This window comes from Flavobacterium sp. Flavsp81, from assembly GCF_059491325.1.
The window spans coordinates 3460287-3575629 of record NZ_CP168505.1; the positions used below are offsets into that span (position 1 = coordinate 3460287).

88 protein-coding genes and 1 tRNA gene (2 of these 89 cut by a window edge) are annotated in these 115343 nt (G+C 33.5%); 50 read left to right on the forward strand and 39 right to left on the reverse strand.

The genetic code is table 11. The annotated features are described in order from the left end of the window. The 6 genes from ACEN92_RS14500 to ACEN92_RS14525 all read right to left on the reverse strand — a co-directional run. Positions 1-18596 carry the 5' portion of a T9SS type B sorting domain-containing protein gene (locus tag ACEN92_RS14500; RefSeq protein ID WP_495639065.1) on the reverse strand. The gene continues 2581 nt to the left of window position 1, outside the view, so 18596 of the gene's 21177 nt are visible here — the first part of the coding sequence; its start codon is at positions 18594-18596; its stop codon lies beyond the left edge, outside the window. Between the two features lie 145 nt (positions 18597-18741). Beyond that, positions 18742-22431, reverse strand: a complete 3690-nt coding sequence (locus ACEN92_RS14505; RefSeq protein WP_495639066.1) for a PorP/SprF family type IX secretion system membrane protein — start codon at positions 22429-22431, stop codon at positions 18742-18744. Position 22432: 1 nt separating this feature from the next. Next, positions 22433-23899 (reverse strand): gliding motility protein SprC, encoded by a 1467-nt coding sequence (sprC, locus tag ACEN92_RS14510; protein ID WP_495639067.1) that lies wholly within the window; start codon positions 23897-23899, stop codon positions 22433-22435. Beyond that, entirely contained in the window at positions 23896-24315 is a 420-nt protein-coding gene (locus ACEN92_RS14515; RefSeq protein ID WP_495639068.1) for a hypothetical protein, read from the reverse strand. The genes sprC and ACEN92_RS14515 overlap by 4 nt, the downstream gene beginning before the upstream one ends. A 99-nt stretch (positions 24316-24414) precedes the next feature. After that, positions 24415-25707: a beta-helix domain-containing protein gene (locus tag ACEN92_RS14520; protein ID WP_495639069.1), complete on the reverse strand. Its 1293-nt coding sequence runs from the start codon at positions 25705-25707 to the stop codon at positions 24415-24417. A gap of 196 nt (positions 25708-25903) precedes the next feature. Continuing rightward, positions 25904-26356 carry a hypothetical protein gene (locus tag ACEN92_RS14525; RefSeq protein WP_495639070.1) on the reverse strand — a complete coding sequence of 151 codons (453 nt, stop codon included), beginning with the start codon at positions 26354-26356 and terminating at the stop codon, positions 25904-25906. Between the two features lie 445 nt (positions 26357-26801). Between ACEN92_RS14525 and ACEN92_RS14530 the strand changes: the two genes are divergently transcribed. The 4 genes from ACEN92_RS14530 (at position 26802) to recA (ending at position 30149) form a co-directional block, all read left to right on the forward strand. Then, positions 26802-27950 carry a DNA polymerase III subunit gene (locus ACEN92_RS14530; RefSeq protein ID WP_495639071.1) on the forward strand — a complete coding sequence of 383 codons (1149 nt, stop codon included), beginning with the start codon at positions 26802-26804 and terminating at the stop codon, positions 27948-27950. Positions 27951-27957: 7 nt separating this feature from the next. After that, on the forward strand, positions 27958-28341 hold the full coding sequence (locus ACEN92_RS14535) for a DoxX family protein (protein ID WP_495639072.1): 384 nt from the start codon (positions 27958-27960) through the stop codon (positions 28339-28341). Positions 28342-28462: 121 nt separating this feature from the next. After that, positions 28463-28975: an acyl-CoA thioesterase gene (locus tag ACEN92_RS14540; RefSeq protein ID WP_495639073.1), complete on the forward strand. Its 513-nt coding sequence runs from the start codon at positions 28463-28465 to the stop codon at positions 28973-28975. A gap of 166 nt (positions 28976-29141) precedes the next feature. Further along, on the forward strand, positions 29142-30149 hold the full coding sequence (gene recA / locus ACEN92_RS14545; RefSeq protein WP_495642351.1) for a recombinase RecA: 1008 nt from the start codon (positions 29142-29144) through the stop codon (positions 30147-30149). 483 nt (positions 30150-30632) lie between these two features. Here recA and ACEN92_RS14550 read toward each other — a convergent pair whose 3' ends face one another. Beyond that, a complete protein-coding gene (locus ACEN92_RS14550) occupies positions 30633-31385 on the reverse strand; it encodes a lysophospholipid acyltransferase family protein (RefSeq protein ID WP_495642352.1) in 753 nt (250 codons plus the stop codon). A 136-nt stretch (positions 31386-31521) separates the two neighbouring features. On the opposite strand from ACEN92_RS14550, the gene trpS reads away from it, so the two are divergent. Beyond that, positions 31522-32496, forward strand: a complete 975-nt coding sequence (gene trpS, locus ACEN92_RS14555) for a tryptophan--tRNA ligase (RefSeq protein WP_495639074.1) — start codon at positions 31522-31524, stop codon at positions 32494-32496. Positions 32497-32769: 273 nt separating this feature from the next. On the opposite strand, the gene dprA is transcribed toward trpS, so the two are convergent. After that, entirely contained in the window at positions 32770-33870 is a 1101-nt protein-coding gene (dprA, locus tag ACEN92_RS14560; protein ID WP_495639075.1) for a DNA-processing protein DprA, read from the reverse strand. A 241-nt stretch (positions 33871-34111) separates the two neighbouring features. Here dprA and ACEN92_RS14565 point away from each other — a divergent pair, with 241 nt between their 5' ends. Next, positions 34112-35071: an HU domain-containing protein gene (locus ACEN92_RS14565; RefSeq protein WP_495639076.1), complete on the forward strand. Its 960-nt coding sequence runs from the start codon at positions 34112-34114 to the stop codon at positions 35069-35071. 34 nt (positions 35072-35105) lie between these two features. Here the strand turns inward: ACEN92_RS14565 and ACEN92_RS14570 are convergent, their stop codons facing one another. The 8 genes from ACEN92_RS14570 to ACEN92_RS14605 all read right to left on the reverse strand — a co-directional run bounded on the left by ACEN92_RS14570 (position 35106) and on the right by ACEN92_RS14605 (position 46657). Further along, positions 35106-35867 carry a hypothetical protein gene (locus tag ACEN92_RS14570; protein WP_495639077.1) on the reverse strand — a complete coding sequence of 254 codons (762 nt, stop codon included), beginning with the start codon at positions 35865-35867 and terminating at the stop codon, positions 35106-35108. Positions 35868-35920: 53 nt separating this feature from the next. Next, positions 35921-38203 carry a helix-turn-helix domain-containing protein gene (locus ACEN92_RS14575; protein ID WP_495642353.1) on the reverse strand — a complete coding sequence of 761 codons (2283 nt, stop codon included), beginning with the start codon at positions 38201-38203 and terminating at the stop codon, positions 35921-35923. Between the two features lie 98 nt (positions 38204-38301). After that, the gene (locus tag ACEN92_RS14580; protein WP_495639078.1) at positions 38302-38883 is read right to left on the reverse strand and encodes an OmpH/Skp family outer membrane protein; all 582 of its coding nucleotides are present in this window, start codon (positions 38881-38883) and stop codon (positions 38302-38304) included. A 245-nt stretch (positions 38884-39128) separates the two neighbouring features. Next, on the reverse strand, positions 39129-39977 hold the full coding sequence (locus ACEN92_RS14585; protein ID WP_495639079.1) for a class I SAM-dependent methyltransferase: 849 nt from the start codon (positions 39975-39977) through the stop codon (positions 39129-39131). A 95-nt stretch (positions 39978-40072) separates the two neighbouring features. Continuing rightward, the gene (locus ACEN92_RS14590; protein WP_495639080.1) at positions 40073-40537 is read right to left on the reverse strand and encodes a hypothetical protein; all 465 of its coding nucleotides are present in this window, start codon (positions 40535-40537) and stop codon (positions 40073-40075) included. Between the two features lie 137 nt (positions 40538-40674). Beyond that, positions 40675-42546 (reverse strand): tRNA uridine-5-carboxymethylaminomethyl(34) synthesis enzyme MnmG, encoded by a 1872-nt coding sequence (gene mnmG / locus ACEN92_RS14595; protein WP_495639081.1) that lies wholly within the window; start codon positions 42544-42546, stop codon positions 40675-40677. Between the two features lie 302 nt (positions 42547-42848). Further along, positions 42849-43268 carry an rRNA maturation RNase YbeY gene (ybeY, locus tag ACEN92_RS14600; RefSeq protein WP_495639082.1) on the reverse strand — a complete coding sequence of 140 codons (420 nt, stop codon included), beginning with the start codon at positions 43266-43268 and terminating at the stop codon, positions 42849-42851. Continuing rightward, on the reverse strand, positions 43265-46657 hold the full coding sequence (locus ACEN92_RS14605; RefSeq protein WP_495639083.1) for a coiled-coil domain-containing protein: 3393 nt from the start codon (positions 46655-46657) through the stop codon (positions 43265-43267). The genes ybeY and ACEN92_RS14605 overlap by 4 nt, the downstream gene beginning before the upstream one ends. Positions 46658-46832: 175 nt before the next feature. Between ACEN92_RS14605 and gltX the strand changes: the two genes are divergently transcribed. Both gltX and ACEN92_RS14615 read left to right on the forward strand, forming a co-directional pair. Next, positions 46833-48338, forward strand: a complete 1506-nt coding sequence (gene gltX, locus ACEN92_RS14610; protein WP_495639084.1) for a glutamate--tRNA ligase — start codon at positions 46833-46835, stop codon at positions 48336-48338. A gap of 122 nt (positions 48339-48460) precedes the next feature. Then, positions 48461-49447, forward strand: coding sequence for an SPFH domain-containing protein (locus ACEN92_RS14615; RefSeq protein WP_495639085.1), 987 nt, complete (start codon positions 48461-48463; stop codon positions 49445-49447). A gap of 17 nt (positions 49448-49464) precedes the next feature. On the opposite strand, the gene ACEN92_RS14620 is transcribed toward ACEN92_RS14615, so the two are convergent. From ACEN92_RS14620 to ACEN92_RS14640, 5 genes are all read right to left on the reverse strand, one after another. Further along, a complete protein-coding gene (locus ACEN92_RS14620) occupies positions 49465-49719 on the reverse strand; it encodes a DUF6327 family protein (protein WP_495639086.1) in 255 nt (84 codons plus the stop codon). A 4-nt stretch (positions 49720-49723) separates the two neighbouring features. Beyond that, on the reverse strand, positions 49724-50074 hold the full coding sequence (locus tag ACEN92_RS14625) for a competence protein (protein ID WP_495639087.1): 351 nt from the start codon (positions 50072-50074) through the stop codon (positions 49724-49726). 70 nt (positions 50075-50144) lie between these two features. Next, positions 50145-50471 (reverse strand): YtxH domain-containing protein, encoded by a 327-nt coding sequence (locus ACEN92_RS14630; RefSeq protein ID WP_495639088.1) that lies wholly within the window; start codon positions 50469-50471, stop codon positions 50145-50147. A gap of 91 nt (positions 50472-50562) precedes the next feature. Next, a complete protein-coding gene (locus ACEN92_RS14635; protein ID WP_495639089.1) occupies positions 50563-51042 on the reverse strand; it encodes a hypothetical protein in 480 nt (159 codons plus the stop codon). An 873-nt stretch (positions 51043-51915) separates the two neighbouring features. Further along, entirely contained in the window at positions 51916-54033 is a 2118-nt protein-coding gene (locus ACEN92_RS14640; RefSeq protein ID WP_495639090.1) for a glutamine--tRNA ligase/YqeY domain fusion protein, read from the reverse strand. Between the two features lie 115 nt (positions 54034-54148). Here ACEN92_RS14640 and folB point away from each other — a divergent pair, with 115 nt between their 5' ends. Both folB and ACEN92_RS14650 read left to right on the forward strand, forming a co-directional pair. Beyond that, positions 54149-54508 (forward strand): dihydroneopterin aldolase, encoded by a 360-nt coding sequence (folB, locus tag ACEN92_RS14645; protein ID WP_495639091.1) that lies wholly within the window; start codon positions 54149-54151, stop codon positions 54506-54508. 94 nt (positions 54509-54602) lie between these two features. Further along, positions 54603-54676, forward strand: a tRNA-Cys gene (locus tag ACEN92_RS14650). Positions 54677-54848: 172 nt separating this feature from the next. Here ACEN92_RS14650 and ACEN92_RS14655 read toward each other — a convergent pair. The 3 genes from ACEN92_RS14655 to rnr are packed head-to-tail and all read right to left on the reverse strand — an operon-like array spanning position 54849 to position 58415. Next, positions 54849-55526 carry a LysE family translocator gene (locus tag ACEN92_RS14655; protein ID WP_495639092.1) on the reverse strand — a complete coding sequence of 226 codons (678 nt, stop codon included), beginning with the start codon at positions 55524-55526 and terminating at the stop codon, positions 54849-54851. Between the two features lie 15 nt (positions 55527-55541). After that, a complete protein-coding gene (locus ACEN92_RS14660; protein WP_495639093.1) occupies positions 55542-56210 on the reverse strand; it encodes a head GIN domain-containing protein in 669 nt (222 codons plus the stop codon). Between the two features lie 24 nt (positions 56211-56234). After that, the gene (rnr, locus tag ACEN92_RS14665; protein WP_495639094.1) at positions 56235-58415 is read right to left on the reverse strand and encodes a ribonuclease R; all 2181 of its coding nucleotides are present in this window, start codon (positions 58413-58415) and stop codon (positions 56235-56237) included. A 108-nt stretch (positions 58416-58523) separates the two neighbouring features. On the opposite strand from rnr, the gene ACEN92_RS14670 reads away from it, so the two are divergent. The 3 genes from ACEN92_RS14670 to ACEN92_RS14680 all read left to right on the forward strand — a co-directional run bounded on the left by ACEN92_RS14670 (position 58524) and on the right by ACEN92_RS14680 (position 60860). Further along, the gene (locus ACEN92_RS14670; protein WP_495639095.1) at positions 58524-58757 is read left to right on the forward strand and encodes a putative signal transducing protein; all 234 of its coding nucleotides are present in this window, start codon (positions 58524-58526) and stop codon (positions 58755-58757) included. A 747-nt stretch (positions 58758-59504) separates the two neighbouring features. Beyond that, positions 59505-59936 carry a ribose 5-phosphate isomerase B gene (gene rpiB, locus ACEN92_RS14675; protein WP_495639096.1) on the forward strand — a complete coding sequence of 144 codons (432 nt, stop codon included), beginning with the start codon at positions 59505-59507 and terminating at the stop codon, positions 59934-59936. Positions 59937-59942: 6 nt separating this feature from the next. Next, positions 59943-60860 (forward strand): cation diffusion facilitator family transporter, encoded by a 918-nt coding sequence (locus tag ACEN92_RS14680; protein ID WP_495639097.1) that lies wholly within the window; start codon positions 59943-59945, stop codon positions 60858-60860. 143 nt (positions 60861-61003) lie between these two features. Here the strand turns inward: ACEN92_RS14680 and ACEN92_RS14685 are convergent, their stop codons facing one another. Beyond that, entirely contained in the window at positions 61004-61279 is a 276-nt protein-coding gene (locus ACEN92_RS14685) for a DUF1294 domain-containing protein (protein ID WP_495639098.1), read from the reverse strand. Positions 61280-61396: 117 nt separating this feature from the next. Between ACEN92_RS14685 and ACEN92_RS14690 the strand changes: the two genes are divergently transcribed. Further along, a complete protein-coding gene (locus ACEN92_RS14690) occupies positions 61397-63520 on the forward strand; it encodes a Tex family protein (RefSeq protein ID WP_495639099.1) in 2124 nt (707 codons plus the stop codon). A 62-nt stretch (positions 63521-63582) separates the two neighbouring features. On the opposite strand, the gene ACEN92_RS14695 is transcribed toward ACEN92_RS14690, so the two are convergent. The 9 genes from ACEN92_RS14695 to ACEN92_RS14735 all read right to left on the reverse strand — a co-directional run bounded on the left by ACEN92_RS14695 (position 63583) and on the right by ACEN92_RS14735 (position 72393). Beyond that, entirely contained in the window at positions 63583-64977 is a 1395-nt protein-coding gene (locus ACEN92_RS14695; RefSeq protein WP_495639100.1) for a glycosyl hydrolase family 8, read from the reverse strand. Between the two features lie 102 nt (positions 64978-65079). Further along, positions 65080-68799 (reverse strand): Ig-like domain-containing protein, encoded by a 3720-nt coding sequence (locus ACEN92_RS14700; RefSeq protein ID WP_495639101.1) that lies wholly within the window; start codon positions 68797-68799, stop codon positions 65080-65082. Positions 68800-68826: 27 nt separating this feature from the next. Then, a complete protein-coding gene (locus ACEN92_RS14705; protein ID WP_495639102.1) occupies positions 68827-69126 on the reverse strand; it encodes a DUF6916 family protein in 300 nt (99 codons plus the stop codon). 14 nt (positions 69127-69140) lie between these two features. Next, positions 69141-69635: a GNAT family N-acetyltransferase gene (locus ACEN92_RS14710; protein WP_495639103.1), complete on the reverse strand. Its 495-nt coding sequence runs from the start codon at positions 69633-69635 to the stop codon at positions 69141-69143. A gap of 11 nt (positions 69636-69646) precedes the next feature. After that, the gene (locus tag ACEN92_RS14715; protein WP_495639104.1) at positions 69647-70165 is read right to left on the reverse strand and encodes a phage tail protein; all 519 of its coding nucleotides are present in this window, start codon (positions 70163-70165) and stop codon (positions 69647-69649) included. A 62-nt stretch (positions 70166-70227) separates the two neighbouring features. After that, positions 70228-70734 (reverse strand): phage tail protein, encoded by a 507-nt coding sequence (locus tag ACEN92_RS14720; RefSeq protein ID WP_495639105.1) that lies wholly within the window; start codon positions 70732-70734, stop codon positions 70228-70230. Between the two features lie 24 nt (positions 70735-70758). After that, positions 70759-71268 (reverse strand): phage tail protein, encoded by a 510-nt coding sequence (locus tag ACEN92_RS14725; protein WP_495639106.1) that lies wholly within the window; start codon positions 71266-71268, stop codon positions 70759-70761. A gap of 41 nt (positions 71269-71309) precedes the next feature. After that, entirely contained in the window at positions 71310-71978 is a 669-nt protein-coding gene (locus ACEN92_RS14730) for a hypothetical protein (protein WP_495639107.1), read from the reverse strand. Between the two features lie 232 nt (positions 71979-72210). Continuing rightward, positions 72211-72393: a Sec-independent protein translocase subunit TatA/TatB gene (locus ACEN92_RS14735; RefSeq protein WP_495639108.1), complete on the reverse strand. Its 183-nt coding sequence runs from the start codon at positions 72391-72393 to the stop codon at positions 72211-72213. A gap of 207 nt (positions 72394-72600) precedes the next feature. Here ACEN92_RS14735 and ACEN92_RS14740 point away from each other — a divergent pair, with 207 nt between their 5' ends. The 6 genes from ACEN92_RS14740 (at position 72601) to ACEN92_RS14765 (ending at position 79514) form a co-directional block, all read left to right on the forward strand. Next, the gene (locus ACEN92_RS14740) at positions 72601-73101 is read left to right on the forward strand and encodes a peptidase (RefSeq protein WP_495639109.1); all 501 of its coding nucleotides are present in this window, start codon (positions 72601-72603) and stop codon (positions 73099-73101) included. A gap of 11 nt (positions 73102-73112) precedes the next feature. Then, the gene (locus ACEN92_RS14745) at positions 73113-74597 is read left to right on the forward strand and encodes a GH3 auxin-responsive promoter family protein (protein ID WP_495639110.1); all 1485 of its coding nucleotides are present in this window, start codon (positions 73113-73115) and stop codon (positions 74595-74597) included. Between the two features lie 35 nt (positions 74598-74632). Continuing rightward, the gene (locus ACEN92_RS14750) at positions 74633-76312 is read left to right on the forward strand and encodes a DUF6909 family protein (RefSeq protein ID WP_495639111.1); all 1680 of its coding nucleotides are present in this window, start codon (positions 74633-74635) and stop codon (positions 76310-76312) included. Positions 76313-76411: 99 nt separating this feature from the next. Next, the gene (locus ACEN92_RS14755; protein ID WP_495639112.1) at positions 76412-77395 is read left to right on the forward strand and encodes a UDP-glucuronic acid decarboxylase family protein; all 984 of its coding nucleotides are present in this window, start codon (positions 76412-76414) and stop codon (positions 77393-77395) included. Then, positions 77395-78747, forward strand: coding sequence for an exopolysaccharide biosynthesis polyprenyl glycosylphosphotransferase (locus tag ACEN92_RS14760; RefSeq protein ID WP_495639113.1), 1353 nt, complete (start codon positions 77395-77397; stop codon positions 78745-78747). The genes ACEN92_RS14755 and ACEN92_RS14760 overlap by 1 nt, the downstream gene beginning before the upstream one ends. Continuing rightward, positions 78747-79514, forward strand: a complete 768-nt coding sequence (locus ACEN92_RS14765) for a glycosyltransferase family 2 protein (protein ID WP_495639114.1) — start codon at positions 78747-78749, stop codon at positions 79512-79514. The genes ACEN92_RS14760 and ACEN92_RS14765 overlap by 1 nt, the downstream gene beginning before the upstream one ends. A gap of 3 nt (positions 79515-79517) precedes the next feature. Here the strand turns inward: ACEN92_RS14765 and ACEN92_RS14770 are convergent, their stop codons facing one another. Continuing rightward, positions 79518-80828 carry a phenylacetate--CoA ligase family protein gene (locus tag ACEN92_RS14770; RefSeq protein ID WP_495639115.1) on the reverse strand — a complete coding sequence of 437 codons (1311 nt, stop codon included), beginning with the start codon at positions 80826-80828 and terminating at the stop codon, positions 79518-79520. 129 nt (positions 80829-80957) lie between these two features. Here ACEN92_RS14770 and purD point away from each other — a divergent pair, with 129 nt between their 5' ends. Then, on the forward strand, positions 80958-82232 hold the full coding sequence (gene purD, locus ACEN92_RS14775; RefSeq protein ID WP_495639116.1) for a phosphoribosylamine--glycine ligase: 1275 nt from the start codon (positions 80958-80960) through the stop codon (positions 82230-82232). Here the strand turns inward: purD and ACEN92_RS14780 are convergent. After that, the gene (locus ACEN92_RS14780) at positions 82224-82454 is read right to left on the reverse strand and encodes a DUF6341 family protein (protein WP_495639117.1); all 231 of its coding nucleotides are present in this window, start codon (positions 82452-82454) and stop codon (positions 82224-82226) included. The genes purD and ACEN92_RS14780 overlap by 9 nt on opposite strands. Before the next feature lie 137 nt (positions 82455-82591). On the opposite strand from ACEN92_RS14780, the gene ACEN92_RS14785 reads away from it, so the two are divergent. Next, positions 82592-83521, forward strand: a complete 930-nt coding sequence (locus tag ACEN92_RS14785) for a DUF6427 family protein (RefSeq protein WP_495639118.1) — start codon at positions 82592-82594, stop codon at positions 83519-83521. Here the strand turns inward: ACEN92_RS14785 and upp are convergent. Beyond that, positions 83516-84169 carry a uracil phosphoribosyltransferase gene (gene upp, locus ACEN92_RS14790; protein ID WP_495639119.1) on the reverse strand — a complete coding sequence of 218 codons (654 nt, stop codon included), beginning with the start codon at positions 84167-84169 and terminating at the stop codon, positions 83516-83518. The genes ACEN92_RS14785 and upp overlap by 6 nt on opposite strands. A 110-nt stretch (positions 84170-84279) precedes the next feature. On the opposite strand from upp, the gene ACEN92_RS14795 reads away from it, so the two are divergent. Together ACEN92_RS14795 and ACEN92_RS14800 are read left to right on the forward strand one after the other, a co-directional pair. After that, entirely contained in the window at positions 84280-84885 is a 606-nt protein-coding gene (locus tag ACEN92_RS14795) for a DUF4254 domain-containing protein (protein WP_495639120.1), read from the forward strand. A gap of 42 nt (positions 84886-84927) precedes the next feature. Then, positions 84928-85923 carry a glycosyltransferase family 9 protein gene (locus ACEN92_RS14800; protein WP_495642354.1) on the forward strand — a complete coding sequence of 332 codons (996 nt, stop codon included), beginning with the start codon at positions 84928-84930 and terminating at the stop codon, positions 85921-85923. A gap of 13 nt (positions 85924-85936) precedes the next feature. On the opposite strand, the gene ACEN92_RS14805 is transcribed toward ACEN92_RS14800, so the two are convergent. Both ACEN92_RS14805 and ACEN92_RS14810 read right to left on the reverse strand, forming a co-directional pair. Then, positions 85937-86335 carry a hypothetical protein gene (locus ACEN92_RS14805; protein WP_495639121.1) on the reverse strand — a complete coding sequence of 133 codons (399 nt, stop codon included), beginning with the start codon at positions 86333-86335 and terminating at the stop codon, positions 85937-85939. A 320-nt stretch (positions 86336-86655) separates the two neighbouring features. Then, positions 86656-87708 (reverse strand): 2Fe-2S iron-sulfur cluster-binding protein, encoded by a 1053-nt coding sequence (locus ACEN92_RS14810; RefSeq protein ID WP_495639122.1) that lies wholly within the window; start codon positions 87706-87708, stop codon positions 86656-86658. Between the two features lie 127 nt (positions 87709-87835). Between ACEN92_RS14810 and ACEN92_RS14815 the strand changes: the two genes are divergently transcribed. The 26 genes from ACEN92_RS14815 to ACEN92_RS14940 all read left to right on the forward strand — a co-directional run. Beyond that, a complete protein-coding gene (locus ACEN92_RS14815) occupies positions 87836-89296 on the forward strand; it encodes a DUF5687 family protein (protein WP_495639123.1) in 1461 nt (486 codons plus the stop codon). A gap of 101 nt (positions 89297-89397) precedes the next feature. Continuing rightward, the gene (locus tag ACEN92_RS14820) at positions 89398-90093 is read left to right on the forward strand and encodes an ABC transporter ATP-binding protein (protein ID WP_495639124.1); all 696 of its coding nucleotides are present in this window, start codon (positions 89398-89400) and stop codon (positions 90091-90093) included. A gap of 88 nt (positions 90094-90181) precedes the next feature. Further along, complete coding sequence (porW, locus tag ACEN92_RS14825; RefSeq protein WP_495639125.1) at positions 90182-92803, forward strand: type IX secretion system periplasmic lipoprotein PorW/SprE; 2622 nt, start codon at positions 90182-90184, stop codon at positions 92801-92803. Positions 92804-92807: 4 nt separating this feature from the next. Continuing rightward, entirely contained in the window at positions 92808-93218 is a 411-nt protein-coding gene (locus ACEN92_RS14830) for a bactofilin family protein (protein ID WP_495639126.1), read from the forward strand. Further along, positions 93184-93411: an AtpZ/AtpI family protein gene (locus ACEN92_RS14835; protein WP_495639127.1), complete on the forward strand. Its 228-nt coding sequence runs from the start codon at positions 93184-93186 to the stop codon at positions 93409-93411. The genes ACEN92_RS14830 and ACEN92_RS14835 overlap by 35 nt, the downstream gene beginning before the upstream one ends. Positions 93412-93977: 566 nt before the next feature. After that, positions 93978-95138, forward strand: a complete 1161-nt coding sequence (atpB, locus tag ACEN92_RS14840; protein WP_495639128.1) for a F0F1 ATP synthase subunit A — start codon at positions 93978-93980, stop codon at positions 95136-95138. Positions 95139-95168: 30 nt separating this feature from the next. Next, the gene (atpE, locus tag ACEN92_RS14845) at positions 95169-95360 is read left to right on the forward strand and encodes an ATP synthase F0 subunit C (RefSeq protein WP_077374818.1); all 192 of its coding nucleotides are present in this window, start codon (positions 95169-95171) and stop codon (positions 95358-95360) included. A 128-nt stretch (positions 95361-95488) separates the two neighbouring features. Continuing rightward, the gene (locus ACEN92_RS14850) at positions 95489-95989 is read left to right on the forward strand and encodes a F0F1 ATP synthase subunit B (RefSeq protein ID WP_007808446.1); all 501 of its coding nucleotides are present in this window, start codon (positions 95489-95491) and stop codon (positions 95987-95989) included. Positions 95990-95993: 4 nt separating this feature from the next. Beyond that, positions 95994-96527: an ATP synthase F1 subunit delta gene (atpH, locus tag ACEN92_RS14855; protein ID WP_495639129.1), complete on the forward strand. Its 534-nt coding sequence runs from the start codon at positions 95994-95996 to the stop codon at positions 96525-96527. A gap of 38 nt (positions 96528-96565) precedes the next feature. Then, on the forward strand, positions 96566-98143 hold the full coding sequence (gene atpA, locus ACEN92_RS14860) for a F0F1 ATP synthase subunit alpha (RefSeq protein ID WP_495639130.1): 1578 nt from the start codon (positions 96566-96568) through the stop codon (positions 98141-98143). Positions 98144-98229: 86 nt separating this feature from the next. Beyond that, positions 98230-99090, forward strand: coding sequence for an ATP synthase F1 subunit gamma (gene atpG, locus ACEN92_RS14865; RefSeq protein WP_495639131.1), 861 nt, complete (start codon positions 98230-98232; stop codon positions 99088-99090). 959 nt (positions 99091-100049) lie between these two features. Continuing rightward, a complete protein-coding gene (locus ACEN92_RS14870; protein WP_495639132.1) occupies positions 100050-100496 on the forward strand; it encodes a GNAT family N-acetyltransferase in 447 nt (148 codons plus the stop codon). A 123-nt stretch (positions 100497-100619) separates the two neighbouring features. Continuing rightward, on the forward strand, positions 100620-101291 hold the full coding sequence (locus ACEN92_RS14875; protein ID WP_495639133.1) for a hypothetical protein: 672 nt from the start codon (positions 100620-100622) through the stop codon (positions 101289-101291). A 2-nt stretch (positions 101292-101293) separates the two neighbouring features. Beyond that, positions 101294-102415 (forward strand): hypothetical protein, encoded by a 1122-nt coding sequence (locus tag ACEN92_RS14880; RefSeq protein WP_495639134.1) that lies wholly within the window; start codon positions 101294-101296, stop codon positions 102413-102415. Between the two features lie 26 nt (positions 102416-102441). Then, positions 102442-104256 (forward strand): OmpA family protein, encoded by a 1815-nt coding sequence (locus ACEN92_RS14885; protein WP_495639135.1) that lies wholly within the window; start codon positions 102442-102444, stop codon positions 104254-104256. Between the two features lie 47 nt (positions 104257-104303). Further along, positions 104304-105074 carry an ABC transporter permease gene (locus ACEN92_RS14890; RefSeq protein WP_495639136.1) on the forward strand — a complete coding sequence of 257 codons (771 nt, stop codon included), beginning with the start codon at positions 104304-104306 and terminating at the stop codon, positions 105072-105074. Positions 105075-105076: 2 nt separating this feature from the next. Then, positions 105077-105907, forward strand: a complete 831-nt coding sequence (locus tag ACEN92_RS14895) for an ATP-binding cassette domain-containing protein (protein WP_495639137.1) — start codon at positions 105077-105079, stop codon at positions 105905-105907. Between the two features lie 8 nt (positions 105908-105915). Next, positions 105916-107442 carry an AAA family ATPase gene (locus ACEN92_RS14900; protein WP_495639138.1) on the forward strand — a complete coding sequence of 509 codons (1527 nt, stop codon included), beginning with the start codon at positions 105916-105918 and terminating at the stop codon, positions 107440-107442. A 91-nt stretch (positions 107443-107533) separates the two neighbouring features. Beyond that, positions 107534-108994, forward strand: a complete 1461-nt coding sequence (locus ACEN92_RS14905) for a lipopolysaccharide biosynthesis protein (protein WP_495639139.1) — start codon at positions 107534-107536, stop codon at positions 108992-108994. Between the two features lie 33 nt (positions 108995-109027). Then, a complete protein-coding gene (gene dut, locus ACEN92_RS14910) occupies positions 109028-109462 on the forward strand; it encodes a dUTP diphosphatase (protein ID WP_495639140.1) in 435 nt (144 codons plus the stop codon). 84 nt (positions 109463-109546) lie between these two features. Then, positions 109547-110563 carry a sugar nucleotidyltransferase gene (locus ACEN92_RS14915; RefSeq protein ID WP_495639141.1) on the forward strand — a complete coding sequence of 339 codons (1017 nt, stop codon included), beginning with the start codon at positions 109547-109549 and terminating at the stop codon, positions 110561-110563. Positions 110564-110608: 45 nt separating this feature from the next. Beyond that, positions 110609-111952: a tetratricopeptide repeat protein gene (locus tag ACEN92_RS14920; protein WP_495639142.1), complete on the forward strand. Its 1344-nt coding sequence runs from the start codon at positions 110609-110611 to the stop codon at positions 111950-111952. A 14-nt stretch (positions 111953-111966) separates the two neighbouring features. Next, complete coding sequence (gene lolB1 / locus ACEN92_RS14925) at positions 111967-112743, forward strand: lipoprotein insertase outer membrane protein LolB1 (RefSeq protein WP_495639143.1); 777 nt, start codon at positions 111967-111969, stop codon at positions 112741-112743. Between the two features lie 23 nt (positions 112744-112766). After that, entirely contained in the window at positions 112767-114041 is a 1275-nt protein-coding gene (locus ACEN92_RS14930) for a murein hydrolase activator EnvC family protein (RefSeq protein WP_495639144.1), read from the forward strand. A gap of 87 nt (positions 114042-114128) precedes the next feature. Next, positions 114129-114521, forward strand: a complete 393-nt coding sequence (gene rbfA, locus ACEN92_RS14935; RefSeq protein ID WP_007808467.1) for a 30S ribosome-binding factor RbfA — start codon at positions 114129-114131, stop codon at positions 114519-114521. A 1-nt stretch (position 114522) separates the two neighbouring features. After that, positions 114523-115343 carry the 5' portion of an ABC transporter permease gene (locus ACEN92_RS14940; protein ID WP_495639145.1) on the forward strand. The gene runs 379 nt beyond the window's last position, so 821 of the gene's 1200 nt are visible here — the first part of the coding sequence; its start codon is at positions 114523-114525; the stop codon falls past the right edge of the window.

Here is a 115343-nt window from a genome sequence, read left to right on the forward strand (position 1 = left end):
ATTGGATTTAAAGCTGTAATAATATATTGTCCAACCAATAAACCTGTAAAATTACCTGTAGTATTTGAAGGGAATGAAACTGCTCCACTCACATCTGTCAACGTATATTGAATACCTGCTATCGTTGTTCCGGAAGCATCAACCGCCGTAGCTGTAATATCTTCCAGATTAGTACATGTAATAGCTGTATTAATAACATTTATTTTATCCAATCCAATATATGGATCAATTGTTATAGGAGCATAAGTACCCATACAGCCATTGCTGTCATAAACATTTACAGTATAACTTCCACCGGATAAATCAAGTTCGGTATACGTATTTGAAGTTCCTTTTTGAACTGGAATAGAGTTTCCGTTTTTGATAAATTCATAAACCGTATAAGTTCCTGAACCACCTGTCACTCCTGTTACCGGATCAACTGTAATCGTTGCGAAATTAGATGTATTGCCTGTCGTACAAACAAATTGTGAAACAGTAACATTATTTACCAGAACTGGATTTGGTTCAATTACCGAAATCGTAGCACTTGCTTTACATCCTCTTTCAGATATTACTTCGATAGTATAAGATCCAGCTGTTAATCCGCTAAATACAGGTGAATTTTGTGGAATACCTCCATCCAGGCTATAAGTGTATACCGGATTATCGTTTACACCAGCTGCCGGAGTATCCATAGTCGCTGTAATTGTACCATCGTTTCCTCCATTACAAGTTACTGGTGTTGGCGTCAAAGCAAATCCAGTAATTTGAGTTGCAGGTTTTAAATCTATTGTCGCAAATGCTTCACATAAAGTAGTTGTATCACGAACTCCTATAGTATGAGATCCGGACGCAACGCCTGCTAAAGGTGTGACTGCTCCAAAAGCACCACCGTCAATGTTATAAACATAATTTCCTGAACCACCTGTCGTTGCTACCGCCACTACACCATCACCATCTGTACAAGAAGGAGAAGAAGTAACCGTTGGAGTAAGAATTAATGGTTCCATAATAGTAACCGGAGTAGCAGTTGAAATACAACCATTAGCATCTTTTACTATTACATTATATAAACCTGGAGCATTTACTGTAATAACATTATTTGTATCATAACTAACGCCATCAACACTGTACAATAATGCAGTACTGAATCCTGTAGCCGTTACCGTAATATCATAAGTACCTGTTGCACTTGGGCATTGTGTAGCTACTGCACTGGCAATAGTTGGATTAGTATCTAAAGTAATTGTTTGAGTGTTATTTGTTGAGCAATTATTATTGTCTAATACATACACTATCCAATTTACATCGGTACCATTATTAGTATCAACAACTAACTTGTCGCTAGTCACATAATTTGTTGCTGTTGGTACTGGATCTGAAGCTTTTGCAATTGCATATCTGTAAGGAGCAGTTCCACCATTAGCCGTAATAGTAACAGTAGCATTATCTTCATTACAATTAATATTTGTAGCAATCGAAGTTGAGCTTAAAGCAATTGTTGGTTCATTGATTGTGAAACTAACAGGAGCTGAACAACCCGAAACATTATCTGTAATTGTGAAAGTATAATTCCCGTAAGGTAAATTAGTATAACTAAACACATCACCATTTTGAGTCATTATTCCAGCATTAGGAGATAATGAAGGCGTATAACTTCCTGCCGTAATGTAATTTGCTACCGTTAAATTCACAGCACCTGTGCTGTCACCTTTACAATACACATCATTAATTAATTGAGCCGTAACTGATATTTTATCAGCTTCTTCTACTATAATTGTTTTAGTTGTACTGCAACCATTGCTGTCTGTTACTTTGATAACATAAATATCTGGTGCTAAGTTTGCAAAACTATTCGTTCCAATTGGAGCAATTACTGCTGCTGAAGCTGGTGAAATAATTTCGTAAGTATATGGTGCGGCACCTCCTGCAACACTATTAACTGTTATTGTTGCAACAGTTCCGGGAGTATTACAATAAATAGGACTGGCTGTTAAATCCATGTCTGTTGGCGGTGTATATGGTGCAACAATCGTTGAACCAGTTACGCTACATCCATTAGCATCATGAACAACATAATCAATAACTTGTGCTGTATTTACTGAGAATGAAGGTGAAGCCTGGAAAGTAACTCCATTATCAAAACTATAGGTATAACCCGGTGTTCCATCATTTGCCGTAATAGTTACAATTGCATCCTTAGGAGCATTTGTTGCATCACAACCGAAAGGTGTTACAACAGCACTCGCTGTTAAAACAACCGGCTCGGTAATAGTTACCGGAACTGCAGCTGAAGGGCATCCTTTGGCATCAGTCACTACAACTGAATAAGATCCTGCAATTAAGCCTGTATAGATTCCTGTAGCATCTCCTGTTGTATTGGCACCAGTTCCCGTAAGCGCATAAGTATATGGCGCAACTCCGTTTGAAGGTGTCAACGTGATCGTTCCATCATTGCCTCCATTACAACTTACATTCGTTGGAACAGCTGTAGCCGTTGGCGTAGAAGGTGTAGTAACAATTACTGCATTTGTTGTTACCGAGCAATTTGGCGCATTACTATCCGATATTACAAAAGTATAACTGCCTGCCGCTGCAACTGAAGCTGTAAAGGCCGAACCCGTTACCGCAGTTGGAAGTCCTGTAGTAGCAATTCCATTCAAATACATCTGATATGTATATGGTGCAACTCCATCTGTGATAGTTACATCAATGGTAGCATTAACCGGAATTCCGCAATACAAATCTTTTGTCAATGTTGCCGTAGCCAACAATTGTTTTTCAATTATATAAGAAACAAATGCCTCACAGCCATTATCATCCTTAATTCCTAATGTATAAGTACCAGGAGATGTGAATGTAGCCGTTGAAGAAGCAAGAGTTGATCCGTTTACTGTATAAGTTTTAACCCCTCCGTAAACAGTAGTCAAGGCATCCAGATCAACTGTCAAGGCTGATCCTGCATAACATTGCTGTGCCGGTGGAATAATACTTGGTGCTGCATTATTAATGATAACAACATTCTCCATATGGATACAGCCATTAGCATCTTTTACATAAACATCCCATGATAGGTCTGTCAAATTAGTATCTACTGAAAGTACAGGACTGCTTGTGTAAGCTGAAGCTGCCGGAGCTCCTGCCCCGCCGCTTACAACTGCATACGTGTAAGCTCCTGTTCCGCCTGTTACACCGCTAACTGTGATTTGTGAAATATCCTGTGAACAGAATACTTTGGTTGCAGCTGCCGTGAAAGCAATCGGGGTTGGTTCTATTGTTATTACTGAAGCCGCATCCGAACAAGAAGTCGTATTATCCGTTACAGTTACTGTATAAGTTCCTGCTGAAAGATCTGTTAAGGTAATAACATCTCCCGAAACACTTTGGGTAAATGGTAATGCTGCCGGAACGCTGGTCACAGCTATAGCATAGTTACCCGAAGTACTGAATCCGGTAATGGTAAATTGTGCTGAACCGTTATTGGTTGTACCGTCTGCGACATTACATGAAATATCATTGATCAACGTACCAACAATAGCAATCGGGGTTACCGGAGCAACTGTATGGGATTCCTCGTAAGTACATCCGTTTGCATCTGTTACCCTGAATACATAAGTACCGGGCGTCAATCCTGCAAAGGTAGTAGTCGTTTGTTGTGGTACGATTATAGGTGAAGGCGCTATAGTCTCATATTGCAATGTACCTGTTCCTCCTGTATGGCCCGTAATCTCAACTGTACCGTTTACTGAACAAGTTACCGGAACTGTTGTATTGAATGTTAAATCCGTTGGCGGAACCAAAGCAGGAATATTAACTCCATTCGGTAAAATATAAATACATTGGTTTGCATCTTTTACATAAACATTAAAAGTTGTTCCTGTGTATGATTGGTACGTATTGGTTGATGAATAATTCAATCCGCCATCAAAACTGTACTGATAAGGAGCTGTTCCGTCTACTCCGTTTACCGTAACCGTAGCAGGCTGTGCCGCATTACCCGCACCACATGCCAATAGCGTAGTGATAACTGATGTCGCTGTTAAAACAACCGGCTCGGTAATAGTTACCGGAACTGCAGCTGAAGGGCATCCTTTGGCATCAGTCACTACAACTGAATAAGATCCTGCAATTAAGCCTGTATAGATTCCTGTAGCATCTCCTGTTGTATTGGCACCAGTTCCCGTAAGCGCATAAGTATATGGCGCAACTCCGTTTGAAGGTGTCAACGTGATCGTTCCATCATTGCCTCCATTACAACTTACATTCGTTGGAACAGCTGTAGCCGTTGGCGTAGAAGGTGTAGTAACAATTACTGCATTTGTTGTTACCGAGCAATTTGGCGTATTACTATCCGATATTACAAAAGTATAACTGCCTGCCGCTGCAACTGAAGCTGTAAAGGCCGAACCCGTTACCGCAGTTGGAAGTCCTGTAGTAGCAATTCCATTCAAATACATCTGATATGTATATGGTGCAACTCCATCTGTGATAGTTACATCAATGGTAGCATTAACCGGAATTCCGCAATACAAATCTTTTGTCAATGTTGCCGTAGCCAACAATTGTTTTTCAATTATATAAGAAACAAATGCCTCACAGCCATTATCATCCTTAATTCCTAATGTATAAGTACCAGGAGATGTGAATGTAGCCGTTGAAGAAGCAAGAGTTGATCCGTTTACTGTATAAGTTTTAACCCCTCCGTAAACAGTAGTCAAGGCATCCAGATCAACTGTCAAGGCTGATCCTGCATAACATTGCTGTGCCGGTGGAATAATACTTGGTGCTGCATTATTAATGATAACAACATTCTCCATATGGATACAGCCATTAGCATCTTTTACATAAACATCCCATGATAGGTCTGTCAAATTAGTATCTACTGAAAGTACAGGACTGCTTGTGTAAGCTGAAGCTGCCGGAGCTCCTGCCCCGCCGCTTACAACTGCATACGTGTAAGCTCCTGTTCCGCCTGTTACACCGCTAACTGTGATTTGTGAAATATCCTGTGAACAGAATACTTTGGTTGCAGCTGCCGTGAAAGCAATCGGGGTTGGTTCTATTGTTATTACTGAAGCCGCATCCGAACAAGAAGTCGTATTATCCGTTACAGTTACTGTATAAGTTCCTGCTGAAAGATCTGTTAAGGTAATAACATCTCCCGAAACACTTTGGGTAAATGGTAATGCTGCCGGAACGCTGGTCACAGCTATAGCATAGTTACCCGAAGTACTGAATCCGGTAATGGTAAATTGTGCTGAACCGTTATTGGTTGTACCGTCTGCGACATTACATGAAATATCATTGATCAACGTACCAACAATAGCAATCGGGGTTACCGGAGCAACTGTATGGGATTCCTCGTAAGTACATCCGTTTGCATCTGTTACCCTGAATACATAAGTACCGGGCGTCAATCCTGCAAAGGTAGTAGTCGTTTGTTGTGGTACGATTATAGGTGAAGGCGCTATAGTCTCATATTGCAATGTACCTGTTCCTCCTGTATGGCCCGTAATCTCAACTGTACCGTTTACTGAACAAGTTACCGGAACTGTTGTATTGAATGTTAAATCCGTTGGCGGAACCAAAGCAGGAATATTAACTCCATTCGGTAAAATATAAATACATTGGTTTGCATCTTTTACATAAACATTAAAAGTTGTTCCTGTGTATGATTGGTACGTATTGGTTGATGAATAATTCAATCCGCCATCAAAACTGTACTGATAAGGAGCTGTTCCGTCTACTCCGTTTACCGTAACCGTAGCAGGCTGTGCCGCATTACCCGCACCACATGCCAATGGCGTAGTGATAACTGATGTCGCTGTTAAAACAACCGGCTCGGTAATAGTAATTGGAGTTTTTGGGTAAAGACATGATTTTGCATCTTTAACCGTAATAGTATAAGTAGTTCCTGCTGCTAATCCCGTAAATACATTTGAAGGTTGGAAAATTCCAGCATCCAATTGATATTCGTAAGGACCAACTCCGGAGCTTACATTTACTGTAATAGTACCATCTGTACCGCCATTACAGCTTACATTCGTTTGTGATGTTGTAAATACTGTTGGTATAATTGGGTCTAAATCAAAGCTGGTTGTCGCTTGACAAACTGTTGCATTGTTCGCATCTGTAACTCTAAACACATAGTTTCCAGCAGTTGTTGCTGTATATGGATTAGTAGCAGCTGCAAACGGAAGACTATTGAAAGATACTTCGTAAGTATAATTAGCAGCCGGGGTTGTATTTCCGCCTGTTGTTGTCAAAGTAATTTTCGCATCAGGGCTTACTGTACAATCTAATTCTTTAGTTAATGATGCAGATAAGTTTAATTTAGGATATACTTCATAATTAACATTTGCTGTACATCCATTTCCATCCTTAATTACCAAGTTATAAGTTCCTGCCGCATTAAATGTAAAGCTCGGTGAAGCCTGGAAAGCACTTCCGTTTACACTATAAGTAGCTCCACCAATAATGTCCGGATCCACTGTACCTGAAAAAGTAATTGTAAATGCATTTCCGTTATAACAAATTGGAGCTGCCGGTGCATTGATTATTGGAGCATCATCTGCATCTAAAGTTACAGAAGCATTCTTAATACAGCCATAAGCATCTTTAACGTAAACAATATAATTTCCTGTTGTGCTTGTTGCAAAAGTAGTATTGCTAATCCAACCTGCCGTTGCAGCCGTTGGTGCAGCAGCTGACGCTAACAAATACTGATAAGTATAAGGTGCTGTACCATCTTTAGCCTGGGCAGCAATTACACCATCTTCATTACAATTAACATTTTTAATTTTAGTAGCCATAATTGATAAATCAATAGCTGATTCTGTAATAGCAAATGGTGCTGAAGTTGCACTACAGCCTGCATTTGTTGCACCTGCATCTTCTGTAATTAAAACAAAATAATTACCAAATGGCAACGAACCAAAATTATTTACAACTAATGATCCTCCAGCCGGTACAGTTGTACTCACTGAACCTCCAACCGCTGTAACAGATTGTGAATTATAAATTTGATATGTAACTGGTGTAGCTACTCCATAAGTATGATTTATAGTAAATGTTACATTACCATTTGCGGCACCTTTACACGTAATATTATTTGGTACTAAAGGATTAACTGTAATGGTTGAACTTGTTCCAATTGGAAATTGAGAAGTTTCATAATAGTAACATCCTGTTCCTGTTCCACCATGAGCTGCATCAGCATCATATACTACAAATGTATAAGTTACTCCCGGAATCAAATTAGTGAATGTCGTTTGTTTACTACCCGGAGCATCTTCCGGCAACCATGTTCCTGTTGGATAAGAAGGTGCTGAACCTGTATATAAACTGAAGTAAAACGGACCTGTACCAATTGTGCTTGTAGGTGAAGAACCTACAGCTACAACAGCTGATCCTGGTCCTGAACAAACAGCCGGTGCTGCTGAAACCGTAATATCCAAATCATCCGGTGGCGATGCTACTAATACATTTTGAACTAATTTTGAACAACCATTCGCATCAACTACATTAATTTGATATAATCCAAAATCAACTACGTTAAAACTAACTGATGTGGTACCTGCATTATTTAATTCAGAATTATTATAACCATTAACCCCTGTTACGATATAATCGTAAGGTCCAACTCCTCCTGTAACACTATCAACTATTACTGAACCTTTTGAAATACCTGAACCATTACAAGTAATTGGAACAGCATGACTTGTCACTACAATAGCTGAAGGTTGAGCAATATTAAATAATTGTGTATCTGTACAGCCTTTAGCATCAGTTACTGTAATTGTGTAATTACCGGCTGCTAAACCAGAAGTTTGTGTCCCATAATTAGTTCCTTTTGTTGTATTCAATACATTGAAGACAAATGGAGCCAATCCTTTTGTATTGTCGATTGTTATATTTATTGCCGCAGTATTATCTCCATTACAATTGATAGATTGCGTTTGGGTAACTCCGGTAATATCAGGATTAACAGTTGGTGTAACAACAATTGCTGTTGTTGTTGAAGCCGAACAGGAATTATTATCTGTAACTGTGAAAGTATAATTACCCACAGTACTTGTAGTAAATACATTTCCTGCAAAAGATCCTGTATTTGGAGAACTTGTATATGTAAATGGTCCGGCTCCTCCTGTTGGAGTTAACGTAATTTGTGCAGCAGTTGGTGCTGGATTACAAGTAATATCTTTGTTTAAAACAGCAGTCAAAGTTAATTGTGGCGCTACGATAACCGGATTACTATCAGCAATACAGCCATTAGCATCTTTGACACGTATTGTATAAGTACCTGCTGTCGTTATTACGAAAGTGTTAGAAGCCTGGTAAGAAGCACCAGCATTAATACTATAAGACAAAGTTCCTGTTCCTCCCGTTGCAATAGCAGCAATAGCATATCCTCCAGGCGTACCTAAACAACCTGAACCTGTCGCTGTAACTGTTGTTGGTGCAGAATCTTTAGCAATTACAAGATCTAATTTACGAGTACAGCCATTAGCATCTTTGATCCAAACATCCCAGTTCAGGGCAGGATCAAGATTGGCTGTGTTGGAAGCAGCATAAGTTCCTGCTGCTGCATTATCTGCTACAAAAGAATAAGTATAATTTGGTGTTCCACCTGCCGGAGTGACTGTTACTGTAGAAGTAGCAACATTACAATTTGCATTTGCCGTTGTAAAAGTAGCTGATAAAGCCGTCGGTTGTGAAATAGTAATTGATGTTGGAGCAGTACAGCCTGTGGTTTCATCAGTGAAAAGTACACTATAAGTGCCCTGGCCCAGGTTTGGCAATGTAAACGTACTTGCTGTTTGTCCGGTTACCGGAGCCCCTGAATTTATAGTATATCTGTAAGTCGTCGTAAAACCGCTTACATCATAACGAATCGAACCTGTAGTTCCTCCATTACACAACACATCACTGATCTTCGTTGCGGAAACAGCAATTGGACTAACCGGATTAACTGTATAGGACTGAATCGCAAAACATCCATTGGCATCTGTTACCTTAAAGGTGTAACTGCCTGCTGTCAATCCTGTGAAAACACCCGATGACGCTCCCGTTGTATTGATAACCGGTCCTGAGGTAATGGTATAAGCCAGTGGCGCAACACCTGTTCCCGCCGTTCTTGAAACCGTTACCGTACTGGTTGTACTGGAAGCCGGTGAACAATAAATTGGTGAACCTGTTATTCCCGAAATCGTCGGTGGGTTTAATGGTAATAAATTAATATTCTGAACAGATGACAAACATCCGTTGCCATCTTTTACAATGATATTAAATGTTTGAGTACTTCCATTATCATTTACTGTCAAAGTATTGCTTGTACCATATGACGTTCCGTTATTGAAACTGTATGTATACGTTCCGTTGCCGCCTGAACCTGTTACTGTAATAACTGCTGCAACTTTAGTGTTGGTAACACTACAGCTAAATGGTGTCGTTACTACCGCTGAAGCTCCAACTGTTGTCGGGTTCACCAATGTAGCTGCAACTGATCCTGTACATCCTTTGCTGTCTTTTACATAAAAAGTATAGCTTCCTGCTGCTAAACCTGCAAATGATCCGCTTGCCACGAAAGTAACATTGTCAGCACTATAAGTGTAACCGCCTGAACCGCCTGCTCCTGTTAATTGTACTGAACCGTTTGCATTTCCATTACATAACGGATTTACATGTGTTTCACTTACTGTAGGATTAGTAATCGGGCTTACCGTAGCTGTGGCTGTTGATGTACAATTATTGGCATCTGTAATAACAAATGTGTAAGTATCTGCATTGGCATTGCTTACGCTATAGGTAAAGCTTAAAGCCGCACTTGGTGCGCTTGAAGCGCTTACTGTTCCGGATCCTTTTTGAACAGTATAAGTATAAGGAGATTTTCCTCCTGTAATAGTAGTAGTAATTACCGCATTTGGAGTAGCCGAACAATCCAATGCTTTGGTTACTGCTGCGTTGGCAACTAATCGTGGTGAAACTGTCACTGGTGCTGCAGAAGCTGTACACCCGTTGGCATCTTTTACCCAAACCGTATAAGTTCCGGGAGCTACTGTAAAAGTATTACCCGCCTGGAATAAACCAGATGCACCATTGATTCCATAAGTCAGGGTACCTGTTCCTGATGTACCTGTAGCTGTTATAACAAATGTACTTCCTGAAGCCGTACATTGGTTTGTTACAGAAGCAGTTACCGATGGTGTAAGGTCACTAACAACCGTTACTGTACTTTTTATGGTACAACCGTTAACATCTTTTACATAAACATCCCAAACTAAATCTGCTCCTGAATTCGTGTCTACCGTTAAAACAGCGCTAGAGCCGTAAGCAGATGTTGGAACCGTTGATGGGTTTTTGGCAAAGGCATAGGTATAGTTCGGTGTTCCGCCCGCAGCTACAATTGTAATCTGTGAATTATCATTGTTACAGTTTATAGTCGTTGGTGTAGCACTGGTTAAAGTTAAAGCCGTCGGTTGCGAAATAGTAATTGATGTTGGAGCAGTACAGCCTGTGGTTTCATCAGTGAAAAGTACACTATAAGTGCCCTGGCCCAGGTTTGGCAATGTAAACGTACTTGCTGTTTGTCCGGTTACCGGAGCCCCTGAATTTATAGTATATCTGTAAGTCGTCGTAAAACCGCTTACATCATAACGAATCGAACCTGTAGTTCCTCCATTACACAACACATCACTGATCTTCGTTGCGGAAACAGCAATTGGACTAACCGGATTAACTGTATAGGACTGAATCGCAAAACATCCATTGGCATCTGTTACCTTAAAGGTGTAACTGCCTGCTGTCAATCCTGTGAAAACACCCGATGACGCTCCCGTTGTATTGATAACCGGTCCTGAGGTAATGGTATAAGCCAGTGGCGCAACACCTGTTCCCGCCGTTCTTGAAACCGTTACCGTACTGGTTGTACTGGAAGCCGGTGAACAATAAATTGGTGAACCTGTTATTCCCGAAATCGTCGGTGGGTTTAATGGTAATAAATTAATATTCTGAACAGATGACAAACATCCGTTGCCATCTTTTACAATGATATTAAATGTTTGAGTACTTCCATTATCATTTACTGTCAAAGTATTGCTTGTACCATATGACGTTCCGTTATTGAAACTGTATGTATACGTTCCGTTGCCGCCTGAACCTGTTACTGTAATAACTGCTGCAACTTTAGTGTTGGTAACACTACAGCTAAATGGTGTCGTTACTACCGCTGAAGCTCCAACTGTTGTCGGGTTCACCAATGTAGCTGCAACTGATCCTGTACATCCTTTGCTGTCTTTTACATAAAAAGTATAGCTTCCTGCTGCTAAACCTGCAAATGATCCGCTTGCCACGAAAGTAACATTGTCAGCACTATAAGTGTAACCGCCTGAACCGCCTGCTCCTGTTAATTGTACTGAACCGTTTGCATTTCCATTACATAACGGATTTACATGTGTTTCACTTACTGTAGGATTAGTAATCGGGCTTACCGTAGCTGTGGCTGTTGATGTACAATTATTGGCATCTGTAATAACAAATGTGTAAGTATCTGCATTGGCATTGCTTACGCTATAGGTAAAGCTTAAAGCCGCACTTGGTGCGCTTGAAGCGCTTACTGTTCCGGATCCTTTTTGAACAGTATAAGTATAAGGAGATTTTCCTCCTGTAATAGTAGTAGTAATTACCGCATTTGGAGTAGCCGAACAATCCAATGCTTTGGTTACTGCTGCGTTGGCAACTAATCGTGGTGAAACTGTCACTGGTGCTGCAGAAGCTGTACACCCGTTGGCATCTTTTACCCAAACCGTATAAGTTCCGGGAGCTACTGTAAAAGTATTACCCGCCTGGAATAAACCAGATGCACCATTGATTCCATAAGTCAGGGTACCTGTTCCTGATGTACCTGTAGCTGTTATAACAAATGTACTTCCTGAAGCCGTACATTGGTTTGTTACAGAAGCAGTTACCGATGGTGTAAGGTCACTAACAACCGTTACTGTACTTTTTATGGTACAACCGTTAACATCTTTTACATAAACATCCCAAACTAAATCTGCTCCTGAATTCGTGTCTACCGTTAAAACAGCGCTAGAGCCGTAAGCAGATGTTGGAACCGTTGATGGGTTTTTGGCAAAGGCATAGGTATAGTTCGGTGTTCCGCCCGCAGCTACAATTGTAATCTGTGAATTATCATTGTTACAGTTTATAGTCGTACCTGAAGCTCCTGTAACTGATAAAGGCACTGATGGCTGAGTAAGTGTAATACTATAAGTAGCCGGACAAGTGGTTTTTCTATCTATTACTGTAATGGTGTAAACACCTGCCGGTTGTGGAGTAGCAACATTTATGGTAGTAATAGTTTCACTAACATTACTTGCACTTTGAATAACTGTATTAGCAGCATTCCTAATCACATAATCGTATCCTCTGTCTTTTACTCCGTTTACTGTAAACTGAATCGTACCTGTTTCACCAAAACATTTAATTGGTGTTAGTATAGAACCTCCGGCTACGATATCCGGAACACTTTTTACATTATAATTTAGATCAAAACTACATCCGTTTTTATCAGTAGCTCTAAAAATATAATCTCCTGGCTTAAGATTTTTAAATTCACCATCAGACACAATAGCAGAACTAAAGCCGGCAGGGCCAGAAATAATTTGGTATCGAATAGGAGATAATCCACCTATTGCCTGAAATTTAACGTGTGCTTCGTATGCCGGACACTCTAAACCTGTATCAAACATTACATCAATACCAGTAATAGATGTCTTAGGATTAATCACTATCGATAAGGGTCCAAATTGACAGCCATTAGCATCCTTAATATAAGCAGTTATCGTTCCTGCTGAACTGGTAGAATATGTATTGCTGGAAGTAAAATTAGTAGTTCCATTAAAACTATATTGATAAGATCCTGTTCCTCCTGAAGCGCTAACAGTAACTACTGCCGGTACAGTACCTGTACTGCTACAACCTAAATCTGTAGCGCTAATAGTACCTGAAACAGAAATTGGATTTACGATAGTAACATTACTAACTGCAGATTCACAACCTTTACTATCAATCACTTTAATATTATAAGTACCAGCAGATAAACCTGTAAATTGATTTGTGGCCTGAGTTGTATAAGCAGCACTTGAACTTAGTTTAATAGCATAAGTATAAACAGTTGTTGCCCCATTTGCAGCTGTAACTGTTATAGTACCATTATTAGCATTGTTACATGTAATATCAGTTTTTACAGTCGTCAAAGTTGGTGTTGTTTTTGGAGAAACAACAATAGTATTACTTGTCGCAGGACAGCCTTTACTATCTGTAACAGTAAATACGTAATTTCCTGCAAGTGTAGCTGTATAAGGGAAAGAAGCTACAGCAATAGCTGCACCTCCATTATAAGAAACGGTATAGGTATATGGCGCTCCATAACCACCTGCAACCGAAGTTGTAATTGAAGCATTAACTACACATGTTAAGTCTTGAGCCAAAGTTGCAGTCAATTGCAATTGAGACTCTATAATAATATTAGAGATTGTAGTCGTACAATTATTGCTATCCGTTACTAAAATCGTATGTGTTCCTGGTGCAACGTTATTAAAAGTATTCGTGTTTGTCGGAGTATTACTATCTAGTTTATAAGTATAAGGTGCTAATCCTCCAGTTACAGTAACAACTAAACTGGCAGGGTTAGAAGTTGTATAACACCAGTCTGTTGCAGCTGCTAAAGTTGCAGTTGGTCCGGTTGGAGTAGTTATTGTAATAGGTGCAGATGCCGGAGATAAACAGTTATTGGCATCTTTTACCTGAACAGTATAATTCCCTTGTGGTATATTAGCAAAAATTTTACTTGCTTGAAATGCTCTAACAATACCAGAGCCATCACTAAGTTGGTACTGATAACTTCCAGTACCTCCTGTAACAGTGGTAACAGTAATAGTTCCTCCTGTTGTACAAGTTGGTGCTGTTTGATCTACTTTAACAATTAGTATTGCCTGAGGCGATTTAATTTCTGAATCAAATGAAAATTTGCATGTGCCTGCATTGTCATTTTTAACAATAACTTTATATATGCCAGCACCCAGTCCAGAAATGATTCTCGGTGAGGTTGTTGAAGTATTCCAGGTTGAACCATTATTGATAGAATAATAAAACCCTGTAGTAGTATTAAAATTAGTTGCCGTAATAGTAATACTTCCATCATTTGAACCACTACATTTCGCATCTTGAATACTTGGAGTCGGTGCATTAAAGGCTCCATTAGTATTAATAACTATTGGGAACTCTTTTTCATTTCCACATGCTTTTGGAATTTGATATACAAGAATATCATCTACTGCCAGGTCATTTCCATTAATTACCTGACTATTTGATATAATTTGAAAATCTAAGGAAGTATTATTACCCGGATTTAATGTCAAAAGAACACCAGCTAAATCAGTACTGGAATGCCATTGTTCATCTCTTGGAATACTTGGCATAACCTGAGATGCAATTACAGTACTTCCTTTTACTAATTGGATTGTTAATTGAGGGGAAGAAAGGTTATTAGTTGCTTTAAGCAAATTAAGCATATACAATGATACTTTAATATCCTGATTAGGAATAACATCATTGATAGGTTTTTTATACAAAACTGCACCTAGAGGAATGGCATTACCAATATTAACTGCTAAAAACCTTCCATCTGTAATCGTTGGTGTATTGTTTAATACAGCTGTGTGATCTTTTGGTAAGATCCAATTGAAATCTGGTCCATGATCAGGAAGTAATGCATTAGTAACTACATAATCTCCATCATTCATTAACCATGGATGCCAATCATTTAGGCTACAAACTGCAACTGCATCTTGTTTTTCCCAACAATAAGCTGAATTAATACCCGGAGAAGTAGTATCTCCACCTCTTCCAAAATCCTCCTGCAATAAATTACTATAGGTAGAAACCGTTGAAATGTTGTATTTAACCTTAACTGTATGCGCACCTGAAGGCACATTTAAGAAAGTGTTACTTGGTGTATTTGTGTTTAATACTCCATCTAAGTAATATTCATAAGTATAAGTTGCACCTGCCGAGGTTGGAGTATTGACTACAACAGTAGCAGTAGCTGTACCATCACAATTGAATACAGGATTAATATTACTATCAATTACCGGATCCTCTGGTTTAGGATCTAAAATAACATTATAAGGAATTTTATAAATACATCCTACATTATCTTTTACACGTAAATCATAAGAAACTGTAGATGAAACTACATATTTTTCATTAGAAGCCTGCCATGTCGCTCCACCATCAAAACTATATTGGTAAGGAGCTGTTCCTCCTTGCACATTCGTAAATCTAATCAATCCTGTAGGTTGGCCTCCTTGTAAAGGTCCACAACCTGCTAATTCAGCCACACCAGCTGAAGCACTTACTGCCGAAGTTGGTCCGGCAATAATAACTTGTTGTGCCGGATCCTGACAATATTTTATTTGAGGCTGAGTTTGCCATTGAGGTATATATGAAATGCCGTATCTGACAACTACATTATAGCTACCTGGCTGTAAATTAGAAAAAACAGGATTAGTTTGAAAAGTTCCTCCATTATCAATGCTATAAGACATACTGTATCCATTAGGAACAATATTTGTAAATCTTATTTCAGAATTATCATTGTAACAATTACTATTTGTATGAGTTACATCGTATGTTGGTTTTGTATTGCTTGGAACGGTAATAGAAATTGTAGTTTCACAGTTTTTAGAATCAACTACTCTAATAGAATAAGTTCCCGGAGCTGTTACTATAATTTCGTTTGATGTTTGAAAAGTTGAAGACCCATTTATAAAATAAGAATACGGAGCCCAATTTCCACCAGATGCACTTATTACAATTTTTCCGTTACTACAAGCAGTTAATGGCTCTACTAAAGCTGCTGTTGCATTTATAGCTGAGACTGGTTGCTGAATGTAAATATATTCAGAAACATCACAATTTGGAGCTGGCGTACCGGGAACCGGTCTGTTAGTTACCCTAACTCTATAAGTTATTCCGGGAGTTAAATTTGCAAAAGTATAATCTGAATTTGGAACAGGGCCTGAACTATTTACAAGTGTATTACCATCATAAAGATAATAGTAATATTGAGGATCAATATTAAGAGCTCCAACTTTTATAGTCCCTTTTTCACCAAAACATGCAGGCTGAGTCACAAATGTACTTATCTGCAAATCTCTTTTTCTAATAAGGATATTAGGTATTGTAAAAACACAAGGATTGCTCGTTACGCCAATCTGTCTGATATGAATAGTGTAAGAGTTTGGATTAGTAATGTTGAAAATATTACTTGCCTGATATGCTCCTATTGCTCCGTTCGGATCTGTACTAATTGCATATTCATAGCCTGAAGGAACCCCATTTACAGTAATTTTTCCGGGTGTACCGCAAATAATATCTTCATGGGTTTCTGTTGCAGTTAATGTGTTTTGATAAACATTAAAATAAAAACGATTAAAGCAACCACCGGTATAATTTACCGTTAAACGATATTGTCCTGGGGCATTAGCAGTATAATTTGCACCTGTGCCAACTTGTGACCAGGTACAACTCGTACCTTCGTTTGCACAATTCTGATTTGTTATTGCAGTACAACTGGCTGTGTTTAATTTTTCCCAAACAATTGTAGAACTTTCAGTAATATTTGTTTGTATTAGTCTTGTTGCACTACCCCCACATAAAAAAATGTTTGGTAATGGTTTTCCATTATCAGGACAAGTTACAAAATTATCAGCATAAGGAAGTACCGGATTTGTAGTTGTAGTTCCAAAACGGGTAACCGTAAAAGCTTGGTAAATAGATCTACACGGTGCAGCTGCCAGATTGTACACATAATACGTTCCCGGGTCTTTTACGTTAAGCGTTTGACCAGTTCCGATTTGATTTGTATGTGCCTCATCGCTATACCAGGTGTAAGCTGAATAACCGTTTGCCGCTACTAAATCTACATTCTCTTTACATAGAGTAACATTTGTCGTAAATTTACAACCATCAATACCAACCAAAAAGTTCGTAGCCTTAGGAACCAGTATACAACCTGTATTAATATTAACGCTCGGATCATCTGAAATTACAAAACTGGTATTTTGCTGACCTCTATAAGTCGCATAAGCTGAATTATCAATACTATTGGAACACGCTTCGCTCAACATACTACAATCAGGCACTACCTTAACCTTAAAACTAATTATTTTTTCAGGATCTCCAACTTCAACAATACTGTTATCAACTGCAAAAACGATATTTCGCGTTGCAGCATTATAACTTTGAATAGTTACACCTGCTGGTAATGAAACAATATCACCCGGGTAATTAAAAACAATATTAATTGGCAGCTGATCCCTAATTGTAAATGATGTAGCATTATCGTTACCAGTATTTTTAAATCCAATTTCGTAATTTAATTGTTGCCCTAAAGTTACATTTTGTCCACCAATATTATTTCCCGCAGCATCTTTTACGATTTTGGTTAAAACAATTTGGGGTTCAATAATTTCAACATTAAAAGCATTGAAAAATAATCCATAACCATCTCCACCTGTACTCAGTTTTAACTGTGCTGAAGTATCATTGTTTTTAATAATGGAATTTGATGCATTGTTAAGATTAATAATACCGGCTTCAAAACCAAGAGTGTTCCCACTTGCAGGATTTCTATTGGTATAGGGTCCGTTAACATCATTAATTGTACTATTAAAAAAGTTGTCAATTGCACGCTCATTAGTAGAAATATCTGTATTATTTACAGAATAACGATCACCTGTAAGGTTAACATCCCCTTCTAAAGCTGCAAAAGCCAATTTTGCTTTCACAGCACCGGTGGGAATAGTTTTAAAACCCGTAATATCATATGTCACAGGACCGCTTGAAGATTGAATCCATCTTAAGCCGTCGAAAGTAGTAATATATTTTGCTGATGACTTTGGATCTTCATATACAACAAACAATGACCAGCCCGCAGAAAATCCACCATTAATTTTACCTCTGGCAGAAATAATATTCGCAACTGTATAGGCTCCTTCCGGATTAGCTAATCCTTGTATTAATGACGTAGCATCATAATAATATGCATAAGGCATTTGGTCTCCGTTTGAAGTTGTCGGATAATAATCATAAATTAATGAGCCTGTAATATCATTGTAATTAGGTTGATTGGCAAGTTTAAATTTAACTTTGCCTAAATTAGCACGACTTACACTATTGTCATCTACAGAACCTTTACTATAAATACCAGCCCAATACAGTCCTGCATATACAATTTTATAACACTCCCTACTAGCTGTTGGTACCGCTAACGTTGCAGAACTTGAACTAAATGTTGAATTATCACTATCAACATCAACGTATTGCATGTTAAGGTCATTATTATTCTGAGTCGTAGAATTAAAAGCATCATTTGGCCGTTGATTACTTTTATTCTCATCTCTATTCAAAATATTATTACCTATCAAAAGCATATCACCTTTTAAACTCGTATCGAAACGAGCAGTGAAATTCTTTTGAGAGAATACAATAAAACTTTGTATAAAAAATAATACAACAAAAACTGATTTTAAAGTAGTAGGTTTTTTCATGATATTATGGTTTTCAGTTTAACTAATCATTTTTTGAAGGGGCATTCAAAAAACAATATGTAATCTTATTTTTATTCTTTTTACTTTTAATATGCTTTCTTAAAAAAAGAAAGTGCCATTCATATTTATTATTCAATATTCCTTATTAGTTCTCCACTTTTACGATAGCCATTTTGCTATTGTATGGTTTATTCCCTTTTGCTTCTAAGGCTTTCGTTGCTTCTGCTAAGCCTTCAAATTTTTCGTAATAAATATAATATTTACTTGTTGTTACATTATAAAAGAAATTAACATCTGAGCGCCCTGCAGCAACAGCTTTAGTTAAAAATTCGTCTCGTTTTTCAACACTGCTGTGAACTGCAATAATTAGATAATAACCACTCTCAGAATTTTTAATATTCTTAATAATTTGCATATTTGACTGGTCTTCACCAAAATCAAAATCACTTTCTGTTAATGGTTTACTACTTAATTTTGTTGTTTCTTTTATACGTTTAAGAGCGGCAACATCCTGTGCATATCTTCCCTGATCATTTTCATATGCTGCACGTTTAATTCTACGTTTTTTCTCAATCTCTGTTTCCGTTTTAATACGTTCTAAATTAGAGATTAAGGTAATATTATCTTGTTCGGCTCTCAATTGTGCCGCTTTCAATTGATTAATTTTCTCTAAATAAGCTTTATTCAAAGCATCATTTTTATTCGGAACTTTTTTAAGTCTTTCGTTATATAGGTTAGTCAAATTAGCAATAGCATCTTTTTGAGCTTTATTGGCGTCGGCTATTTGTGCTTTCAATGATTCTATCTGACTATTCTCAGCGGCAACACTCTTGAAAGGTTTTGGTTCTTTATAGATTCCTTTTTCACTTAAATCGTTTTCTTCTTTCAAATCATTCAAATCTTTTTGCTTATTGGCAACTGTTTTATTGAATTGAGCGATTAAATCTGATTGTGTTTTGCCTGAACTTTCAATGGATTGGGTTAAATTATCAATCTCTTTCGCACTTTCATCTTTTGTAGCTGCTGCTAGTGCATCTGCTGCAAGTTTCGCCTGAAGGGCTTCCGCATCGGCTTTTGCTTTAGCGTCAGCTGCCAGTTTCGCCTGAAGGGCTTCTGCATCAGCTTTAGCTTTAGCATCTGCAGCCAGTTTTGCCTGAAGAGCTTCCGCATCAGCTTTCGTTTTGGCGTCTGCTGCCAGTTTTGCCTGAAGGGCTTCTGCATCAGCTTTCGCTTTAGCGTCTGCTGCCAGTTTTGCCTGAAGAGCTTCCGCATCGGCTTTTGCTTTAGCGTCTGCTGCAAGTTTTGCCTGAAGGGCTTCTGCATCAGCTTTCGCTTTAGCGTCTGCTGCCAGTTTTGCCTGAAGGGCTTCTGCATCAGCTTTCGCTTTAGCGTCTGCTGCCAGTTTTGCCTGAAGGGCTTCTGCATCAGCTTTCGCTTTAGCGTCTGCTGCCAGTTTTGCCTGAAGGGCTTCCGCATCGGCTTTCGCTTTAGCGTCTGCTGCCAGTTTTGCCTGAAGGGCTTCCGCATCGGCTTTCGCTTTAGCGTCTGCTGCCAGTTTTGCCTGAAGGGCTTCCGCATCGGCTTTTGCTTTAGCGTCTGCTGCCAGTTTTGCCTGAAGGGCTTCTGCATCAGCTTTCGCTTTAGCGTCTGCTGCAAGTTTTGCTTTAAGAGCTTCCGCATCGGCTTTCGCTTTAGCATCTGCTGCTAATTTAGCTTTAGCTTCCTCAGCCAATTTCAATTGTTTTGCTTCTGCTTCTGCTTTTGCCTTATTTGTAGCTTCTGCATCAGCTTTAACTTTAGCATCGGCAATTAATTTTGCCTGTAATGCTTCCATATCAGCTTTAGCTTTCGCATCAGCTGCCAGTTTTGCCTGAAGGGCTTCCGCATCGGCTTTCGCTTTAGCGTCTGCTGCCAGTTTTGCCTGAAGAGCTTCCGCATCGGCTTTCGCTTTAGCATCTGCAACTAGTTTTGCCTGTAATGCTTCTGCATCGGCTTTTGCTTTGGCATCTGCTGCAAGTTTTGCCTGAAGGGCTTCTGCATCGGCTTTCGCTTTAGCATCTGCTGCCAGTTTTGCCTGAAGGGCTTCTGCATCGGCTTTCGCTTTGGCATCTGCAACCAGTTTTGCCTGTAATGCTGCTGCATCAGCTTTAATCTTTGCTTCAGCAGCTAGTTTAGCCTGAAGCGCTTCTGCATCGGCTTTCGCTTTGGCATCTGCAGCCAGTTTAACTTGTAGTGCTTCTGCATCAGCTTTCGCTTTAGCTTCGGCAGCAATTCTTGCTTGTCTTGCTTCTGCATCGGCTTTAACTTTTGCTTCTGCGGCTAATCTTTCTTTTTCTGCTGCTAATGCTGCTGCTCTTTCTTTAACAGCTGCTGCTGCTTTTGCTTTATTTGCTGCATCAGTTGCTGCTTTAGTTTTAGCTGCAGCTGCAGCTTTCGCTTTAGCTTCAGCAGCCAGCCTTGCTTGTAGGGCATCCGAATCTGCTTTAGCTTTGGCATCAGCAGCTATAATAGATTGTAAATCTGCCGCTTCAGTTTTAGCTTTAGCTTCAGCTTTACGTTTTGCTTCTTCTGCATCAGCTTTTGCTTTTGCATCAGCTATTAACTTTTCTTTAGTTATCTCAGCATCTGTTTTTACCCTGGAATCAGCGGCCAATTTAATTTTTAGTGCTTCTGCATCAGCCTTTGCTTTTGCGTCAGCTGCCAATTTCGCTTTCGCAGCTTCTGCATCTGCCTTAACTTTTTCTGCTGCTGCCAACCTTGCTTGTAATGCTTCTGCATCAGCTTTGGCTTTAGCTTCTGCCGCTAATTTTACTTTTGTCGCACCATCTACTCTCGTAATTGGTCCAGTTGATTTTTTTGCCATTACTGGTTTTGGTTTGGAAGTATCTATTAAAGAACCTTCATCATCATCACCATAATAGTAATTTGTATTTTTAAATTTATATGCAATAGTAAACTCATGGGAGGCACCAAGATTGGTAAAATTCCCGAATCCTCTTTCGTAATTATATTCGATTGCAATGCTAGGGGTAATATTAAGGCCAAAACCTCCTGAAACCCCATATAAAGTATTATAACCTGCTTGCGCCCATACTCCTTGTGGAATGGTAAGCACAGCAAGACCTGAAATTATAGTATTATCCTTTTTAATTTCTGTTTTTACAATTCCTGAAAATTTACTTTCATTAAGAAATCCGTAACTATCAATGTATCCTGTATACATTGCATGCAATTCAATGCCCTTTTCAGGATCATCTTTTACCATTCCGGAACCAAAATTATATAGTACCAAATTATTCATTGATACTCCGAAATCAAGAAAAGCTGTTCCGTAATTGATTCCTGGATTTACAGTAAGAAGTGTATAAGCAGGGAAATCACTTCCTATAGTGGTATCATCGGATATAATTTTTCCTTTGTTTAATCCACTTTTATAAGCTCCAACATTTAGACCAAAAGTCAAATTACTGTCTTCCTGCAAAACAATGTTATGAGCAAAATTGACAACTCCGCCAAAAACAGTCATTAAACCGTAATTTTGTTGAAATAACCCAATTGCATAAGCATCGTCTTCTCTTAAACGACCTGAATAATTAAATAAATAGGTATTTGGTGCATCATCAAATTGAATCCATTGTCTTTTATTATAAAAACTTACGTATGGATTTTGTTCCCTAACAAAACTAAATGTAGGGTTAATCAAATATCTGTTAAACTTTAAAGAATTCCTAATAGGTAACGAAAACGAAACAACTCCATTCTCATTTGTATCCTGAGAATAGAGTAATTGTATTGAACCGTAAAATAAAGTTAAGAATAGTAAAAATTTCCTCATATTATTTTATCACCGTTATTGACCCTTTTTTTTCACCTGCATCGCCTTGAATGACATAGTAATATACCGGATTTACATTTTTAAAATCTATTTCGGTTTGCGGCCAATCATTTTGATAATTGACAACGTCCAGAACCTTATCTCCATTAGAACTTATAATGATTACCTTAGTGGTCTCATTTATATATATATCGGGAATATTCCAGTATGGATTCAAACCACTCAACTTAATAACATTCGGGATAACCGTTGCATCACCTTGTGGGCCTAAAATGTTAAATTCAAATTCCTTTGTATTTATACAGCCGGAAGATTGAGAAATTTTAACTTTATATTTACCTCGCACGGCTACCAAATAAGTATCTGTTGTAGCGCCGGAAATTAGATTGTTATTTAAATACCATTCAAAAGTAGGATTTGTAGCATCAGTTGTTACAGATACGCTTAATGTTTCACCTTCTTGAAGTTGATAATCGTCTGGAGCATCAATACTAGCATCAAAACTATTACTCTTCAAATCGATACTTCCTGAAGCTTTACATCCTCCAAAGTCAACATCAACAGTATAAACGCCGGATTCATTAGTGCTATATGTGCGGCCGGTTACACCGGATATTACATCACCATCTTTTCTCCATACATAACTATTTCCGGAAGTTGCTGTTAAAACAGTGTTCCCTCCATTTGAACAAAAAGGATTTCCTAAACTTGAATTAATAGTTACTGAACCAGATCCGGAAGAACTTGTAACCGTAACACGATTTGAGCCAAAATTAACGTCAGAACACTGTCCGTAATCTAATTCTGCATAATAGCTACCTGCAGAATTTATGGTTAACTCTTTACCACTTTGTCCTGCAATTATTACATCGTTTTTATACCATTTATATTTAATATTAGGATAATTTGCCGGAGATGAATTAGTGGTAGCCGGAGTAGGGTTATCGACAGAAAGCGTTAAACTCCCTCCGGAACAAATAGTAGCGTTGGCAATTTGATTATTAATTGAAAATGCTTTTACATAGTCTTTATAATAAATGGTAAAAGAAGTAACACCAAGAAAATTTTTCAATCTTTGGCTGTTAACTGTTTTGTTACTCTTAATTCTTAAACTATAATTATCTGATCCTTTTATTCCAACAGGAATAGCAAATTTTATTGTTTGTTGCGTAGCAGACTGATTGGTTACTTCCAATTTTGTAGCAAGAATAGGGGAAGTCAAAAAAACTCCATTCTCATCAGTTAATTCTACATCAAAAGCAACATCAGCGGGAAAATTATTATAGAAAAAACTTACAAAATACTCATTAAAAGGAGCTCCTCCAACAATATCACCAGCACAAATATTTATAACATCCAAATTATTTGGTGCTATTGCCTGTGCAGAAGATTTGGAAACTGTAAATAAAAATACTCCTAAAAAAAGTGAAAAATTTATTAGGAGAGAAAGAGTAGTTTTTTTCCTCATATAGTACGAATTCTGGCTAAGTCTATATCTTCAAAAAACAAAATATCAATAAACGTTTCAGAAAAATCATATTTATAATTCTCAATAATATCTTTAGCAAGCGCAGAATACGTTGCGATATTTTTTGATCTTTTATCTGATGATACGTTAGGTTTCGATCTATCAATTCCGGCAGTGACTACAGCAAAGCTATCCTTGGGGATGGATAGCTCTACTATAAACTGTTTAGAATTATCTAAATTAATTGCAGGCGTAGGTGCCAATGATTGGTTAAGATTGTTCACCATTAATACCTGATCAATAGCAATAATTGAATTTATAGGTTTTTCAATTTTACTTTGAGCAAATAAACTTAATGATAAAGGGAAAACCAAAAATATTGTATAAATAGAATACTTTTTAATAGTTGGGGCCATTTTATTTGATCTTTATTTGAGTCCTGTCTAAGACGTATACATAAATTGTCTGGGGACTTTATTAATAAATTTACGCTTTGAAATAAAAATCTAAATTATTTATCTATTACCGCTTGATGCAGTAATTTTTCCTAATTGAAGTCTGAAATCTGGCTTTTTCGGATTAAAAATATCTATAAATGTTTCTTTGTTATCACTTTGAGAATATACGTTAAAAAACACGCTATTGCCATACCAACTCTCTAAATCTTCATTATTAGAATTGAATTCTGTAAAGATGTTTCCTTTACATAAATTGAAATACATTTCTTCAAATTTAATTTTCTTAAGATTGGCATCATTAATTTCTGTTTTACTATCCAGTAAAACGGCTGGATTAAATCCTGAAATTACACTGCGTTTTATTTCAAGTGAAGCATTTTCTGCAATATAAATTGCTTCTTTTACTAAACCTGACTGAATATCAGCATTAATATTTTCGCTGTCGTTAAGCATTGTAATATTTGATGCAATAACTAACGTTTGTTTTTTAGTAAAATCTGTTTCGCTTTTTTTCTCGTAAGATGCAACTTCTAAACAACGGGATCCATCTTTATTACTTGATAAATAAGAAGATCTTACAGCTAGAGAATTATGCAAACGGCATTGTATTCCCTGAGTAAATTTAAAATCATCATTGATAGATTTATAAGAAACCAATTTTGTTGCATTAACATCTCCTCCAAAAAATCCAAATGAATCTCCTGCAGAATAGCTAACCATTATATTATCTAAAATTGTTTTATTTCCAACACCAGCAAGGGTCAATCCATTGAAAGTCCCGGCCCCTTTTACTTTTTTACCAGCGAATTCTATTCTGACAAATCTTAAAATTCCTGAATTTGCTGCAGGATTATCACCTCCGTAAGTAGTAAGGGTAGGGTCAAGATCTAAATTATAAGATCCAACGTTACCAAATTTATTAATTGGAGCATCACTAAGAATTACAACACCTCCCCAGTCACCAGCTTTTTTCTGGCTGCGGTTTGAAGTAAATACAATAGGATCTGTCTCTAAACCATCAGCAATAATTGATGCACCTTTAGTAACTACTAATGTCCCTTTTGTTTCGAAATCACCAATGATTAATGTTCCCGGCTCAATCGTTAAAACAGCGTTATTGGTTACGTATACATTACCCTGCAAAACATAAATATTCTTCTTAAGCAGTTTTGTATTTGTAGAAATATTTCCGGCTAAAATTTGGTTAGCTTCTCCATATTCAACTTTGTTAGGCTTAAATTCGGTCCAGTTATTCAACCAATTGTTGTAGCCCATAATTCCTTTCTCTTGTTGAGCACTCATACTGGTAACTGTCAAAAGAATGCAGATGATCTGAGTAAATTTTTTCATGATAAGGGGGTATTAGGGTTAATAATAAATTTGGGTATGCGTAAATTTGGGCATGCATAAATGAAAAAACTCATTCCGTGCTTCTAAAAAAATCAGAAGACATCGAACGAGTTATTTTTTAAAACCTTTTTAAATGTTAACAGAAATTTAATCCATATATGTAAACATTTTAAAAAGGTTTTAAAAATATCTAAAATTACATTTCATTCAATTCGTTGAACTCATGTAAAGATTTCAATGTTCCTTCGTAAAATAAAATTGCTGCTATTAAATTTGCCTTGTCTGAATAAGGCATCATTTTTCTTTGAAAATCAACAGTAGTATCTAAGAATGCTGTAGTCCCTATAGCTTGATTATCTAAGGCTTTTTTATGCTCATTATCGTCTGGAATACCTAAGTCAGCCATAGTAACACCTGGTTTAGTAACCAGGGCAATATAAGGCAGGGTTTTAACCAATACTTTAATACGCTCGATATATAACTCTAATAATTCTCCTTTTTGCATTCCACTCAATTCTTTTTGATCGTGATATTTACGAATAAGAGCTGTAGTACTAATGATACTTCGAGGAGCATTCTTAGCTTGGGCTATAATTGCCCCTGTGGTCAGTAAAAAAAATACGCTTAAAAAAATAATTTTCCCTTTCATATATTCTTATTAAAAAGTTTGTTGTTGATGAAAACAAAAATATATAAATTAAGTTAATCTGCAACTTTAATATTTTTTTTTTTGAAAAAAAAACTTAAAAAAAACTTAAAAAAAAGATTGAAGCCTGAATAACAGTAGGTTTCAAAGCAGTTTTTTTTAATTCATTAAAATTATTTCTGTAGGATTTTTATTTTCTTTTTAACAGAAAAGTCAACAATTCGTCCATATGATAACTAAAAAAAACTTGCTTTTGAGCAAATTATTAAAAAACTATTAACAAAAAATTCTTAATATCTTCGGGAAACAATCTCAATGTTGATAAAAGTTGCGAAACAAATAACAAACAATTTAAATTTAAGTTTGCAATTTTTTTAAAAAATAAAGGCAGATAATTAAAGTTTATAATAGTGTTTTTGACTCACTCATTTTCTTATATCTTTGCTTCATGCAATTTTCACAAATTTTAGGTCAGGATTACATCAAAAGTCACTTGATAAAAAGTGCAGCTTCGGGAAGAATTCCGCATGCTCAATTGTTCATTGGGCCTGAAGGAAGTGGTACATTATCAACCGCTATTGCCTATTCACAATATATTTTGTGCAACAATAGCGGTAATGAAAACATAAATGGAAATGACTCGTGCAATTTAAAATTTCAAAATCTCTCACATCCCGATTTACATTTTATTTATCCAACAGTAACCACTGAGGATGTTAAAACCAAACCAAAAAGTTTAGACTTTATTCAGGATTGGCGAACATTTATTCAGGAAATGCCTTATGGAGGTTTATTCGACTGGTATAAAATTTTAGGCGTTCAAAACAAACAAGGCGAAATCAGGGTCGAAGATGCACAAGAAGTTTTAAAATCCCTTTCTTTAAAATCTTATGAAGGCGGTTATAAAATCATGATTATCTGGATGGCTGACAAAATGAATATTGCCGCATCAAATAAATTATTAAAGCTTTTAGAAGAACCCTCAAATAAAACTATTTTTATATTGATTTCTGAAAATGAAGAAGACATCATACAAACCATACGCTCACGTTGTCAGGTAATTCATTTTAACGGATTACCGGAAAAAGTAATTGCAGAAGCACTAGTTTCTCAAGAAAATATAGATTCTAACTTAGCAAAAAAAATTGCACATCAGGCACAGGGGAATTTTAATAAAGCACTTTCTTTATTAAAAGAAGACGATTCAGAATATCCTTTCGAACAATGGTTTGTCAATTGGGTCCGCGCAGCTTTCAGAGCTAAAGGAAATGCAGCTGCCATTCAGGATTTGATTTCCTGGAGTGAAGAAATTGCAGCACTTGGCCGTGAAAGCCAGAAAAAATTTATTCAGTTTTGTATTGAAATGTTCCGACAGGCACTTTTATTAAATTATCAGGCACCCGCTTTAGTATACATTGAACCAAAAGTCGATAAATTCAAATTGGAAAATTTTGCCCCTTTCGTGAATGGCAACAATATCCATGATATTTTCAAGGAACTTTCTGATGCTATGTACCACATTGAAAGAAATGGAAATGCAAAAATAATATTGACAGATTTATCCATAAAACTCACACGTTTAATTCATAAAAAATAGTTTAAAAATGAATAATGTTGCTTCAATTTTGCTTTTAGCTTTTTTAGCCATAACGTTTTTACAATCAGGTTATGAGAAAATTTTTTACTGGAAAGATAATGTTTCCTGGCTCAAAGAACATTTTGCCAAAACAATTCTAAAAAACCAAGTGCCGCTTGCCCTGCTTTGTCTTTTAATTTTAGAATTAATTTCCGGAATTTTATGCGTTGTAGGCGCAATTCAACTACTGTTTAACAGTGACCGTGAATTTGGCTTTTATGGTGCTGTATTTTCTTGTATTTGTTTGTTAATGATGCTTTTTGGTCAGCGATTAGCCAAAGATTATGATGGTGCCAGAACTATTGTTATATATTTTATTCCTGCCGTCATGGCTGTTTATTGGTTGAATTAAGCGGTCACAATTATTTAAAAAACAAGCCACAGATTTCACTGTTTTTAAGGATTTTTTTAGTTTCTATAATCTGTTTAATTAGTGAAATCTGTGGTAAAAAAATAAATTTTTATCAAGAAAAATGAATCCAAAACATCCTTCAGAATCTCTGACCATTTTAACCGATTTAGTTTTACCAAGTGAAACAAATCCTTTGAATAACCTTTTTGGCGGCGAATTATTAGCCAGAATGGATCGTGCAGCAAGTATAGCAGCTCGAAGACATTCACGCCGAATTGTAGTTACGGCTTCTGTAAACCATGTCGCTTTTAACAGAGCAATTTCTCTTGGAAGTGTTGTTACTGTTGAAGCAAAAGTCTCACGATCTTTTAAAAGTTCTATGGAAGTTTTTATTGATGTCTGGGTAGAGGACCGCGAATCCGGAAGCAGAACGAAAGCTAATGAGGCCATTTATACTTTTGTTGCTGTTGATGATACTGGAAGACCAGTTGAAGTACCACCAATTGCACCTGAAACGGAACTTGAAATACAACGTTTTGATGCCGCATTACGTCGCAAACAATTAAGTTTATTATTGGCCGGAAAGATAAAACCCGAAGAAGCAACAGAATTAAAAGCTTTGTTTATATCTTAAAAATCTTACTTTTTAAGATGCATAATTTGATTGCTACTTGAAAAAAAAGAAGTATTTTTACAAAAATACAAGCCCATACAAATCTAAATCAGGAAGTTATTTAATTTTCCGGTTTGTTTTAGAAAAAGAAAAAATTATAAAAATTTAGATGAAAGAAAAAGAAAAGATGAGTTCAGAAAAAGATGCCAAATTAAAAGCGCTACAACTTACGCTTGACAAACTAGATAAAACTTACGGAAAAGGAACCGTAATGAAAATGGGCGACAAAGCCATCGTAGAAGTTGAAACAATTTCTTCAGGTTCTCTTGGTGTTGATTTAGCTCTTGGAGTAAACGGTTACCCAAAAGGGAGAATTATTGAAATATACGGACCGGAATCTTCTGGTAAAACGACATTAACATTACACGCTATTGCTGAAGCTCAAAAAGCGGGTGGAATTGCTGCTTTTATAGATGCCGAACATGCTTTTGACAGAAACTATGCTGAAAAATTAGGCGTAGATATCGAAAATTTAATTATTTCTCAACCAGACAATGGGGAACAGGCTTTAGAAATTGCTGAAAATTTAATTCGCTCAGGTGCAATTGATATTGTAGTAATTGACTCTGTTGCAGCTTTAACTCCAAAAAGTGAAATCGAAGGTGAAATGGGTGATTCTAAAATGGGTCTTCATGCACGTTTGATGTCTCAGGCTTTAAGAAAATTAACAGGAACGATCAGTAAAACAAATTGTACAGTTTTCTTTATCAATCAGCTGAGAGAGAAAATAGGTGTAATGTTTGGAAATCCGGAAACGACAACGGGTGGTAATGCCTTAAAATTCTACGCTTCTGTACGTTTAGATATTCGTCGTTCATCTCAAATTAAAGATGGAGAGAATGTTATCGGAAACAGAACCAAAGTAAAAGTGGTAAAAAACAAAGTAGCTCCACCTTTTAAAACTGCTGAATTTGATATTATGTATGGTGAAGGAGTTTCTAAGACCGGAGAAATTTTAGATTTAGCTGTTGAATTTGAGATTGTTAAAAAAGCAGGATCATGGTTTAGTTATGGTGAAACAAAATTAGGACAAGGACGTGATGCAGTAAAATCACTAATTAAAGACAATCCTGAATTAGCTGATGAACTTGAAGCAAAAATTAAAGCACATATTAAGGAATTAGCTAACGCTTAAAACTTAAAATCTTAGACTAAGCTATCATATTTTCCAACCCCGCCAAGTTTTTGAAACTTGTCGGGGTTTATTTTTTTAAAAAAAATCCATTTTTAACGCAACCTTTTTGAAATAACCTCATCTTATAAATTAAGGCACAAGCAAACAGTTGGTTTTTGCCGACGTTTTTATTGTTTATCAAGAATTTTTTAATTCTTACGCAACCTTTTTCATTTTTAATACTCTATCATATTGTACATTAACTTGAGTTTGAAAACAACTCTTTATTATCACTGTTAATATTTTTAATCATGAAAGAAAAAATAGAAGGATTGTTGAATAAAAACCGTAAAAAAACCAAATTAAAGTTTAAGAAAGTACTACGATTTATTTCCGAAAAAATAATTCATCGATAAAATTTTGAATATAAAAGGGGTTTTAAATTCAAAAGAAAACCCGGCATGTCTTTAAACATATGCCGGGTTTAGATTTTTATAGAATTTATTAATTCTGATTTGCTTTCTTAAATTTAAGTAATCCTTTGTAAATCAATTGTCTGGTTTGATCACGAAGATCTTTTCTGTTTTCTGCTTCCAGTCCTTTGGTTTCAATAAAAGAAAGTACTTTTACTCGCATTTTTCCAGGACTTCCACTTAAAAAAGTATACGAAAATCGTTCTTTATTATCAGCAAAAACAATTGGAACAATCGGGATTTGATGATCAATTGCCAAACGAAAAGCCCCATCTTTAAATTCATCCAGCAAAATTGTTTCATCATCGGGAACCCCTCCTTCAGGAAAAATACAAATACTTAATCCTTGATTCAGGCGGTTTTGTGCTCTTTTAAAAACTTCATTTTTACTTTTCGAAGAATTTCTATCAACCAAAATACAGGTACGTTTATAGAAAAAACCAAACAAAGGAATCTTCGAAAGTTCCTTTTTTCCAACAAAAACAAATGGATTTCTAACCACAGCCAACATCAGCATTATGTCAGACATTGATGTATGGTTAGCAACAATCATATAACTTTTACCCTTTTCTAGTTTTTGCTCACGTTCTATTCTATAATAAAAACCCATCCCGAAGAGAATGAATTTTGCCCATATACGAGCCATTTTAAAAAAATATGGATAGCCCCTTTCAGTTATAATAGAAATCAACAAAAATGGCAGCATAATCAATATCGGAATGGCCATTAAGACATAAAACCAAATGCGCCAAATAACCCAAAAAATAATTTTTATTCCTTTCATAGCTTCAAATGTAAGAAATCGGAGGTGAATTTTCATAAAAGAATTAACTTTGCGAAACATAAAGAATACAAATATGAAATAAACCGACAAATTTTACATAAAAACATGCAATCTTTGCGGTTAAGAAAACGATAGAATGGCAAAAATACTTACCGGCGTTCAAAGTACCGGAACACCACACTTAGGCAATTTATTAGGAGCAATTATTCCTGCAATCGAATTATCAAATAATCCTGCGAACGAATCTTTTTTGTTTATTGCTGATTTACATTCAATTACACAAATAAAAGATGGTAAAACATTAAGAGAAAACACCTACAGCACGGCAGCAGCATGGCTGGCTTGTGGTTTAAATCCTGATAAAGTAACTTTTTACAGGCAATCTGATGTAGCTCAAACTGCAGAATTAACCTGGTATCTGAGTTGCTTTTTTCCTTTTCAACGCTTGACTTTAGCACATTCGTTCAAAGACAAATCAGATCGTTTAGATGATGTAAATGCAGGTCTTTTTACATACCCAATGTTAATGGCGGCTGATATTTTATTATACGATGCCGAGTTTGTTCCCGTTGGTAAAGACCAATTACAGCATTTAGAAATCACACGCGATGTCGCTTCACGTTTCAATCATCAAATGGGAGAAACATTTGTAATTCCTGAAGCTAAAATTCAGGAAGACAGTATGTTGATTCCGGGTACTAATGGTGGAAAAATGAGTAAATCGGCCAATAATATTATCAATATTTTTCTGGATGATAAAACGCTCCGCAAGCAGGTAATGAGTATTGAAACTGACAGTACACCACTTGAAGAACCGAAAAATCCGGATACATGTAATGCATTTGCTATCTATTCATTATTGGCAAATGAAACGCAAATTTCCGAAATGAGGGCTAATTATTTAGGCGGAAATTACGGTTATGGTCATGCCAAACAAGCTTTGTTTGAATTAATTACTGAAAAATTTAAAACTGAAAGAGAAAAATACAATTACTACATGAACAATCTTGGTGAAGTTGATGATTTACTGAAAAAGGGAGCTGAAAAAGCCGCAAATGTCGCAAATCCTGTTTTACAAAAAGTTCGTGAAAAACTCGGATTCGGTATTTAATTTTAAACAATATTCATCAAGCCTCTTGTTTTCAAGAGGCTTTTATATTTTAGTTTTTATTTGTAAATTCATGATATTAAATGATTTAATAATACTATTGCTAAATAGATAAAATTAAAAAGATGAATAAATTTATTGAAGATTACGATATTCCGCCATATTTATTTCAGATTATCAATATCATTTTTTGGGTAATTATAATATTTATACTGTACAAATTGTACAGACATTTTAAAAAAAGAAAACCATAAATATTCAAATAACAGATTCTTTTTAAATCGCTTCAAATAATTTTCCCGGCAGAGGCCGAATTACACCTTTAAGCTCCATATTCAATAGTATTCCGGAGATTTTATAAATCGGGAATTCACATTGCAGTGCAATAATATCCAATAATTCTTTTCCGTTTTTAAGCAGATAATCGTAGATTTTTTGTTCGTCAGATTCTAAATCAACAAACAATTGTTTTTGTACGGGTTTAGACTTATTTTCGATGTCCCAATTGAGCATATAAACCAAATCGGCGGCACTGGTTAATACATTTGCTTTCTGGATTTTTATCAATTGATTACATCCCTGACTGTATTTGTCAGTTACGCGCCCGGGAACGGCAAAAACATCACGATTGTAATCGTTTGCCAGATTGGCTGTGATAAGCGAACCTCCTCTATCTGCAGACTCTATAACGATGGTAGCTTCGGCCATGCCGGCAACTATTCTGTTTCGGCGCACAAAGTTTTCCTTATCGGGATTGGTTGAACTCCAAAATTCGGTTATAAAACCACCATTTTCTTCCATTTTCGACATGTACTTTTTATGTGCTTTTGGATAAATCTGATTTAAACCATGTGCCAAAACTCCTATTGTTTGCAGTTTGTTTTCCATTGCAAACTGATGAGCCACAATATCAACACCATATGCGAAACCACTAACTATTATTGGATCAAGAGGTGCCAGGTCTTCAATTAAATTTTTACAGAATTCTGTTCCGTATGAGGTTATTTGCCGCGTGCCTACGATACTGATTATTTTTTTGTTTTCTAAATTAATATTCCCGGCAGAAAAAATTAAAACAGGAGCATCAATACAATGTTTCAGGCGCTCAGGATAATTTTCCTCCTTAAAAAAAGACACTTTTATATTGTTTTTATTTATGAATTCCAGTTCCTGATTTGCCTTTTCAAAAACCGTTTTATCTTTTAAATTCTTTAATAATACTGAGCCGACACCATCTATAGCAGCAACCTGGTTCGTTTTGGTCTTGAAAATTTCTTCGGCACTGCCAAAATTTGCCAATAATTTCTTAGCCATAATATCTCCTACACCTTCCACTCGAAGCAAGGCTAATAAGTAAAATAAATCTTGTTCTGACATGGCGTATATAATTTTTTAAAGGATAATATTTCTAAAAATGGTATTGTTGCAGAATGGCAAATATATGAATTAGAAGTAAATTCTCTCAAAAATAAAAATTTAAAGATAGTATGCTTTGATTTTAAAAATATCAAATATGATTAACTTATTGAAAACTAATTGTCTATAAAATTTTGTGAATTGTTAATAAAAATTGTGAATAAAATTTTGATAACTATATTGGATGCATAACTTTGTTACTATGAAAATCGAAACTTACATCTCGCAATTATTGTATCGTTATCAGTGTGTAACGGTTCCCGGGTTTGGAGCATTCTTGTCCGAAACTCAGTCGGCACAGCTTAATGAAAGTGCAAATTCGTTTTTTCCACCTAAAAAAATGATCTCTTTTAACAGTCAAATCAAAAACAATGATGGTTTACTGGCAAATCATATTGCTCATGCAGAGAAAACTTCCTATGGATTTGCCGTAAGTGCAATAGCATTTGAGGTTTTAAGCTGGAAAAAAACTTTGGAAGAAAACGGAATAGTATATCTAAAAAATATTGGTGAAATTGGTTTGAATGAGGACAACAATCTAATTTTCTTTCCAACTGATCAAAACAATTACCTGTCAACTTCTTTTGGATTAAGCCCGTTTATTTCACCTTTGGTAAAAAGGGAAATTTTCGAAAAGAAAATCGAATCAATCGAACAAGGAAAAAATATAGCATTATATCCAGAAGAAGAAAAGAAATCTTCAAACTCGTATTTAAAATATGCTGCTGTATTTGTTCTGGCGTTAGGAATTACCGCAAGTATTGGTTATCCTTTATATCAAAATCAAATTGCTGCACAAACCCTTATGGTTGAAAGTGCAGTTCAGAAAAAAGTACAGAATAAAATTCAGGAAGCAACATTTTTAATACAAAATCCTTTGCCTGCAGTTACCCTTTCTGTAGATACGTCAAAAACGGATGAAAAATCGATGTTGCCTTACCATATAATTGCTGGTGCTTATAGAAGCGAAAGAAACGCAAAAAAAGCATATAATCAGTTAATAAAAAATGGTTACGAAGCCCGAATGCTTGGAGAAAACAAACACGGATTATTCCCGGTTTTATACGGAAGTTATGCTACTATGGCTGAAGCCGAAAATGCCCAAAGAGAAATTCAAAAAGCTGAAAATCCTGATGCCTGGATTTTAATTGAAAAATTATAAAACTAAAAAACCTATTCTTACGAATAGGTTTTTTTTATTCTGAAATTATCCTCGCATTCTGAGAAAGTATTACTTTCTTTTTATTATAAATAGTTAAACTTGCAGGAGAAGCTTCTTTTTCGCGTAAAGGTGCAATGTAACATTCATAAAGATATTGTCCTCTTTTAAAATCATAATGGTGATTACCACCTGTTCCATCAGCAACAAACTCTCCATTAGTTATAACTAAATCAGGTTTTTCACTCATCTTCTGGTTTTGGGACCAGGAAGCGTATCTGTAATTTTCATTGCCTAAATCATCGATTCTAATTTTGAATTTAGATGTAACTAAAACACAAACTGGTTCTTCAAATTTAGCCAGAGAAGGATGTACATCATTTTGCTCCGTTTTTATCAATTTTGCTTTCAGGTCATTTTCCAATTTCGATTGGTAATTAATAGCAATTAAACGACCATCTTCATCAATCCAGATGTCGCCATTATTAAGCATAATACCACGCCAGCCGACTTGTTCCCAATCTTTGGCAGGATTAGATTTTATGATTTTATCCTTCAGCGTAATATCAAAAATTTCATTATATCTTTTGATAAATTCTGTCTTGTTTTTAATTACCGGAATCGGATATTCTCTCTTAAATGGATATTTAACCAATTCAGCAACAGCTTCTTTTTTATCTTTTTTTACACAATCAATAAAATAGATAATTCCTTTTTGATATTCTTTTTTCAATTCTTGAGCAACAACAAAATTTGCTGAAAAAACCAGAAGAAAAAGATATATTCTTTTTGATTTCATTTTCATATAATTAATTATTAATCTGTATTTTACGTGAAACATTCGGCACGAAGCTAATCATTTATACTGGCTTTAAACATTTTAAGTTCATCCCAGGTAAATTCATCTCCGTGTTTTTCTTTCAATCCATTCAGAGATTCTTCCTGATAAAACTGAAAGGCTTCCCGCAGGGCCAATATTTTATCATACGGCAGCACATCAGAAATTTCGATTTTTTTAGCCTGAATTAATTTAACCAGATGCATTTCTATAGTTTGTGCCGTAAGTTTTCGGATTCGGGCAATATCCTGAACAGAATTCTTTTCGATCCATAAATCATATGTTTCCTCAACTGTCGTTTTTTTGGCAGCTTTTGGCTCGTTTTTATCCAGTTTTTTTGAAGTATACCGAATAACTTGTTCTTCTGGTTGAAAAATGTCTGTATTGGTCATTTTAAACTCTTCACGAATCTTTTCCAGCTTATTTGATTTGAAATTTTTAATAGCAGATGAAGTCAGTTTTTCTTTGCAGATGGTTTCTCCGGCAACGACAATTTCAATCAATAATTTGGCTTTCATCAATCGCAAGACAGTTTTAGTCTGCAAGTCATCCAGAAAGGCTAATTCTTCATAAAATTCTTTTACTTTTTTAAATTTCTGAATTTCAGCCATTTTTTGCAAAATATCCAGAACCAATTTATCCATCGGTTTGAAAAAATAGTCATAAGCCGCCTCTACCCTTTCCTGAACAAAAAACAAATCGACAGTTTCTCTATTAAAAATTTTATTTAGCTGATTAATAAATTTTTGTGCGGGATCCGTTAGCTGATCAATCATTTCTAAACGCTTATGTGCCCAAATCGCATGTTTGGTTTTTTCTGAATTTGCTGCATTTTCGTTGTAGCTAAAACGATGATTTCTCCATTCCTGAGCCAAGTCTGCCCAATTAAAACTGTTAATCAAATAGTTATGAATAAAATTTTTTGTTTCGAAGTGCAAAGATTTCTTCAGAACATCTTCGGTAGCTTTGTTCAAAGCATAATCCATAACATCCTGATCGTTAGAGATGCCATTCATCTGCATCGGAGAAAGCAAAATAAGCCCATTTAAAGATCTTAAACGGGATAATGCAACATATGCTTGTCCGGGAAGAAAAACTTGCGATACATCGAGCGCAGCTTTATCAAAAGTTAACCCTTGGCTTTTATGTACTGTAATTGCCCAAGCCAATTTGATTGGATAATGTGCAAAAGTCCCTAAAACTTCTTCTTCTATGTCTTTTGTGAGTTCGTTTACCTTGTAACGAATATTTTTCCACTCATACTTCTCTACTTCGATCGTTTTATTTTCTTCAGGGAAATGCACAAAAATTTCTTCGGGTGAAAGCGACTTGATAACACCCATTTTTCCGTTAAAATATCGTTTTTCAAAAGACAAATCATTTTTAACGAACATTACCTGTGCGCCAACTTTCAGCTTTAGATTTTCTTCAACCGGAAAAATTTTTTCCGGAAAATCGCCTACTATAAAAGGCAAATAAGAATATTCTTTTCCGGCTAAATCATTTATTGACTGCTCGTTGATAGAATCTGCTTTGGCATTATGAGTGGTTAATGTGATATAGCCCTGGTAATTTTTTAAATCAAAATCCGTCTTTACATATTGATTTAAAAACTGAATATCCTCAGGAGAAATCTGATTATTACGGAGATTATTCAAAACTGAAATAAAATCATCATCAGTCTGGCGGTAAATCTTAGATAATTCAATGTATAACGGCGGGTTTTGCTGTATTGCATGCGAATGAAAAAAGAATTTCCCTTTATAGTAATTTCGCAACGTTCGCCATTCTTCATCACGAATTACAGGAGGCAGTTGCAATAAATCTCCAATAAAAAGTACCTGAACACCTCCAAAAGCATTAGAATTTCTTCTGACTGTCTGCATCATAAAATCAATGGCATCGAGTAAATCAGCACGTAACATACTTACTTCATCAATAATCAGTAATTCCATGTTTCTGATTACATTACGCTTGACGTTATTCATTTTGAAATGTCTTCGTAATGTTTCCTTATTTTCGAATTTAACCGTCTCTGTAAACTGAGGATTCGCCTCATAAGATGGAATAAAAGCAGAAAAAGGCAATTGAAACATTGAATGAATAGTAACACCTCCTGCATTTAAGGCCGCAATTCCCGTTGGCGCAACAACTACCGTGTTTTTATGCGTTGTGGCAATAATTTCACGTAAAAGCGTAGTTTTCCCCGTTCCGGCCTTACCCGTAAGAAAGATTGACTTCTGTGTCTGATTGATAAATTGTAATGTGTAAGCTGCTGCTTCTGAAACGTTTTGCATTTGGCGTGTATTGAAATCTAAAAGTATCGCATTTTCATAAAAGAAAAAACCTAAATCCATGATAGATTTAGGTTTTTAAAATTTAGTTAGTTTAGTTTTTATTTTTTAGCTTCTTCACCCTCTTTTGCCGCTGGTTTAGCGTCAGTTTTTGGAGATGCTTTATATTTATCATTTAAAGCTTTAATAATTTCTTTTGTGATATCATATTTGTCTTCAGCATATAAAATGGAAGCTGCATCACCAGTACCGTAGATGTAAGAGTACCCTTTTTCTTTACCATAAGTTTTGATGAATTTTTTAACTCCACTTACAAGAGAATCCATTTCAACTCCGCTTTCCTGTTGCAATTGTTGAGACAGGGCTTGTTGAGCATAACCCAATTGCTGCTCCCTTTTTTGCAATTCAGCTCCTCTTTGCTGTGCCCATGCCTGACCATTTGCCTGTGCCTGGCTTTGAAAACTGGCAGCGTCTTGTTTAAAACGAGTAATTTCAGCTTGTAGTTGTCTTCCTTTCTCTTCTGCCTGAGCTTTATATTTTGCCTCAAGATCTTTTGCTTCAGTGTACTCTTTCATTAAAACTGAAGTATCAACGTACGCTGTTTTTACTTCCTTAACTTCTGCTGTTTTATTACATGAAACAACTAAAACCGAAAGCGCGATAATTACTAATGCTTTTTTCATTTTCTGAATTTCTATTTTTTTATGTATGAAAGACAAAAATATGAAAAAATAAATAGCATCAACATAAAGTTTAAAAAATGCTATAATTTTATGATATTACTTTTATTTATCGATCAAAAAACAACGATAAGATATCACTATTAAAAGTGGCTTTCATAGCTTTTATTAGAGCTGATTTTTCAAAAAAAAGGACATTCTACCTTTGTTAGAGTTAAAAAATCGCTTAAATTGGCTTATTTTGCGTTTTAGTGGTTTTTTAAGACATAAATGTGCGATGAATACTCTTTTGTACGGCCTGCTTTTAAATTTGACTTTAATCCAACTAAAAACGCGCTGATATAATTCATTTTACCTGTTTTGTATTTTTCAGATAATAAACTCACATAAAAAGAATCAAATTTCATTGGAAGCACTTTTTCCAACTTCATATTCACTTTTTCAAAAAGAGATTGAATGGCTTTTTTTGAGAAATGCCAAAAATGAATCGGCACATCAAAAGCTGCCCAAAATTCTTTGTAATGTTTTGCATCGTACGATTTAAAATTTGGAACCGCAACAATTAATGTTCCAGTTGGTTTTAGCAAACGCTTCAATTCCTGAATTTGGAACTCCAAATCCGGAACGTGTTCCAAAACATGCCACATTGTAATTACGTCAAAAGAATTATTTTCGAGAACACTGATTTCATCAACAAAAGAAATACCTTTTTTAATAGCAATTTCTTTTGCTCTTTCACTTGGTTCTACTCCAACAATTTCCCAGCCATCATTTTTTGCCGTTAATAAAAAATCTCCGGTTCCGGCACCAATATCTAAAATTTTACCTTTTTGAGATTGCTCAGAATTAATTAAATTCAGTTTATTTTTCAGTGCCATATTTTTTACAAAATGATATGCTTTTTCAAATAAGGAACGTTTGTTGTCTGTATGCGAAATATAATCTTCACTTTCGTAATATCTTCCTAAATTTTCTAAATCAGGTTGAGGAGATGTAATTAGCATATCCAGATTTTCATCATAATACAATTCGAAAATTTCTTTAGAAACTGAATGGTCTTTAACCGTAAGAAAATGTTTTTTGTTTAAAACGTCCATTTTATAATTATTGGTATTTTGGTTTAATTTCAAAGTAAACCCTAAAAGCGAAATTTACACTTTTAGGGTTTATTGTTTTATATGTTTATTTTTTATTAGCGTTTCCAATTTATTTTTACAGCAGACATTTTTTCATTTTCAATTCTTGTTTCTGCTAAAACTGCAAAACCATTTTTGATATAAAACGGCATTGGAGATTTATAAAACTCATTGTTTTGTTTTACTTCATTTTCATGATCAATTACCCAACCATTCAAACTCGTATTTTTCTTTTTAATTTCATTGATCAAAAGAGAACCATTTCCTTTTCCCTGAATTTTACTGTCCAGAATTATAGCAAACCAATCTTCTCCTTCTCTTAAAAAAGTAAATGTCCACCTAATAATTTGATTCGAATCATCAAACAGCAAATAATGTTTTATATTTGAAAGTCCATTCAAATACAAATCAAAATCTTCAAGAGTTTTCAAATGCAATCTTGCAGGATATTCATTGTTCCAAATTTCACGTAAAATTTCTTTTTCTTCTAATGATAGAATTTCTTTTTCAATAATTTTCACAATAAGAAAATTTTAGAATTAATTAAACACATTAATAGAGTTCCATTTCAATTTGTTTCACGTGGAACAAATGTAATTTTAGATTCATAATTAAACGGTGCAACATTCTGAAATCTAAATTCTGAAATCTAAAATTCCTAACGGCCCATATAAATCAACAACACTGAAATATCACTAGGAGAAACACCACTGATTCTTGATGCTTGAGAAATTGTAACAGGCCGAATTTTACTCAATTTTTGTTTTGCTTCAATCGACATGGATTTGATTTTATTATAATCGAAATTTTCCGGAATTTTCACTTCTTCTAAACGAGTCAGTTTATCAGCGTTGTTTCTTTCCTTTTCTATATAACCGGAATATTTGACCTGGATTTCGGCTTGCTCCAAAATTTCCTGATCAACATCATTCGCTTCGATATATTCTTTTACTTTTTCAAATTTCATCATATCCTCCAGATCTATCTGCGGACGGGAAAAAACTTTGAACATTTTATCTCCTTGTGTAATCGGAGCTGTACCTTTAGATTCTAAAATAGGATTCGTTTCTGCAACCGAAACACTTGTTTCTTTAAAGAAAGCAACCATCTTTTCAGACTCGTTTAATTTCTTTTCCATTCTGCGTAAACGACCTTCAGAAGCAAGACCAATTTCATGAGACATTGGCGTCAATCTGAAATCAGCATTATCCTGACGCAACAACGTTCTATATTCTGCTCTCGATGTAAACATACGATAAGGTTCTTCTGTTCCTTTCGTAATTAAGTCATCAATTAAAACTCCAATATAAGCTTCATCACGTTTTAAAATCAAAGGTGCTTTTTCGTGCACTTTTAAATGTGCATTTATTCCTGCCATCAAACCTTGCGAAGCTGCTTCTTCATATCCTGTTGTTCCATTAATTTGTCCGGCAAAATATAAACCTTCAATTAACTTCGTTTCCAAAGTATGTTTTAACTGCGTTGGCGGAAAATAATCATATTCGATTGCATAACCCGGTCTAAAAAATTTTACCTTTTCAAATCCGGCAACAGAACTCAAAGCTTTGAATTGAATATCTTCTGGCAATGAAGTCGAAAATCCGTTTACATAAACTTCACAAGTATTCCATCCTTCCGGTTCTACAAAAAGTTGGTGACGCTCTTTATCAGCAAAACGATTTATTTTATCTTCGATCGAAGGACAATATCTTGGTCCAAGGCTTTTGATTCTTCCGTTGAACATTGGCGACCGATCAAAACCTTCTCTCAAAATATCATGAACATCCACCGAAGTGTATGTCATGTGACAAGATCTTTGATTCGTCAATGGAACGGTTAAATCCGAATAAGAAAACTTATCCGGTTTTGCATCTCCTTTTTCTTCGTTCATTTTCGAATAATCCAAAGAACGTCCATCCACACGTGGAGGCGTTCCTGTTTTCATCCTTCCAGATTCAAAACCTGCTTTCACCAAATCTTCTGTAATTCCGGTTGCGGCACTTTCACCTGCTCTTCCTCCTCCAAATTGTTTTTCTCCAATATGAATCAAACCATTCAAAAAAGTTCCGTTTGTCAACACAACAGATTTCGATCGAATCTCTACTCCCAACGAAGTTCTGATTCCTTTTATTTTTCCGTTCTCGATAATCAAACCTTTCACCATCTCCTGGTAGAAATCCAAATTTTGAGTTCCCTCCAACATCATTCGCCATTCTTCGGCAAAACGCATTCGATCACTTTGAACTCTCGGCGACCACATTGCGGGTCCTTTCGATTTATTCAACATCTTAAATTGAATTGCAGTTCGGTCAGAAACAATTCCTGAGTATCCTCCAAGCGCATCAATTTCACGCACAATTTGTCCTTTTGCAATTCCGCCCATCGCCGGATTGCAAGACATCTGTGCAATATTCTGCAGGCTCATAGTAACCAATAAGGTTTTCGATCCTAAATTTGCGGCGGCTGCCGCGGCTTCAGATCCTGCATGACCTGCACCAACCACTATAACATCATATTCTTCTAAAAACATTTTATCTTTTATTCTCCGGGAAACCGTTTAAGTCGGCTCTCAGAATTAACTTCTTTATTCTTTTGTTCCACGTGGAACTATTAAAAAATTCCAAGTTTCAAGTTTTAGATACTCATTCAACTAAATGTTCCACGTGAAACATTTCTAAATACCTTCACTAAAACTTAAATCTAATTTCAAAAACGTTCCGCGTGGAACGTTTTTGAAATTCCTTTATTAGAATTAAACATGTTTCACGTGGAACACAAGCGTGTTTAAATCTTCTTTAAATTTGAAATGAAACTTCCCCCGAAACAAATCCTTTACTGTTTCACGTGAAACATTGCGATCTTTTCATCTTCTTTTGATCGCATCAATACCGCATCAGCTTCACTTTTGTCTTTGTATCCACAGTAATGCAATATGCCGTGAGAAAGAACTCTCTTTAATTCTTCTATAAAAGAAACATTAAAATCTTTTGCATTATCTTCTACTCTTTCAACAGAAACAAAAATATCTCCGTTTAATTCGTTACCAACTGTGTAATCAAAACTGATAATATCTGTAAGTGTGTCGTGGTTTAGATATTCGATATTTATCTTATGAAGATATTCATCATCACAGAAAATGTAATTTATCTCTCCTTCGTTTTTCTTTTCAGAAACAATTACAGCACTCAACCAATCAGAAAAGGCTTGTTCGTTATCTAAAGTAAATTCGGTTTCGTAATTAAAATTGATCATTTTGTATTAAAATATTCTTGAACCTTTTGATTAAAATTCGAGCGCAAAGGTAGTGATTGTCTATTTAAAATTTCTACACTGTTTAAATATTCTAAAAATGAGCTTGGTAAAGCATTTGTTCTATTCGTAAATTCAGCTTTGTTTGTTTCAGATTGACGCTTCGTATCCTGACCTTGTTGTTGAACTGCATTGTTTAATTTTAATAATTCCTGCTGAATATTCAGGATGCGCTGCAAGTTCTCATTTTTGAAACCTTTGTTTAAAAGCTGTTTTTCTGAAGCTTTCATTTGATCAATTACAGATTTTCCTTGAGAATCTAATCCTTGTTTTGCTAATTCTTTTTGTAATGCTTCACGAAGTTTTACTTGTTCTTTATAAATCTCCATGATGGCTTCAGCGTCTCCTTCTCCATCATTTCCGTTTTCACCGTCTTTTCCTTCTCCACCATTTTTATTTCCCTGTCCGTTTTTACCTTCACCATTCTTTCCCTGACTTCCTTTTCCTTGTTCTTTACCTTCTTTTCCCTGACCTTGCTTTCCTTCTCCGCTTTGTCCCTGTTTTCCATCACCTGGCTTTTGTCCTTGTTTCATTCCCTCTTTCATTTTATCACCCAAACCTTTTTGCTTTTGAATAATATCCGGCAATTGCATTCCTTGTCCTTCTCCTGGTTTTGGTTTTCCAGATCCAGGTTTAGACATTGACATCTGCATATTGTTTAATAAATCACTTAAAAAGTCAGCTAATTTATTTGCAGATGAAGTAGCATATTGTTGGTGTGAAACCCCTTTAGGAATCTGAACATCGGTTAAAGTTTCAATTGCTTTGTCAATATTGTATTGTACGTTTCCTATTTCTTTTGTTACATCTTCAGCTACTTTTGGATTACGTAAAGACAATGCAAACAAACTATCATCAACATGTTTGAACTGCTGTTTTAAATTCTGCTGAATCTTGATATTCTTTGTATATGCAGAAGAACCCAATTTCATCGATTTAAATTGTTTCATCACATCCTCCTGAGATAAAGAATAAGCCAGTAGATTATCCAGAACCTGACGTAACATCGCAACATCTTCTTCTAATTGTTCTTGATCTCCACCCTCCATACTCGACTGCATTTCCTGCGACATACTTTTCATTTTCTTTGCAGCACTTTTTTGTTTTGGCTTAGCCGAAGAAGTATTCTTTTTACTCAGTTCTTCAGAAGCTTTTTGCAAATCAGAATCTACCTCTTTTTCTTTTGAAGCATCAGAAGGAATATCAATTGGAGATTTTAAAGTTTTGTTTTCTTGTTTTAAATCTTTTAAATCGTCTTTAATTTTATCAAACGCTTTATTAATATCGTCCTGCTTTTCTTTAGTATTTTCCGCATCTTTGTTTGAAAGCTTTTCTTGCTGTTCGGCAAGCTTGTCTAATTTCTCAGCAACTTGTTCTGCCTTCTTTTCAACATAAAAACGCTTCGTTAATTCAACTAATTGTTCTAAGTTACGAGATTGGTTTTTACTGATTTGTTTGAATTTTTCCATCTTATCAAACAACTCTTCACTTTGAAGTTTATCATTTAAATTCCTCAATTCATCCATTAACTTCTGATTCTTTTCTAAATCCTTCTCTGCATTATCCAAACGCTTTTGCAAATCATCAGCAGTTTTATCCTTCTTCTCAGATTGAAACTTGTTTAAATTCTTGTTCATTTTATCAGCAAACTGTTTCATCAATTCATCTTGTTGTTTTTGACGTTTGATAAAATCGCTTACTTTTTGTTGATCTTTAAATTCTAAATTATCTTTTTCTTTTCCACTTTTCTGAAGCTTATCCATTTCAGAAAATTGCTTGTTCTGATTTTTTAAAGACTTTTCTAAACTATTTATATTGTCATTTTGCTGTTGCAATTCCATATCCTGAATTTCATCTCTTGTAGAAACACGATCTGAAAACACAGAAGATTTTGTACTCTTAAAACCATGTGGTGCATCGTTATCAAAAACTTCAAAATAGTATTCATAAGATACTCCTTCTTCCACAGCAAGATTACTTGGAAAGTTAAAAACGAACTGATCAAATACGGCTTGCTTTACAGGAATAGTTCCACGCTTAGCCGCGTTTGGTTTGTTGCGCTCGTAGTAAACAATCTGCAATTTTGATAATCCGTAGTCATCACCCAATCTTCCTAACACATAATTTTTATCCAACTTTAAACTATCTGGCGCAGGCGAAACTGTGATTGTTGGGTGCTGATCTTTGATAACAGACAGCTGATAATCCAGTTTTTCGTAGTTTTTGACTTTATTATTCGAAGTAAGAATTTGATATTCTGTATTTTGACTTATATTTTTAGCCAATTTAAACTCATTTTCGGCCTTCTTGAACTTAAAAGTTGCGTTTTCATCCTTCCAAACAATTTCCTGAGTTGACTGCGTATTCATTTTCCAGGTTACCAAAGTTCCTTCCGGTACGATTGCGTTTCCTGTTCCTTGGATAGTTTCTGATTTCTTTTTTAGATAAGATGGAAAATTCAGTATCATTTCAAAGTTGGCAATTGACGGAACGGTGATTACTTTCAATTCATATTCTTCAGATGAAACTGAATTTCCTTCAAAAGAAAAAGCAACATTTGAAACCGGTTTTTCAATCTTGAATTCAAACTTTCCTGGTTGAGATGATTCCATAAAATAACTTTCATCTCCAATATGAATCATTACATTTTCAGGAACTATATTTCCAACAGATTCCATCTTAACAACGAAATCTTTGTTTTGTTCTGTCTGCAAATTCTGATTTAGAACCACAAATTTAAATGGAGACGGTGGTAAAAAAGTAGCATTAAAATGCACTACTCTATTTAAACTTTGAGAAATTATATTGCTGTTTCCCGAAATATAAAACACAGCAAAAAGCAAAATTGGAATAATTGCCAATGGCAAATACTTCTTATTCTTTTTAAAATTGATGGCATTTCCAAATGGAATTGGCTGTAATGAATTTGCTTTTTGTTCTATCGAAGCCAACATTAATTCTGAACTTTCTGCTGAATTCTCAGAAGCTGAAAGCTGCAAAAAGTTCGTTAGTTTATCACTCACTTCTGTAAAATGGTTTCCAATAATGGCTGAAGCCTGATTATAATCAATACCTTTTTGAAGCTTGAACAACTTAAAAATTGGGAATAAAATAAATCTAAACAAAAGGAAAACTTCTACTCCAATAAACATCCAAAATAAAAGTGTCCTTCCTACTGGTTTTAACCAAAGAAAATACTCTATAAAAAGTGTAAATAAAAAGTACAATAATCCAAAACCTATAAAAAGAAGTCCTCCTTTTATCAATTCATTGGTGTAATATTTTTTAATAAATGCTTCTAATTTTAGATATATAGCAGATGTTGTTTTCAAAATAAAATCTCTTTTGATTATAACCCATAAAAGTAGTAATTATAACAATTCAAATTTCAAAAATCAATTGTAATGACAATGTTCAAAAACAATCTCAAATACAACTTCATAAATCTAAAATCAACAATCTTAAATCTAAAATCTGAATCGTATCTTTGCATCAAAATTTAAACAAATGTCAAAGCAAGTTCGTGTGCGTTTTGCACCAAGTCCAACAGGACCTTTACATATTGGCGGCGTTCGTACTGCCCTATTTAATTATTTATTTGCCAAAAAAAACAATGGTGTTTTCTATTTAAGAATTGAAGATACTGATCAAACTCGTTTTGTTCCGGGTGCTGAAGCTTATATTATGGAAGCATTAGAATGGTTAGGAATTGCTCCGGAAGAAACCGTTGGGAAAAATGAAAAATTTGGTCCGTACAGACAAAGTGATCGTAAGGAATTATACCAAACTTATGCTGATCAACTGATCAAGTCTGGTTGGGCATATTATGCTTTTGATACACCAGAAGCTTTAGATACTTTAAGAAAAGAACAAGAAGCAGAAGGAAAAACATTTATTTACAATCATACTAATCGTGAAAAGTTAGATACATCTTTGGTGCATTCTGCTAATGAAGTTGCTAAAAGAATTGCAAATGGAGAACATTATGTGATCCGTTTTAAAACTCCGGTTGATGAAACTTTACATTTAAAAGACATTATTCGTGGTGATGTAAAATTTGACACGAATCTTCTTGACGATAAAGTATTATTCAAAAGTGATGGTATGCCAACTTATCACTTGGCTAATATTATTGATGATCATTTGATGGAAACTTCACACGTAATTCGTGGAGAAGAATGGTTACCATCAATGCCACTTCACGTTTTATTATACAGAGCTTTTGGTTGGGAGGCTCCGGAATTTGCACATTTACCATTAATTCTAAAACCAGTTGGAAACGGAAAATTATCTAAAAGAGATGGTGATAAATTAGGATTTCCAGTGTTTCCATTAAAATGGAAAACAGAGGAAGGCGTTTCATCTGGTTATAGAGAAAAAGGATTTTTCCCGGAAGCAGTTATAAATTTCCTTGCTCTTTTAGGTTGGAACGATGGAACTGATAAAGAATTATTTTCTTTAGAAGAACTTGTAGAGTCTTTTGACTTAAACAGAGTTCATAAATCGGGAGCAAAATTTGATCCGGAGAAAAACAAATGGTTCAATCACCAGTATTTAATTAAACAAAATGATGAAGATTTGGCAAAGGCCTTCACTCCTATTTTAGAAGAAAAAGGCTTCTCGACTCCGCTCGAAGTGACAACAAAAATTGTTTCATTAATCAAAGAAAGAGCTCATTTTGTTTCTGAATTTTGGGATTTGACTGATTTCTTTTTCCAGGCACCCACATCTTATGATGAAAAAGCAAGCAAAAACTGGAAGGAAGAAACTCCCGCTTTAATGCAGGAATTGATTTCTACTCTTGAATATATTGATGGTTTTGATTCAGCAAATATTGAGGCAATCGTAAAAGACTGGTTAACGAAAAATGAAATTGGAATGGGTAAAGTAATGCAGCCTTTCCGCTTGAGTTTGGTTGGCGCTTTGAAAGGTCCTCACCTATTTGATATAGTTGAAATCATTGGGAAAGAAGAAACTATTTCGAGAATTCAGAAAGCAATAAGTACTTTATAAAAGATATATTTTCAAAATACAAACGCTAAGTAACATAACAAAATGTACTTAGCGTTTTTTTATATTCAAACCCGAAGAAATTTCGTAATTTACACATCCATAAAACTTAAATCAATATCATTATGAGTATTCCATTTATTATCATTTTAGTCTTCGGATTTTTTATTTTCCTCTCGTCTTTCTTTACCGTGAAACAACAATCTTCTGTTGTAATAGAAAGGTTTGGTAAATTTTTAAGCGTAAGAAATTCAGGTTTACAACTTAAAATTCCGATAGTCGACAGAATTGCCGGACGTGTAAATCTTAAAATCCAACAATTAGATGTTATCATTGAAACGAAAACAAAAGACAACGTTTTTATCAAAATGAAAGTTTCGGTTCAGTTTAAAGTTATTCAGGAAAAAGTATACGATGCTTTTTACAAATTAGAATATCCACATGATCAGATTACTGCTTATGTATTTGATGTTGTTCGTGCCGAAGTTCCAAAATTAAAATTGGATGATGTTTTTGAAAGAAAAGATGATATCGCAATTGCTGTAAAAAGAGAATTGAATGAGGCAATGACTACTTACGGTTACGATATTATCAATACTCTGGTAACAGATATTGATCCTGATATTCAGGTAAAAAATGCTATGAATAGAATTAATGCTGCTGACAGAGAAAAAACTGCTGCTGAATTTGAAGCTGAAAGTTCAAGAATCAGAATTGTTGCCAAAGCAAAAGCTGAAGCTGAAAGTAAACGTTTACAGGGTCAGGGTATTGCAGATCAGCGTCGTGAAATTGCCAGAGGTTTAGTAGAAAGTGTTGAAGTTTTGAATAATGTGGGCATCAATTCACAAGAAGCTTCGGCTTTAATTGTCGTTACACAACATTATGATACATTGCAGGCCATTGGTGCAGATGCCAATTCTAATTTAATTCTGTTACCAAACTCTCCACAAGCCGGAAGTGATATGTTGAATAATATGGTTGCTTCCTTTTCAGCATCGAATCAGGTTGGTGAAATGATGAAGAGAAACAATAAAAAAATTGATAAACCAAAAAAGATTGAACCACTTCAATCTGGTTATGAAGATGATATTCAACCTGAAACAAAAGAATAACATAAAAGAAAAGAGGCTTAATTGCCTCTTTTTTTATTAATAAACCAGTTGATTACAAAGGGTAAAATCGATTGTAAAATTTTTGGATATGAAATTGAAAAGTAATCTTTGTATGAAGAAAAAATTCCACCAATGATATTTTGTGGTGTGATACTTTCTTTTGTTCTCTGAAAACTTAAAACTAATTTCTGATAATTAATCTCCTTCTGTAATTTTAAAATTTCCAAATCTCTTTCGATTTCTGCATATGATGAGTATTTTTTTGCTTCCATAAGATTAATCATTAAAAAAGATTTCTGAAAATTTCTCCAAAATTGGTCCTTCTACAAATTTGTCTTTTATAAAGAAAAGTAAAATTGTAAAAACAAAATAGATCCCTCCTACTGCTAAAAACCCTAAAGCATTACTTTCAAATAAAGATCCAAAAGCATATGCCGCAGCAAAAGATCCAAAAATCAAAACCATACTAAAACACAATAAGATCAGGGTAAACTTAAAAATTAAAGTCGTTGATTTCATCGCAACTTTAAAACCCCATAGTTTATAATACGCTAAATGGCTATCAAAATAGAGTTTAGCCTGTTCCTGAATACTTTCAGTATTTTCTTTTAATTCTTCAAAAGCCATATTGTAGTTTAGTTTAAAAAAAGCACAAAATTACTTATAGATAAGTGTTTTTGTGCTTTTTGAATTAATATTACTTCTGAAGTTTAGCGTTCTGTGCTTTTAAATCAGCTAATTTAGATTCTAAAAATGTAATTACTTCCTCTGTTTTATGACTCACATTCGAAAGCAACTCATCAAAAGTTCCGTCCAGACCTTGTGTAGCATTCGTAAATTTTTCACGAAGGACTTCAGAACTTGCTGCTAAAGAATCTTTTAAATTTAGAGCAGTATCCCCTAAATTTTCTTTCAGTTTAGCTCTCGTATTAGAACCTTTATCCGGAGCCAATAAAATTCCGATTGCTGCTCCTACTGCAGCACCAGCTAAAATAGCCGCAATTGTATTTGAATTATTAGACATAATATTAAGTTTTTTATGATAAATAAATGTACATCTTTTTTGAATTATAAATATTGATTTAATATTATTTTACTAAATTTTAATAATATAATTAATACACATAAGCTATAGCTTCATACTTCCCATTCTCTTTTTCGATTATACTTACAAACGGATAGCCATTAGAAGCCGACTTTGTTTTGATTCGGATGGCAGTATTATTTCTGTTGGCAATTGGCGGCTCCCCTTTTGTCTTCGTCGAGAGACCTGTAAAATTTGCCGCCTGCTTTAAACCTACTGTCTTTTTCTGAGGTAAAACAATTACCATTTTATAATCTGATTTTGAATTTACTATAACTTTATCAGATATTTTTTGAGTTTGATTCGTTTGTTTATTGGTAATTTTTGAAACTGCATACTTGGTAATTTTATGTTCCTCAAAACTCCCGTTTAGAGAATAATGAATTAAATCATTTTCATGTTTGATAAAATTAACATCCAATTCTTCTCCATTATGTTTTGAAATTTGATGTGTTTGAGAAATTGCAATATTTGCAAATAAAACAGCCAGGGTAAAAAATACATTTTTCATGATAATTAAATTTAAGGATTAAAAATTTCTTTGATCAAAATGAAAATCAAAAATTTATAAATCACAAAACCAATTTCATGAAATTTGAAAATTATGAAATGCAATTGAAAAATACTTTTAAATATTATCAGAAACAAAATCACAATTAGAATTGACCATAAAACCAATTTTCAGAATACAGACTTAGAATACAATCTAAAACAAAAATCTATTTTTTTGAATTTCAGAAAAACTCATTCGATTCCTAAAGTTGTCATTTTTAAAATTAAAAAATTTCAGATTTGACCTTTGGATAAAAATAGCAACTTTATAAACAATTGTATGTTAATAACCCGTTAAACTGACAAAAATGACTTATAAAATTAAAATAAAGCTCAAGAATCAACAATTATTCAAAAGATGAGTTTAGATATGGAAGAAATAAAAAAAGGTCTTAAAATTAAAATATGAAAGTAACTTTTAGTTAAAAATATCTATTAAAATTTACAATTAATAGATTTTATATATAATAATTATATTCATTTAAATTTATTAAATCGATCATTAAAATTGATTGAGTAAAATTTCATTTTCTTTTTGAAGAAATCCTCACATTTTTTCAAAAGTAGATTTCAAATGTCAACTTATAAACATTCCGCTGTTAATAAGCTCTAAAGATGGATGAAATAAAAGCTAAAATTAAAATAAAGCGTTTATTTTAATCATTTTCTTTAAGATGAATTCTGTTATCCTAAAAAGTAAATAAATGATTTAAAATTAATTTATGTAGGTCATTTTTAATATAAAATATTTATAAAAATTTAATTTTATATAGAAAAAACAAATAATAAAAAAAGCGCTTATAAAAGCGCTTTTCAATAGATTGTAATAATATTATTTTTTTACCATTTCAGAAAGAATTTCAATTTCTCTCTCCGAAGCATTTTTTGGAGGATTTGAATATAATTTTAAAATTTCCTCTTCAAATTGATTTTTGAAATCTGAAGTTTCTAAATCTCTTAAATTCAAAAGTGCTTTTGATCGTACATAAGTCGATTCACTTCTAAGAGACATGTTATATAATTTTTTAATATCCTCTTCTTCAAAATCTGAAGATTTCAAATGAGAATATTTCAAAATAAATTGAGCAAATAACAATGAAGCTTTATTATTGTTGATATTCTTTTTTAATGAATTTTGTAATAAGGAAAAACTGGAAATATTTTTAATACTCTCTCCTATTGCGCTTTCAATTGCAATTCGTTCCGGTTTAGTTTCAACTTTAAAATATTTATTGATTTCTTTTAAGGAATTGTTAATGCTGTTTTCTTCCTTCTTACCTTTTTCTTCCCAGGCATCTTTTAATCCAACAGTTCTGTTAAATACTAATTTTGAAGGAGTTGAATCTTTATCAACAGTAAAATAACCTAAACGTTGAAACTGAAATTTGTCTTCATTTCGTGCTGTTGCTAAACTTGGTTCTACAAATCCTTTGATGATTTCTAATGAATTTGGATTCACAAAATCCAGGAAGTTTTTATCTTTATAACTGTCCGGAGCTTCATCTGTAAATAAACGATCGTACATACGAACTTCAGCTTCAACTGCATGCTGAATAGAAACCCAATGTAATGTTCCTGAAACTTTTCTCTGACTTGCTTCTGTCCCGCTTCCACTTAAAGAATCGGTATCATAAGTAACATGAATTTCTGTAATATTGCCGCTAGCATCTTTTATAACACTTTCTCCCTTAATGATATATGCATTTTTAAGACGTACTTCTTTTCCTAAAGTTAGACGGAAAAACTTCGCTGGGGCTTCTTCTAAAAAGTCTTCTCTTTCAATATATAATTCACGGGAAAAAGGCACTTTTCTAAAACCTGCACTTTCATCTTCCTGATTATTTTCGGCTTCCAGCCACTCTTCTTTTCCTTCAGGATAATTTGTAATGACCAATTTTACAGGATCTAAAACAGCCATGACACGAGGTGCAATTTTGTTCAAATCTTCACGAATACAGAATTCTAAAACTGATACATTTATTAAATTATCACGTTTTGCAATACCAATTGTATTAGCAAAATTACGTAATGAAGCAGCAGTATAACCACGTCTTCTTAAGCCCGAAATAGTTGACATTCTAGGATCATCCCAACCGTTAACATGCTTTTCCTTAACCAGTTGCTGTAATTTTCTTTTACTTACAACAGTGTGTGAAAGATTACGTCTGGCAAATTCTCTTTGTTTTGGACGAATCTTATTTTCATCAATAATCTGATCTAAAAACCAATCGTATAATTCTCTATGTGGTAAGAATTCTAAAGTACAAAATGAGTGTGAAATCTCCTCTAAATAATCACTTTGTCCATGTGCCCAATCGTACATTGGATAGATTTTCCAGATATCGCCGGTCCTATGGTGGTGTTTGTGTAAAATCCTGTACATGATAGGATCACGCATCAGCATATTAGTAGATTTCATATCAATTTTTGCACGAAGAATATGAGTTCCAGCCTCAAACTCTCCGTTTTTCATTCTTTCAAATAAGTCTAAATTTTCTTCAACAGAACGATTTCTGAATGGACTATCGGTTCCAACACTAGACGGAGTTCCTTTTTGAATCGCCATATCTTCAGATGATTGACTGTCAACATACGCTTTATTTTTTTTAATTAACAAAATCGCCCAGTCATATAATTGCTGAAAATAATCAGAAGCATAACGTTCTTCTGTCCAGTTATAACCCAGCCATTCCACGTCTTTTTTAATAGCATCAACAAATTCTTGTTCTTCTTTTTCAGGATTGGTATCGTCAAAACGTAAATTTACAGGAGACTGATAATCAATTCCTAAACCAAAATTTAATGCTATTGAACTTGCGTGCCCAATATGCAGATAACCATTTGGTTCTGGTGGAAAACGAAAACGAAGTTTGGAATTTGACAGACCTGATTTCAGATCTTCTTCTATGATTTGTTCAATAAAATTGAGTGATTTCTCTTCTGATGCCATTATTTATAGTAATTTTAGCAAAGATAAAAAAGTTTAGAGTTTTCGGTTTACAGTTTACAATTTTCTTTAGAAACTTCTCACTGAAATTGAATATTTAAGCAGAATAATTAAAAAAATGGGAGTTATAAAATTAAAAAACATCCGAACTTTTTCTTACCACGGATGTTTAATCGAAGAGGGAAAAATAGGGTCTGATTACACTGTAGATTTAAAAATTAAAACCAATTTACAAAAATCAGCAGCAACAGATCATCTGGCTGATACTGTTGATTATGTACATTTAAACAAAATTGTTACTGAGGAAATGGCAATTCGTTCCCATTTATTAGAGCATGTGGCCAAAAGAATCAATATTCGTGTTTTAGCAGAGATTCCTTTGGTACAAAAAACTACAGTTTCAGTATCTAAAATTAACCCTCCTATTGGTGGTGATGTTGAATCAGTTACCATAAAAATGATGGAAATTAGAAAGTAATTCTTTACAACAGAAAACTAATTTTTTAAAATAGTTACTTTTAAAGTTTTGAATTTTAAAGATTTTAGTTACTTTTGCCATCCGTTCAAGTAATGGCGTCGTGGCCGAGCGGCTAGGCTGGGCTCTGCAAAAGCTCCTACTCCGGTTCGAATCCGGACGATGCCTCCAGAAGAGATACAGCAATGTATCTCTTTTTTTGTGTCTAACTTTTTCACAAACTGAACGTAAATTACTTAATATAATTCTCCTTGTCGAAATAACAAACATAAGATAAGTGTAAGCATAAAAAAAACCTCTAAAAATGAGAGGTTTAAATTTATATATTTTCAGTTGTTAAAAACTACTTCTCAATCTTTTCAAAAGCATTTTTTACCATTTCTTTTTCTTTTGGAAACCAGCCTTGTGTTATTAAAACAAGTCCAAAAACCATTAAAACAATACTAATTATTTTTTTTATTTTAAGAATGTTGGTTGGCGTCATTTTAGATTTTAATTGTTTGGCTAATAATATTTTAAGGCAGTCAACTAATAAATAAGTAATAATGACCGAAGTAAAAAAAGTAATCATTCGCGAATTTTGCATTTCTAATTTTGGACCGACAGAAATAATAACAGCCAGCCAGAAACCAAGAACACCAATATTAATAACATTCAGTAAAAATCCTTTTATAAACAAACTCCCGTAGTTTCGTTTTATAATATCCCGATCTATTTCTTCATCATCAATTTTTTCTTCATTCTTTAATCTTACGAACGAAATAATGCCATATGCCAACATAATAATTCCGCCAAAAATAAACAATGCAGGTTTATCTTTTAAGCTCTGAATCAATCTGTAACTTCCTAAATAAGCAATTCCTATAAAAAAAATATCACCTAATACTACACCAAGATCAAATACTATTGCAGCTCTGAATCCTTTTGTAATACTGGTTTCCAGTAGTATAAAAAATACTGGGCCTATCATGAAACTTAAAAAAAGTCCCCATGGCAGCCCAGCTAAAATATCATTTATCATTCAAATACAATTAGTTTACTTTACCTCTTCGATTTTTCCTCCTAAAACCGTTTTCTGATTAATTTGTTTCGGTTTTCCGTAAATATAAATAGAGCCTCCTGCGCTAACTTTTGCATCAACTAAGGTCGAAGCATTCACATCTGCTTTACCTCCGGCAGAAACGCTTACTTTGGTTTGGGCAGTATTTAATTTACTTGCCAGGAGATAACCACCTGCTCCTAATTTTGCATCCTGATTGGAAGCCTTACCTGATAAGGTGATTTCTCCTCCTGAAACAGAACTTACATCAAGTCTATCTACATCTACATCAATATTTATTTTACCGCCTTCTTGTGCACTGACTTTAAAAGATGTTGCTTTAATTGTTTCCTTGCTTGTAACTACTGCGCCTTCATTAACATCAATAAGCTCAATATGTTTGTAATAAACAGTAATATCCAAATCATCACCAGATAATAATTTTGGAAAAGGCATTCTTAATTTTAATAACCCTTGTTTATTAACCACTTCAAGTTCTGATTCACGAGCTCCTTTTATTACAATCTTATTATCTGATGACTGTACTAATTTTACATGTAATTTATCGAATACTTTTACAGAATCGAAATCTCCTAATTCTTTGGTCACCTGACCAAATGACAATTGCGCAACTAATATTGCAGCCCCTATAATAAATTTTTTCATTTTCAAAATTTTTAAATTTAACAACTATTCTGCTCTTCGTAAAAAATGAAAATCCAATTGTTTTTTAACCAAATCCGCATTTTTTACTTTAACGTAAATTTCATCCCCTAATTGCAATATACTGTTTGAAGTCGCTCCAACCAAAGCATATTGTTTTTCATCGAAAGTATAATAATCATCTTTTATTTCTCTGATTCTTACCATCCCTTCACATTTGTTTGAAATTATTTCAACATAAATTCCCCATTCTGTAACACCGGAAATAACACCCAAAAACTCTTCGTCTCTATGGTCCTGCATGTATTTTACCTGCATGTATTTAATACTGTCACGTTCAGCATTTGTCGCTAAACTTTCCATATTTGAGCAATGCTGGCATTTTGTTTCGTAAATTTCTTCGTCTACAGATTTTCCTGCATCCAGATAATATTGAAGCAAACGATGTACCATTACGTCCGGATAACGACGAATTGGAGAAGTAAAATGACTGTAATAATCAAAAGCTAATCCATAATGGCCAATATTATCTGTCGAATATTTAGCTTTACTCATACTTCTAATGGCAAGAGTATCAATTAAATTTTGCTCTTTTTTACCATTTACTTCTTCCATCAGAGCGTTCAGTGATTTTGAAATATCGCCTTTATTACGAAAATCTATTTTATAACCAAATTTAGCAATTACTGCTGCCATAGCAATTAATTTGTCTTCATTTGGTTCATCGTGAATTCTGTAAATAAATGTTTTCTTCTGTTTTCCAATATATTCAGCCACTTTTCTGTTAGCTAAAAGCATGAATTCTTCAATCAGGTGATTAGCATCTTTTGATATTTTAAAATAAACTCCTTCCGGCTCACCTTCTGCATCTAAATTGAATTTTACTTCGACTTTATCAAAAGAAATCGCTCCATTCGCCATTCTTTTCTTTCTTAAAATCTTCGCTAATTCATCTAATTTTAAAGTAGCTTCAACAATTTCATCTGAAACTACATAAGATTCTCCGGTAATTGAAATATCAACCGGAATCGTATTGTCTTTCGTTTCAATAATATATTGTGCTTCTTCATAAGCAAATCGTTGATCTGAATAAATTACGGTTCTTCCGAACCATTGATTAATAACCTGTGAAGTTGGAGAAATTTCAAAAACTGCAGAGAATGTATATTTCTCTTCATTCGGACGTAATGAACAGGCAAAATTAGACAAAACTTCCGGGAGCATTGGCACTACCCTATCTACTAAATAAACCGAAGTTGCACGTTGGTATGCTTCATCATCTAAAATTGTTCCTTCTTCTAAATAATAGGAAACATCGGCAATATGAATTCCGATTTCGTAATTTCCGTTCTCTAACTTTTTAAAAGACAAAGCATCATCAAAATCTTTTGCATCTTTTGGATCTATCGTAAACGTGAGTGTATCACGCATATCACGACGTTTTGCAATTTCAGATTCCTGAATAGAAGTATCTATTTTTTGTGCATATACCTCTACTTCTATCGGAAAATCTGCTGGTAAACCATATTCAGCCAAAATAGCATGAATCTCAGTATTATGTTCTCCGGGTTTTCCTAAAACTTTAACCACAGATCCAAATGGACTATCAGCTCTTTTTGGCCAGTCTTCAATCGTTACTAAAACAACATCACCGTTTTCTGCTTCTCCAATTTTATCTTTCGGAATAAAAATATCCGTATACATTTTAGGATTTGCAGTAGAAACAAAAGCAAAATTTGCCTGAATATCTATTACTCCTACAAAATCTGTTTTATTTCTTTCAACTACTTCAATAACCTCACCTTCAGCACGTTTTCCTTTTCTTCTGTTATAAACGTACACTTTTACTTTGTCTTTATCTAAAGCACGATTTAAATTATTAGTCGGAATAAAAACATCTTCAGTAAACTCAGGACAAACAAAATAGGCCGTTTTTCTACTGGTCATATCAATTGTTCCTTCGTAATAATCTTCACTAACTGCCTTAATCAAATATTTTCCCGGTTCTGATTCTATTATTTTTTTGGACGCAGCCAGAATTTTTAAATCTTTTATAATCTGATTTCTGCTTTTGGTATCATCAAGTTCAAGCTTTGCTCCTATTTGTTTATAATTGAATGCTTTATTAGCATTTTTCGATAAAACTTTTAAAATTTTACTAGAGAAATCACTCTCATTTTTTATCGGCTTTTTAATTTTCTTATTCATATATCTTTTCTTATAAAGTTTAAAATTACAAATAAGATATCAGATAACAGATTTTAACAATTAGAATTATTAAAATTATAACTTTAGTATCTTTACAAAAAGACCTTTATGGAAAGCTTTAAAACGATTGCCATATTCAATTACGACCACGAAACGGTTATTCTCAAACATTTATTAGAACAGGAAGAAATTCCATATTTTTTTGAAAATGAAATGACACTTTCAGCTGTACCAATGTACTCTGCAGCGCTTGGTGGCATTAAACTTAAAGTTCATCCAAACGATTTCGAACAAGTACAGGAAATTCTGGACAGTCTTAACAATCCTCTAAAAATTGTTTGAGACAAATCTTCTTTTCAATTTCTATTTTTTCTTTTCAAATTTCAAAGTTGTTAACATATATTAAATACAACAAAAAGAAAAATTTAAATTTAATTAATTTTTGATGGTTATTATAGGGTGTTAATAGGTACAATAATTTTATTTTTAAATGTATTGAAATGAAGTTTTACTTACTTATATAGAGTTATCAACATAGTTATATTTTGTTAAAGGATTAGTTTTAAAGTCTTTTTATATTTTAATCAACAATGGTTAACAACCAAAAATGAATTCATTTTGTAGATAACTTCATAAAGTGAATTTTGTTGAAAATTGCATTTTTGGTATTGATAACTTTTATAAAAATTCATCAAACTTTATTAGGTTATTTCATTCGGGTTTTGGATTAGGTTTTTTTTCGACACAACCAAAAAATACTTCTGATTTTCTATCTTAACTTATTAACAAATAATGTTAATTTAAGGTTAGCTGAATATCAACGAATTATGATTTTGTATTAACATCCTTAAATTTTAACAAAAAAAATATTTATTATTAATTGATAATCAGTATATTATGCAGATATAAAAATTGTTAATAACGTTTAACCTTTTGATAATAGGGGAGTTATATTTTGATTTTTTTTTCATAAATCAAGGCTTTATAATTTCTAATATATTAGGTTTCAAAAATAAACAAATCTATAGTAAAGCTTATCTGAAATTGTTTGGTTAAATTTGCAGTTACACAACTTAAAATATTATTATAATGAAAATTTCGATAGGAAACGATCACGCGGGACCAGATTACAAAAAGGCAATAGTTGCTATGCTAAAAGCAAAAGGACATGAAATAACCAATTATGGAACAGATTCTGAAGATTCTGTTGATTACCCGGATTTTGGACATCCGGTTGCGAATGATGTTTCTGAAGGAAAAGCGGATTTTGGAATTGTAATCTGCGGAAGCGGAAACGGAATTGCAATGACGGTTAATAAACACCCGAAAGTGAGAGCCGGTTTATGTTGGACGAAAGAAATTGCAGTTTTAGTCCGTTTACATAATGATGCTAACATAATTAGTATTCCAGCGCGTTTTACTTCAATTCCGCAGGCTGTAGAAATGGTTGAAACTTTTCTGAATACTGAATTTGAAGGTGGAAGACATCAAAACAGAGTGAACAAAATTGCTTGTCAATAAATAAATATGGGCCACGACCACAGTCATCACCACGGACATAATCACGAAGTAACAGGTAAAAATTTATCAATATCTATTTTTTTGAATATTGGAATTACTATTGCTCAGATTGTTGGAGGATTTATATCAGGGAGCTTGTCTTTATTATCTGATGCACTCCATAATTTTAGTGATGTCATTTCTTTGATTTTAAGTTGGGTGGCACATACATTAGCCAAAAAGAAGCCAAATGCTTCAAGTACATTTGGTTATAAAAGAGCAGAACTTATTGCCGCATTTATAAATGCGGCAACTTTAATTATAGTGGCTGTTTTTTTGATTTACGAAGCAATTGTCAGATTTTCAGAACCTGTAGTGATCAGTTCTAATCTGGTTATTTGGTTATCGATTTTAGGAATTGCTTTTAATGGTTTTTCAGCTTTGCTTATTAAAAAAGATGCAGATCATAACTTAAATATGCGATCGGCTTATTTGCATCTTTTTACTGATATGATGGCTTCAGTAGCTGTTTTGGTTGGAGGTTTCTTAATGAAATATTTTCAGTGGTTTTGGGTTGACAGTGTAATTACGCTTGGAATTGCTGTTTATTTGATTTTGATGAGTTTAGATTTATTAAAATCATCCACAAAAATGCTGATGCTTTTTACTCCTGATAATTTAGACATTGAAGAGATTGCAAAAAAAATCCATGAAGTTACCGGAAACCATAGGTTGTTTCATATTCATGTCTGGCATTTAAATGATAATGAACTTCACTTTCAAGCGCATTTAGATTGCAAAGAAAATATCTCAATTTCAGATTTTAATAACATCGTTTCAGAAATAGAAGAAGTTTTATTTCATGATTTTCATATTAGCCATTGTACGATTCAACCTGACTTTGAAAAAAACGGCAGCAAAGATTTTATTCTTCAAAATGAATAAATTTCAGGTTAACTAAATAAGTTTCCTGTTTGAATTTATCAAGACTTCAAAAAAACCGGGTGCTTCGCACCAAAGAAAATAGTAAACCGGGCGGATTTTAAATCCATAGAATTTCATTGTTTAATTATCTTAAAATCAATAAATTATAAAAATAGTTTATCATTCAGGAGGGTAATTACAACTACAAACTGAAGGAACAAAATTCCGCAAAACTTCAAAATAAAAGAGGATTTACTAGTTTTATGATTAAAAATCAACATAGCTAATAACAATCCGAATGAACCGCCAAAAATACCCAGTGCAAAAAGTGTTTTTTCAGGAATTCTGCGTTTATTTTTAACAGCAAGATACTTATCATATCCGGCGATGAGAAAAGTAAAACTATTTACAATTAAAAAATATATTAATAAAATTTTCATAGGCTTAAAATTAGAAACAAAGATATTATTTTAGCCAAGTGAATGATCAATTTGCGACTATGGTTTTAAGTGGCAGATTATCTCATTTTATAATTAAGAAATTATTTCATTAAAAGTATGACTAATATTCAATTCATTGCAAAGTCTGTGCAAACAGCAGCGATTAACATTCAGAATACTGTAAAGTTATTAGAAGAAGATTGTACGATTCCGTTTATTTCCCGTTACCGAAAAGATACTACAGGAAATCTTGACGAAGTTGTAATTGAACAAATTGCTAAGCTTCAAAAAGAGTATGAAGTGATTGTAAAACGTAAAGAAGCAGTTTTAAAATCTATTGAAGAACAAAAATCGCTTACGCCGGAATTAAAGCAAAAGATTGAACAAAGCTTTGATTTACAGGAAATCGAAGATTTTTATCTCCCTTTTAAAAAGAAGAAAAAAACCAAAGCCGATGTTGCCCGGGAGTTTGGTTTAGAGCCATTAGCCAAAATTATAATGGCAGAAAATGATGTTGATGTAGATTTTATTTCGACACAATATATTAATGATAATGTTATTAATGAAGAAGCCGCAATTCAGGGAGCAAGAGATATTATTGCCGAATGGATTAACGAAAACATATATGTTCGTAAACAACTGAGAAGATTATATCAGCGAAAAGCGACAATCGCAACTAAAGTCGTGAAAACGAAAAAAGACGATGAAAATGCCCAAAAATTCAGTCAGTATTTTGATTGGCAGGAACCGTTGACAAAAGCACCTTCACATAGATTATTGGCAATGCTTCGTGCAGAAAACGAAGGCTTTGTAAAAATGAAAGTAGAAGTAGATCTGGACGAAGCGTATGATATTATTGACGAAATAATCATTAAAAAACAAAATAGCACAACGGCACATTTACAATTAGCAATTGAAGACAGTTACAAACGTTTATTGAATCCTGCGATTGGAAATGAAACTTTACAGGAAGCTAAAGCAAAAGCAGATGCAAATTCGATTCAGGTTTTTGCGAACAATTTGGGACAGTTATTATTGGCACCGCCTTTGGGAGAAAAAAGAATTCTGGCAATTGATCCTGGATTCAGAAGCGGCTGTAAAGTAGTTTGTCTGGACGAAAAAGGAGATTTGCTATACAACGAAACGATTTATCCGCATGCGCCTCAAAACGAGGAAGCCATGGCGATGAAAAAAATTCGTTCGATGGTGAACTCTTATAAAATTGATGCTATTTCAATTGGAAACGGAACTGCTTCACGCGAAACCGAATTTTTCATCAAAAAAATTGCGTTCGACAAACCGTTGCAGGTTTTTATAGTTTCTGAGGCAGGAGCTTCTGTATATTCGGCATCAAAAATTGCACGTGAAGAGTTTCCTAATTACGATGTTACGGTTCGTGGCTCCGTTTCTATCGGAAGACGACTTTCTGATCCTTTGGCCGAATTGGTAAAAATTGATCCGAAAGCAATTGGAGTAGGACAGTATCAGCATGACGTAGATCAGACCAAACTAAAAGAAGAACTTGATAATACAGTAATTCGCTGCGTGAACTCGGTTGGAATTAACATCAACACGGCAAGTAAACATTTATTGAGTTATGTGAGTGGAATAGGTGAGAAGCTGGCGGAAAATATCGTTCAATACCGTTCAGAAAATGGTCCATTTGAGGACAGAAAACAGTTGAAAAAAGTACCTCGTCTTGGTGATAAAGCGTATCAGCAAAGTGCTGCTTTTATCAGGATTTCGAATGCAAAAAATCCATTGGATAATTCTGCTGTGCATCCCGAAGCTTATCCGGTTGTAGAGAAAATGGCGAAAGATTTAAAACTTTCGGTAAATGACTTAATTGCAAATAAAGAGAAAACAGCCTTAATTAAGGCCGAAAACTATATTACACCTGAAATTGGTTTATTAACGCTAAAAGACATCATTAAAGAGCTTGAAAAGCCTGGATTGGACCCAAGAAAGTCAGCTAAGGTTTTTGAATTTGATGCGAACGTAAAATCAATCAAAGATGTGAGAACCGGAATGATTTTACCGGGAATTGTGAATAACATTACCAACTTCGGCTGTTTTGTTGATATCGGAATCAAAGAAAGCGGATTGGTTCACATTTCGCAATTGAAAGCCGGTTTTGTGAGTGATGTAAATGAAGTGGTAAAATTACATCAGCATGTTGATGTGAAGGTTACTGAAGTTGATGAGGACAGAAAGAGGATTCAGCTGACGATGATACTTTAAAATTATTATAAAATAAAAAAATCCCAAATTACAATCGTAGTTTGGGATTTTCTTTTTTAAGATTACTTTAAAATTACCTTTTTCGTGATACTTTTATTATTACTTGTAATTTTTATCAAATATAAACCTGAAGAATGATTTGCTAAATTTATCTCTGTAGTTTCAGCAGTTGTTTTTTGTTCTGAAATAACTTTTCCTTGTGGAGAAATTACAGAAATCACAGATTTTTCCGGTGCGGAAACGGTAAATTTATCATTACTTGGATTTGGATATAAAGTAATAGCTGATTTTTCTAATTCGAAATCATCGTTTGATAAAGTAGCATTTTGTGGTAAGTAAAAATTACCTGTTAAAGCCAATAAATACAGTGTTTTTAAGGTATGATTAAAATAACTGTCAGGTTCATTTAAATTTTTTAAATCGGTATAAGAAGCATCCAAATGTGCCTGATCATCGCCTCCCATAGCAGCACAGGCAAATGCTCCAACAAAAGTACCGTTGTGCCATTGTCCGCTCGCAGTACCGTTTTGATTATAACCATCTTTTATATTACTAGTACCACCTAAAGTTAGACGCACAAAATCGGATGATTTTTTAGAATACGTTTTAGCATCTGTAGTACCGTACCATAAAAAATCAACTGCAATTCGCCATGGTGTTCTGGCGGCATCATAAGTATAACCTCTACCCTGATTAGCATAACCACTTGCCTGTGACGAATAATTTCCGGAAGCCTCACACCAATCAGAAACTAATCCGCCTACAGCATTGTTTTGCGTTAAATTACTGTTGATAACAGTGTAGGCTTTTGACGCAACTGAATTCCAAAAGGAAGTATCGTTGGTAAAAGTACCAAAAGCACGGTAATAACCAGGTGAAAAATAAGATGGATTAGTAAGCGAGCTTCCGCCAAAGGCATCCCCTGGTTTTAGCACAAAAGTATTGGCTTCAACTTCATGAGATTTTATGGCAGCAATTAATGTTTTGGCATCGTTTTTATAATTAATTGTACCGGCACTTGCCCATTGATAATCGGCTACAATAAGTGCAAAAGCAGCGTCTAATTCGGCATCGGTAGCTCCGTTTTGACCATTAGTTCCGGAGCAGCCGTTAATTTTCCAATTCATTACACCATTGCCATTTACATTGTCTTTGTAATATAGCCACAGTCCGTCAAAGAGAGTTTTATCAGCCATATAGACAGATAATAGCATTCCGTAACCAATTCCTTCAGAAACGGTTTGTGAACGATCATCAAATTTTACACGGTAACGTCCATTGTTACAGGCTTCTACAAAATTGGTTTTCCAGGTTGCATAGCTATTAATAACATCCTGACTGTTTTTTGAAGCTGCCATTAAACCATTTGCATAGGTTTTATTAGCAGGAAAGGGCTGGGTTTGCGAATAACTTTTAAAACAAAGAACAAAAGCCGCAACCAAAAATAGGTTTTTCATATTTATATAGATTTAGGGAATGTAAAAGTAAGATTTTTTATATAAATAAAAAGCCCAAAATTATAATTATAATTTTGGGCTTAAAAAACGCTATAAGTTAGCTTATTTTTTTATTATTAATTTTTGAGTTTTTACTTTATTGTTGCTGTTGTTTTTAATAAAATACGTTCCGTCTGACAGGCTTTCAAAATTTAAAGTAGTAACTACATTTTCATCCAGATTAAATGATTTCAGAGTCTTTCCAGATATGTCTACTATAATGTAATTTCCTTTATATGGAGTAATAATATTTACGATTCCTTTATTAGGATTCGGATAAATTTTAAATTCATTTTGTTTAAATTCATCGACTGCAAGATTACTTATTGTAACACAATTAGAAGTTACAGTGCAATCACCCATTGTTATCTGGACTTTATAATCACCATTTGCTAAAGCTGTATAAGATTGGTTTGTTTCATTGGTCAATAATGTATTCGGACACTGATACCATTGGTATGTTGCTCCTGATTGATTGGCTGTTAATAAACCTGAGTTTACTGCTACTGTAGCATTAATAGCTGATGAATTACTGATTGTCAAATTCAAAGTTTTGGTATCACAGCCAACAACATTAGTATAAGTTCCTGATGTTGTATATGTTGTACCATTTTCAGACCAGGTATAGCTATCACAAGCTGATACAGTTTGAGAAGAAGATGTAGATGGAGTTCCTGTAACTGTTTTTACTAACAATCGGTCACTTGCACAATAGGCTGCTTCACAAGCCACACAATAAGTTGTATTATTTGTGGTTGGTGTTGCGGTAACTGATGTTCCTGTTGCAAAACTTGGACCTCCTATTAATGAAGTATACCAGGTAACAATTGTTCCTAATGGACATGTAGCATTTAAATTTACTGTTGCAGTTCCTAAGCAAGGAATATTTTCTGTAGTATTTGTAAATATTGCATTAACAGGTTTAATAGAAGTTGTTGTTACATTAGAATTTACAGTTATAAAATTAGATCCGCTTACAGTTGCCTGATTGGTCACCTGACATGTACTTGCCGGTAACGTATTAGCTGCATTTACAGTTGCACTGAAAGTGATTATAGTACTTTTTCCTGCAGACAATGTAAATGGGCCTACAGAAATTGTTTCTCCGGATGTTGCTTTTGCAGTATTTTTTGTAGTTGAAGGATTGTTTTCAGTAATATTTTGAGTTTCAGTTATTGGAGCTGATTCTTCTTCTATTTTAGCAGTAGTAGCAAATTTTGAAGCTGATGGATTGTCTGGTACTAAAGCAGTTCCTGAAACAATTGTTCCTCCGCCTACTTCATCTACAGCAGTTCTTGGTCCTGGATTATTAGCATTCCAAAAAGTAGTAAGTGCTGCAGTTCTGTCACCTGTTCCATTTGTATATGCAGTTGTACCTTGCAAAATAACCTGACTGTTTGTTCCTAAAGAAAGAACATCGAAGGTACCTGCTGCCAAACCGGTAACAGGGCTGTTGGTTGTATTGCTCCCTATATTGGCTGCACTTATTAACGGACTTGTCGAAACATTCCCAACTGCAATTACGCCAACATGTGTATAGGCATTTGTTACCAAGCTAATATTATTGTTTTTTATTGTGGCGTCCATACGGGCAGTACCTAGTAAACCATTATCGTTTGCTTCAGAAACAATGCCGTAATTACTAATATTTGTAATAGTATTATTTAATATTTCAGTAGTGTGTTTACTGTCGCCATAAGCTGCAACAGAAATACCATTGCACGAAGACCCAATTCCGCCCCCATCAATAGTGTTGTTATTGATTCTTCCTTTCATTGTTCCAGTACCCTGATTACCAATGTTACAGGTAAAAGCACCATTAAAACTAGATTTTAAAGTGTTGTTTATTACATTATAGTTTACGGTTGCAGCCCCAACAGCCTGCAATGACAAACCATTGCTGCCGGGACTCGAGGCTGCAGCATTTATAATGTTTTTATCAGCTATCAGATTTCCTCCCACCTGAATATTGTTTGTTGAGGTATTACCAAAATTTAATGTTAAGCCATATTCTTTAGGATTAGAAAAATCATTTCCTTTTAACGTTAAAGTATTATTTGAAGATCCATAACCTTCAAAATTAAAATTACTGCCACCGTTAGCTTTGTTAAATGAATTTTTAAACTGAGATCCGGTTACTGTCAAAATAAGTGTAGGATTTGAAGACAAGATACCATTATAGGCACTAAATCCTCGTCCCCATGAGTCATTAACCATAGTATTGGTTATAGAACATGTTCCGCCAAGATTTAATGCATATATACCGCCAACTTCAGAATTTGCAGTATTACTTCCACAACCAGTCAAAGTACTGTTTGTAAGTATAAAATTAGTTACATTATTGATGTTAATACCCGTTGCATTGTTTGTACCTGTAATCGAAATATTATCTAACGTAACTCCTGTAACCGTTTTTAAATGAATAGCACCATTACAAGAAGAATTATCGACAGCTGGTGTAGAACAAACGCCTGTTGAAGTATTAGCATTTGTAAAGGCCATGTTTTTAAGTGTAACATTTGTACAGGAAATAAATTCAGCACCTCTGTTTGCTATGTTTTGAATGGTACCTCCTGATCCGGCAGTTGTTCCTGTTCCTACAACCTGAAAACTTCCGGTAGAATTAGCTACAGATATTCCTTTAGAACCCCCATTTGCTGAAATACTTTTAAAAATACAATCTAATACACCTCCGGTCCCAATATTTACGGCAATAGCAGTTCCTCCGGAAACAGTTACATCTCTTACTTTTAAAGTGCCAACACTTGCACCCGCCATAGTTGCATTAGTTCCGGTAAGTGTTATCCCTTCAACATCATTATTTAATTTAAGATTTAAAATTGAAAAAGTCGGGTTTGTACCACCTGTTGATGGTAAGACATTGCTATAGGAAGGTACTGTAATTCCTAATATTGATGTTAAACTGGCTGTAGCACCCTGACCAATCAGCTTTTGATTATTTGATAAGGTTAAGGTGTTACCGCTACTACCGCTACCTGTATAAATAAAAATGGATCCTGTTGTAGCACTGGCAGCATTATCAACTGTTTTGAAAGGACTTGATAAAGTACCATTTCCATTTACGGCTGCTGAACTATTTACAAAATATATTGGTGCAGATACAATGATACTTACTGTTGCGGTATCTGTTTTTCCGTTACTACTTGTTAAGGTATAAGTAAAGCTGTCAGTACCTGAATAGCCTGCATTTGAATTGTAAGTAAAAGAACCATTTGAAGCCAAAGATACTGTCCCGTTAGCTGGGTTTGCCAAGACAGCTGCTGTTAAAGCAGTTGCATCAGGACTAACATCATTTGTTAGAATTCCTCCGGCAGCATTTACAGTAATTCCAACATTTCCAATACAGTTATAGGAATCATTTACTGCAATTGGAGTTGCTTTAAGTGAACCAGGAACATATGTTAAATTACTGTCTAAAATATCCTGAAAAGTTGTTCCAAGCGCATCATCAGCACCACTATTTGTAATGGTAACGGTAAAATCAAGCTGTGAACCCGGTACAGCATTTCCTCCTCCGTTTACAACAACAGCATTGGTAACACCAATAGTTGCAGCAATAGCAGATGAATTAAGATTTACTTTCCTGGTCAGAAACAATTTTTCATTAGTTTTAGTCTTCTTTTTTACAGAACTGTTTTTAGATTCAGTTAACTGTTTTACTAATGGGGCAACAAAATTTTCTTTAATAAGACTACTGTATCTCATTCCGAATGTTAGGAATCCCAGTAGTATTATGATAATTAAGAGTTTGTTTTTTTTCATTTTTTTCATTTTAATGAGTTAGCATAATTAAGAAAAGACAGCTTCATATTTCATTCCCATATCATCAAAACCTAATGGGGAGAGAAATAATTGTAAATCTCCTTTTTCAGGATGTACAACTGTAAAAATACCTTGTTCGTAATATTCATTCTTTTGTTCAGTACGAAAAACTATTGAAAAAGGATTTCTTTCTAAAGGAGAATAATTATTAAGTTTTGTCACTTCGACTAATTTTGCTTCAAGTTGGACTTCATCTGAAATACGAATTATAAATACGTCATTAATTAATGTATCAAAATCGTTTAAAGTAAGTAAAGCTATATCCATAATTTTTTTAAAAATCATTTAGGGTTCCATTCCATTAAATGGTAAACACCATTTGTTTCACTTATTTTAATGAATCCCAATCTTTTATATAAATTCATAGCTGGATTAAAACTTTCTACATGAATACTGACTTTCATTTTCATTTCGGAGGCTTTTTTAATAATTTCATTCAAAATAGAACTTCCGATATCTTGTTTTCGCCAATCAGGCAACAAGGTGATGTCAATAATTCTGAACCCTTTTTTTTCAAAAAAGTAATCAATGTACAATCTTCCGATTGCAGTGTTTTCTTTTTCAATTATATAGAATTTAGCGCCAATATAATTTTTTTGATAGTATTCATGCTGAGCAGTAAATTGATGCTCGATAAAAACCTGCTTTTGTTCTTCGTTCCAGTCTGTTCCTTTTTCCAGTTCTTCAGTGCGCGTACTTCCGTAAATTCTACATAAAATAGGTAAATCACTTTGCTGTATCTCCCGAAGATTAATATCTTTTATATGTAATTCCAATATAATACTTATTAACTTCTTGGAGGAAAAACTCCCTGAAGTGCAATACAAAAATTCATTGTTAAATAAGGCATCATATTATTGTGTGGCATACTGCCTCCAGATGATATGATGGCCTTATTACCCATGTTTGTCAGAGAACCGCCTGATGTATAAACTTTTACAGGATTACCGCGGCCTAAGCTATTATTTTGAGGGTTTGTAGATTGAGAATTTAAACTGGCAACTGATAAGGTATGATTATGAACAGGTATTTCTGATTCAAGCAAAGTAACTGTTTCGGATCCTCCTGATTCACCTAAATCATGAAGTGATAATCCTGGACCTTGTCCGGGATGCATAGGTGCTCTGCCCTGCAAATCTGGCAGTGCAAAATTTGATTTTCCGTCGCCGCCATAAGTGGTACCCAATAAAGAAAAAAGCGCTGTATTTTGAGAAAGGGGCATAATTTGTCCGTTGCAAAAAGCCCAGCCTTTTGGTGCAAAATTAAATGAGAATATGCGTATTTCACTTACAAATGGATCTGCCATATCGAGAGTATTTAGAGTATTTTTATATTTATTTTAAAAAAATTAAAGAAAATTACAACTATTTATGTTTGTGATGGAAATAGCCCAAATAATGAAATAATAAAATCAACACATAAATAAGGCTGGAAATTAGTGTGTGGCTGACTGCCCCCGCTTGGACCAATTGTCGGAGCATTTAATTGTACAGTTGGGCTTGCAGCCGAATATATTTTATTACCTGTTGCAGTAGTACTGAGATATGAATCTGCAGGACTGGCACTGTCTGCCAAATCTGTTGTTGCAGCTACAGCATGGTTGTGCGAAGGTATTTGACTTGTTGTTAGGGTTATTTCTTCAACACCGCCGGATTCTGCTAAAATAAAACCGTTTCCATTATGGATTGGAATACGGCCGCGTAAATCAGGTAAGGCAAAAGTTTCCTGACCGTCCCCGCCATAAGTAGTTCCAATTAATTGGAATAATACTTCATTCTCTGAAATAGGAAGTAGCTGTCCTTCGCAAAACATCCATCCGGCAGGAGCAAAATTTCCTGCAAACATTCTGATTTCACCAACGTAAGGTTGTGCCATAGTTGTTTTTTTAGAGTTATAAAATTAATTTTGAGAAGGAAAAATTCCTTGTAATGCAATACAAAAATTTAAAGTCAAAAAGGGCTGCATATTCAAATGAGCCTGACCGCTTCCTATGCTTGAAACCGAAGCAGGATTCATTGCCACGAGGTTTTGACCGGAAGCATTGTAAGCTTGATTTGGAGCAGTATTTCCTAGTTGGCTTCCAATGGCCGGGATATTTGTAGATACATTTTGATTCGTATTAGTCAGAACGTGCGTATGGGCAGGTAATTCATTTATCGTCAGGGTATGTGCCTGTTCGCCTGCTCTTTCTCCTATTGTATGACCATTTCCAAAATGAATAGGAGTTCTTGCTCTTAAATCTGGTAAGGCAAAATTAACTCTTCCATCTCCGCCAAAAGTAGTTCCCAACAAGGAAAACAAGGCCTGATTTTGATTGATAGGCAATAATTGTCCATTACACATTGCCCATCCTTTAGGGGCAAAATTAAAAGACATAATTCGGGTTTCAGCTAAAAATGGTTCTGCCATGTTGAGATAATTTTAGATGTTTATTTTTTAGAATTAGTTTATTAAACCAAAACAGAATTTATAGTAAGACTATGTTGGGATATTATTTCTTTTTGAAATATTATATTGGAGCCTTCGCTTACAATAATTTTTGTTGAAGTCTGGTTAGAAGCCAATAGTGTTTTTAAGAAAACATAACCTTTTTTTGTTTCAAAGCTATATGGATTTAATATTTGTTCGGATGTAGGAAACAAATAGTGTGTTAGATCAACAGTATTATTTTTCGTTTTCAATTCTTTCATAGCTACGGTTATAGCTTCCAAATCAAATCCGGATAATGATTTTAATGCTTTCCATTCTCCATTTGAGTTTTTCCCAAAACACAGCAACACATCATCTAATTTTCCTGTATTGGTTACATGAAGGTGCATTGGAAACATTTTCAGTTTATTATCAGTGGAACTATAGCAAAAATTTCCGGAGGATTTATATCCTGTTTTCTCCCAAGTTACACTTGCTTTTTTATAGCTGTCCAAAAGTTCCGGATCAGATAAAAACACATCAGAATAAGTAGATTTTGAAAATTTGGATAAAATATTTTCATCTTCATTGTCTGAATCCGAAAAGGAAGGGAAGGTGTTTTTAGCAAGAAGAGAACTCCCGCATAAAAGTGTTGTAGCACCTACAAATCCAACATTTTTGATAAAATTTCTACGTGTTAAATCAATCATAATAAAATGTTTATATAAGTATAAAATTATGGTAAAAATAGTAAAAACATTAACTAGTAGTAAAAAAAAATATAAAGTTTACAATAATAACTCCCTTTTTGCGTTATTTTAATTTTTTTTTTAAGGAAAATACAGACAGTAGATATAATTTGATAGGTAATTTAAATTTGACATAAAAAAATCCCAACTATAAAATTTTATAGTTGGGATTTTTAAATACGTTGAAAAATTATTATTTAATTTCTTCCTCTTCTTTTTTAACTGCAGGGGCAGTCTGATCATCTTTGGCAGCGTTTTTAAATTCCTTTATCCCGCTTCCTAAACCTTTCATTAATTCCGGAATTTTTTTACCTCCAAAAAGTAATATCACAATACCTACTATTACGAGGATTTCTGTAAGACCTAATCTTCCCATGATTGTATATTTAATGCCGAAGCAAATTTGTATCTAATTTTAGGCAAAGGTATATAGAATTAGCGAACATGAAATGATTTAATATAAAAAATTTGTTCTAAATGGACGTTAAATATTCTATAAAATTAAAATTCATGTATATTCCTTAAATTTAGAGAGGCATCAACAAGACGATTATTATTATATTTGCGGGTATATAAAACCAAAATGGCTAAGAAGAAATTTAATTTTAGAAAAAAATTATTCATTAAAAACCGATTGGTCATTTTGAATGAAAACACTTTTGAAGAAATCTTTTCGTTCAAACTCAACTTAATGAATGTTTTTGTTGTTTTTTCTTTAGGAGGAATATTTTTAATCCTGATCACTACTTTTATTATTGCTTTTACACCTTTACGCGAATTTATTCCGGGATATTCGTCTTCACAGTTAAAAAGGAATGCAACGGAATTAGCTATAAAATCGGATTCATTAACAATTGCACTAAAAAAGAATGAAGCCTATATCAAGTCAATTCAAAAAGTATTGAAAGGGGAATTAGAATATGCTAAATTCAATAAAGACTCTATTTTATCAGAAGCTGATAATTCTTCAGAAACAGATATGAAAGCTTCGGAAGAAGAATTAAAATTAAGAGAAGAAGTAACAAAAGTCGAAGAAGAAACCGGTAAAAAGACTGGAAATAAAAATAAAATTGACAAAAAATAATTCTACCCGAAATGTCTATTAAATCTGCAGCAGCAAAATTATTTGCCAGTAAAGTATATTATCAAACATTGGTTTGGGCCAAAAAACCTGTCGAAACACAACATGAAATATTTAAGAGTTTAATCAAAAGTGCAAAAGATACAGAATTTGGTACTGATCATCATTTTGATAAAATAAAAACAGTTGAAGGTTTTCAAAAGAATGTTCCGATTCGTGATTACGAAGGCTTAAAAACATATATTGAAAAAATTAAATTAGGCGAAGAAAATATTCTCTGGAAAGGGAAACCACTCTATTTTGCCAAAACATCGGGAACAACTTCCGGAGCAAAATATATTCCGCTTACAAAAGAATCTATGCCGACACATGTAAATGCAGCACGTAATGCTATTCTTCATTATATACACGAAACAGGAAATGCCAATTTTGTAAATGGTAAAATGATTTTTTTGCAGGGAAGCCCAATTTTAACGGAGAAATACGGAATTAAATTTGGCAGACTTTCCGGAATTGTGGCACATTTTGTTCCGAAATATTTGCAAAAAAACCGAATGCCATCTTGTGAGACCAATTGCATTGAAGATTGGGATACTAAAGTAAATGCAATTGTAGGCGAAACAATTAATCAGGATATGTCTGTAATTTCGGGAATTCCGTCCTGGGTACAAATGTATTTTGAGCGTTTACAGGAAAAAAGCGGTGGAAAAAAAATCAGCGAAATATTTAAAAACTTCAATTTGTTTATTTATGGAGGCGTGAATTACGAGCCATATCGCGCGAAGTTTGAAAATATGATTGGCAAAAAAGTAGATAGCATCGAATTATTTCCTGCTTCTGAAGGATTTTTTGCCTATCAGGATTCTCAAAAAGCAAAAGGAATGTTGTTGTTATTGAATTCAGGGATTTTTTATGAATTCATAAAAGCCGATGAATTTTTTACAGAAAATCCAAAATGCCTAACCATTGGTGAAGTTGAAACTGGAGTAAATTATGTATTGATTATTTCTACAAACGCAGGACTTTGGCGTTATAATATTGGCGATACTATTCAGTTTACTTCATTATTTCCACATCGTGTCATTGTTTCCGGCCGAATTAAACATTATATTTCTGCTTTTGGAGAACATGTCATTGCCAATGAAGTCGAAAATGCAATGAAAGAGGCAACAGATGGGACCAATATTGTAATCAACGAATTTACTGTAGCACCACAAATTAATCCGTCCAGCGGATTGCCTTATCACGAATGGTTGATAGAATTTGAAAATGAACCTGAAAGCATAGAGGTTTTTGCAGAAGCTATTGATGATTCAATGCGAAAGCAAAACATTTATTACGACGATTTAATTACCGGAAATGTGCTGCGTAAAGTAGTGGTAACCAAAGTTTCTAAAAACGGATTTCAGGAATACATGAAATCGCAGGGAAAATTAGGAGGTCAAAATAAAATCCCGAGATTATCAAATGATAGAGATATTGCGGATAATTTGAAATAATGAACTTATATTTATAAGGACAAAAATAAAAATACATGAAAGAAACCAAACATATATCAAGATCAAGAGCACAGGAATCATCTGCTGCTATTGAAAAAATGTACATTACAATGCGCCATTTATTCAACCGTGGTTTTTATAAGCCAATGGGAGTTTCAGGTGACAGTCTGCGCGAGTCATTATTGGCATTACGTCCTGAAATTTATGGAAATATTGCTGAAGAAAAAGTAGAACTTAACGGGCTTTTATATGTAATTGAAAGGCTTCCGATTGGGATAGAACAATGCAGATTTATTAATTTAACTTCAGACGAAGGGTATTCAAAATCACATTTTCAGGCAATTGTTCCTCCAAAAAGAAGGAGAAATTGTTACCGAATTGATGAAGAACAAATGAATGTTGAAATCACTCGTGGACGTTCAGACATCTATGATATTTTGACACATTTGACTTTTATTTTCATTGAATCTCATAAAATTAAAAACAGAGTTTTATTAGATGACGGAGGCGAAGTTTCGCGCGATTGGCTAAAACTGGAACAAGTAGTAACGCAGACTAAAAAATTGTCTTTGATTGAAAAAGAAAAAGCAATTTCGCATGTTTCTAATATTTTAGCGAGAACTTTTGAAGAGGTTTTGGATATTTACGATGCGTTTGGTTCAGAAAATGCACCGGATCGTTTTCTGCATGTTATATATTGGCTTGGAAAATTAGCGATCGAGGAAATGATCGATAATAATAAAAGAACTATAACTTTTAGTCCCGTTTTAAGAGAACGTTTGGGACACCACATTCATGGTGAAATTTGGGCAACCAATATCAAGGAAGTTTTAAAAGCCAATAATCTTTTAAAAAGGCCAATCCATGTAATCAGTGCGAACATGCACAGTGTAATGAATTCTATTTTTGCAACACCGTTATTGAAAACGAAGTTCAAAGACAAATCAGATTTTTTTATTTATGAAGAATTGAGCAAATCAGCGGCCAAAGAAACCAGAAGCCTTGTTGAAGAATTGGCTTTGAAAAACGGAATGATTTCATTGCCCGATACATCAGGAACAAATATTGATGTTCAGATTTTTGATACGGCTAAAATTGACTGGACAAAAACAGCATTTCCTAAAACTAAAACTGACGAAGAAAAACCAGTTCTAATTGTAATGGATTATGCTTTTGGAGAACAGGCATACGAAACGATTGATGAGCTTTTGAAACCATATAAAAAAGAGACTTTATTAAATGTAAAATCAGTTTCGATAATGGGGAAGGCCGGAATTCTGGAAGGCGGAAAAGGCGATATCATGATTCCGTCAGCACATATAAATGAAGGAACGGCTGATAATTATTTCTTCGAAAATGAACTAACCGGAGCTATGTTTGAAGGAAACGACATTGCCGTTTTTGAAGGGGCTATGGTTACCGTTTTGGGAACGTCCTTACAAAACAGAGAGTTATTAAAATTCTTTCATGAATCAACCTGGGGAGTAATTGGTCTTGAAATGGAAGGTTCTTATTATCAAAAAGCAATACAATCTGCTTCAAAAATCAGAAAAAGTGTACCCCACGACATCAAAGTTAGATACGCGTATTATGCCTCGGATAATCCTTTGGAAACGGGAAGCACATTGGCTTCAGGCGGATTGGGAACAACAGGAGTAAAGCCTACGTATTTAATTACGATTAAAATTCTGGAACAAATTTTAAATCTTAAATAATCAATTCATAACAAATTTAGTCAATAGTACAAAAAAGATAAATGTTAAATTTATTTTATAAAATTGAAAAAGTAAATTTGCTCTTGGAAACAAATTAATATGAAAAGAATACTTATTACAGGAGCCGCAGGATTTTTAGGATCTCATTTGTGTGACCGATTTATTAAAGAGGGTTATTACGTTATTGGAATGGATAATCTGATTACGGGAGATCTTAAAAACATTGAGCATTTGTTTAAATTAGAACATTTTGAATTCTATCATCACGACATCACAAAATTTGTTCATATCCCGGGCGATTTAGATTATATTTTGCATTTTGCTTCGCCTGCAAGTCCAATTGATTATTTAAAAATTCCAATTCAGACTTTAAAAGTAGGATCATTAGGAACCCACAATTTATTAGGTTTGGCTCGTGTAAAAAAAGCAAGAATTTTAATTGCCTCAACTTCCGAAGTCTATGGAGATCCGTTAGTTCACCCGCAAACCGAAGAGTATTACGGAAACGTAAATACTATTGGACCACGTGGTGTTTATGATGAAGCCAAACGTTTTCAGGAATCAATAACAATGGCGTATCATACTTTTCATGGTGTAGAAACCAGAATAGTACGCATTTTTAATACTTACGGACCAAGAATGAGACTTAATGATGGCCGTGTAATTCCGGCTTTTATTGGTCAGGCGCTTCGTGGAGAAGATTTAACCATTTTTGGAGATGGTATGCAAACCCGTTCATTTTGTTATGTAGATGATCAGGTAGAGGGAATCTTTAGATTATTGCATTCAGATTATGTCTATCCCGTTAATATTGGAAATCCGGATGAAATCACAATTAAAGATTTTGCTGAAGAAATTATAAAACTAACAGGAACTAATCAAAAAGTAGTATATCTTCCTTTACCAATAAATGATCCGTTACAACGCCAGCCGGATACTACAAAAGCAAAGGAATTATTAGGTTGGGAAGCCCAAGTAAACCGTGCTGATGGAATGAAAATTACTTACGATTATTTTAAATCACTTTCGAAAGAAGAACTTTCAAAAGAAGAGCATAAGGATTTTTCAAATTATATAAAATAATGCGGACAAAAACAGGAAGATATTCGGGGTATATTCGCCCATTCTCCTATTTGATAGATTTGCTGATTATCAATTTTTTTGCGGTTTATATCGCTCATTTTCCTGCTGATCAAATATTATTTTTAATTGTACTGAATGTCGGTTGGATTGGTATTGCCTCAGATTTAGGTTTTTATGAAGTATATCGTTATACAAAAGTTATTGCAATTTTAAATTGCGCCCTAAAGCAAGCTTGTTTATTTGGCTTTGTAATTTTTACTTTAGCGTTCTTTTATGCAGATCAAACCAGTTTTAAAACCTTATTACTTTTTTTGTGGACTTCATTTGTTTGTATTTTGTTCGTAAAATTTTCAATCTACTTTTTTCTTCAAAAATATAGGGTACTGTATGGCGGAAATCGCAGAAGAGTTGTATTATTTGGAAACAAAACAAGTATTTCGCCTTTACAATATTTTTTTACCGAGAATCCTGATTACGGATATGAATTGATACATGCTTTTGAACTTGAAGAAGTAAAAACTGCACAAATTGATGAAATGTTTGATTTTGTTCTGAGCAGGAAAATTGACGAAATGTATTGTTCAATTATGGGTTTATCTCAAGACCAAATGAACGAAATTATTGATTTTGCCGATAGTAATTTGAAAACCCTCAAATTTATTCCGAATGGGAATCAAATATTTTTCAGAAATTTTATCTTAGAGTATTATGATTATATTCCTGTAATTGCACTTAGGAATATTCGATTAGATGAAAATTTGTATAAAATAATGAAGCGAACTTTCGACATTATTTTTTCAATAGTAATCATCGTAGGGGTTCTTTCCTGGGTTCTTCCAATTTTGGGAATTTTAATAAAGCTGGAATCAAAAGGGACAATTTTATTAAAACAAAAACGTAATGGACTTAATAACAAAGAATTTTATTGTTATAAGTTTCGATCAATGGAAGTGAACAATGAAACTTGTGTGAATCAGGTTTCTAAAAATGATCCAAGAGTTACTAAAATTGGAAAGATAATTCGAAAAACCAGTATTGATGAGCTGCCTCAGTTTTATAATGTTTTACTGGGAGATATGTCGGTAGTTGGACCAAGACCTCATATGGTAAGCTATAATCAGGAATATATACTGAAAGTAGATAAATTTATGGTGCGTCATTTTATAAAGCCCGGAATTACTGGTTTAGCACAAGTAAAAGGTTTTCGTGGAGAAATCGAATCGGATTATGATATTATAAATAGGGTAAAATATGATATTTTTTATATCGAAAACTGGTCAATTTTGTTAGATCTGAAAATTATTTCAACTACGATTTACCATATTATTAAAGGTGATGAAAAAGCATATTAATGAGTGAGTTAGTTTCTGTCATAACGCCAACATTTAACGCCGAAAAATATATCCGGGCAACTTTACAGTCAGTACTAAATCAAAGTTATCAAAATTGGGAAATGATTTTGATTGATGACGCTTCAACAGATCGAACAGTTTCTATTATTGAGGAATTTGCTCAAAAAGATAACAGAATAAAATTATTTAAATTAGCTCAAAATTCAGGAAATGGTTTTGCCAGAAACGTTGCTTTAGAAAAAGCTGCCGGAAAATATATTGCTTACCTGGATGCTGATGATTTATGGTTTCCTGAGAAGTTAGAGAAACAAATACAGTTTTTAAAAACAAATAATCTGCCTTTTACTTTTAGTTTTTATGATTGTATTGATGAAGAAGGAAATAATTTAAACAGAAGGGTAGAAGCACCATTAAATCTGACGTACAACCAGTTGTTTTACTGCAATTATGTAGGCAACCTGACTGCGATTTATGATGCTGATTACTTTGGAAAAATTACATTGGATGCTTCTCAAAAAAGACAAGATTGGCGATTGTGGCTTACAATTTTAAAACAAATCAAAATAACGAAACCTGTACCGGAACCTTTAGCATTTTACAGAATTAGGAAAGATTCTATTTCGTCTTCAAAATTCAAATTAATTAAACATAATTTTAAAGTTTACAGAGAATTTCACGGCTATAATTTTGTGCTTTCTGTTTTATTGATGATGCAATTTTTATTCACACAATTGATTATCAAACCATATTATATCAAGAAACTCTAAGAGTTATAAATATGATTTAAACTGTTTTAATTTCCCCCGATTGGTTCTTTCCAAAACCGTTTTTCTGATAAAACTGAAGTTTAAATCAGGTTCTAAATACAGGGCAATAGCCTCTTCAATTTTTTGAATCTGAACTGTAGTTAATTCATTTTCACTCACATATTCAATTTCAAAAGTATCTAACTGTGTTTGTTTAATGATAAATTCTTTTACATTCCCGTCGTCTTCAATAATGCTTTTGGTAACATAATAAAATGTTAGTCCAGGGGATTTTTTTCCGCTTGGTAAAATCGCAACATCATTAGTTCTTCCAATAAGTTTTTTCAAAATTGGTTTTTGAAGTGTACTTCTTTCATCTAAAATTCCGATGTCGCCAATATCATACCTAATAAAAGGGTTTGCTTTATTGAATAAAGAAGTAATCACAATTCGGCCTTCCTTTCCGTAAGGCACAACCTGATTATTTTCATCTAAAATTTCAACGAAAAGTGTTTCAGAATTTACCTGCCACTCACCTTGAGGGTTTTCAAAAGCAATTAAATCTAATTCTGAAGCTCCATATTCATTGATAATCGGGATCCCGAATTGTTTTTCTAAGAGTTTTTTATCCGATTCGAAAAGCATTTCCGAAGTAACAAAACAAGCTTTAAGCGTCGGACAAATTTCTTTTAGAATAATATTTTTTTGTTCTAAGAATTTAGCAAATAAAACAATTGAACTGGTATAACCGTTGAGGTAATCAAATTTTTTTGTTTTAAATTTTCTCAAAAATCTTTCCAAAACGTCATCAGATAAATCGAAAACCGGAAATCGGAAACGATGACTCAAAAAATCTTTAAAACGCTCTTTATGGTATCCGGCAAAATCCATCGGGATACCGTAAAAACGCGCCTGATATGAATGATTAAAATCGATTCCGAACCAGCCAAAACGCATAATGTTAGAAGCCCAGGTTAAGGCATGTGAGTATTTATCTTTGGCAAAAACAAAAGGAGTTCCGCTGGATCCGGAAGTTTTGTTGAGGTAAACAGTTTTTAAAGTGTATCCTTTTGAGAGTCTTTCTTCCAAAGGTTTTTGCAGGTTTTGTTTATTTAAGACAGGCAAATCTTCCCATTTTGGAGCAGTTTTACTTCCGACTAGATCTTGATAAAAAGTATTGTTTTGTAAATGAAAATCAACAATTTCGTCTTTTTTATTTTGAAGAAATTTTAAAAACTCTTCTTTGGTTAAATTCATAATTTCACTCAATTCAGCTTTAGCTTTCTTTATCGGAAAGCCATTTAATTGAAGGGAAATGTCGAAAAGTGAAATCATTAGACTTAAAATTTCATCAAAAATAATATTATACAATTACTAAAAGAGAAGAATCGACAACTTTTTAAGATTTAATTATTTTTTACGTACAAAAGCAATTATTTTTGCACCACAACTAAATACAATATCATGACAATTTTATTATTGGGATCAGGTGGAAGAGAGCATGCATTTGCATGGAAAATGATTCAGAGTCCGCTTTGCGAAAAACTTTTTGTTGCACCAGGAAATGCAGGAACTGCTGCCATTGCTGAAAATGTCGCAATGTCTCCAACGGATTTTGATGCAATAAAAACATTTGTGTTAAAAGAAAATATAAAAATGGTTGTCGTTGGGCCGGAAGATCCATTGGTAAAAGGTATTTATGATTATTTTAAAAATGACGAAAGTTTACAGCATATTCCGGTTATTGGGCCATCAAAATTGGGAGCGCAATTGGAAGGAAGTAAAGAGTTTGCCAAAGAATTTTTGATCAAACACAACATTCCTACTGCGGCTTATGACAGTTTTACCGCTAAAACAGTTGAACAAGGATGTTCATTTTTAGAAACTTTACAACCTCCGTATGTTTTAAAAGCCGATGGTTTAGCTGCAGGAAAAGGAGTTTTGATTATTCAGGATCTTGAAGAAGCAAAAACAGAATTGAGAAACATGCTGGTTCATGAAAAATTTGGAGCAGCGAGCTCAAAAGTCGTAATCGAAGAATTTTTGGACGGCATTGAATTAAGCTGTTTTGTTTTAACAGACGGAAAAAGCTATAAAATTTTACCAACCGCTAAAGATTACAAAAGAATTGGTGAAGGCGATACAGGATTGAATACCGGCGGAATGGGAGCAGTTTCCCCAGTTCCTTATGTTGATGCTGTATTGATGGAAAAAATCGAAACCCGTATTGTAAAACCAACAATTGAAGGTTTCCAAAAAGACGGAATCGAATATAAAGGATTTGTATTTATTGGTTTGATTAATGTGAAAAACGAACCAATTGTTATTGAGTACAATGTGAGAATGGGTGATCCGGAAACTGAAGTTGTAGTACCAAGATTAAAATCTGATTTAGTCGAATTGTTTTTGTCTGTTGCAGATCAAAAATTAGATACTTTCGAATTAGAAGTTGACCCAAGAAGCGCTACAACAATTATGGTGGTTTCAGGTGGATATCCGGAAGATTTTGAAAAAGGAAAAGTAATTACGGGGTTGGAAAACATTACAGATTCTATCGTTTTTCACGCAGGAACAAAATTAGAAGATGGAAATGTTTTAAGCAACGGAGGCCGTGTATTAACAGTAACTTCGTATGGAGATGACTTTCAACAAGCCATAAAAAAATCTTACCAAAATATAGATAAACTAAATTTTGATAAGATGTATTTTAGAAAAGATATTGGCTTCGACTTACTTTAAAAAAGAGTGAGCTGTTGTATCTTGGTTTTCTGTTCCTGCTGCATCAAAAATGCGTAATTGTTTAATCCAATAAACGATTGCGCATGCACAAATAATCATAAAAATCCAGTTAATTGTGTTTGCACCAAACCAGCTAACCGGTTCTAAGTGACGTAAAAAATCAAGTGGAGCAAACAAAATGTTAACGAATAAGTATTGTATTCCTTCAAAAAAAGCTGTCATAATTTATAAAATTATATGTTATTATTGTTTTGTAACGCATTGAAGACAAATTCAGGTAACAGAATCTTTTTTCAAGTTGTTGGTTTCCTTTTTAAACAAGTATTATATTTACATTCACAAAAGTATAAAATATCCTTATGATAACAAGTGTTTTTAAAAAATCTACACCATTAAATTATTCTTTGGTTGTAATTTTAATACTGGTTTTCTTTTTTCTGTTTCAAATTCAGGATTCCTCCTGGATGAATTCTTCCTTTTTGGCTTTTCAGAAAACAAGTCTTTTATGCTTTATACTAGCGTCTTTTTTTCTGATAAATTTCATTGTTAAGAAAAACGGACTCAGTAAAGACAATGGTTATGCAATATTTTTCTATTTGTTACTACTATTGTTTTTTCCTTCAATATTTAATAATCCAAACGTATTATATGCTAATTTTTTTATTTTATTAGCAGTTCGAAGATTAATTTCCCTACAATCATTAAAGGCATCCAAAGAAAAAATATTTGATGCATCATTTTGGATTTTGATAGCATCATTATTTCAATTTTGGTGTATTCTTTTTTTGATATTGGTTTTTATATCGATAATTTTCCATGTTTCCAGAGATTATAGAAATTGGATTTTACCATTTATCGCTCTTTTGGCAGTAGCTTTATTATTTTTAATGGTATCCTTAATTTTTAATTTTGATGCAGTAACATTTATCCAAAACAGAGCTATTATTGATTTAAGAATAGACTATTTTAAAAATAATTATGAAAACGGTTCGTTTTCTATATATGTTGCCGTAGCATTGTTTTTTGTTGTTTCTGTTTTAACTACATTATCAAACAGACCTCAGATTGTACATACATCATATAAAAAGATAGTTGCCTATTTTTTTATAGCAGTTGCGGTTTATATCATTTCACCTAATAAAAGTAATGATTTGTTGTTGCTCAGTATTGCTCCTCTGGCAATGATGGCAGCCAGTCATGTTGAATATGTTAAGCAAAAATTAAATAACGAAATTGTATTTTATATACTTACCTTGTGTAGTTTATTTACTTTTTTCTCTCAATTATAACTTATTTCCATAAGCAAGATCACCTGCATCGCCAAGTCCCGGAATAATGTAGTTTTTATCATTTAATTTTTCATCTAATGACGCTACCCATAAATGACAATTTTCGGGGAGGTTTTTTTCAAGATGCGAAATTCCCTCCGGTGCGGCAATAATGACAACAATATGAATTTCTTTTGGAATTGCATTCTGTACCAGTTTTTCATGAACAGCAACTATCGATTGACCCGTTGCCAGCATAGGATCAAGAAGCAAAACGGTTTTGTCGTTTAAGTTGGAAAGTGCCTGGTATTCGACTAAAATTTCAAATTCATCATCATTATTCGGATGATGTCTGCAAGCCGAAACAAAGCTGTTTTCTGCATGATCAAAATAATTCAAAAAGCCATTATGAAGTGGCAGTCCTGCTCGTAAAATCGAACATAAAACTAAATTATCGTTGATTTCAGTTGTTTTTTTAATACCAAGCGGAGTCTCAATTTCTACATTTTTATATGTTAATTTTTTACTCAGCTCATAAGCCATTATTTCACCAATACGTTCAATATTTCTTCGAAAGCGCATGCTATCGTTCTGAATGTTTATATTTCTAATCTGACCTAAGAAATGATTTAGGATACTATTGTTTTCAGAGATGTAATGAATTTTCATAATGAAATTTATAATTTTAGTATGTGGGAATTTTGTAAACGAAAAACAGAGTAATTTTTTCGTACTATAAAAGTATAAAAAGTATCTTTGTATCTCTAAAAAATAAAGACATGTTTTCAAAATTAGCATATTCTGTTTTCGAGCAAAGCATCAAAGATTATCATCAATTTGACAGCGTTGATCAGCCGATAAACAATCCATTTCCAAAAGATAAATTCGAACATTTATTATATTTAAAAAACTGGATAGACACAGTTCAATGGCATTATGAAGACATTATTCGTGATCCGCAGATTGATCCTGTTGCAGCGTTAACCCTAAAAAGAAAAATTGATGCATCTAATCAGGAACGTACTGATATGGTAGAATATATTGATAGCTATTTTTTACAAAAATATAGTAATGTAAAGGTAAAAGATGGTGCAAAAATCAACTCTGAAAGCCCTGCATGGGCTTTTGACAGACTATCAATTTTGGCATTAAAAATTTATCATATGCATGAAGAAGCTAATCGCGCAGAGGCTTCACAGGAACACAGAAATAAATGCCAGGAAAAGCTAAATATTCTTTTGGAACAAAGAAGTGACTTGTCTACAGCAATTGAAGATTTGCTTACCGATATCGAAAATGGAGATAAATTCATGAAAGTATACAAACAAATGAAAATGTATAATGACGATGAATTAAATCCGGTTTTATACCAAAATAAAAAATAGTTGGCAGCAAAATTGTCAAAAACTATTAAACATATTGCCGTCATGCGACTCTCTGCAATGGGAGATGTCGCCATGACGGTTCCTGTTTTACGCGCTTTCGTAAAACAGTATCCTGAAGTTAGATTAACGGTAATTTCACGTTCTTTTTTTAAACCATTTTTTGAAGGAATTCCAAATCTTGATTTTTTTGCGTTTGATGAAAAAGAACGTCACAAAGGTTTTCTGGGGCTTTTACGATTATATAAGGACGTTAAAAAACGTAAAATAGATGCCTTTGCCGACCTTCATAATGTTTTGAGATCTAAAATCGTTAGCTTACTTTTCGCTTTGAACGGAAAAAAAAGGGCTACAGTTGACAAAGGCCGTGAAGGCAAAAAAGAACTAACAAGAGCCGAAAACAAAATTTTCAGACAATTGCCAACGATGTTTCAAAGACATGCAAAAGTGTTTGAAGAATTAGGCTTTCCTTTGGATTTGTCAAATCCAACATTTCCTGAAAAGACTAAATTGAATTCTGACATTTTAGAAATTATTGGAAATAAAAGTCAAAAACTAATAGGAATTGCGCCTTTTGCTCAATATGATTCTAAAGTTTATCCATTAGATTTAATGCAGGAAGTAATTGCAAAACTGGCTGAAAATAAAAGCCAGACAATTTTACTTTTTGGAGGCGGAAAAAAAGAAATTGAAATTCTGGATTCACTTTCGAAACCATTTGAAAATGTAATCAATATGGCTGGAAAAATAAAATTTCAACAGGAATTGCAATTAATCAGTAACCTTGATGTGATGCTTTCTATGGATTCCGGTAATGCACATATTGCGGCTATGCTGGGTGTAAAAGTGATTACGCTTTGGGGCGCTACACATCCATACGCAGGATTTTTGCCATTTAATCAAAATTTAGAAAACGCTTTAACTTCAGATAGAAATCAATATCCAAAACTGCCAACATCTGTTTATGGAAATAAAATTGTTGAAGGTTATGAGGATGCGATGAGAACAATTTCTACGGAGAAGATTATTGAAAAAATATAGTTAAATCATTTTCTCATAAATCAAGAAAAAGATATCCCATTGCTTTCTTTTTGTTTCTGTCAACGACAATTTCAACAAAATGATTTTCTTTTTCAGTAGCTAGTAAAATGTGTTCAAAATCTTCGGTCGAATTTCTATAAACTTTATGTATCAATTCAGATTCTTTAACTTTATTTGATAAAATTTTAGCCGCTTTTAATTCACTTATATAGGGCCAAATATTAAAAAAACTATCATTAGAGATTGATATTTCTGCCATTCCCTCGAACATTGATGAACCATATTTTTCATTTGAAAGTAGTTTAGGATTTTTTTTGTTTCTTGTTTTTTTAACTATAAAGTAGATACAAAAAATAGAAGTTATTACAAAAAGTAATATAAAAGAGAGACGAAGGTAGTGATGCATTGCCATAATATCTGATGTTATAAGTGTTGACAATTGGAATAGCTTTACAAATTTATTTAAGATAAAGAATGATGTAACAGCTTAATTATAGACTAATATAGTAAATTTTTAGCACATATTTTAAAAAATATTTAAAATTCTATATAGTTTTTTGTTTATTACTCAGAAGAATTTAACCAAGTAATCATCTTAGCTCATCAAAATAATTACAAATTTTCTCGTCTTATCCTTCACATAATATATCTTTTCAAATTCGATATAAAAAAATCCCAAATCCCAATTTAAGAGTTGGAGTTTGGGATTTTATATTTTTCTGAATTTAACTTCTATACATCATCATAATCAATATAAATAGATTCTGAAGTTGGATGCGCCTGGCATGTTAAAATTAAACCGGAAGCAATTTCTTTATCTGTTAAAATAGAATTTTTAGTCATTTCGGCACTTCCAGAAGTTACACGTGCCAAACAGCTGCTGCAAATTCCGCCCTGACAGGAATAAGGAGCATCGATTCCTTGTTTTAGAGCAGCATCCAATATGGTTTGTTTTTGAGACATTTCAAAAGAAACTTCGTCATCATCAACCAAAACAGTAATTTTTGAATGTCCTTCCAGTGAAGTTTTTATTTCATGTTCCTGAGAAGAAGAAGTAAAAAGCTCAAACTTAATAGCTGATTCTTTTACGTTTTTCTCTTTTAATATTCCGGAAACGGTATTGATCATTTCTTCCGGACCACACAAATAAAATTTATCAAATTGCAATTCTTTGTGTTTGTTATTTAATACAAAATTGACTGCAGATTTGTCTATTCTGCCAAATAATGCATTTTCGGCTTTAGCCTGACTGTATACATAATGCACGAAAAAACGACCAACATATTTCAATTGCAAATCGTGTAATTCCTGATGAAAAATAGTTTCTTCCGGAGTTTTATTTCCATAAACCAGTACAAATGAACTTTTTGGTTCACTTTTTAAAACTGACTTTAAGATTGAAAGTACAGGAGTGATTCCGCTTCCTGCTACAAAAGCAGCATAATTTCGTTGTCTTTCAGTTTCAGGTTCAAAAGTAAATTTTCCTTCCGGGTGACCTACTTCCAGAACATCTCCGGCTTTAAGTTTGGTATTGGCAAACTGAGAAAACAAACCATTTTTGACCGCTTTTACAGCAATTCGCAAATCACCGCTTTCTGGTGCAGAGCAAATAGAATAAGCGCGTCGTATTTCTTGATTGTCAAGGGTTAATTTTAAATTTATGTATTGTCCGGCAATAAATTTATAATCTGATTTTAGTTCTTCAGGAACATTAAAAAGGATTGAAACGGCATCAGTAGTTTCACGTTTTACCTCTTTAATTATAAGTTTTAAGAATGAAGGCATAATATGATATTTTATGCAAAAGTAGCAAACGGCAATTAAATCACAGGTACTAAATTATTTTTTTTAATTTTTTTGTAACGTTTACTTACATTTGATCTCTTACTATAAAACTGAAAACCAAACAACCATGATTAAAAAGTTTATTTATCTTGAGTGGAAAGCCTTTACCAGATCTGCTTCTTTTGGTGCAAATCTGGCGATGAAAATTTTGATAGGTTTTTTAATGGCCTATTTTTCTATCATTTTTATCGGAATGGGAGTGGGAGCATTTTACATCCTGAAGAAAATGAATTTAGAACCTTTGGCAACAATCAATAAATTTTTGATTTATTATTTCTTATTCGATTTAGTTATTCGTTTATTAATGCAGGCCATTCCGGTACTTAATATTAAACCATTATTGGTTTTACCTTTTAAAAAGCCAACAATTGTTCATTTTTCTCTGGGAAAAACAATTTTGTCTTTTTTTAATTGGGCACATGCACTTTTCTTTCTGCCTTTTTCAATTGTATTGCTGTTTGAAGGATATAGCATTACAGGGGTGTTTTTTTGGCATTTGGCTATTTTTTCATTAATATACATCAACAATTTTCTGAATATTATTTTAAGTAATATTGACAAATTATTTGTTGTTTTTATTGGATTGATACTGGCTTTAGGAGCAGCACAATATTATCATTTTTTTGATATTACAAAGTTTACGTCACTTTTTTTCCAGGGGTTATATACTTCAGGGATATTATTTTTGATTCCTGTTTTAGGACTAATTGGCCTGTATGGATTTACATTTAAATATTTCAAAAACAATTTGTTTTTGGATGCCGGACTTTCGAAAAAAGATGATATCGCTACAACCGAAAATCTTTCCTGGCTTAACCAGTTCGGAACTTTAGGAACATTTCTTAAAAACGACATCAAATTAATCAAAAGAAACAAAAGATCAAAAACAACTATTTTACTGAGTTTTCTCTTTTTGTTTTACGGACTTATTTTTTTCGGAAACAAACATCAGCCTGAGATCATGCATATTTTTGCAGGAATATTTGTTTCAGGAGGGTTTTTATTTGTCTTCGGACAGTTTGTTCCAAGTTGGGATAGTTCCTATTATCAACTGATGATGACACAAAATATTCCTTATCGAGGATATATAACTTCAAAATGGTGGCTGGTTGTTATTGCCACTTTTATTTCGACAATATTGGCATCATTTTATCTTTTTTATGGATTGGAAGTTTATCTTACTATCATAGTTGGAGCAATTTATAACATCGGGGTCAACTCTCATCTGGTGCTTTTGGGAGGTGCATTTACCAAAACACCAATCGATTTAAGCAATGCCAGCGGCGCTTTTGGAGATAAAAAAGCATTTAATATAAATGCCATGCTATTGACCCTGCCGAAATTATTATTGCCTGTGGCCTTGTATGGCGCAGGACTTTATTTAGGAAATAAAACCATTGGATTATTGTTGGTTGCAGGAGCCGGAGTTTTAGGTTTTGTCTTTAGAAATACGGTTTTTTCCTTAATCGAAAAAAGATATAAAATTGAGAAGTACAGCACAATTCTGGCCTACAAACAAAAGAAATAATTAGAAAATGAGATAATTTTTATCTGACTGAAATCAAATATCAAAAAAATAAAGAGTAGATTTTTTAATCTAAAATCAACAATCTAAAATCTAAAATTACCATGATACAAGTAAATCAACTTTCAAAAATATATAACGGAACAACCGTTTTAAACATTAACAATCTTGAAATTCCAAAAGGACAAAGTTTTGGATTGGTGGGAAATAACGGTGCGGGGAAGACTACTTTTTTCAGTTTGTTATTAGATTTGATACAACCTTCGATAGGAAGTATTAAAAACAATGATATTCAGGTAAATTTAAATGAAAACTGGAAATCTTTTACAGGTTCATTTTTAGATGAAAGTTTCCTTATCGGATATTTGACTCCCGAAGAATATTTTTATTTCATTGGAGATTTACGTCATCAAAACAAAGCAGATATTGATTCTTTATTAGCCCAGCATGAAGAGTTTTTTAATGGAGAAATTTTGAACAACAAAAAATATTTACGTGATTTATCTAAAGGAAACCAAAAAAAAGTAGGTATAATTGCTACCCTTATTGGCAACCCTGAAGTGATTATTTTAGATGAGCCTTTTGCGAATCTGGATCCAACAACAGTAAGCCGATTGAAAAAAATAATTAAAGAATTAGCTGAAAATCCAAATGTTACAGTTTTGGTTTCCAGTCACGATTTACAGCATACTGTAGAAGTTTGTGATCGGATTGTAGCTTTAAACAAAGGAGAAGTAGTAAAGGATATTCAGACTTCAGCAGAAACGCTCCGAGAACTGGAATTGTTTTTTGCAGTATAAGTTTCTATATTTCAAAAAGAACCGTATTTTTACCAGTCATTATACTAAAAATCCTTTTTAGAAGTTAATTGATTTAAACTCTTTTCTATTGAAAAAGAATACGCTGAAATATAGCTTTCCATTTTTGTTTTTATTTTTTTTGATAGCCTGTTCTACCAAAAAAAACACTTTTTTGTCTAGAAATTCACATGCTTTAAGCACAAAATATAATATTTTGTACAATGGCGGAATAGGTTTGGACAAAGGTCTAACGGCTATTAAAGCAAACGATCAGGATAATTTTTGGAAAATACTGCCAATTGAAAAAATGCAGGTAGATGAAAATTTTGCAGAGCAGGAAAAAACCAAAAATGCCGGTTTTGAATTAGCAGAAACCAAGGCAACAAAAGCGATTCAGAAACATTCCATGAATATTGGGGGAAGAGAGAAAAATACCCAAATGGATGAAGCCTATTTGATGCTGGGAAAAGCGCGGTATTATGACCAGCGTTTTATTCCCGCTCTCGAGGCATTCAACTATATTTTATACAAATACCCAAATAGCAGTAATATTTATACTGCTAAAATTTGGCGTGAAAAAACGAATATGCGTTTAGGAAACGACGCAATTGTGATAAAAAATATCAAGCTTTTATTAAAAAATACGGATTTAGATAAGCAAACATTTTCGGATGCAAATGCATTGCTGGCGGAAGCGTTTTTAAATTTAGAAGAAAAAGACAGTGCCATTACCAGACTAAAAATTGCTGAGAATTTTTCCAGGATAAATGAAGATAAAGCAAGATACCGTTTCATTTTGGGACAAATGTACCAAGAGGCCGAAAAAAAAGACAGTGCAAACTATTTTTATGACGGAGTAATCGATATGAATCGAAAAGCCGACAGAAAATATATGATGCAGGCATTTGCCAAAAAGGCACAAATGTTTGATTATGAAAATGGTAATGATACACTATTCTTAAAGACATATAATAAACTGGTTAAGGATCGCGAAAACAGACCTTATTATGATGTGCTTTTTTATGAAATGGGTGTCTTTTATGATAAAAAGAAAGAAAAGGAAAATGCTTTAAAATTCTACAACAAATCTTTAGGAAGGAAATCCAAAGATTCTTATTTAGTGGCTTCGGCTTATCGAAATATAGGAAACATGTATTTTAAGGATACTGATTATACTATGGCCGCCAAATATTATGACAGTACGCTGACAAAATTAAACCCTAAAACGAGAGAGTTTGTTTTTATTGAAAAAAACAGAAAAAACTTAGACAATGTCATCAAATACGAAGGAATTGCAAAACGCAACGATAGTATAATTAAAGTAAAGGGTTTGTCTGATCCTGAAAGAAAAACATATTTTGAAAATTATATTGCAGAATTAAAAAAGAAAGACGAAGCTAAACGAATTTTAGAAGAAAAAGAAAAGGAAAGATTAGCTAATATTGAGCAAAATACAAACTCAGATAGTGGTCCGGTAGCTGTAAATCCTCAGTCACAAGGAAATAATCCTCCAATGAATACCACTGGAAATTTTAATCCGCCAACCGCAAATGATGTTGCAAGTGCTTTCTATTTTTATAATCCATCTACAGTTGCATACGGAAAATTGCAGTTTAAAAAAATGTGGGGAAACAGACCGTTAACAGGAAACTGGAGATTATCGTCTGCAAGGTCAAATGCAGATTTGGCATTGACAGATTCAATTAGCATGAAACAGGATTCAATAAATACGCTGAAGGATTCAATTGTTATAGAAAAGTACACAACTGCATTTTACGAAAAACAACTTCCAACCACTCAATCTGAAATGGACAGTATTGGTAAAGAACGAAATTTTGCGTACTATCAGTTAGGTTTGATTTATAAGGAGAAGTTTAAAGAATATGATTTGGCAAGCGGTAAATTTGAACAATTGCTTCGTAATAATCCTGAAGAAAAATGGATTTTGCCATCTAAGTATAATTTGTATAAAATATATCAAATTACAAATCCTTCAAAAGCGGAGGCGATAAAAGCAGATATTTCGTCAACATATCCAAATTCACGATATGCCCAGATTTTAAACAATACAAATCCTGAAAATGGTAATTTATCGCCCGAAGAGGAATATAAAAAATGGTATAAATTATATAAGGAAGAACAGTTTGACGTTGTTTTAGAAAATATTGATAATTTGATTAACCAATATTCAGGTGATGAGATTGTTTCTAAATTTGAATTGCTAAAGGCAAATACTTTGGCAAAATCAGATGGTTTGGAAGCTTATAAAAAAGGTCTGGAAAACGTGGAAGATAATTACCCAAATAGCGAGGAAGGTAAAAATGCCCGTGAAATTTTGGAAAAACAAATTCCGGGCTTAGAAAAACTTGATTTTACTACTGTTGATGGGAAAAACTGGAAAATTTTATATCCGGTTCCTAATAATGATACTAAAACGGCTAAAAAAATTGAAGAAGCAATTAAGGTTTTTATGTTGGTTGAAAATTTTGAAAGATTAACAACTTCTTTTGACAGATACAATAAAACCGAAAGTTTTTTTGTTATTCATGGTATAAAAACAGAAGCTTACGCTAAAGATCTTGCAGGCGTTTTTAGAGATGATAAAAAGTATAAAATTACTAATCCTGCTATTATTATATCCAGTGAGAATTATAAGATAGTTCAAATGAAGAAAAATCTTCAAACATATTTAGCCCCAAAAAACCCATAATATAATGTTTGATAAAGTTAAAAAAAACGGAACAGAACTTTTAGGAAAAACGAATAGGATCGTTGAAGGTACCTCAATTATTGGAGATATTGTTTCTAAAGCCGATTTTAGGCTTGATGGTGAATTGATAGGAAATTTTACGTCCCAGGGAAAACTGGTCATTGGGGCATCAGGTGTTATAAAAGGCGAAATTGTCTGTAATAATGCTGATATTGAAGGTGAATTTCAAGGCAAAATAAAAGTTCTGGAAGTTCTTAATATAAAGGCAACAGCACAAATTCATGGCGAAGTATTGGTTGGAAAACTTTCAATAGAACCCGGAGCTAATTTTACAGCTACTTGTACGATGTTAACAAAAGCTAACGAAGTAACGATTAAAGATGGAAAAGGAACCGAACAAAAATCAAAGGAATAAATGGATAGCTCTCATTAATATTCCGATACAAATGGGAGTCATTATTTTTTTGTTTTCTTATGCCGGGAGTTGGTTAGATGAAAACCATCCTAGTCCAAAAGTGTATTACAATAAGATTTTGGTTATGGTGGGTGTCATAATTGCATTATATAATGTAATTCGTCAGGTAAACGAAATTAACAAATCAAAGTAATTTAATACAACACGAATAAATAAATTGCACCTTTGTAGCAAATAACTGTTTATGATGAATTTAAAAAATTACAAACTATTATACAATTTATTTATTTTGTCGGCTATTTTTTATGCACTCCATAAACTGGTGTTTTATATTTTTAAAATAAACAGTAAGAATTTTCATTATAATTTAGAAATTTTATATTTGTTATTCGTTGCGATAGCCAGTGTGCTTTTCATTGTTTTAATAATAGTTAAACAAAAGAGTTTTGATAATATAGGGATGGCATTTCTTTTAGGAACAAGTTTCCAAATGTTATTTTGTTATTTAGTTTTGAGACCCATCCTACAAAATAAACTCCAAAACACAACAATAGAGAAAACGAATTTTTTCATAACTTTTATTTTATTTTTGTTGTTTGAAACGCTTTTAACTGCCCGATTATTAAATGAAAAGCGTTAAAATAAGGATTCTGTAAAACAAGGTTCAAAAATAATTTTTCATATCCTTTTGAATATTAATAAAAAATGTACCTTTGCACCAAAATTTAGAAACGTAAAAAATTAAGATATTCAACAGATATGGTGATTTCAAACAAACCACTTAGATTTATATTAGCAACTTTTGTTGCGTGTCTTCCTATAATGAGTTTTGGAAATCCAGAAACGGATTCAACAAAGGTACAAACAGAAGTAACGCATGAAGCAGTTCCAGAAGGCCATCACGAAGGGGCACATGCCGAGCCAACAGATGTGAAATCTAAAATAAATGCGTTTAAAAAACATCACGTTTTAGATTCGCATGACTTTACTTTTACACAGGATGATGTAACAGGAAAGTATTATGGTTTTTCTTTACCGGTTATTATCTGGGACAATGGATTGCATGTATTTTCTTCTTCAAAATTTGAACACGGTCATGCTGTGGCAGAATCTAATGGAAGCTATTACAAGATTAATCACCATGATGGTAAAATATACAAAACAGATTCTTCAGGTACCCTTACTGAAGATGAAAAAACAGGTCATCCGACAAATGTTCGTCCATTAGATTTTTCAATAACAAAAACAGTAGTTTCTATAATTGCAGCTGCGTTGTTAATGTTTTGGTTGTTTAGCAGTTTGGCAAGATCTTATGCGAAAAACGGTGGAATTGCTACCGGAGCCGGAAGAATTTTTGAACCAATCGTACTTTATGTCCGTGATGAAATTGCGATTCCTAACATCGGAGTGAAGCATTACAAAAAATATATGAGTTATTTATTGACCATCTTTTTCTTTGTTTTGTTTTTAAATCTCTTCGGATTAACTCCGCTGGGAATTAATGCTACTGGTAATGTTACTATTACATTTGCTTTGGCAATATTAACTTTCTTAATAACTAACCTTACAGCAAACAAAGATTATTGGGGACATATTTTCTGGATGCCGGGAGTACCTAAATTGATGCGAATTGTTTTGGCTCCAATTGAATTGTTAGGAATTTTTATCAAACCTTTTTCATTAATGATTCGTTTGTATGCGAATATTTTTGCTGGGCATATTGTATTGATGAGTATCATTGGTTTGATGTTTATCTTCAAAAGCTGGTTAGGAAGCAGTTTGTCTTTCGGACTATCTTTTGTACTTTCTATTCTTGAAATATTGGTAGCTTTTTTACAAGCATATATTTTCACTATGTTATCGGCTCTTTATTTTGGTTCTGCGGTGCAGGAACATGGGCATGAAGAGGCACACGTTTAATTTGAATGTTTAATTTTTAATATATATATTATGCAAATTCCAACTATTGTAGGAGCAGGATTAATTGTAATCGGAGCAGGTTTAGGTATTGGTAGAATTGGTGGTTCAGCAATGGACGCTATTGCTCGTCAACCAGAAGCTTCAGGAAAAATCCAAACAGCTATGCTTATTGCAGCTGCACTTATTGAAGGTATTGGTTTCGCTGCGTTATTCGCTGCTTAATTAAAAACTAAAGACAATAGTTGCAACGGTTGGTTGTAACTATTGTTTTAAAATTAAAACATTAAAAATTGCATTTTTCGTAAGCAATTTTAAAAAAGCATAATTTAAAATTTATAATTATATATATAATGGATAAGTTAATAAATCAGTTTGAATTCGGATTGTTCTTTTGGCAAATATTAATATTTGTTGGATTGATATTTTTATTAAAAAAATTCGCTTGGAAGCCTATTCTTGATGCAGTAAATGAGAGAGAAGAAGGAATTAAAAATGCATTGCTTTCTGCTGAAAATGCAAGACAGGAAATGCAAAATTTACAAGCAGACAATCAAAGAATTCTGAATGAAGCACGTGCTGAGCGTGACGCGATGCTAAAAGAAGCTCGTGAGATGAAAGAGAAAATGATTACTGATTCTAAAAACGAAGCACAGGCACAAGGTCAGAAAATGATCGAGCAGGCTAAAGCGGCTATCGAAAGTGAAAAAAATGCAGCTATGGCTGAATTGAAATCACAAGTTTCTACTTTATCATTAAGCATTGCAGAGAAATTGTTGAAAGAGGAATTATCTAACAAAGAAGCTCAAACTAAATTGGTTGAGAAAATGTTAGGTGACGTAAAGTTAAATTAAAATTATGGCAAGTACAAGAGCAGCAATTCGTTATGCAAAAGCAATTCTGGACTTAGCAAACTCTAAAGGTGTTGCCGAAGCAGTAAATAGCGATATGAAATCGATTGCTTCAACAATCAGTGCAAATGCAGAGTTAGGTGCTTTTATTCAAAACCCAACTACAAAAGTTGAGGTTAAAGAAAGTGCTCTTTTAGAAGTTTTTGCAAATGTAAATGGTGTAACCAAAGGTTTATTTCATTTATTATTCGAAAACAAAAGATTCGAAATTCTAGATGCAATTGCAGTAGAATACAGTAAAGTATTTGATGAAGGTAATGGAATTGAAGTAGCAAAAGTTACGACAGCAATCCCAATGGATGCTGCTTTAGAGGCTAAAGTTTTGGCTAAAATTGCAACCTTGTCAGATAAGAAAATAACAATAGAGAATATAGTAGATGCTTCAATTATTGGAGGGTTTATTTTGAGAATAGGCGATAAGCAATATAATGCTTCTGTTGCAAACAGATTACAAATATTAAAAAGAGAGTTAAGTAATTAGTTTTATCACACATAAAAGTGTCTAAATTATAAATTAAGATGGCGGAAATCAAACCTGCTGAAATTTCAGCAATATTAAGAAAGCAAGTAGAAGGTTTTGAATCTGGTGCTACGCTGGAGGAAGTAGGAACAGTACTTCAAGTTGGAGATGGTATTGCTCGTGTTTACGGGCTATCTAACGTACAATATGGTGAGTTGGTTGAATTTGATAACGGACTTGAAGCTATTGTATTAAACCTTGAAGAAGACAATGTTGGTGTGGTACTTTTAGGACCATCAACAGGAATCAAAGAAGGATCAACAGCAAAAAGAACACAACGTATCGCTTCTCTTAAAGTAGGTGAGCAAATGGTAGGTCGTGTAGTAAACACTCTTGGTTTTCCAATTGATGGAAAAGGGCCAATCGGTGGTGACTTATATGAGATGCCATTAGAAAGAAAAGCACCTGGTGTTATCTTCCGTCAGCCAGTAACCGAGCCATTACAAACAGGAGTAAAAGCAGTAGATGCTATGATTCCGGTTGGTCGTGGACAACGTGAGCTTGTAATTGGTGACCGTCAAACAGGTAAATCAACTGTTTGTCTTGATACCATCTTAAATCAAAAAGAATTTTATGATGCAGGAAAACCTGTATTCTGTATATATGTTGCAATTGGACAAAAAGCTTCAACTGTAGCAGGAATCGCTAAAATGTTAGAAGAAAAAGGAGCAATGGCTTATACGGTTATTGTTGCAGCAAATGCTTCTGACCCAGCTCCAATGCAAGTTTATGCTCCTTTCGCAGGTGCTGCAATTGGAGAATATTTTAGAGATTCAGGTCGTCCTGCACTTATTGTGTATGATGATTTATCTAAACAAGCTGTTGCTTACCGTGAGGTTTCTCTTTTATTAAGAAGACCACCGGGACGTGAAGCATATCCTGGAGACGTTTTCTACTTACACTCTCGTTTATTAGAGCGTGCTTGTAAAGTAATTGCTGATGATGGAATTGCTAAAAACATGAACGATTTACCGGATTCAATTAAGCCTATTGTAAAAGGTGGTGGTTCATTAACTGCTTTGCCAATTATTGAAACTCAGGCTGGTGACGTTTCTGCATATATTCCAACAAACGTAATTTCGATTACAGATGGTCAGATTTTCCTTGACGGAGATTTGTTCAACTCTGGAGTTCGTCCTGCGATCAACGTAGGTATTTCTGTATCTCGTGTTGGGGGTAATGCTCAGATTAAATCAATGAAAAAAGTTTCAGGAACTTTAAAATTAGACCAGGCTCAATTCCGTGAATTAGAAGCTTTCGCTAAATTTGGTTCTGACCTGGATTCAGTTACTTTAAATGTAATTGAAAAAGGAAAAAGAAACGTTGAAATCTTAAAACAAGGGTTGAACGATCCTTATACAGTAGAAAATCAAGTAGCTATTATTTACGCTGGTTCTAAAAACTTATTGAAAAGTGTTCCTGTAAATAAAGTAAAAGAATTTGAAGCTGATTTCTTAGCTTACTTAAACAGTAAACATAAAGATACTCTTAATGCTTTGAAAGCAGGTAAATTAGATGACAACATTACTGATGTTATCGAAAAAGCAGCAAAAGAAATCTCAGCAAAATATAATTAATTTTAGTTGATCGTTGTTGGTTGATTGTTGTTGGAATTATCCAATAGACTATCAACCAATAACCAACAACCAACAACTATAATAAAATGGCAAATTTAAAGGAAATCCGTAATAGAATTACTTCCGTTTCATCGACGATGCAAATTACATCGGCTATGAAAATGGTTTCTGCTGCAAAGCTTAAGAAAGCACAAGATGCAATCACTGCAATGCGCCCTTATGCCGAGAAATTAACGGAGTTATTACAAAATCTTTCTGCTACACTTGAAGGTGAAGTAGGTGGTGATTACACGACACAACGTGAAGTAAAAAAAGTATTGCTTGTTGCTATAACTTCAAACAGAGGTTTATGTGGTGCATTCAATTCAAATGTTATTAAAGAAATTAAAAACCGTACTCAGTTTTACGCTGGAAAACAAGTTGATGTTTTTCCTATTGGAAAAAAAGGAAATGATGTTTTGGCTAAAACGCATAAAGTTCACGGTCATCATAATTCAATTTTTGATCATTTGACTTTTGAGAATGTTGGAGAAATTGCTGATAATTTGACTGAAAAATTCTTATCAGGTGAGTACGACAGAATTGAATTGATTTATAATCAGTTTAAAAATGCTGCGACTCAAATCGTTCAAACGGAACAATTTTTACCTTTGGCTCCAATTAAATCTGATATGCCGGTTTCTACAGGTGATTATATTTTTGAACCTTCAAAAGAAGAAATTGTGCTGACTTTGATTCCAAAATCATTAAAAACACAATTGTATAAAGGAATTCGTGATTCATTTGCTTCAGAACATGGAGCACGTATGACAGCAATGCATAAAGCAACTGACAATGCAACTGAATTAAGAAACCAATTAAAATTGACTTATAATAAAGCACGCCAGGCAGCTATTACTAATGAAATCTTAGAGATCGTTGGTGGAGCAGAAGCTTTGAACGGGTAAATAAATATTTTGAGATAAACAAAGAGCCGACATAAATTTATGTCGGCTCTTTTGTTTTATATAAGTTTAGTTATACTATTGGATTTACTATTAAATGTTAAAATGGTGATTCCTGAGAAATTGTTTTCCCAAGAATCAATTCCATTTTACACATTCGTTTTAACGGATTATTTCTAATTCGTTTTGCTTTGTTTTTATGGGAACAAACTAGCTTTATAATCCCAAGGCTCTTTTTATTTATAAGGGTTGTCACAGCTCAATCAATCCCTTGCTTTGTTTTTAGGGTACAAATAGCTAAATTTTCCCGGCTCTGTTTTTTTGAGGGTCACTCACAGCTGAATCAATCCCTTTGCTTTGTTTTTTATGGGAACAAACTAGCTTTATTAGTCCCGGTGCTCTGTTTTTTTGAGGGTTACTACAGCTGAATCAATCCCTTGCTTTGTTTTATGGTACAATTAGCTAAATCTTCCTTGCTCTGTTTTTTGAGGGTTACTACAGCTGTTAATCCCTTGCTTTGTCTTATGGTACAAATAGCTAAATTTTCCGGCTCTGTTTTTTTAAGGGTTACCCACAGCTGATCAATCCCTTTGCTTTGTTTTTTATGGGAACAAACTAGCTTTATCAGTCCCAGTGCTTTGTTTTTTTAAGGGTTACATCTTAGCTGAATCAATCCCGTATTTATTACAATTTTTTTATAAAAGAAATTATCCGTTTTATATATTACAAATATTGGATTATATTATGAAAGCTACAATACCCACATTTAGTGATTTTTAATTTATTTTAAAATCTTTAAATTTTTTGTTTAAGAGATTGTATTACAAATATATAATGGATAAATTTTTAAAAAGTTATATAATTTTCATTATATATTACACAATTATAATATTATAGTTTGATTGAATAGTGTTTAAATATTAAAAGATAAGTATTTTTGATTACTAATTACTATAGACAAAATGGACTTAAAAATAAAAGAATTGACAACTATTACAGAAATGGTAGTTGAAATTGATACAATGAGATTTCTTTATCCTAATCTTCCGGCTGAAAAATATGAAATTTATTTGTCAGAAATGATTCCTCATAATTATACACAGATAGCTGTTTTTGAAAATGATATTTGTTTAGGAATTACCGGCTGTTGGTCAGCAACTAAATTATGGACAGGTAAATATCTTGAAATTGATAATTTTGTTGTGCACCCGGAACATCGCTCTAAAGGAATAGGAAAGATGCTTACAGAATATATTGAACAAAAAGCATTAGATCTGGACTGTAGCAGCATTGTTTTAGATGCTTATACAGAGAATTTTGCCGCACATCGTTTTTATTATAATCAAGGTTATGGGCCCAGAGGATTTCATTTTGTGAAAATTTTGGATAAGTCTAAACTGACTCTATAATAAATAGTTCCATTTTGCTAAAAAGACTTACATTTATATTTTTAAATTTGACAACATTTTACATTATAAGTGTATCATATTTCACAACTAAAAAGGTATTAAAAACAGATCAACTAAAAATAAATGGCAAAAGAAAGTTTTAATTGGAAAAGTCTCTTTATTAATGATGAGGCTAACAAGGCCGAAGAACCAGCTGTAGTTCAATCAGCACCAGTTTTATCGGCACCTGATAATAAATTTCCGACTCAGGTTACAGATTCGTTTCCTACAAATGCAGTGACGAATCCTTTTTTAAATGAAATTTTTGAAGTTTACAATAAAGGTTTTGAGTCATTGAATGCAGATGGATTTGATTTTTTTGAATTGTACAAGTCAGTAATGGCTGTTGGGGTTACAAATCCGCAAAGCTATCAGATGGCATTTACAATGGGAAAAACTATAAAACCGGATTTAAGTAAAGAATTTCTTTTAGAAAAATCAAGTTTTTATATCAGTGAAATCGAAAAGGTTTATGCAAAATATGATTCAATAGGAAAAGCTAAAAAATCAGATTTAGACAATAATATTACAAAGGAAAAATATAATCTGTCTAAAAATATTTCTGAATTAGAAGCCAGGATTATTGAACTTCAGAAAGAATTGGAATCCAAGAAAATAGAACTTCAAAAAATTGATCCAAAAAACATGGAACAGCTTTCGGAGATTAAATTAAAAATGGAAGCTAACGATTTAGCAAAACAAAAAATATTAAACTCAATAAATACTGTAATAACAGGAATTAATCAATATTTATAATAATGGATAAATACGAACAAGAAAAAAGTACCCTTTTATCATTACCGATTTTAAAACATTTTGATGAATCTAAAGGAGAGATTGCTTTAAAATCGGGAGCATTAAAAAAAGGTGAAAAGTCATTGTTTTTGGCTTTAGCATTAGGTTTGTTAGGAGTTGGAGGTTATTTGGTCTGGACTTATATTATCCCGCCATTATTTACGATGCTTGGTCAGGCAATTGCATTATCTGCAACGGGTGTTTTTTTAGTTTTTTTAGTAATGATGGCTCCGGTTATTATGAAAGCACTTCGTTTTACAACCAAAAATCTTCACAAAGCATTAATTCAAAGCAATCCTTTTAATGAACTGGAAGAGCAAAAACAAAAAATGATTAAAAACCGCGAAGTTTTTAAGAATACAAAAGCAAAACTGAAAGGTCTTAAAACCGAGATGGAAATTGAAGCCAGTAAGTCTGAGAAAGAAGCTAAATCATTTCAGGAAGATGTATTGAGTTTACAGCGTCAGTCTGAGAAACTTAAATCGGCCATGGATGAAATGGTGAAGCAAAATGGAGTTGCTGCAAAAGATACTGATGAATATGTAGCGTTGCAAAGTGAATTAGCAAGAAAATTAAGTGATTCACAAAGAGTTTCGACACAATATGAACAAAGCAAAAGTTTCATCCAAAAATATGGCGTTCGAGCCAATGTCTTAGGAAAAATGGATAGAAAACTAACTTTGGCAGGTACCGCAATTGATATTAAAATTGCAGATTTTGATGTTACTGTTAAAATGTTTCAAAAAGAGTATGAATTTGCCAGAAATGCTAAAGAAGCAACAGAAAGTGCTAAAAGTGCTATGATGTTTACACAAGATTGGGAATTAGAATACGCGCTTGAAGTAGTAACATCTACCATCGCACAGGATATTGCCAAAACATCTGAAAACCTTATTGATATAGATGCTTTGACTTCTAAATATTCTGTTGATAATGATGAACTTTATTCACGATTAGATTCATTGGCAGATGAAATTAAAACGGGAGATAATACGATTCCGGACTCAACAAAATATACAAGTCCTAATTATAAAATGACCAAAGAAGATAAATTATCCGGTGGTGGTTTTGGAGATATTTTTTAATAGATAAATAATTTTAAAAATAAATAATGGGAAAAATTTTACGAACACAGAAATTAACGACGTTTTCTGAATTAATAATTGTTATTGCAGGAATCGGTGCAATTTTAGGAGGGGTTTATTACTTATCTCCCGGAATTAAAACAGCTGTTTCAAAACAGTTAAACGGTATAGAATTAAATCAAACCGATGTTAATAATGTAACGAATGCTGAAAAAATTGCACTTCCGTCGAAAGAAATATCTTCAGAAATTGCCGACAAACCTTTAGTAAGAATCGCAGGTTACGCCTGGAATGCCCAGTCTGGAATTATTGTTTCTAATGGTGGTCCAAAAACAACAAAAGGATCATTGATGGAGAAAAATGGAGTTAATCTTGAAATTATCCGTCAGGACTGGCTATCGGAATTGCGTAATATGCAAATGAAATTTATTGAAGAATTTGATAAAGGTGAAGCTTTCCCTTCTTCAGATAAAAGTGTTTTTGCCGTTATGATTATGGGTGATGGTGCGCCATTCTATATAAGTTCTGTTCAAAAGTCACTGGATGAAAAATATGGAAAAGATAAATACCACTTGCAGGTTATGGGTGTAGTGGGTATGAGTTATGGTGAAGATAAATTAATCGGTCCGCCAAGCTGGAAATCAGATCCTAAATCTATGAAAGGTTCTGTTATATCTGCCGTTCTTGGTGATGGTGACTGGGTTACAACAGTTAATTATTGTTTTGCAAACGGATTAAAAGTAAATCCGGACCCGACAACTTATGATGCTGATGCCGTAAATATTTATCCTTCAGAGAATGATGATTATATAAAATCGGCTGAAGAGTTAATTAAATCGCAAACAACTGGCTGGACAGTTACTTTGAAAGAAGTAGTAAACGGAAAATTAACCGGGAAATCGGTTAACAGAAAAATCGATGGCTGTGCTACCTGGACACCGGGAGATAAAACAGTATTTGATAAACTTTCCGGTTTTGTAGATATTGTCTCTACAAAAGAATTCAATAACCAAATGCCAACTGCACTTATTGGAGTGAAAGAGTGGGCTGTAAAAAATCCGGAAATTGTTTCTAATATCTTGAAATCGGCATTAACAGCTTCAAATCAAATGAAGAATTATGAAGACTGGAAAGTAAGAGCATCACAAGCACTTGCAGATACATATAAAATTGAAACGCCTGAATATTGGTATAAAATGTTCAAAGGACAACAAGGAACAAAAGGTGGATTGACATATAATATGGGTGGTTCAAAAGTATTTAATTATGCTGATGCGATGCAATATTTTGGTTTATCAGATGGTGTTAACAGATACAAATCTGTTTATAATCAGGTTTCGGGATATTTAACAGAATTGAATCCGTTTGGATTTAATGAAAATGTTGGAGCTGTTGTTCCTTATGATCAGGCAGTAAATTTATTTTTCCTGAAAAATATCAATGACATCGAATCCACTTCTGCTGATAAAGCAGATTACAGTAACCAGGCGACAGAAGTTGTAGCTTCGGGAGAATGGAAAATTAATTTTAATACCGGAAGTGCTGAAATTTCAAATTCGTCCAGTAAAGAAGTTGAAAAAATTTATAATCTTTTGATTCAGGCAGAGAACACAAAGTTAACTGTTGTTGGACATACTGATAATGTTGGAAATCCGGATGCTAATTTGGCTTTATCAAAAAGCAGGGCAGAAGCAGTTGTGAATTACTTAAAACAAAAAGGAATTCCGGCAAGCCGTTTTCAAATGGTTGATGGAAAAGGCCAAAGTGATCCGGTTGGAGATAATAATTCTGCTTCAGGAAAAGCACTGAATAGACGTGTGGTTATTACTTTATTAAAATAATAAATAAAAATAAAAGGCTGTCTTTCGGGATAGCCTTTACTTTAAATATGATAAAATTTTTAACTCCCTTTGAAAAAATATCAAAACGGAACAAAACCCTTATTTTAATTGGCTGGTTAGTTCTTTTGATAATTATTTGGTTTGCTACGACTTCTGGTGAAAAACATTTATTTCCATCTCCAAGCCAGGTTTTAACCGGTTTTCAGGAATTGTATAATGAAGGTTTGGTTGTACATATTTTCAACTCTTTGAGCTTGTGTTTTATTTCTATTTTCTTAGCCACAATAATTTCATTACTATTGGCCTATTCATGGCCAATTCCGGTATTAAAATCGGTTTCAGAATTTGTGACTAAATTTAGATTTTTACCGTTTACCGGCCTTTCATTTTATATTACAATGGTTGTGCACGAAGCAAGATCAATGCAGGTTTGGATTTTGGTAATTTTCCTGACTACTTTCTTAACAACATCACTGATTGCGGTTATTAAAGACATACCTCAGGAAGAGTTTGATCATGCCAAAATGCTAAAATGTACCAGATGGGAAGTTTTGTGGCAAGTTATTATTTTAGGAAGAGTAGATTATGTGATTGATGTAATCAGACAAAATCTTGCCATAACCTGGATGATGCTTGTAACAGTTGAATCGATTGTTGTAGCTTCTGGCGGATTAGGGTTTTTGATAAAAAACTCTGATAAGTTTATGAATACTGGTCGAATTATAGCACTTCAAATCATTATTTTATTAATAGGTCTTGGCTTAGACGCAGGAATAAATTTCTTAAGAAAAGCACTATTTAGATATTCAAAAATATAATTATGAAACACGAATATAAAGAAACGCTTTTATATGTTGAAAATTTAAGCGTTGCCTATGATAATACTATTATTATAAAAGATATAAGTCTAATAGAAAAAGATGTAGTTAGAGATGGTATACATTGTACGGGTCAGGTTATAGCTTTTGTAGGAAGGTCTGGAAGAGGAAAATCAACCTTTTTTAAAGCATTAACAGGACTGATTCCGTCTAATTCGGGAAAAATTTTAATTAGAGATTTTGAAAACAAAGAACCTAATGCTGCCAAACCTGTAAATGAAGGTGATATTGGTTTTGTAGATCAAAAATATACTTTGTTCAGACACAAAACAGTTACACAGGCATTGAAGTTTTCGCTAAGAAAAACAACGCTTTCAAATACCGAAAAAGAGGAGAAGATAAAAAAGTATTTGAAAGAATGGGGACTGGAAAACTGTAAAGACAAATATCCTAACGAACTTTCCGGAGGACAAAGACAAAGAACAGCTATTATTGAACAATTGTTTTCTTCTGATCAGTTTATTGTTTTAGACGAGCCTTTCTCAGGATTGGATGTAGGGAATATTCAGGAAGTAAAAAAATCTTTTGAGTTATTAAGTAGTTCTTCTGATTTTAATACGGTCATTTTTTCTACGCATGACATTGAATTGGCGATAGAATTAGCGCAGACTATTTATGTTATTGGTTATCCAACTATTAATGGAAAGCAAGAGCATTACGGTACAATTGTCGCTAAATATGATTTGAGGGATATGGGTTTAGCATGGAAAGATTATTGTGATGATCACTTAAAATTATCAAAAGAGATTATTCATCAGATGATGATTTCTTAAACGATTATATGGCAAAAAGTAAGAACCCGATATCGATTTTAGAAGAATCATTTTTGTCTCTAAAAAGATATTTAGAGACAAACATAAAAACTAATGAAGCTATTTTTACGGCTTCATTTGTTAATGATTTGCACAGAGAAACAATAAGTATTCTTGAAACATGTAAGGTGTTAAATCAGGACGTGGAGTTTATTCAAAAAATAAACACCTATGTTTCTCCTGAAATTTCTAAGGGATTACTACTTAAGGCAGAGCATTTTTTTCTTTCAGACATCATAGAACTTTATGATAGAGAATTAGAAAAAAAGAATGAAAAAGCACAATTTGTTCTGGCTTATTATTATGATGCTTTACGAAATAAACACTTTGCGGATCAAAATTCTGTTAATGAATTGAACCAGTTAATTTTTACAGATGAATTTAAAAATCATCTTATAAAAATTAAAAAAGAAAATAAAGTAACATTCTCAAACGAACAGCAGAAACAATATTTACTTCCTGAAATTTTATCTCAAACGAAACATAATAAGCTTGAAGAAATTTTAACCGGATATCAAAATTTTATTCATTTTGGTTTTGACAAAAAGATTGAAAGCAATATTGTATTTAGTAACTTTTTAGGTTTAAAAAAAGCAAAAAGCGAAGATAAAAAAGCATCAGATTTGCCAGAAGAAGATTCGCTTGAAAAAGTGCTTCAGGAACTAAATCTTTTAGTAGGCTTAAAAGAAGTAAAACAAGATGTTGCCGAGCTAATTAATTTATTAGAAATACAAAAAAAGAGATCACAACAAGGATTAAAAAATGTTGAGATTACATTGCATACTGTTTTTTTGGGACCTCCGGGAACGGGCAAAACATCTGTAGCAAGACTATTAAGCAGAATATTTAAGCATTTAGGATTTTTATCCGAAGGTCAAATGTTCGAAACAGATAGGGAAGGTTTAGTTGCGGGTTATGTCGGGCAAACGGCAACAAAAGTAAATAACGCTGTACAATCAAGTCTTGGCGGGGTTTTATTTATTGATGAAGCGTATGCTTTGACCCAGAATTTATCCGGAAATGATTATGGAGCAGAAGCAGTAAATACACTGATCAAAAGAATGGAAGATCATCGCGATGATTTGGCAGTTGTTGTTGCAGGATATACAGAACCAATGCAGATTTTTATTGACTCTAATCCGGGATTAAGATCTCGTTTTAATAGATTCTTTCATTTTAAACATTTTACTCCCGCCGAATTATTTCAAATTTTTGAATTCTATTGTAAAAAATCCGATTTTATTATTTCTGAGGAAGCAAAAGAAAAATTAACGGATACTTTTGAATTGCTATATTCGCAAAAAGATGAAGGCTTTGGAAACGCGAGAGTTGTAAGGAATTTGTTTGAGAAATGTGTTCAAAATCAGGCAAACAGAATTGTAAAACTCAAAAAGCTCAATCAAAAAATTCTAAAAACATTTTCAGAGGAAGATATTCCAGAACCAAAAGAAACTCAAAAAAGTGTAAATTTCAGCGCATCTGATGAAACAGCATAAATTGTTTATGCTTTAATACCTTGGCGAATTCAGTAATTATCTCAAAGAATTGGTTATTTTTGTTTTTTGAAAACTTTATTACTAAATTATTTTGGGATTATATAAAAATCTATTCAAACAGACAGCCATTTACGGATTAGCGACAGTATTACCCCGAATGCTAAGTTTTTTATTGGTTAGATTATACACAGGTATTTTACCAACTGCAGAATACGGTGAAGTTTCAATTGTTTTGTCATGGATGGTTTTCTTTAACGTAATACTTTCTTACGGAATGGAAACCGCTTTTTTTAGGTTTTACAGTGCCGAAGATGACAAGAAAAATGTAATTGCAACAGCTACAATATCTATATTTTGGTCATCGATAGGATTTTTGTTTGCAGGATTAATTTTCAGGAACACATTGGCCAACTGGGCCGAAGTTGACGTGCAATATGTAACCTATTCGATTTGGATATTAGTCCTGGATGCATTGGTTTTAGTCCCTTTTTCTAAATTAAGAGCCAATCAGAGACCAATGGTTTATGCGGCAATAAAAATTGGAAATGTTATAATAAATCTTCTTCTTAATATTTTCTTTTTAATCTATTTGCCAAAAATTGCAGCCGCAAACCCTAATTCTGTTTGGGATAATTTATATGTTGAAAATTTTCAGATTGCTTATATTTTCATTGCTAATTTATTGGCAAGCTTAGCCACATTTATTGTGCTTTCACCAAATTATCTTTCGCTTGGAAGAAAGTTTGATTCTGTACTTTGGAAAAAGATGATGAAATATGGTCTGCCGATTTTGGTTGCCGGTATTGCATTTGCCGTAAATGAGCATTTTGACAAAATTTTATTAGGATACTTATTGCCTGAAAATATCGCAAAATCAGAAGTTGGTGCGTATTCTGCCTGTTACAAATTAGGATTGTTTATGGTTTTGTTTGCAACAGCATTCAGACTTGGGATTGAACCTTTCTTCTTCAGTCATGCAAAAAATGAAAATGCACCTCAGACGTATGCTGTAATCACTAAATATTTTGTGATTTTGGGATCACTTATTTTATTAGGCGTGATTGTTTTTGCTGATATTTTAAAATTACTTCTGCTTGAGAACAGATCATACTGGGAAGCTATGAAAGTAGTACCATTAATTATTTTGGCTAATTTCTTTTTAGGAATCTATAATAATTTATCGGTTTGGTATAAATTGACTGATAAAACAAAAATAGGAGCCTACATCTCTATTGTTGGTGCTATTGTAACTTTGGTTTTAAATTATTTATTAATTCCAAAATACAGTTATTACGGATCGGCAATTGCTACTATCTCAGCATACGGAAGCATGATGTTAATCTCTTATACTTTAGGAAATAAATATTATCCAATACCTTATGATATGAATAAAATTGGAGCTTATTTAGGAATTTCAATTGTATTTTCGGCAATTTCTTTTTATGGATTCAGAGAAAATTACTTTGTTGGAATTCCGTTATTTTTAGCTTTCGTTTATTTTGTTTATCATAACGAAAAAGACACAATCAAAGGAATTATGAATAAAAAGTAATTCAATTTTACTTTTTTATCTTTTTAAATTAAAATGGAAATACAAATTATCAATAAATCTCAGCACGATTTACCAAATTATGAAACAATTGCTTCGGCAGGAATGGATTTACGTGCAAATTTAACTGAATCAATAACGCTAAAACCATTAGAGAGAACCATTGTAAAAACAGGACTTTTTATTGAATTGCCTATCGGTTACGAAGCACAGGTTCGTCCAAGAAGTGGCCTTGCTGCCAAAAAAGGAATTACTGTTTTAAATTCTCCGGGAACGGTCGATGCCGATTATAGAGGAGAAATAGGGGTAATTTTAGTAAATTTATCAAACGAAGCCTTTGTTATTGAAAACGGAGAACGAATTGCACAATTAATTATTGCCAAACACGAAAGAGCTGAATGGGTAGAAGTGTCAGTACTTTCTGAAACAACCAGAGGTGAAGGCGGCTTTGGAAGTACGGGAGTAAAATAAAAAATTAATAATTTTAAAGATTGAAAACTGAAGGATTCTATAATCTTTCAATCTTTCAATTCTTAAATCTTTCAATAAAAAAATATGAAAATAATCGTTCCAATGGCAGGACGTGGTTCAAGACTTAGGCCACATACTTTAACCATTCCAAAACCATTAATTCCAGTTGCAGGAAAATCAATTGTACATCGTTTAGTCGAAGATATTGCTAAAATATTAAAAGAGCCTATCGAAGAAGTTGCATTTATATTAGGTGATGAAGCTTTTTTTGGAGACGACCTTGTGATAAGTTTACAAGAACTGGCACAAAGTTTAGGAGCGAAAGCATCTATTTATCGTCAGGATTTGCCTTTAGGTACAGGCCACGCGATTATGTGTGCAAAAGATTCTTTATCAGGTCCGGCAGTAATTGCATATGCCGATACTTTAATCAGAGCTGATTTTGAATTAGATCCAGCGGCAGATGCGGTAATTTGGGTAAAACAGGTTGATGAACCGGAAGCTTTTGGTGTAGTAAAATTAAATGCAAATAATGAAATCATAGAATTGGTAGAAAAACCAAAAGAGTTTGTGAGTGATTTAGCTGTTATCGGAATATATTATTTTAAAGAAGTTGGTGATCTGAAAAAAGAACTTCAAAATGTTTTGGACAATAATATTCAAAACGGTGGAGAATATCAAATTAATGACGGAATCAAGGCTATGATGGCCGACGGAAAAGTTTTTAAAACCGGAAGCGTTGACGAATGGATGGATTGCGGAAACAAAAATGTTACTGTTGAAACCAATTCAAGAATGCTTGGGTTTTTGCATAATGATGGAGAGCATTTAGTTGATTATGATGTGAAATTAGAAAACGCAACCATTATTCCTCCTTGTTATATTGGAGAAAATGTAGTGTTGAAAAATGCAACAATTGGTCCAAATGTTTCTTTAGGAAAAGGATGTCATGTTACCGACAGTACTATTAAAAACAGTTTGGTACAAACCTATTCTCAAATAAAAAATGCTAACTTAGATAATGCAATGATTGGTAATCATGTAAGTTATGATGGTAAATTTACAAGCATTAGCATTGGTGATTATTCAGTTTTAGAATAAAAAATTCATTTTAAGTAGATTGGGGATAAAATAAAATTATAGAGAATGAAAAAAAGAGTTTTAGTAATTTTATTTTTCGCGTTACTTGGCAATACAGTTTCGGCTCAGACAGAACCGGAAGATATTGCTATGGCTACTGATGAATATAAAGACTCTTTTTATGAATCTTTAAAGCAAAAAGGAATCGAAAATTATGATAAAGCAATCGTTTCCTTAGAAAAATGTATTAGGCTTAAACCAAATGATGCTGTAGCATATTTTGAATTAGGGAAAAATTATTTTGCTTTAAAAGAATATCAAAACGCACAAAGTTCATTCGAAAAAGCAACTCAATTAGACCCTAAGAATAAATGGTTTTGGCTGGGAATTTATGATGTTAGTTATGAAACAAAAAATTATCCTCTGGCGATAGAAACAATTCAAAAAATTATTCCATTCGACGAAGAGTATAAAGATGATTTGATTTCGTTATACATGATTACCAATCAGTATGATAAGGCGCTTTTTCTTATTACCGAAATGAATGATAAATTCGGAAAATCCGAAGATCGTGAAAGATATAAATTACAGATTCTGTCACAGGGAAAGTATCAAAATGCAGAGATTTCCAATTTGATTGATCAGATTAAAAAAAATCCGAAAGAAGAATCAAATTACGTAAACCTGATTTTTTTGTATTCGAAATCCGAAGAAACAGATAAAGCTTTAGAAATTGCAAAACAACTGGCAAAAGAAATTCCAGCTTCTGAATGGGGTCAAGTGAGTTTGTTTAAGGTATATTTGGATGCAAACCAGGCTGACAAAGCTATTAAATCGATGAATGTAATTTTGTCAAGTTCTAAAATTGATTCAAAAATAAAACATCGTACGCTAAATGAGTTTTTGATTTATGTGAATAAAAATCCGCAATATGCTCCTGATCTGGAAAAAGCGATTGCTTATTTTGATAATGATAAAGAAGTAGATGTTGCAAAAGAAATTGGAAAATTTTATCACAGTAAAAACCAATTTGAAAATGCGATTAAATATTATGAGAAAGACTTAAAATCAAATTCAGATACAGATCGTGAGACCAATTTACTTTTGCTGGAAGCGTATATGAAAGCAAAGCAATTTGAGCCAATGACAAAAAGAGCTATGAATATGATTGAAGTTTATCCAAGTCAGCCACAATTTTATTATTATGCCGGTTTGGGAAATAATCAATTACAACAATTTAAAAATGCAAAAACCGTTTTAGAAATGGGTCTTGATTATGTTGTTGATGATATAAAATTGGAAGCGAGTTTTAATATTCAGTTAGGAGAGGCTTATAATGGGTTAGGAGATGCTAAGAAAAAAGAGGAATACTTTTTGAAGGCAAATGAATTATTAAAGAACAAAAAATAAAAGATTAAATTCAGATGAAAAAATATATAGTGATAGTATTGATGGTAATCTTTATGATTTCCTGTAAGTCTAAAGCAGTTGCAGTACAAAACAGTAATAGTGAAGTTGTAGCAAAAACAGACAATAAAGTAATAGAAAAGCATTACGATAATAAATTAGATTTCTCGACACTATACATAAAAGCGAATGCCAGATATGTGGATGAAAAACAGAGTCAGAATGTTACTGCTGAAATAAAAATTAAAAAAGATGAGCAAATTTTAGTAAGTGTCCGTTTTCTCGGAATTACCATGGCAAAAGCTTTGATTACACCAACGGCAGTAAGTTATTATGAGAAAATAAACGGAACTTATTATGAAGGGGATTTTACCAGTTTAAGTAAATGGTTAGGAACTGAACTTGATTACAGTAAAGTACAAAATTTATTGGTTGGTGAAGCTTTAGATGATTTGAGAAAAGGAAAATATACACAAACAATTGTAGAAAACCTTATTCGTCTGGAAGATGGAAAAGATAATAATCTGAAAAAAGCATTCTTTTTGGACGCTGAAAAATATTTGCTTCAAAAAGAAGAAATATCTCAAACGAGAGAAAACAGAATGTTAGAGATTAAATATTCTGATACTAAAGTTTTTGACCAGGGAATACTTCCAACGAGTATCGAAATTAATGCGACTCAGCCAAAAGGCAAAACAGATATTAATTTAAATTACAATACAATTTCGTTCAACGAGGAACTTTCTTTCCCATATAGTGTTCCAAGTGGCTATAAAAAAATTATAATTAAGTAAATTTGCAAAAAGATAATAGAAAAATGCCAAAATTTCTCCTAAGCCTGATTTTTATATGTGCCACAACTTTTGTGTGGGCACAGGATTCGCAACAAGAAAAACTTGAACAGCGTAAAGCTCAGATTCAGCAGGAAATCAGAGATAACGAAAAAATGCTGCAATCTGTAAAGAAAAAAGAGAAATCTGCTGTTAACGTTTTTCTTATTCAGGCCAATAAAATAAAATTAAAAGAAAAATTGATAAACACTACTGCAAAGCAAGAAAAGCTTCTAAGTAATGATATGTATATTAATCAATTAAAAGTAAACAAGTTAAAAAGGGAATTGGCAGTATTGAAAGAAGATTATGCCAAAATGATCCTAAAATCATACAAAAGCCGTTCTGAACAAAGCAGGGCAATGTTTATTTTGTCTTCAGAAAGTTTTTTACAGGCTTACAAAAGGGCACAATATTTAAAACAATATACTACTTTTAGAAAAAGTCAGGGTATGGAAATCCAGTCTAAAACAGCAGAGTTAGTTGATTATAATGCTAAATTAGATGGACAAAGAAAAGTGAAGAAAAAAATCATTGCTGAAAATCAAAAAGAAAAACAAAGCTTAGAAGTTGAAAAGAAAGAGCAGCAAAAGTTAGTTAATTCGATTAAAAAAGACAAAAATAAAATTATCGCCGATACAAGAGCGAAACAAAAGGAATCAAAAGCAATTGATGCGAAAATTAAGCAATTGATTCGTGCTGCTATTGCTGAAGCAAATAGAAAAGCAGAAGAAGAAAGACGAAAACGAATAGCAGAAGGCAAAAGTACTGAAAGTAGTGAACCAGCACCAGCTAAAAGTTTTTCATCTGATAGAATTGCGTTAACACCGGAAGGTAAAATATTAGCAGCTGATTTTAAGGCAAACAGAGGAAAATTACCATGGCCGGTAGAAAAAGGATTTATTTCATTAGGTTATGGAGATCAGCCACACCCATTATATCCATCACTGACGGTTCATAATTCCGGAGTTGAGATTACAACAGAACAAGGAGCAAATGCACGGGCCGTATTTGAAGGAGTAGTGTCAAAAGTTATAGCTTTGTCTCCTGTAAACAGAGCTGTTTTTATTCAGCATGGAGATTACTTTACCGTATATCAAAACCTAAGTTCTGTATCTGTTGAACAAGGTGACAAAGTAAAAGTTAAACAAAGTATTGGAAAAGTAAGAACCAGTGGAGATACAGGAAAAACAATCATTAAGTTTTTGATTCTTCAAAATACATCAAATAATAATCCGGAAGGATGGCTGCAAAACAGATAAATTATTAAAGGGAGCTTAATTGGCTCCCTTTTTTATTATTGCTATTACAATTGTTTGATTGAAATTTAAAAATAGTATTTTTGCACTATGGAAACAAATAGACAGAAAAAAATAGGCGGTGTCATACAGAAAGATCTGGTTGATATTTTGCAAGGTGAAGTGAGAAAAAACGGAATTAATAATTTAGTGATTTCGGTATCCAAAGTAAGTGTTACTTCAGATTTATCTGTGGCAACAGTATATTTAAGCATTTTTCCACAAGAAAAAGCCAAAGAAACTTTAGAAGGAATAAAATCTAATACAACCTTAATTAAACACGACTTGTCTCAACGTGTACGTTTGCAATTGCGTCGTGTACCAAACCTGGTATTTTTTATTGATGACTCATTAGATTATATTGAGAAAATTGATAATGCATTATCAAACAGAGAAAACCCAATTGAGAATCGTGATCTTTTAGAAAAAAGAAGAAAATCATAAATTGAATTTCCCCTTTTACATAGCCAAACGTTATATTTTTAGCAGAAGTAAAAACAATGCTATAAATATTATTAATCTCATTGCCAGCATGGGAATCATTGTTGGTACAATGGCTTTGTTTGTGGTGTTATCTGTTTTTAGCGGATTAAAAGTCTTTAGTCTCTCCTTTACAAATGAAATTGATCCGGATTTAAAAATGACCAGTACCTACGGAAAATCATTTTTGATTACACAGGATCAGGAAAAACAAATTAAAAAAATTGACGGAGTTGCTTCATATACCAAAATTATAGAGGAACGTGTTTTGTTTTTGTTTAAAGATAAACAGCAGGTAACTTATTTAAAAGGGGTCGACAGTCTTTATCCGGTTGTAAACGATATCAAGAAAAAACTTTTTAATGGTCAATGGCTTAAGCCGGAAAGTTACCAGGTTGTTATCGGTTACGGAATTGCACAGGATTTCTCAATGGGAATAATGGATTTTGAAAACCCTTTGCAGATATTTGCTCCAAAACCGGGAAAAGGGGCTATTGAAAATCCTGAGGAAGCATTTAATAAAACTGAAGTTCTGCCTGTTGGAATTTATTCTGTCAGTGAAGATCTGGATTCAAAATATGTGTTTGCCGATTTGGGTTTAACACAGGAATTATTAATGTATAAATCGAATCAGATTTCAGGAATCGAATTTAAGCTAAAAGAAAATGCGGATGAAAATTTAATTAAATCTAAACTCGAAACGATTTTCAAAAACAAAATTACTTTAAAAAACAGAGCACAGCTTAATGCGTCTTTGTATAAAATGCTTAATACTGAAAACATTGC

Coding starts and splice junctions, on each gene's coding strand:
- ACEN92_RS14685 (WP_495639098.1), bottom strand. CDS start 61,279: ATGAAAATTTTATTAATATATTTTTTAATTGTAAATAGTTTTACTTTT.
- atpE (WP_077374818.1), top strand. CDS start 95,169: ATGCAAATTCCAACTATTGTAGGAGCAGGATTAATTGTAATCGGAGCA.
- ACEN92_RS14695 (WP_495639100.1), bottom strand. CDS start 64,977: ATGAAAAACCTATTTTTGGTTGCGGCTTTTGTTCTTTGTTTTAAAAGT.
- ACEN92_RS14735 (WP_495639108.1), bottom strand. CDS start 72,393: ATGGGAAGATTAGGTCTTACAGAAATCCTCGTAATAGTAGGTATTGTG.
- ACEN92_RS14515 (WP_495639068.1), bottom strand. CDS start 24,315: ATGGCCCCAACTATTAAAAAGTATTCTATTTATACAATATTTTTGGTT.
- ACEN92_RS14700 (WP_495639101.1), bottom strand. CDS start 68,799: ATGAAAAAAAACAAACTCTTAATTATCATAATACTACTGGGATTCCTA.
- ACEN92_RS14640 (WP_495639090.1), bottom strand. CDS start 54,033: ATGGCATCAGAAGAGAAATCACTCAATTTTATTGAACAAATCATAGAA.
- ACEN92_RS14540 (WP_495639073.1), top strand. CDS start 28,463: ATGAATCCAAAACATCCTTCAGAATCTCTGACCATTTTAACCGATTTA.
- ACEN92_RS14895 (WP_495639137.1), top strand. CDS start 105,077: ATGAAACACGAATATAAAGAAACGCTTTTATATGTTGAAAATTTAAGC.
- ACEN92_RS14930 (WP_495639144.1), top strand. CDS start 112,767: ATGCCAAAATTTCTCCTAAGCCTGATTTTTATATGTGCCACAACTTTT.
- folB (WP_495639091.1), top strand. CDS start 54,149: ATGGGAGTTATAAAATTAAAAAACATCCGAACTTTTTCTTACCACGGA.
- ACEN92_RS14505 (WP_495639066.1), bottom strand. CDS start 22,431: ATGAGGAAATTTTTACTATTCTTAACTTTATTTTACGGTTCAATACAA.
- dprA (WP_495639075.1), bottom strand. CDS start 33,870: ATGTCAGAACAAGATTTATTTTACTTATTAGCCTTGCTTCGAGTGGAA.
- ACEN92_RS14720 (WP_495639105.1), bottom strand. CDS start 70,734: ATGGCACAACCTTACGTTGGTGAAATCAGAATGTTTGCAGGAAATTTT.
- rnr (WP_495639094.1), bottom strand. CDS start 58,415: ATGAATAAGAAAATTAAAAAGCCGATAAAAAATGAGAGTGATTTCTCT.
- ACEN92_RS14705 (WP_495639102.1), bottom strand. CDS start 69,126: ATGGATATAGCTTTACTTACTTTAAACGATTTTGATACATTAATTAAT.
- ACEN92_RS14890 (WP_495639136.1), top strand. CDS start 104,304: ATGATAAAATTTTTAACTCCCTTTGAAAAAATATCAAAACGGAACAAA.
- ACEN92_RS14615 (WP_495639085.1), top strand. CDS start 48,461: ATGAGTATTCCATTTATTATCATTTTAGTCTTCGGATTTTTTATTTTC.
- recA (WP_495642351.1), top strand. CDS start 29,142: ATGAGTTCAGAAAAAGATGCCAAATTAAAAGCGCTACAACTTACGCTT.
- ACEN92_RS14750 (WP_495639111.1), top strand. CDS start 74,633: ATGAAAGAAACCAAACATATATCAAGATCAAGAGCACAGGAATCATCT.
- ACEN92_RS14725 (WP_495639106.1), bottom strand. CDS start 71,268: ATGGCAGAACCATTTTTAGCTGAAACCCGAATTATGTCTTTTAATTTT.
- ACEN92_RS14620 (WP_495639086.1), bottom strand. CDS start 49,719: ATGGAAGCAAAAAAATACTCATCATATGCAGAAATCGAAAGAGATTTG.
- ybeY (WP_495639082.1), bottom strand. CDS start 43,268: ATGATCAATTTTAATTACGAAACCGAATTTACTTTAGATAACGAACAA.
- purD (WP_495639116.1), top strand. CDS start 80,958: ATGACAATTTTATTATTGGGATCAGGTGGAAGAGAGCATGCATTTGCA.
- ACEN92_RS14755 (WP_495639112.1), top strand. CDS start 76,412: ATGAAAAGAATACTTATTACAGGAGCCGCAGGATTTTTAGGATCTCAT.
- rpiB (WP_495639096.1), top strand. CDS start 59,505: ATGAAAATTTCGATAGGAAACGATCACGCGGGACCAGATTACAAAAAG.
- ACEN92_RS14850 (WP_007808446.1), top strand. CDS start 95,489: ATGGATAAGTTAATAAATCAGTTTGAATTCGGATTGTTCTTTTGGCAA.
- ACEN92_RS14715 (WP_495639104.1), bottom strand. CDS start 70,165: ATGGCAGATCCATTTGTAAGTGAAATACGCATATTCTCATTTAATTTT.
- ACEN92_RS14690 (WP_495639099.1), top strand. CDS start 61,397: ATGACTAATATTCAATTCATTGCAAAGTCTGTGCAAACAGCAGCGATT.
- upp (WP_495639119.1), bottom strand. CDS start 84,169: ATGAAAATTCATTACATCTCTGAAAACAATAGTATCCTAAATCATTTC.
- ACEN92_RS14920 (WP_495639142.1), top strand. CDS start 110,609: ATGAAAAAAAGAGTTTTAGTAATTTTATTTTTCGCGTTACTTGGCAAT.
- ACEN92_RS14745 (WP_495639110.1), top strand. CDS start 73,113: ATGTCTATTAAATCTGCAGCAGCAAAATTATTTGCCAGTAAAGTATAT.
- ACEN92_RS14580 (WP_495639078.1), bottom strand. CDS start 38,883: ATGAAAAAAGCATTAGTAATTATCGCGCTTTCGGTTTTAGTTGTTTCA.
- atpG (WP_495639131.1), top strand. CDS start 98,230: ATGGCAAATTTAAAGGAAATCCGTAATAGAATTACTTCCGTTTCATCG.
- ACEN92_RS14740 (WP_495639109.1), top strand. CDS start 72,601: ATGGCTAAGAAGAAATTTAATTTTAGAAAAAAATTATTCATTAAAAAC.
- lolB1 (WP_495639143.1), top strand. CDS start 111,967: ATGAAAAAATATATAGTGATAGTATTGATGGTAATCTTTATGATTTCC.
- ACEN92_RS14765 (WP_495639114.1), top strand. CDS start 78,747: ATGAGTGAGTTAGTTTCTGTCATAACGCCAACATTTAACGCCGAAAAA.
- ACEN92_RS14900 (WP_495639138.1), top strand. CDS start 105,916: ATGGCAAAAAGTAAGAACCCGATATCGATTTTAGAAGAATCATTTTTG.
- rbfA (WP_007808467.1), top strand. CDS start 114,129: ATGGAAACAAATAGACAGAAAAAAATAGGCGGTGTCATACAGAAAGAT.
- ACEN92_RS14830 (WP_495639126.1), top strand. CDS start 92,808: ATGTTTGATAAAGTTAAAAAAAACGGAACAGAACTTTTAGGAAAAACG.
- ACEN92_RS14530 (WP_495639071.1), top strand. CDS start 26,802: ATGCAATTTTCACAAATTTTAGGTCAGGATTACATCAAAAGTCACTTG.
- ACEN92_RS14915 (WP_495639141.1), top strand. CDS start 109,547: ATGAAAATAATCGTTCCAATGGCAGGACGTGGTTCAAGACTTAGGCCA.
- ACEN92_RS14655 (WP_495639092.1), bottom strand. CDS start 55,526: ATGATAAATGATATTTTAGCTGGGCTGCCATGGGGACTTTTTTTAAGT.
- ACEN92_RS14525 (WP_495639070.1), bottom strand. CDS start 26,356: ATGAAAGGGAAAATTATTTTTTTAAGCGTATTTTTTTTACTGACCACA.
- ACEN92_RS14630 (WP_495639088.1), bottom strand. CDS start 50,471: ATGTCTAATAATTCAAATACAATTGCGGCTATTTTAGCTGGTGCTGCA.
- ACEN92_RS14585 (WP_495639079.1), bottom strand. CDS start 39,977: ATGGACGTTTTAAACAAAAAACATTTTCTTACGGTTAAAGACCATTCA.
- sprC (WP_495639067.1), bottom strand. CDS start 23,899: ATGAGGAAAAAAACTACTCTTTCTCTCCTAATAAATTTTTCACTTTTT.
- ACEN92_RS14550 (WP_495642352.1), bottom strand. CDS start 31,385: ATGAAAGGAATAAAAATTATTTTTTGGGTTATTTGGCGCATTTGGTTT.
- ACEN92_RS14820 (WP_495639124.1), top strand. CDS start 89,398: ATGATACAAGTAAATCAACTTTCAAAAATATATAACGGAACAACCGTT.
- trpS (WP_495639074.1), top strand. CDS start 31,522: ATGGCAAAAATACTTACCGGCGTTCAAAGTACCGGAACACCACACTTA.
- ACEN92_RS14625 (WP_495639087.1), bottom strand. CDS start 50,074: ATGGCTTTTGAAGAATTAAAAGAAAATACTGAAAGTATTCAGGAACAG.
- ACEN92_RS14780 (WP_495639117.1), bottom strand. CDS start 82,454: ATGACAGCTTTTTTTGAAGGAATACAATACTTATTCGTTAACATTTTG.
- dut (WP_495639140.1), top strand. CDS start 109,028: ATGGAAATACAAATTATCAATAAATCTCAGCACGATTTACCAAATTAT.
- atpB (WP_495639128.1), top strand. CDS start 93,978: ATGGTGATTTCAAACAAACCACTTAGATTTATATTAGCAACTTTTGTT.
- ACEN92_RS14535 (WP_495639072.1), top strand. CDS start 27,958: ATGAATAATGTTGCTTCAATTTTGCTTTTAGCTTTTTTAGCCATAACG.
- ACEN92_RS14520 (WP_495639069.1), bottom strand. CDS start 25,707: ATGAAAAAATTTACTCAGATCATCTGCATTCTTTTGACAGTTACCAGT.
- ACEN92_RS14670 (WP_495639095.1), top strand. CDS start 58,524: ATGGAAAGCTTTAAAACGATTGCCATATTCAATTACGACCACGAAACG.
- mnmG (WP_495639081.1), bottom strand. CDS start 42,546: ATGTTTTTAGAAGAATATGATGTTATAGTGGTTGGTGCAGGTCATGCA.
- ACEN92_RS14680 (WP_495639097.1), top strand. CDS start 59,943: ATGGGCCACGACCACAGTCATCACCACGGACATAATCACGAAGTAACA.
- ACEN92_RS14805 (WP_495639121.1), bottom strand. CDS start 86,335: ATGGCAATGCATCACTACCTTCGTCTCTCTTTTATATTACTTTTTGTA.
- ACEN92_RS14785 (WP_495639118.1), top strand. CDS start 82,592: ATGATAACAAGTGTTTTTAAAAAATCTACACCATTAAATTATTCTTTG.
- ACEN92_RS14565 (WP_495639076.1), top strand. CDS start 34,112: ATGAAAATCGAAACTTACATCTCGCAATTATTGTATCGTTATCAGTGT.
- atpH (WP_495639129.1), top strand. CDS start 95,994: ATGGCAAGTACAAGAGCAGCAATTCGTTATGCAAAAGCAATTCTGGAC.
- ACEN92_RS14880 (WP_495639134.1), top strand. CDS start 101,294: ATGGATAAATACGAACAAGAAAAAAGTACCCTTTTATCATTACCGATT.
- ACEN92_RS14570 (WP_495639077.1), bottom strand. CDS start 35,867: ATGAAATCAAAAAGAATATATCTTTTTCTTCTGGTTTTTTCAGCAAAT.
- atpA (WP_495639130.1), top strand. CDS start 96,566: ATGGCGGAAATCAAACCTGCTGAAATTTCAGCAATATTAAGAAAGCAA.
- ACEN92_RS14875 (WP_495639133.1), top strand. CDS start 100,620: ATGGCAAAAGAAAGTTTTAATTGGAAAAGTCTCTTTATTAATGATGAG.
- ACEN92_RS14730 (WP_495639107.1), bottom strand. CDS start 71,978: ATGATTGATTTAACACGTAGAAATTTTATCAAAAATGTTGGATTTGTA.
- ACEN92_RS14770 (WP_495639115.1), bottom strand. CDS start 80,828: ATGATTTCACTTTTCGACATTTCCCTTCAATTAAATGGCTTTCCGATA.
- ACEN92_RS14575 (WP_495642353.1), bottom strand. CDS start 38,203: ATGCAAAACGTTTCAGAAGCAGCAGCTTACACATTACAATTTATCAAT.
- ACEN92_RS14760 (WP_495639113.1), top strand. CDS start 77,395: ATGCGGACAAAAACAGGAAGATATTCGGGGTATATTCGCCCATTCTCC.
- ACEN92_RS14870 (WP_495639132.1), top strand. CDS start 100,050: ATGGACTTAAAAATAAAAGAATTGACAACTATTACAGAAATGGTAGTT.
- ACEN92_RS14815 (WP_495639123.1), top strand. CDS start 87,836: ATGATTAAAAAGTTTATTTATCTTGAGTGGAAAGCCTTTACCAGATCT.
- ACEN92_RS14800 (WP_495642354.1), top strand. CDS start 84,928: ATGCGACTCTCTGCAATGGGAGATGTCGCCATGACGGTTCCTGTTTTA.
- ACEN92_RS14660 (WP_495639093.1), bottom strand. CDS start 56,210: ATGAAAAAATTTATTATAGGGGCTGCAATATTAGTTGCGCAATTGTCA.
- ACEN92_RS14835 (WP_495639127.1), top strand. CDS start 93,184: ATGGAAAAGGAACCGAACAAAAATCAAAGGAATAAATGGATAGCTCTC.
- ACEN92_RS14885 (WP_495639135.1), top strand. CDS start 102,442: ATGGGAAAAATTTTACGAACACAGAAATTAACGACGTTTTCTGAATTA.
- ACEN92_RS14810 (WP_495639122.1), bottom strand. CDS start 87,708: ATGCCTTCATTCTTAAAACTTATAATTAAAGAGGTAAAACGTGAAACT.
- ACEN92_RS14635 (WP_495639089.1), bottom strand. CDS start 51,042: ATGAAAAATGTATTTTTTACCCTGGCTGTTTTATTTGCAAATATTGCA.
- gltX (WP_495639084.1), top strand. CDS start 46,833: ATGTCAAAGCAAGTTCGTGTGCGTTTTGCACCAAGTCCAACAGGACCT.
- ACEN92_RS14795 (WP_495639120.1), top strand. CDS start 84,280: ATGTTTTCAAAATTAGCATATTCTGTTTTCGAGCAAAGCATCAAAGAT.